Genomic DNA, 109,137 nt, shown 5'->3' with positions numbered 1-109,137 from the left:
CGAAGGCTGCTACACCTAACTGCGTTCCTCTTGGGTAGGGAACTATATTGATAAATATTAACATTTTGAGTAATTTTATAGTATAATGGAGATTAGAAGAGTCATTAACGTGTTGTTAGGCTCATCTCTTCCTTTTATGGGAGGAGGTGATACTATGACTGCATATGAAAAATTATCTTTATTGATTCAATTTTCTATGTTAATTGTAGAAGTTATTCGTTGCTTTTATAGCTAATGAAAACGCCTAACTAAATGAGGTTTTACGGCCCTCACACGTTAGGCGAAATCAAATTTTGACTTTTTGAGATGAGCCTAACGCCAGCTACACGTTGATGGCTCTTCTTTTTTACATGTCAAGTATACCATACTTTGCAAAAAAATACTACTTGTTCCTATGTCTAACTGCGTCGCTCTAAGAGTTAAATTATGGGAGAGGTTTGTGTTTTGTGGTATAATGAAATAATAGCCGATGAACTAGGTTCATTCGATGAGTGAGGTACAAATGAAAGTTATTATTTCAACGTTGAATTCAAAATATATACATTCTTCTTTGGCGTTGCGTTATTTGCAGGCTTATGGAAGAACGAAGGACGAGGCATATGAGATAGTGGAATACACTATTAATATGCCTATTTTAGATATCTTAAATCATGTGACTACATTAGATGCAGATGTATTAGGCTTTGCTTGTTATATTTGGAATATTGATATGACATTGCATCTTTGTTCTATGATTAAAGCGGTCCGTCCTAATATAAAAATTATCTTAGGTGGTCCTGAGGTGAGTTATACGGCGCGGGAACTATTAGAGGATAATCCATATATTGATTATATTGTACAAGGGGAAGCTGAGGAGGCTTTCACTTCTTTTGTGAAAGCGATTCGTACGGGGCAATCTCCGGTGAATCCTGTCATACCTGGTATTTTAGGCCGGGAACAGGATCACATTCAAGGGTCTGAAGAGGCTGTAGAGGTGAAGGATCTAAGCACCATACCTTTCCCGTACACGGAAGAAGATATGCTTACCTTGGGAAATAAAATTGTCTATTATGAATCTTCTCGAGGTTGTCCGTTTAGTTGCCAGTATTGTTTATCTGGTAATCGTAACACCGTACGATTCTTTCCACAAGAGCGGGTATTACAGGAGTTAGCATGGTTTGTGGATCACAATGTAAAACAGGTGAAGTTTGTGGATCGTACGTTCAACTGTGCGCCTCATCATCATATTCCATTGATGGAGTGGATGCGTGACCATGGTGGCAATACAAACTTTCACTTGGAAATGGAATCCATTTTAATGACCGAAAAAGAAGTAGAGATTTTAAGTTCTACTCGCCATGGTCAAATACAGATTGAGGTAGGCGTTCAAAGTACGCATGATAAAACATTAGAGGCTATCCATCGCCGTAATGATTGGGGCCGTATTGAGTCTGTGATTCCTCCTATTATCAAGGCAGGGCGTACACATGTGCATATGGATTTAATTGTGGGTTTGCCCTATGAAAGTAAAGCTATTTTTGAAACATCTTTCAATGATTTGTTCAGTTTACAACCCCATGCGTTGCAGATTGGATTTTTAAAGCTATTAAAAGGTTCTGGCGTGCGTTCTATGGCAGAATACGAGTACATTGCGAATCCGAAAGCACCTTACGAAGTATTACAAACCCATGTCTTACCATATGATGATGTACGCATGTTAAAACATTTTGAAGATGTGTTTGAACGTTTCTATAATAGTGAACGGTATCGCACAGTTTTTGGGTACATTAGTGAAAGTTTAATCCAAGAAGGATCGGCCTTTGCTTATTTTGAAGACATGACCAAGTTATGGTTAGAAAAAGGGAATCAAGACCGTAAATTAAATGATGCTGATCAAATAGCATTCCTTTATGAGTTCTTCACATTGAAAGGGAACCAAGTAGCCTGTGATTTACTGCGCTACGATGTATTGACATCTTTCAATGGGAAAATTCGTGATGAACGATTTGGTTTGTCCAAAGACAGAAAACAAGAAATGCAAGATGCCGAAATATTCTGGCGTGAGAAAAGTTTGGTACGACAATATATCCCTAACTATTCCTTTGTGGAGTGGCGGAGAATCCGACAGGATTATCATACAATTGAGGTGTGTGGTGAGGCATTGCTATACTTAGGAATTAATAATTTTGATGATTCTATGACAGATACTGTTATACTAAGTAATACATATGTCATCATCATCGATGTAAAAGGTGAGACGAAACCTTTTATACGTCCTCAACAATGTGTAGATACGAATTTGAATTATCGAGAACATATTGCTAGTTCAACTATCAGGGAGGAGGTGTGATATGAGTGATACCACAAAGCCAAAGCGGTATCGTATGATATCTACTTTTTACAAAGAGCGATATGGGGAAAAGGCTTATAAAATTCCAGTGGCATTACCGTTGACATGCCCTAATCGCGATGGATCAGCAGGTGTAGGTGGATGTACCTTCTGTGGTGAAATTGGAGCAGGCTATGAAAATCGACCAGCCTCTATGACGGTGAAACAGCAAATTGATGAAACAGTGGTGCATATTGCAAAAAAGTATAAGGCCTATAAATATATACCGTATTTTCAGAATTTTAGTAACACCTATTTACCACCAGAGAAGTTTCGCCAGTATGTGGAAGAAGCTTGCTTAGAACATGTGGTAGGCATTGCCATTGCCACACGTCCAGACTGTGTACATGATGCCTATTTAGATATTTTAAAAGATATACAAAACAAATATGGTATTGATATCTATGTAGAATTAGGCTTACAATCGGTGAACTATCATACATTACAAAAGGTAAACCGAGGACATACGATGGCGGAGTTTATCGATGCAGTATTGCGCATCAAGCGTTATGGATTTGAAGTGTGTGCTCATATGATACTGAACCTTCCATGGGACACCATGGACGATGTCATTGAAGGGGCAAAAACTTTATCAGCCTTACAAGTAGACCAAGTGAAGCTTCATGCATTATACTTAGTAAAGAATACGAAAATGGCACGTGATTATGAGGCTGGTGAATTTACCTTAATCAGTGCAGAAGAATACGCTCGACGAGTGGTAGAATTTTTACGTTACCTAGACCCTAAGATTGTATTACAACGACTAGTAGGACGTGCGCCAGAGGAAAATACAATCTTCACGAATTGGTCTATGGGCTGGTGGCGCGTACAAGATTTGATTGATCAAATTATGGAAGACGAAGATATTTCTCAAGGCAGTGGCTATGATTATTTACATGGCGCTGCGGTTCAAAAATTTCTGTGAAAGGGAGCATATGGCTAATCAGAGATTTACCATACCTACTTATGACATGGTAGGACCTATCGTGGGACCTCAAGGATCTCACATGAAAGTATTAGAAGAACTAGTAACAGTAGATATATTACATCGAGATACCATTGTGGATATAACAGGTTCAGAGGAATCTGTACAAGTAGCAATGGAAGTGTTAGATGTACTGTTATACTTGTTTAAAAATCATATTAAAATCACTGATCATCATGTGCGAACAGCTACCACGATGATCTTGAAAGGCGAAAAAGAATCACTTTTCCAGTTATATGAAGATACTATCAATGTGACTGTGAAGGGGAATCCTATTATTCCTAAAACAGTGGGCCAAAAACAATATGTAGATAGTATCCGTCGCAATACGATCACCTTTGGCATTGGTCCTGCGGGAACAGGAAAAACCTATTTAGCTGTTGCACTGGCAGCATTTTACTTGAAAAATCGTGAAGTGGATCGTATTATTTTGACAAGACCTGCTGTAGAGGCAGGGGAAAAGCTAGGATATTTGCCAGGTGATTTACAAGAAAAAGTAGACCCTTATTTACGTCCTCTCTATGATGCTTTACATGATATGTTCGGTGTAGAACGAGTGCAGAAGATGCTCTTACAAGGGACTATCGAGGTAGCACCATTGGCTTACATGCGTGGTCGAACCTTGGAACGTTCCTTTGTGATCCTTGATGAAGGGCAGAATACGACGCCAGAACAGATGAAAATGTTTTTAACTCGCTTAGGGTATCAGTCGAAAATGGTGGTTAATGGAGACCCAACGCAAATTGACTTGCCACCGAAGATAACATCTGGTTTGATTGAAGCAGAGCAAGTGTTACAACGCATCAAAGGGATTCGGTGTATTTATTTTTCTGACCAAGATGTGGTGCGTCATGATTTGGTAGGTCGTATTGTGAAAGCCTATGAAGAATATCAACTTTCAGAGAAAGGGAAACGAGAATGATTGTAAGTATTTCCTATGATGAGGGAATCGAACAGAATAGCACTTACGAGGAAGTCATTCAACGGTGCTGTAATGAAGTGGCTCGTGTGTATGGATTACACGAGGAAGATGAATATAGTGTGCTCCTCTGTAACAACGGAAAAATTCAGGAATTAAATCGTGAATACCGTGGTAAAGATATGCCTACAGATGTATTATCGTTTGCCCTCAATGAAGGAGATGAAGCTTCTATCGAGGAAGAAGGACAGTTATTAGGGGATATTGTCATTTCCCTTGAGCGAGCAGCAGATCAAGCGAAAGAGTATAATCATGATTTTATTCGTGAACTTGCCTATTTAACTGTTCATAGCTGTTTACACATTTTAGGCTATGACCATATGATAGATGAAGATAAAAAAGAAATGCGCACAGAGGAAGAATTTGTGCTTGGTAATTTAGGTTATGTACGAGAGGATATGCCATATAATGAATAGTGGAAAAGGATTTAAATCAGGCTTTGTAGCCGTTGTAGGACGACCAAATGTAGGAAAGTCTACATTAATTAATGCATTGATTGATGATAAAATTGTTATCGTATCTGATAAAGCGCAAACGACACGAAACCGTATTGTTTGTGTCTATACAGATGAAAAGAAACAAATCGTGTTCATGGATACACCAGGGATTCATAAGCCAAAACATAAATTAGGTGAATTCATGGTAGACCAAGCGGTAGATTCTTTGCGTGAAGTAGAGGCTGTCTTATTTGTAGTGGCAGCTAATGAGAAGCGTGGTCCTGGTGACAACTTTGTCATTGAACAACTTCGTAAGGTGAATGTACCAGTGTTCCTCATTGTGAATAAAATTGATACGATGGAAAAGCAAGACTTGTTAGAGGCTATCGTATCCTATGAAAATAGCTATCCTTTTGAAGCGGTGGTACCGATTTCTGCGAAAGAAAAAGACAATATTGAGGAAGTGGTGAATTTATTAGAAAAACATTTACCGGAAGGTCCAAAATACTTCCCAGATGATATGATTACAGATCAACCGGAACGTTTGATTATCTCTGATATTGTGCGTGAAAAAATCCTGTTACAGACTCATGATGAAATTCCTCATGCCATTGCTGTTGATGTAGATGAAATGAAGACAAGAGAGGATGGCACTACCTATGTACGAGCTACTATCTATGTAGAGCGAGATTCTCAAAAAGGTATCATCATTGGTAAACAAGGAGCCATGTTAAAAACTATTGGCCGCCAAGCTCGTGGTGATGTAGAGCGTTTATTGGCTACAAAAGTATTCCTAGATTTATGGGTAAAAGTGAAAAAAGACTGGCGCAATAAATCTGGTATGTTATCTGAATTGGGATATCGGAATTAATACTTAAGGCCGGTTATTTTATGGCACGCTGTTAATTTTTTAGGTCATAGTGTAGACAATATTACGTATGAAAAATCACATACCTTGAGATAGAGTATGGTATTGTTAAAATAGTGTATATAGAAAGGACTGATTTATATCGATACCCCCGTCACGGGTGGCATGATTCTATTTGCCATCTTTTGTATTTTAATCATTAGTTTGTTTGTTATAAGTAAATTCTCCTTTGCTCGTTTACGAGAAGAACATCTAGAAGATATGGACTCCTTGAGTGATGGAAAAAAAGAAGAATTACGTGAATTATACCAACGGCCAGAACGGTTTATGAATACGTCCACTTTCTTTATTCTCTTCTTTATAGTCGTTTTAGCAGTCTATGTAGGACGCTATTTAGAAGATGGGACTGATGTGGTATTACATTATTTAGGAGTGTATGATGCCACATATGCCATTATAGTAGAATGGATTGTATTAGCATTATTTGCTGTAGTAGTGCTCATATTTGGTGAAATTATTCCCAAAGGGCTGGCATTATCCTTCCCTGAACGCTATGTGGGGACTACAGTGACGATTGTTCGGTTAGCTGGAAAAATTGTAATTCCTTTTGTATATCTTGCGGAACAAATTGGTAATACAGTACTGAAAGCTTTCAAAGCTCCCTATCGTACAGAAATCGATCTAGTGCATACAGAAGAAGAAATCCGTGCCTTGGTAAGCCGTAGTCATCAACAAGGTGAAATTGACCATGTGGAAGGTGAGCTTATCGATAACGTATTCGATTTTGTGGATCGCATTGCGAAAGAAGTTATGATTCCTCGACAAGATGTGGTGTGTGTATATACCCAAGATAGTTTTGAAGAGACCATGCATATCGTATCCTCTACAAGCCACACAAGATATCCATTGTGTTTAGAAGATAAAGATCATATTATCGGCCTTGTGCATATTAAGGATTTAATGGAACGCCGTGAAGAGGCGAGTAAAGATTTACGTTCCATACGTCGTAATATTCTTATCATTCCAGAAGTGATGAAGTTATCTGTTCTATTACAACACATGCGGACACGTCGTATTTATCAAGCTATTGTGGTGGATGAATACGGGGGTATGGTTGGCTTAGTAGGTTTAGAAGATATCCTAGAAGAACTGGTGGGGGATATTCAAGATGAGCACGAACGTGACTTGCCTGCCATTGTTCAAAATCCTAATGGAACTTATAACTTTGCCGGTAAAGTGCTGGTGGATGAGGTAGAAGATCTATTGGATATTTCCTTTGGTGATGTGGACGAAGATACTATTGGTGGTGTTATTTTCGGTATGTTAGAGCGAACACCTGCCATTGGTGACGTCATTACCGTAGATGGATATACTTTCACAGTCACAGAAATGCAAGGATATCGAATAGAACGTGTATATGCCGTGCCAGTGCCTGTTGAAGAAGAAATAGATGACGAATCAAATTAATAGATACTGTATGTAATACTTATAGGAATTTTAAGTTTGTAGAGTATGTATATGTAGAAGAATATCAAGAGTATATACAAGGATAATACATGTATTGCTGAATTAGTAGTAATATACTGTTAAGTATGAGGTATTGTAGATGAAAGCAAATACGTTTACTAGTGAAGCCATCGTACTGTGGCGTAAAAAACGAAAATACTATAGTATCTATGCATTCCTCACAAAGTTAGAAGGCATTATACTTTGTTCTGTGCCTCATAAACGTAAAGCTAACTATAAAGAAGGAGCGTATTTGCAACCTTTAAGCCGTTTATATTTGACCGTAGCTCCTAACGGAGACATGTACGATATTATCCAGATAGATGGGATTTCTACACGTGATTATGAAAGTTTAGAAGATATTTCCTATGCTACCTTTAGCGGTGAACTGGTAAGTGCTTTATTTGAAAAAGGTAAATTAGACCGCAGTGTATATACGAACATGAGCCGATTTTTACAATCTATACAGGATAAACCCATTCGCTTAGGTTCTATTGTGCTGGGGTGGCATATGTTAAGTCTGGCGGGATTTGTGCCACAAGGGCAACATTGTGAAGACCCTGAGGTAATGGCAAGTCTTTGCGATGAAATCTATGAAGCCTGTCAGTATGTAGTGAAACAAGAACTACAACAAGGGATAACAATGCTTTTGAACTATGATTGGATTCCTACAAAGCCTTTACGTCTTACTGCGAATCAATGGGATCAATTAGAAATTCTATTGCGAAAACTTTTGACATATCAACTAGGATATACATTGCATAGCATTGAGTTTTTAGAGACGATGATATAATTAATATATTAAAATGAAAACAGGAGCTACCTTTCATAGAAGGAATGCTCCTGTTTTGATTTGTGAAGTTATTGTAAAGTGTATAATGAAATAATGAGTGCTTATATACGCACTAAATAGTATAGTAAGCGGTTATATTTCTTTTTTCTTTTTAGAAATTAGGCTAATGATATAGGCCGTTGCAATGGTTGCTAATGCTGTTCCTACGATAGTAGATAGGCTAGCCCCTAAGAATGGGTTGCTGTCAAGGAATTGATGGTACATATAAGTACCAGATGCCCAACAAATGATATACAAGCTAGGTCCATGGTCAAGGTGTGGACAATGACGTAATAAGAAATAGTGAGTTAATAAAATAGCAATCATTGGGGCAAATACGGATCCAATCATATATAAGAAAGGAATGATATTATCCATTGGATAGATGGATGCACCGATGGTGCCGATGACGGTAACGATAATACCGATGGTACGACCAGAATATTTAGTCTGCAAGCTTTCAGAGGAAATACCAGCAGATAAGGCATCCATAAAAGTAGTTGTGACAGTAGAGAATACGATGATAATTAACCCACCAAATCCTAAGCCAGCATGAAGTAGAACCTTTGCAATGTTGCTTTCATTTGTATAGAGGGCCGCAGCGAGGCCTAATACATACATGACAGAACTAGTTACGCCGTATACGATGGCACTAGATGCAGTACCTGCCACAGGGTTCTTGGATAATCGAGTATAATCACTAATCAATGGTAGCCAAGACAATGGCATAGCAATGGATAATTCTAAGGCCGCTGTGAAAGTCAGTTCATCAGTGATGATTCCTTGACTGTGAATGGAACTTTCTTGTAACAAGCTAATCAACAAATAGATACAGAGGATACCTAAGCCGTAGCCCATGATACTGTTGATGTAGCCCATGTTACGGATACCGATAAAGAGCCATACAATGATTAAAGCGCCGATGATGACAGTCCACGCAGTGAAGGGCAGACTCCACAATTCTACAGCACCAAGAGCACCGTCATAAATCATAATACCGGTCCAACCAATCAGTTGCAGAACGTTTAAAATGGAAAATAATTTCATGCCTCCATTGCCAAAGACAGTGGATACAGTTTGCATAGAACTCATATGTTCACGCGCTCCGATAAGACCAGCGCCAAATAATAATAAACAGCCGATGACGTGACCAATGATGATGGCTAATAGACCATCGGAAAATCCTAGAGGCGCAAAATAGGTGCCCGTCATAATTTCCGCAATGGAAAGAGCGGCGCCGAACCAAATGAGGGACAACCGCGATGATGAAAGTTTTGAATCAGTCATGAATACTCCTATCCATGCCAGTGGGAACAAAAAAGACTAATCCAAAATGATTAGCCTCTAGATGATAGATATTCTTAAGATACCTAGTATTGCAAATAGGAACCATATGGTAATGTGCCCTTATGTGTTTGTATAGGTACTACAAAAATATACTAATATATCCCTACGTTGGCATTATCCAAATCAGGTTATGGGTTAGTAACACGTAGCTACTTCTCAGCCCACTTCAGTGAGCACCCCTTATAGATGTATTATACGAATTGAATGATACTACGTCAATAGGAATGTATAGGTGAATCTAATGTATTATATGAAATACATAGACTATATGAATATCTATATTGAGAAAAAATATCTTAATAGTGAAAATAGCTCAACTGTTATTTATTGTATTGCATTGGGTACTATTTCATGTTATAACTAAATTAATATAAGAACCACTAGGGGTGTTTATGCTGAGATTGATGAGTATCAAAACCCTAGACCTGAATCAGATAATGCTGGCGTAGGAAAGTGGATGGTATCGAATACTAGGAATTGTACAAGAACCGTCCCAAGGATTGGTTCTTTTTTGTTACTAGTAAAGGAGATACCTATGAAATTACATAGAGCGTTAACGATTGCAGGAACAGATCCAACAGGTGGTGCAGGGGTGATGGCGGACTTGAAAAGCTTTCAAAGTCGTCACGTCTATGGTATGGCTGTCATTACATCTGTAGTAGCGCAAAATACGAAAGGTGTGACACAGATTGCTCATATGGATGTATCTATGATTGAAGCACAGTTACAATCGGTGTATACTGATATCGTGCCAGAAGCAGTAAAAACAGGCATGTTAGCCACAGCAGAAATGATGGAACTCATCGGTACTTATATTGATCCTAAGGTACCCTATGTATTAGACCCAGTGATGATTGCCACCAGCGGGGACCGTCTTATCTCCGATGAGGCTGTGAAAGCCTTGCAAAGTACATTAATTCCTAAGGCTACATTGATTACGCCCAACCGCAGTGAAGCGGAAGTGTTGGCAGATATGAAAATCGATACGGTAGAAGCTTTGCATACAGCAGGGATTCGTATATTACAAGAATTGGGCCCTCAAGCGGTCATCATCAAAGGCGGTCATATCGGAGATGAAGCGACAGATTACTTGTTTACAAAAGATACTATGTCCATGCGCCGGTCTTGGACTAGTCCTAAATACGACACAGTACATACTCACGGTACAGGCTGCACATTCTCAGCTGTCATAACAGCAGAACTAGCTAAAGGTAAATCCGTGGAAGATGCTATTACGATTGGTAAAGAATATATTCGGTTAGCTATCTTACATAATCCAGGACTGGGCACAGGCAATGGACCGGTGAATCATATGGCCTATGGGGATGAATATTCTGAGTAATACAGGTATGATCCATATCATATCAACCATACTTAGTGTCGTGGTATACTATAAGTAATCTGTTTTGGTTGTTATATAAGAAACGAGGATTATTTTGAAACATCATGATATAGATACAGTGCGCTCCATGATGGGGTTGTACTTCATTTGTGGAACACTGAATACGAAGGATATTCACAAGAACCTTACAGAAGCTTGTAAAGGCGGTATTACTTGCTTTCAACTTCGTGAAAAAGGAGAAGGAGCTCTTGTAGGGGAGGAAAAAGAACAGTTGGCACGAGAGTTACAACACATTTGTAAGGAATATGGTGTGCCTTTCATCATTAATGATGATGTAGAATTAGCTGAAAAGATAGGCGCTGATGGCGTCCATCTGGGACAAGACGATATGGACCTTGACGAAGTACGCAAACGATTGCCTCACGCCCTTGTGGGGACGTCTATTAACTCTGTAGAAGAGTTAGAGAACACAAAGTTGGACTATGTGGATTATATCGGCGTAGGTCCTATGTATGCGACAAGTACAAAGAAAGATGCCAAAACTGTGCGAGGGCCCGAATTAATTTTAGCTTTACGTGCTCATAATCCAACTATTCCTATGGTGGCTATTGGTGGTATCAATCGAGATAATTTTGATGATGTGTTAGCGGAACCAGTGGACGGTATTGCGGTAATCTCAGCTATTACGGAAATGGAAGATATCGAATATGAAACGGCCATGTGGATAGAGAACATGGAATGGTGTAAGATGTTTTTGGAAAAATAATCTACTGAACATATTTCGTGATTATTGAGAAATAAGGGTACAATAAAAGCAATTAAGAATTTACATTGTCGATTAGATGGATACACCTTGACACTAACCGCTTTTATCCATACAATAGTATATATACATAGGCGATGAAGCAGAGGAGTATACTCCCCATAGCGAGTGAGGATGGTGCAAGCTCACAATGGAGTAGAAGGCGCTGTGGAGCATGAGCAGGAACGTTGTACCATACTAAGTGTGGACAATTAGTAAAGGCTATTTTTTAAAAGAGGGCATTAGCCAATTAGGGTGGAACCGCGGGTATATCTCGTCCCTGTAGCGATTTTCGTTGCAGGGACTTTTTTTATTCCCTGTAAAACATAAGGAGGAATGGAAATGACATTTCAAGAGATGATTTTTACACTCCAAAACTTCTGGGGTGAACAAGGTTGCATTTTGCAACAACCGTATGATATTGAAAAAGGGGCGGGTACTATGAACCCAGCTACCTTCTTACATGCTTTAGGGCCTGAACCTTGGTCTGTATGTTATGTAGAGCCATCCCGTCGTCCAGCAGACGGTCGCTATGGTGACAATCCGAATCGTTTGTTCCAACATCACCAATTTCAAGTTATCATTAAACCGTCTCCGGACAATATTCAAGAATTATACTTACAAAGTTTGGCGGCTCTTGGTATTCATGCGGAAGATCACGATATCCGTTTTGTAGAAGATAACTGGGAATCTCCAACATTAGGCGCTTGGGGGCTTGGTTGGGAAGTTTGGTTAGATGGCATGGAAGTAACGCAATTTACTTATTTCCAACAAGTAGGCTCTATCGATGTAAAACCAGTGTCTGTAGAAATTACATACGGCTTAGAACGTTTGGCTATGTACATTCAAGGCGTAGAAAATGTATACGATTTACAATGGAATGAACAATACACATATGGCGATGTATGGCATGCGAACGAAGTAGAACAATCTACATACAGCTTTGAATTAGCCGATACAGATATGTTGTTCAAATTGTTCGACATGTACGAAGCAGAGGCGACACGTGTATGTCAATTAGGATTTGTATTGCCGGCCTACGATTATGTATTAAAATGTTCTCATACATTTAACTTGTTAGATGCACGTGGTGCCATTTCTATTTCTGAAAGAACAGCTTTCATCGGCCGTGTTCGTAACATGGCTCGTATTTGTGCGCAAAACTATTTGGCGAAACGAGAAGAACTTGGTTTCCCATTGTTGAAAGGAGATAAATAAGATGGCTAAGGATTTACTCTTTGAAATTGGGGCAGAAGAAATTCCTGCGGGATTTTTGCCAAATATTATCAAACAATTAGGTGAATTGGCGACAGCGGCTTTGGCAGAGCGTCATATTCCACATGGCGCTGTAAAAGTATACGCCACACCTCGTCGTGTAGCTTTGTTGATCAATGATGTAGCAGAACGTGGTGAAGATGTTCATGAAACTCACAAAGGTCCATCTGTATCTATCGCCTATGATGGAGACGGTAACCCTACAAAAGCAGCCATCGGTTTTGCTCGAGGTAAAGGATTAGATGTATCTGAATTGAAAGTAGTAGATGGCTACATCTTTGCTGACACAACGACAGCTGGTTTAGATACAAAAGAAGTCTTATCTGACGTATTGCCATCTTTGATTACAGGATTAAGTTTCCCTAAATCTATGCATTGGGGCGATTTAGAAGAGCGTTTTGTACGCCCAGTACGTTGGTTGGTGGCATTGTACGGTCAAGACGTGGTGCCAGTGACATTTGCCAATGTAACAAGCACGAACGTGAGCCGTGGACATCGTTTCCTTGGTGAATCTGAATTGACTATAGCTGAACCAAAAGACTATGTAGATACGTTAACTAAGAACTTCATTATGATCGACCAAGACGTACGTCGTGAAACAATTCGTAAACAATTAACAGAACTAGCAGCTACGAAAGGTGCTACAGTGGTGTGGGACGAAGACTTATTAGAAGAAGTTACTTACCTAGTAGAATATCCAACGGCTCTTTGTGGTACCTTTGATGAAAGCTATTTAGCGTTGCCATCTGATTGCATCATTACACCAATGAAAGACCATCAACGTTACTTCCCAATGGTGGATGGCAAAGGAAAATTGCTTCCTATGTTCTTGACAGTTCGCAATGGGGATAGCAAATCCTTAGAAGTTGTGGCAGCTGGTAATGAACGTGTGCTTCGTGCTCGTTTAGATGATGCGAAATTCTTCTTTAATGAAGACCGTAAAACCCCATTAGCAGGTCGTTATGAAGCATTGACAAAAATTGTCTTCCAAGAAGGGTTGGGCAATTTGAAAGATAAAACAGAACGTCTATTAACATTAGGTGCTGCCTTAGCAAAAGAAGTAGGCTTTGCAGATACAGCTACCTTAGAACGTGCTACACATCTTGCTAAAACAGACTTAACTACAGGCATGGTCAGCGAATTTACTGAATTACAAGGTATTATGGGTAAAGAATATGCTTTACTAGATGGCGAAACACCAGCCGTAGGGGACGCCATTTTTGAACAATACTTACCTCGTTTTGCAGTGGATATTTTACCTGCTACAGATGCAGGACGTATTTTGAGTATCGTAGATAAAGTGGATACGATTGTAGCTACTTTCAGCCGTGGTTTAATTCCAACAGGTTCTCAAGATCCATATGCATTGCGCCGTCAAACCATTGGTATTATCAACATCTTGATGAATAGCAAATGGTCCTTGTCCATGCGTCCAATCTGGGTAAAAGCGATGGAATTATTGGGCGTGGCTAGTGAAAAACAAGAAGAATTACTAGGTCAATTAGAAAACTTCTTTATCCTTCGCTTGAAAAATATCTTGTTAGAACAAGGTATGCCATATCAAGTAGTAGATATCGTATTGAGCCAAGAGACTGTGACTGTAGCACTGGCAGAAGGGTTAGGACAAGCCTTAACAGCCAACCGTTTGGATGAAAATGAACCATTAATGCAAGCTTACACACGTATTTTCAACATGGTGAAAGACGTGACTTTCACAGGCGTTGACGAATCCTTATTGAAAGAAGATTCCGAACAAGCCTTGTACAAAGCGGCACTACCTGTGTATACAACGAATCGTAATGCCCTAGAAGCTGGAGACTATGTGAAAGCGGTAAGCTTTGCAGAATCTTTGGTCCCTTATATTGAAACATTCTTTGAGCATGTTATGGTTATGGATAAAGATGAAGCTGTAAAACAAAATCGTCTTCAATTATTGCGTATGACTTATGAAGTAAGTAACTTGGGTAAATTGAAGTAGGGTCATATGATTGTTACAGTACTAACATTTTTTGCCAATCTATTCATCATTGGCAGTATTGTGTATATGTACCAGGTTATCTTTGGGCCTATTGATCATCCGTTTTTGATGAAAGCGATGGACCTCTTTCATGTGCGTATTAACCTGGAAAATATTAGCTATGCCGTAGCAGGTACCTCTGTGTTACTTGTGGCGGCACTAGCGCAAATTCCTTGGTTTCATCGCATTACCATGTGGCTCTATGGGGGGCGTCGACCAATAGGGCAAGAGGTAGAGATTCTACAGATGATTCAGAAGGATATACAAAACCATACGGGCATCGATATGTCGCAATTCGATTGGTTTATCAAAAATGATGATTCCATCAACGCCTTTGCAATGGGACATAATCGAATTTGTCTCAATACGGGGGCTATCATACAGCTGCCATATGACGAATTACTAGGTATAGTGGCTCACGAAATGGGGCATATTCATCATAAAGATGGAGCCTATGGATTCTCTTGCTTCTATATGAACTATTTGGGACAAATGTGCATTCGTGTGTATGAACTCTTCGCTCGTGTCATATTATGGATTCAATATTTACGACTGCCAGTAATTACATTCATTGTGCAGATTTTTTATCTTCTCGTAGTTTTACAAATTCTATTTATGCAGTGGGTCATTAAGGCGCCTTTGGTCATGATTGACTTATTCACAGGTAGACGAGCGGAGTACCGAGCTGATAAATATGCTTATGAAATCGGCTTAGGTGCTGAACTCCATAATGCATTGATTACCTTACGCAATTATACAGTTGAAACCGGTGAAAGTGGGCTCATGAGCAAACTCTATAGCACACATCCAGCTACAGAAAAACGTATTGAACGATTACGTCAATTTGTGGAGGGAAAATAGGATAAATTTTAATTTTTATGCTTGCATAAAAACTTTCTTTTGTGATAGAATAATACTGTTAATTTGAGATGGTCCTCTGCTTATAAGGTGTAAGTAACGAACGTCTGCAAAATAGGAGGAAAAAATCGTGAATATTATTGATGTATTAGAAAAAGAACAGCTTCGCTCTGACATTCCTGAGTTCCGCGCTGGTGATACTGTAAAAGTACACGTTAAAGTCGTGGAAGGTAGCCGTGAACGTATTCAGGTTTTCGAAGGTTTGGTAATCAACCGTCAAGGTGGTTCCGTTCGTGAAACTTTCACAGTTCGTCGTATCGCTTCTGGCGTTGGTGTTGAACGTGTATTCCCACTTCACAGCCCACGTCTAGCAAAAATCGAAGTAACTCGTCGCGGTATCGTTCGTCGTGCTAAATTGTACTACTTACGTAGCCTTACTGGTAAAGCTGCTCGTATTCGCGAAAAACGCTAATTTAAAAGGGTTAGCCATGAGACGTAAGTCTATGGCTAGCCTTTTTTTATTTCCTTTAGAAACTGCTAAATAGTAGGGCATATTAGTTATGAAGTTATAGATAGGAGTTTGCTACTTGATAGTCGATTTTATATACTTTCATAAAATGTATATAGTTTGATAGTAGTATGTCATAAAAGATATTAGATTAGCAGAAAAAAATAACAGTAAAATGAGCATATGATATAGATAATAGACGAATAGGTGAAATATGAGTCAAGAAATTTTTCCGATCGTGCAGTGGTTCCCTGGCCATATGGCAAAAGCCACACGCATGATTACGGAACATAAAAAGAAAGTTGATGTGGTTATCGAATTACTAGATGCACGTATTCCTCGCAGTAGTGCGAATCCAGTTATTCGCGAGTTGATAGGTGATAAGCCACATGTAGTGATTTTAAATAAATGCGATTTAGCAAATCCAAAAGCTACAAAAGAATGGATTGAATTTTTCAAAAACGAAGGTATTCATGCTATTGCTATTGATTCTAAAAATGGCAAAGGAAATAAGCAACTCGTGAAAACCGTAGAATCCTTAGCACAGCCCATCATCGATAGATGGCTAAAAAAAGGAATTAAAGGTCGTACAGTACGTACTATGATTCTAGGGATACCCAATGTAGGTAAATCTACACTAATTAATAAACTAGCTGGATCAGCAGCAACAAGAACTGCTAATAAACCGGGTCATACTCGGGGGCAACAATGGGTAAAAGTAGGTAAAAATCTTGAACTATTAGATACACCAGGTGTATTATGGCCTAAGTTTGAAGACCAACGAGCAGCAGCTCGGTTAGCGATGACAGGAGCTATTTCCGACGATGTGTATGATTTAGATTCTGTTATCAAGCAGTTGTTGGCATATTTAGAAGAGCATGAACCGACATTATTGCATGAGCGTTATAAATTGACGGAAGAAGAGCGTACATCCGTAGATACCATGTTAGAGGCTATTGGTCGTCGTCGTGGTTGTTTGGTAAGCGGTGGCGTCGTAGATTATGACAAGGTGCGCCGTGTGATTTTGACGGATTACAGAAATAATAAATTGGGATACATTACCTTTGATGGCGTCGATGAGGAGCCGTACTATGTTGACGAAGAGTGAGTTTGAGGAACTTAAAGTTAAAGATATTAAAAATCTACTGCAAGGTGAATGCCCTTTTGATTATGTACAATGGGCATTAGAAGATTCTCGTGAATCCGTGAAACACGCAGCTGGTGTGTATTTGCGAAAGCAGAAAAAAGTCTTAGAGGAGCAACAGCGTTTAGAAGCTATGTACGCTTATGAAGAAAGCTTTTACGAGGAAGGAAAATACCTAATCGCTGGTGTAGATGAAGTAGGTAGAGGTCCTATTGCAGGTCCTGTGACAGTAGCAGCTGTTATCTTACCACCTCATTGCAAGCTAGTAGGGTTGAACGATTCCAAAAAACTAACGCCAGAAAAACGAGATACCTTATTTGATCAAATCATGGAGGTAGCAGTAGCGGTACACTGTGTGTCCTATAAGGCAGAAGTCATTGATACACTCAATATTTATGAGGCTACACGACAAGCTATGTATGAGGCGATTCGTAATTTGCCAGTACAGGCAGAGGCTGTATTATCGGATGCGATGAAATTACCAGATTTAGAGGTACCTGTAGAATCTTTGATTAAAGGAGACTCTAAAAGTGCATCTATTGCGGCTGCTTCCATTGTAGCAAAAGTAACACGGGACCGCTTCATGGAAGCTATGGATGAAGAGTATCCAGGATTTGGGTTTGCGATCCATAAAGGATATTATACAGATGTACATAAGCAGGCGATAAAAGACCTTGGCATTACGCCATTACATCGTCATAGTTTTGAACCTATCAAATCGATTGTGGCAGGTAAGCCTGTAGAAGAAATCTAAGTATTAGTATATCGTTTAGGTTATACATGCTTAGGATACCTATAAAGATATCTCTGCCCATAGCGATTCCATTGTTTGAAAATAGTTATAATTTTATATTACTTATAAAAGCATTCTTATAGATTGTTCTATGGGGATGCTTTTTTGCATATCGATAATTGTATATGGATTATAACACTCTTGGTATAGCACACTCCTAACAGTGTGGGTTGTACGGTTTACATTCTTTCGTAATGAAAGTAATGTAGAACTAAGGAGGTGCCTATGAACCATATTGAATTAGGAAGATACGGTGAAGACCTAGCTACCAACTATTTGAAAAGCCAAGGCTATGATGTATTGGAACGAAATATACGCTATCGATTTGGTGAAGTAGATATTATCGCTAAAAAAGAAAATATGCTCATTGTAGTAGAGGTGAAAACAAGACGGACTCAAACCTATGGAATGCCCTGCGAGGCGGTGCATTGGAAAAAGAAACAACACATACGTCATGTTATATCTATGTTTTTGGCTACCCGTGATATAGAGTATGAATCTATACGATTTGATGTCATAGAAGTATATGTGCCTCAAGTGGGAGATTCTGAATTACGGCATATGAAAGCGTGTCATTTATAAGATGGGAGGAGTATCATGTATGCAAAAACCTATGGAGTATGTGTGAGTGGTATTGATGGATATGTGGTGACCGTAGAAGTAGATATTAGCCCAGGTCTACCAAGCTTTGATATTGTTGGCTTACCAGCGACCTCTGTGAAAGAGGCAAAGGAGAGAGTGCGATCGGCTATCAAAAATGGTGGCTTTGAGTTTCCTATGAAGAGAATTGTGGTCAATCTAGCACCTGCCCATATTCGTAAAGATGGGTCTTCTTTAGATTTAGCCATTGCCATGGGAATTTTAGCCGCTCAAGAATCGGGAAAACACAAGAAAAAGGAGTCTATACATTGGAATCACCATATATTTATAGGAGAGTTATCGCTAGATGGTTCTTTACAACCAGTGATGGGGATGTTATCTATGGTGATGGGAGTGACAAATCAGGAGTTAGGGAATGACAATAGTTGTCTTTCTATAGCGGAAGATATTATTGTGCCTATAGGAAATCATGAAGAGGCTATTAGTGGGGCCTCTATACCTGTATATGGACTATCTACATTAGCTGCAGTTGTGGAAGTATTAGAGCATCCTGAAAAGAAAGAAAATCTATGTGCGCAGATAGCTATAGTGCCATCAAAATATAGTGCGGAAATACTAGATTTACAAGATGTAAAAGGGCAAGTAATGGCAAAACGAGCCTTAGAAATATCTGCTGCTGGTGGTCATCATTTACTGATGACAGGACCTCCGGGTTCGGGAAAAACCATGTTAGCTAAACGGTTGCCGTTTTTATTGCCTCCTCTTTCACGGGAGGAGCAACTAGAGGTAAGCCGTATTTATAGTGTAATGGGTTTATTAAAAAGTGGCCGATTAATGGAACAACGACCATTTCGCAGTCCTCATCATACGAGTACATTAGTGGCTATGGCGGGAGGAGGACAACCGCCAAAACCAGGAGAAATTACCTTGGCACATAAAGGCGTTTTATTTTTGGATGAAGCACCAGAATTTCGTAGGCCTGTCATAGAGGTTCTGAGACAGCCCTTAGAAGAACGACAAGTACATATTGCACGGATTGGAATGGCAACTACCTATCCCAGTGATTGTATTGTTGTCATGGCTATGAATCCATGTCCATGTGGATGGTTTGGAACGGAAGAAGATCATCGATGTACTTGTACAGCTACGCAAGTTCAAAGATACCAACGAGTGTTATCAGGACCTATTTTAGATAGAATGGATCTAGTAGTACCCGTAGAAAGACCTACTTTAACAGAGATATATGCCCCTAAGGATAAAGTTAGTACAGCGCAAGTACGTAGCCGTGTTATCCGTGCTAGATCTATGCAAACTGAAAGATATAAAGGAACGAATATTGGTGTGAACTCACATTTAAGTCATAGTGATATAGAAATATATGTGAAACTTTCTGAGCAAGCTAAAGAATTGCTAGATTCAGCTTTTACTACATTACATTTGAGTTTACGTAGCTATGACCGCATTGTTAAAGTGGCAAGAACAATCGCTGATTTAGCAGAATCTGAGGAGATTTTAACAGACCATGTGGCAGAAGCTTTGAGTTATCGGCAGGTACAGGAGGGATTGTAAATGAAAGACGAAATTTATGCGAGTGCTCTCCAACATGTAGTGGGATTAGGGAATGCAAGCTTAGGTAATTTGTTTACTTATTACGAAAGTGCCAAAGAAGCTTGGCATCATGTGTTACATCACAATGTGGAACCATCATTGGGTTGTAAGTATGAATTATTTGATGAAATTCGCCGTCCTATCAATGAAAGCTTTCTATTACAATTAGAAGAAGATTTAAAGCGTTATCATATGGAAGTGATTACTTGGGAATCTCCATGCTATCCAAAATCTTTATTAGAAATTTATAATAGTCCCCGAGTGTTGTATGGACGTGGAAATATAGAAGTGTTGCAACATATGGATCGTTCTTTGGCGATGGTAGGCGCTAGAAAGTGCTCTACCTATGGTGTACAAGTAGCTAGACACTTTGGACGGGCTTTATCTAATTTAGGCATTATTGTTGTTAGTGGAGGCGCCATGGGGATCGATCGTGCTAGCCATGAAGGGGCCTTGCAAGGACAAGCTCCAACGATTGCTGTTATGGGCTGCGGTTTAAATGTAACCTATCCAAGAACAAACCGAAATTTATTTTTAGAAATTTTAGAAAAAGATGGATTGCTATTATCAGAATATGGACCGCATATGCAAGCAAAGAGTCATCACTTTCCTTCACGAAATCGAATTATCAGTGGTATGACGAGAGGCACTATTGTGGTGGAGGCAAAAGCTAGTAGTGGTTCTTTGATTACTGCTGATATGGCGATAAATGAAGGAAGAGATGTGTTTACCATACCAGGGAATGTATTGACACATACTTGTGATGGAAATCATTGGCTCATTCAGCAAGGGGCTACAGTATTAACAGATCCAGAACAAGTATTGTGTGAATATGGTTGGCAAAAAGTCGCAAAGTATAGTAACATGAATAGTGAAAAAGTAAACACAGTGAATGAAGAGGAACGATGTGTATTGGAGGCTATGAATCCTGGTGGAAATACGACGATTGGGGAACTAGTGCATAGCACACAATTGCCTTTATCCAATCTTCATACATTGCTGTTACAACTAGAGCTAAAACAAATGATTACACATACCCCTCAGGGGTACGTGCTACATACTTAGAGGAGGAAGATTTTTGGCCATTACTAGATCCTTCGTTACAGGGGAGAAGAAAAAAGACAAAGATACAAAAGAAGCTGTCAAATCAAGCGCCAAAGCACCAGAGTCTAGACCTTTGGTCATGCGTCCGGAACCGATTGAAATAGAGCATAAACGGACTTTCAAAAAAGATGGAAAAACTTTAATCATCGTGGAATCACCAGCAAAGTCAAAGACCATTGAAAAATTTTTAGGTGATGATTATGTGGTAAAAGCTAGCATGGGCCATTTAAGGGATTTACCTAAAATGCAAATGGGTGTATCTATAACTAATGGTTTTTTACCTAGATATTTGAATGTACCAGGTAGAAAGGCTATTATTGAAGATTTGCGCAAAGAAGCAGATAAGGCGAAGGCTGTGTATCTGGCAACTGACCCTGACCGTGAAGGAGAAGCTATCTCTTGGCATTTAGCACATATTTTAAATATAGATGGTACTACACCATGTCGAGTGACTTTTAATGAGATTACCAAGCATGCTATTCAAGAGGCGATGGCAACACCTAGACCGATTGATATGCATATGGTGGATGCTCAACAGGCTCGCCGCGTATTGGACCGTATTGTAGGCTATAAATTGAGTCCTTTGTTGTGGAAAAAGATTTGCAAAGGACTTAGTGCCGGACGTGTTCAATCTGTAGCGGTACGTATTATCTGCGATCGGGAACGAGAAATTCAAGCATTTATTCCAGAAGAATACTGGACTATCGAAGGTGTGTATCAAACAGCTAAGAATGAACAATTTGATGTGGTAGTGACACACAAAGGTGATGAAAAGCTAACGATTTCTAATGAGATAGAAAGTAATGAAGTGTTACGTGTTATTCGTGACCGTGAAAGTGTAGTTAGTTCTGTACAATCAAAACAACGTAGTCGCAAAGCACCAGCTCCATTTACGACGTCGACGATGCAACAAGAAGGTGTACGCAAACTGAATATGAATGCAAAACGCATTATGTCTGCAGCACAACATTTATATGAAGGTAAAGAAATTGGGGGCTATGGTCATGTAGGTTTGATTACCTATATGCGTACGGATTCCACTCGGGTATCAAAGGAAATGCAAGAAGCGGCTAAAGCCTATATTCTCAAGACCTTTGGGAAGGAGTTTTATCCGAGTAAACCAAATGTATTTGGAGCGAAGGCGAATGCTCAAGATGCGCATGAAGCGATTCGTCCTACCATGTTGGAATTACCACCTAAAGCGGTAGCGTCCTATCTATCTAGTGATGAGTTAAAATTATATACCTTGATTTGGAATCGATTTTTAGCGAGTCAAATGGCTCCACAGAAAAGTGAAACTATAACTATGCAATTTCATGTAGATGAGTATACATTGAAGGCTTCTGGGAATCGTGTATTATTTAAAGGCTTTACAGAAGTCTATGAAGACGCTAAAAAAGAAGATGACCATATATTGCCAGCCCTAGAGGAAGGGCAAGCTATTATGCCTATCTCTATGGATGGTATACAGCATTTTACGCAACCTCCAAGCCGTTATTCTGAGGCAGGTCTTATCAAAGTATTAGAAGAACAGGGAATTGGTCGACCAAGTACGTATGCAGCTACTATTGATACGATCTTAAAACGGAATTATGTGGAGCGTAAGGATAAACAATTTATTCCTACTGATTTAGGATTTGCCGTGGTGGAATTTTTAACAACTCATTTTGAAAAGTTCATTAATACGAAATTTACTGCCTCTATGGAGGAAGATTTAGACCATATTGCACAAGGGACTAACTTCTACGAAGCTGTTATCCATTCATTTTATGATAGTTTTGAGAAGGAATTATACACAGCTGAATCGGCTGAGAAGATAGAACTGGAGGCAGAAAAGAGTGGTATCCTTTGTGAAAAATGTGGACATGATATGGTCTATAAACTAGGACCTTATGGTAAATATTTAGCATGTTCTAACTTTCCAGATTGTCGAAATATTAAGTCCATTACAGTTAGCACGGGAGTGACATGTCCTAAATGTAAATCTCATGAGATTTTAGAACGTAAATCCAAGAGAGGTCGTGTTTTTTATGGTTGTGAAGGGTATCCATCTTGTGATTTTACAATGTGGGATAAACCTGTTGATAAAACTTGTCCCGTTTGTGGTAGCTTAATGGCTGAAAAAGTATATAAAAATGGAAATAAAAAAGAGTTTTGTTCCAATCCTGACTGTGAAACAAGGCCAAAACGTAAACCTAGAACAAAGAAAGAAGATAAAGAATGAAAGATTTTGTAACTATTATTGGAGCTGGTCTTGCTGGCTCTGAGGCAGCCTATCAACTGGCTAAGCGTGGTATCCCTGTGCACTTATATGAAATGCGTCCCAAAGTGTCTTCACCGGCTCATCATACAGATCAATTTGCAGAGTTAGTATGCTCTAACTCTTTGCGTGCGAATACGATAGAAAATGCAGTGGGGCTTTTGAAAGAAGAAATGCGTCGTTTAGACTCTTTAATCATGGAATCTGCCGATGCTACTCAAGTTCCAGCAGGTGGTGCCTTGGCTGTAGATCGTCATGCTTTTAGCAAAAGGGTCACAGAACGTATTAAAGAACACCCTTTAATCACAGTGATTCATGAAGAAGTGACAGAGATTCCAGATGAAGGTATTGTTATTTTTGCAAGTGGTCCACTCACATCAGAAGCGTTAGGGACTAAGATTAAAGAGTTAACTGGTTCTAAAGATTTTTATTTCTATGATGCGGCAGCGCCGATTGTAACAGCAGAGTCTTTGAATTACGATAAAGTATTTGCAGCCTCACGGTATGATAAAGGGGATGCAGATTATTTAAACTGCCCTATGACGAAAGAAGAATATGATGCTTTCTATGAAGCGTTAACTACAGCCGATGTAGTACAACCAAAAGATTTTGAAAAAGAAATCTATTTTGAAGGATGTATGCCTGTAGAAATTATGGCATCTCGAGGGGTAGATACATTGCGCTATGGGCCTTTGAAACCGGTTGGTCTTGTAGATCCACGGAACAATATTGAGTGGCATGCAGTAGTGCAGTTGCGCAAGGAAAATAAAGAAGCTACTATGTACAATTTAGTAGGCTTTCAAACGCATTTAAAATGGGGCGAACAAAAGCGAGTATTCCAAATGATTCCAGGGTTAGAGAATGCTGAATTTATTCGCTATGGCGTCATGCATCGTAACACATATATTAACTCTCCAGAACTATTGAACCAAGCATTCCAACTACAATCTAATGCACGATTGTTCTTTGCTGGTCAAATGACAGGTGTGGAAGGGTATCTAGAATCAGCAGCTGCAGGTATGATGGTAGCTATTCAAGTGGCGCGTATGTTGCATGGTAAAGAATTTGTTACATTCCCTAAAACAACGGCTCTTGGTGGGTTAAGCCATTATATCAGTGCCTATGAAGGTTCCAATTTTCAGCCAATGAATGTCAATTTCGGTATTATGGAACCTTGGGGAGCTAAAGTACGTAAGAAAAAAGAAAAAAATGCATTAATTGCGCAACGTGCTTTAGAAGAATTAGAGGCATTAATTGTAGCAGAAGAGTTACTGTCTTAATTAATAGTTTTGTACTTGACAGATATAGTGCTTTACATATACAAAGGCAAGAGAATTTTATAATATTTGAAATTTTATAGATAAGAAAAAGAGGAAAGGATTTGCGATGTGCAATCCTTTCCTCTTTATATTTTGTTATTATTTTGATTTTATAGGCATCACTTTGTGTTGAAACTAATGAATCATTATTTTTCTTTTTTGCCTTTCCCTATAGGGAATACATGTGTATCCGTTGTTCCTTTATAATGAAGGTATAGCCAGATGCCAAAGGACACTGCCATGACAATTAAGCTTGTAACTTGCGCAGATTTAAAGCCTAATGTTAGGTTTACATAATCTCCACGTAGGAATTCTAAGAAGAATCGTAAGCCGGAATACAAGAATGCATATAAGCAGAAAATTTGCCCTTTTTTATGAGGGAACACGTTAGCCAATAGTAAGATAACAAACAAAATAATATCTACTTGACCTTCCCATATTTCAGCAGGCCATAATGGTTGATTACCATAAGTGCGGTATGCCAAGGTAGTTTCTGGATAGAGAATACCGAAGTTTCCCCCAGTAGGGTGACCAAAGGCATCACCATTCATGACATTCGCCATACGTCCCACAGATTGACCTACCATAAGGGCTGGTGCAAATAAATCAGCAAATGCCCAAGGGTCAACATGTTGTTTTTTTAAATAATAAATTCCAGCAATAGCACCTAACAATACGCCGCCTTGGATAGCCATACCGCCTTGCCATACGTATGGAATTTCCAATAAATGATTGTGATAGTATCCCCAGTCAAAGAAAAACACATCCCATAGTCGAGCACCGATGATACCAGCTATAGCAACAGTAATGGTAAAATCTACCATATATTTTTCCCATCCACGGCCATCTTTTTTCATGATGAAGTAGCCTACAATGGCAGCACTAATAATACCTAAAGCGAGAAGTAAACCGTAGGCTCTTATAGGAAAGCCTCCGATAAAAAACAAATACTGATACATAGTACCTCCTAAATATGTTTGTGTAATATACTTGTAATATTCCTACCTTTGTAGTGTACCATAAATTTTAGAGAAATAGTATAGTGTTCCCAATATATAGGCTGAATGTGATATAATATAAAGGTTAAAAGGAGCGCTTATGAAACACTTACAATTTATGAAACATATGGTGCTAGGAATATCGGCATTTAGTTTGCTTGCTTCTTATCCAGTAGCAGAGGCAGCAATCCATATTCCCTTTCCAGCACTTTCCAATACAACAACAGCAGTAGAACCTACACAATATGTGGGTCCGATGTTGTATGTCCCAGAAAAGCAAGAAGTTACATTACCTATCACCATGGTATTTGATCCTATAGTATCAGAAACGGCGTATGATAAAAAGTATGTACAGAATGGTACATCAATCATGTCTCCCAGCTGGTTTGAATTGACTACGACTGGCCTAAAAGCTAGTTCTAAGCTATCCCATGACTATGTGAATAGTTATAAGGAAAAAGGCTATCGCATATGGCCTTTGATTACAAACCAATTCGATCCAGATATGACTAGTAAAATCCTTGCTAATGAATCTATGTGGGAACGATATAAACAAGGCCTCATTAATTATGCTACAGAGTATGGTTATGACGGATATAATTTTGATTTTGAAAACATTCATTATAAAGATAAAGCACAGCTAACTAAGTTTGTTGATTTTTTGGCAAAAGGGTTACGAACGTATAATCTATATACATCAATAGATGTAACGGGTTATTCTAATAGTGAAAACTGGTCTTTAGTGTATGACCGTAAAGCTTATGCTGATGCAGTAGATTATGTGGTACTTATGGCGTACGATGAAACTTGGGCATCTAGTGATATAGCTGGACCAGTCGCTTCCTATCCATGGGTTAGAAAGCATACAGAGCAAATGCTTTCTGAAGTACCAGCATCAAAACTCGTACTGGGTATTCCATTCTATATGCGTGAGTGGTCTGTACCAGTGAAAGGTTCTTGGGAAGGAAAAGCAAAAAGTAAAACACTAGCCATGACCAAAGCGTTGGACTTAGAACGTGAATACAGAGATGTGATGCGTTGGGATGAGCGATTAAAAGGTAATTATTTGACATTAACAAAGAAAAATGATGTCTATGGTATATATGATGAAAAGAAACCATATGAGGGGACACTAACTAAAATTTGGTTTGAAGATCCACAGTCCTTAAGCTATAAAGTGGATCTTGTAAAAGAATTACAACTTGCAGGAGTTGCGGCTTGGCGTAAAGGTTTTGAAGCTAGTGATGTATGGCCGGTGCTGAGTTTTGCTCTAGATAGTGCTAATACAAATAGTACTGAAAAGGAGAAAGCAATTTCAGACAAAAAAGATCATAAAAAAGAAGTAAAAAAACAAGAGAAAAAGAAAGATAAGAAGAAAAAATCTAAACATACAGATACTTCAGAAGTGACAAAGATTTCTAAAGACGGTAAAGAAATTGTGTTAAAGTTTAAGAAACCTCATAAACACTCTGATGAAACAGGTGTTGTAAAGGTTACAAAAGAAAAAAAGTCTTTGCCTAAAGACTAAGATTTGGAGTATACTTAGGAGTATTAATACATACAATTGAGGAGGCATAGCATGTACGAAAAATACGTGGCACAAGACATTGAAAAAAAATGGCAAACATATTGGGAAGAGTCTGGGGTATTTAAAACAGAGTATGACCCAAGTAAAGAAAAATATTATGTGTTAGAAATGTTCCCATATCCATCTGGTAACTTACATATGGGACATGTGCGTAACTATTCGATTGGTGATGTAGTGGCACGTTTCAAAAAAATGCGTGGATTTAATGTATTACATCCAATGGGATGGGATGCATTTGGTATGCCTGCAGAAAATGCAGCTATTAAAAATGGTGTATCTCCTAAAGATTGGACATTAGATAATATTGCCAACATGACACGTCAGCAAAAAGAGTTGGGTTTATCCTATGATTGGGACCGTGAAGTTGCGACTTGTAAAGAAGATTACTATCGTTGGACACAATGGATATTCCAACAATTTTATAAAAAAGGCTTGGCCTATAAAAAAGAAGCGAAAGTAAACTGGTGTGAACATGACCATACAGTATTAGCTAACGAACAAGTTATTGATGGCAAATGCTGGCGCTGTGATAATGATGTAGTGAAAAAAGACTTAAAACAATGGTTCTTTAAAATTACAGACTATGCAGATCGTTTGCTAGACGATTTAGATACATTGGGCCAATGGCCTGACCGTGTAAAAGCGATGCAACGTAACTGGATCGGTCGCAGTGAAGGTACACAATTTGCTTTTTATGTGCCTAAAATTGATAAATCCTTTGAAGTCTATACTACTCGTGTAGATACTTTATTTGGCGTATCTTATGTAGTATTAGCTCCAGAACATCCATATGTAAAAGAATTGATTCAAGATGCTCCTAATAAAGCTGAATTAGAAGCTTTCATCGAAACATTGCGCAATCAAAGCGATATTGAACGTACTTCTACAGAAGCAGAAAAAGTAGGTATGTTCACAGGTTCTTATGCGACACATCCAATCACTGGCAAAGAAGTACCAATTTGGATTGCTAACTATGTACTAGCAGACTATGGTACGGGTGCTGTTATGGGCGTACCGGCTCATGATGAAAGGGACTATGCATTTGCGAAAAAATATGATTTGCCTGTTAATTGGGTGATTCAAAATAGTGCGCAAGATCTGGACTTCCAAACCTTAGATGCTGCCTTTACAGAAGATGGTGTATTGGTGAACTCCGGTGACTTCAGCGGTAAAACATCAGAGGAAGCGCGCCAAGCATTGGGCGATTATTTCACGGAACAAGGAACAGGTCGTAAAACGGTAAACTTCCGTCTTCGCGATTGGTTGATTTCTCGCCAACGCTATTGGGGTTGTCCAATTCCAGTTGTATACTGCGACAAATGTGGAGAACAATTAGTGCCAGAGGATCAATTGCCTGTAAAACTTCCAGAAGATGTATCCTTTGACGGCGGTGCTATCTCTCCATTAGCTACATCTGAAAACTTCCTAAACACAACATGCCCTTGCTGCGGTGGTCCTGCTCGACGTGAAATCGACACAATGGATACATTTATCGATTCCTCTTGGTATTTCTTACGCTATACAGATGCTCGTAATGACAAAGAAGTGTTTAATAAAGAAATCGCGAAATACTGGATGAATGTAGACCAATACATTGGCGGTATTGAACATGCTATCTTGCACTTATTATATGCACGTTTCTTTGTGAAAGTATTACATGATATCGGTTTAGTAGAAGTGGATGAGCCTTTCAAAGCCTTATTAACACAAGGCATGGTATTAAAAGAAGGTTCTAAAATGTCTAAATCTAAAGGCAATGTGGTATCTCCAGAAGAAATCATTTCTAAATACGGTGCCGATACAGCTCGTTTATTCATCTTATTCGCAGCACCAGTAGATCGTGATTTGGACTGGAGCGACCAAGGGGTAGAAGGTTCCTATCGTTTCTTAGGTCGTGTATGGCGTATTATCGATACATACCAACAATTAGGTGCGTCTGGACATCATGATAGCTTATCCAAAGATGAAACAGCATTACGCCGTGAATTACATCGTGCTATCAAAAAAGTAACAGAAGACTTAGATGGTAAATTCAACTTTAATACTGCCATCAGTACTGTTATGGAGTTGGTAAATGCTATGTACCAATTTAAAGATAGCCATGACTCTGTACAAAGCGATTTAGCAAAAGAACTAGTTGAAAAATTAACATTATTGCTAGCACCATTTGTACCGCATATTACTGAAGAAATCTGGCATGAATGTGGATTTGAAGGTTCTGTACATGCTGCATCTTGGCCGACTTATGAAGAATCTGCTCTAGTGGTAGATGAGGTAGAAGTGGCAGTTCAAGTGAATGGTAAAGTACGCGATAAATTGACAGTATCTGTTTCATTATCTAAAGAAGAATTAGAAGCAGCTGCGAAAGCATTACCACGTGTACAAGAGTTTACAGAGGGTAAAACTGTTGTGAAAGTGATTGTAGTGCCTAAAAAATTAATTAATATTGTAGTCAAATAAAACGAGGTTCCTATGGAAAAACGTAAGGACTATATTAGCTGGGATGAATATTTTATGGGTGTTGCCATGTTAGCAGGGCAACGCTCCAAAGATCCCAATACACAAGTAGGGGCTTGTATTGTGAGTGATGATAATAAAATTTTATCTATCGGTTATAATGGTATGCCCTTAGGTTGTGATGATGATGATTTCTCTTGGAATCGTAATCGAGAAGAAGATAATAAATATTTTTATATCGTTCATAGTGAACTGAATGCCATTTTAAATTATCGTGGTGGTTCACTAGAGGGAAGTAAAATATATGTCACTTTATTTCCTTGTAATGAATGTGCAAAAGCCATCATTCAAAGTGGTATTAAAGAAGTTATCTATTGGCGCGATGATTACAAAGATACACGAGAAGTACAAGCATCAAAACGATTGTTTCAAACTGCCGGAGTAACTATTACGGCTTATGAACCAAGTGGTAGACAATTATCTTTACAACTATAATTGTAAAGGCTACATCTGTATATAATAAGGCTGAACTTGAGGATATATTCCTAAGTTCAGCCTTTTATGTTGGAATAGTATAATATCGAACAAAAGAACGGCTAGTTTCCATTAAGGGCTAGCCGTTTGTATGTTCGATATTTATTTGTTGTTACCCATTACTTTTTTGATGGCTTTTACACTTTTAGAAGTAATATTTTTGCCAGTTTTTGTCAACCGTGTACGAGTTCGTGTAACTCTACCCATAGCAGTTAGAGAAGACTGTTTACGAGGCTTCATGTCTCTTTCATTACCAAAGTCACCACGACGGATGCTAGTAGCCTTTACTTTTTCAGAACCCACAGATCGTTGTAATTCTTTCATAATTACTTTTGGTTCTACAGATTTTTCAAATGTATATACATCTGCTGCTACATAGCCTAATTGTGGATATGCATGAAGAATTACATGGCAGTGATGGGATACGGCTACCAAGAAGATTTCATCTTCTAAAATTTGGCAATCGATTTCCTCAACACATTGATTTGTAATTGCTAAGGCATTTACAATAGCATCTTGTAAGACAGCAGGAGATTCTATTTTTTCATCAATACATGAATATAAATCAATTAAAACGTGTTCACCTAAAACGTGCATGTTTTCACCTACTTTCATTCATAGTCTATTATATAAAAAATTTTTAATTTTGTAAATTTGTTATACTTTTTTGTAATAGTTATGATTATAAAAATTAATTATAGAATTTACGAAACTCTACTCCTATGGTAAGCTATAGGTAAGACATAGAGAGCTATGCCCCTTTGAACGAGTCGTTCAAATTTATAAATCATACTACATATAGTAATGCTAGGAGGTCCTATTATGAAAGCACCGTTACGTTACGATTTTGCTTCTTTTTCTACGGAAGCACAGACCGTATGCCCTGATCGAGTATTTACAGATTTTTTACACCGCTATGCTTATGGTGTAGATGCTTCTTGTTATTCGTATGTACCACAAGTAGTGGTGAAAGTTAATAATGAATCAGAAGTGATTCGTATTTTAGCTTTAGCAAATCAATATGGTACACCAGTGACTTTTAGAGCAGCAGGTACATCTTTATCTGGACAATGCTCTAGTGAACATGTATTAGTGGTGGCTAATGATGGCTTTAAACGAATGGAAGTATTAGACGGAGGTAAAGCATTACGTTGCGATTGTGGCGTTATTGGGGCCGATGCGAATGAAAAGTTAGCTCCTTATGGACGCAAAATTGGCCCAGATCCAGCTACTATTGCAAGTGCTTTAGTAGGGGGGATTTTTAATAATAACTCTTCTGGTATGTGCTGTGGTACTGTAGAAAACTCTTACCAAACGGTAAAATCTGTTCGTGTTGTGTTGGTGGATGGTACGATTTTAGATACTAGTGATCCAGCTAGTGTACAAGCTTTCATGACCTCTCGTGCTGACCTTGTGAAAGGATTATTAGATCTTCGTCAATGGATTTTTGATGATCCAGAATTAGTAGAGTTAATTCAACGTAAATTTAAAATTAAAAATACAACAGGCTACTCCATTAACACCTTAGTAGACTTTGAAGATATTGTGGACATTTTAAATCATATCTTTATTGGTTCTGAAGGTACATTAGGCTTTGTATCTGAAGTGGTATATAACACAGTAGAAGATAAAAAATTTAAAGCTTGTGGTCTTGTATTCTATAAAGAGCTATCCGATGCGTCCCGCGCAGTTGTAACCTTAGCAAATATGGGGCGTCAATATGTAGTATCTGCGGAAATGATGGACTACCTCAGTCTTAAGAGTGTACAAAAGTTAGAGCAAGTACCAGATTTTGTACGTGGAGTGCCAGAGGGTACTAGCTGTATTCTATTCCAGTCTGAAAGTAATAATGAGCAAGAATTAGAAGAACAAGTGGAATATATTAAAGAACAATTAAAAGATATTCCAACTATTATTCCTAGCTTATACTCTACGAATCCGGAAGAATACAATTCTTGGTGGTATATTCGTAAAGGGTTGTTGCCAATTGCAGCAGGACAACGCAAATCTGGTTCTACGGTAATCACAGAAGATGTATGTTTTAAAATTGAGGACTTTGTCAAAGGTATCGGTATCATTACAGAGTTATTCCGCAAATATGATTTTATGGATAATGGTATTATCTTTGGCCATGCCTTAAGTGGCAATGTTCATTTTATTATTACTCCAGACTTGAATGATCCAAGAGAACGTGATAATTTTAGTGGACTTGTGAAAGAAATGGCAGAACAAGTAGCAGCTGTAGAAGGTAGTATTAAAGCAGAGCATGGTACAGGTCGTATGGTAGCGCCATTCGTTGAGTTAGAGTGGGGTGTGAAAGCTTACCAAGTTAACCGCCGTATCAAAGAATTATTTGATCCTAATTACTTAATCAATCCAGATGTTATCATTACAGATGATCCAGATGTATATAAAAAGAACTTGAAAGCGATGGCGGCTATTGATCCATTGTTCAATATGTGTATTGAATGTGGTTTCTGTGAAAAGAACTGTCCATCTAAAAACTTAACATTAACACCACGTCAACGTATTTCCTTAGTACGTGAAGAAACACGTCTTCGTCAAGAAGGTAAACATGCAGAAGCAGATGCATTATCTGAAGGTTATCAATACTATGGTGTAGATACATGCGCAGCATGTTCCATGTGTTCCATGCTATGTCCATTAGGCATTGATACAGCACAAATCGCCTTATCTGTTCGTAAAGTAACAGCAAAAGGTCATGGTATTGCAGAAGCGATTTATGATAATTTCCCAGCTACCTTAGCAGCAGCCCGCATGGGTGTTACATTAGGTGGTGCAGCAGGTAAAGTGATTACTAATAAGTTAATCTCTAAAATTACAAAAGGGGCTCACGAACTAACAGGAGTGACACCATATGCTCCAACTACATTGCCAAAAGCTAACCGTCATACCTTGAAAAATCAACGTAATACAGTAGGCAATGATAATGTTGTGTATTTCAGTACTTGTGCAAATCGTGCTTTCAAACCAAATCAAGGTCAAAAAGATACTCGTAGCTTGCAACAAGTGATGGAAAACTTATGTAAAAAAGCAGGTTATAATGTCATTTATCCACGTCATATTGAAAACTTATGTTGTGGTTTGAGCTTTGAAAACTATGAAGACATTGATAAACGTGCATTACGCGATTTAGAAAATGCTTTATTAGAAGCAAGCTGTGGTGGTGTATATCCAGTTGTGATTGACCATTCTGCATGTTTCTCCCATGCTTTCAAACATATTAAATCTGTAACAATCCTTGATGTATCTGAGTTCTTATACACACATATTGTTCCTAAATTAGATATTGTGAAGTGTAAAGAGCGTGTTATTGTTCACAAACAATGTAAAATCAAAAAAGCTGGCAAAGAAAAATACATTGAACTGCTTGCACGTGCATGTACTGATGAAGTATTCAATATTAAATCCTTTGCATGTTGTGGTTTCGCAGGGCAAAAAGGTTTCTTTACACCAGAATTGAACCATTCCGCTACACGGGATTTAGGAGATGAAGTGAAAGAGTACGGGGCTACATTAGGAGTAAGTTCTAGCTCTACATGTGAAATTGGTTTAGGCGAACGTGCAGGTATTCCATTCATCGGTATTGCTTACCTATTAGATGCATGTTCTAAATAATTGTGTAATACATTCATACAACATGAAAAGAAAAGCAGCCCTTTTAGGGTTGCTTTTCTTATTACATTGCTATAGTAAGCAATTTATGATACAATAAAGTCATCTTATAAAGATAAGAACTAAAATCAAATAAAGAAGTCTTTGAGGCAAGGTGCGAGGGGAACCTCAATTCCTGACCGGCGGTATAATAGTCCGCAAGCTCTTGAGAGCAGATCCGGTGATATTCCGGAACCGACAGTAAAGTCTGGATGGGAAAAGACAGTATATTGATAGCTATTGTGTATGTTATCAAATATTTGGAATGCTAAAGGGACTATGTATATAGTCCCTTTTTTGTGTAGAGGTGAGCCATGACACATATGACAACTGATGAAAAATATATGGCAAAAGCGATTGAATTAGCAGAAAAAGCAAGAGGATGTACATCTCCAAATCCAATGGTAGGAGCTATCATTGTAAAAGATGGGCGCATCATTGGTGAAGGATATCATCAAAAAGCCGGCGAGCCTCATGCAGAGGTGTATGCATTACATCAAGCTGGTATGGATGCTAGAGGAGCTACCTTATATGTGACACTAGAACCGTGCTCACATTATGGAAAAACACCGCCATGTGCTAAGCGCGTAATAGCTGCAGGTATCTCTAGGGTTGTCATTGGTATGATTGACCCTAATCCATTAGTAGCGGGTAAAGGCCTAGCTATGCTACAAGAAGCGGGCATAGAAGTGGAGATTGGCGTTTTGGAACGACAATGTGTGGAAATGAATGAAGCATTTATTACATACATTAAAACGGGTAAGCCTTTCGTGATTTTAAAATCTGCCATGTCCATAGATGGAAAGATTGCTACTGCTAGTGGTGAATCAAAATGGATTACCAATGAAGAAGCAAGGCTCGATGGACATCGTATTCGTAAAGAAGTAGATGCTATGTTAGTAGGGGTAGGTACGATTATAGCGGATGACCCATTACTAAGTTGTCGTCTTCCACAAGAAACCGTAGAAAATCAACCGCATTTATACATTCTAGACTCTCAAGGTAGAACTCCACTAGATGCAACCATTTGGACAGTACCTAATCGCAATATAACAATATTTGTTGGCGAAGAGTGTGGGCTAGAACAAATGGGAGCTTTCAGTGATAAGGGAGCAGAAGTTATTGTGACGCCATCCAATGAAAGAGGTTTAGACATTTCCTTTATTTTGGAAGAACTAGGTGCTCGTCAATGTATGAGCCTGCTCATTGAAGGTGGAAGCCAAGTGGTGGCTAGTTTTGTAGAAACTAAATCTTTTGATAAATTGGTAACCTACATTGGGAATCGTATTATTGGAGGTATTGGAGCTACACCAGCTGTGGGTGGTTTAGGCTTTTCTAGTTTAGATGAAGCAGTACAGCTAGATATTGATGAAGTGATGGCTGTTGGTGATAATATGAAAATAATTAGTTATCGAAGAGGAAGAGAAGGCGTTTATGTTTACGGGGATCATTGAAGAAATAGGGACCATACAGAGTGTAAAACGTTCCCAAAGCTCGCTTACCCTTGAAATTGCAGGAACTATCATTTTCGATGATTTAAGAATTGGTGATTCCGTAGCGGTCAATGGTGTATGCTTAACAGCCACGAACATAGGAGCCCAAAGATTTACAGCAGATGTGATGCCAGAGTCAGTTAAAATGACATCATTAATAAATCTTTCAGCAGGAAGTAAGGTAAATTTAGAACGAGCTATGGCTGCCAACGGTCGTTTCGGTGGCCACGTAGTGGCAGGGCATGTGGACGGTCAAGGCAAGATTATCGGTAAAGATCATGTAGGTAATTCTATTGTGTTCCGTATCGCTGCCGATGATGCTATTCTACACTATGTTATATACAAAGGGTCTATCACTGTGGATGGAGCTAGTTTGACTGTTTCCAAGGTGGGAACTGGTTGGTTTGAAATTTCTATTATACCTCATACGATTGGAAACACTATTTTGCAATATGCTACTATTGGTACTACAGTGAACTTAGAAACAGATATTTTTGGCCGTTATATTGAGCATTTTATGAAAGAAACTCATCTGGAGTCTACTAATACTAGTACAGTGACGATGGATACTTTAGTGCGTAACGGCTTTTTATAGAAAGGATGATATTTATGTCCTATACATTAAACTCTATTGAAGAAGTAATTGAAGACTTAAAAGCAGGAAAGCCTGTGATTATTGTAGATGATGAAAGTCGTGAAAACGAAGGTGATTTAGTTTTGGCTGCTGAATTTGCTACTCGTGAAAGCATTAACTTTATCATCAAAGAGGCTCGAGGTTTATTGTGTACACCGATGTTGGAAGGTGATTTGCTACGACTTGGTATTCCTCAAATGGTAGAAAAGAATACGGATAATCATGAAACAGCGTTTACTGTATCAGTAGACCATGTGGATACGACCACAGGTATTTCTCCAGAAGAACGTGCTGTAACGATGCAAAAACTCATTGATCCAAATGCAAAACCAGAAGATTTTAGACGTCCTGGACACGTATTTCCGTTGCGTTACAAAGAAGGTGGAGTATTAGTACGCCAGGGCCATACAGAAGCATCTATTGACCTTTGTAAACTAGCTGGATTATATCCTGCGGCAGCAATTTGTGAAATTACCAATGATGAAGGCTATATGTCACGTATGGATGATTTATTGGCTTTCAGTAAAAAACATAATTTAAAGATTGCTTCTGTAGAAGCTTTAGTGGAATACAGAAAGCGACACGATAGATTAGTAAGCATTGCAGCAGAAACAAAACTACCTACAAAGTTCGGTGATTTCCGCATCATTGTGTTTAAAAATGAAGTAGATCATAAAGAACATCTTATGATTGTAAAAGGTGATGTACGTGGAAAATCTGATGTGTTGATGCGTATTCATTCTGAGTGCTTAACAGGAGATGTATTTGGTTCTCATCGCTGTGACTGTGGGGAACAATTGGAAAATGCATTGCGCTCTATTGAAGAGCAAGGCGAAGGCATCGTTATCTACATGCGCCAAGAAGGGCGTGGCATTGGATTAACGAATAAAATTAAAGCCTATACACTACAAGATCAAGGGTACGATACAGTGGAAGCCAATGTGAAACTAGGATTCCCACCAGATATGCGTGAATATTCCTTAGCGGCACAAATGTTGCGCGAATTAGATGTAAAAAGTGTTAAGCTGTTGACGAATAATCCAGAAAAGAAAGAGGATTTAGAGCGTTGGGGAATCACTGTATCTAAGCGAGTTCCTATTGTGATTAAAGCCAATAGTATTAATGCAAAATATTTAAATACAAAAAAAGAAAAAATGCGTCATATGCTGTAATAATATATGAAAATAACACCTAATAAACAGTGTGCTTAGGTCCATATATGTCTTATATGAATAAAGGAGAATTACAATGATTCAAGAAGGTAAATTAATAGGTACAGGTAAGAAATTTGCTATTATCGGATCTCGTTTTAATGAGTTCATCACATCTAAATTAATTAGCGGTGCGAAAGATGCATTATTGCGTCATGATGTGCAAGATAGTGACATTACTACTATTTGGGTACCAGGTGCTTTTGAAATTCCTTTAATTGCTCAAAAAGCGGCGAAAAGTGGCAAATATGACGCTGTCATTTGTTTAGGTGCAGTCATTCGTGGTGCTACTACCCATTACGATTATGTATGTAACGAAGTGGCAAAAGGGATTGCTCATGTATCCTTAGAATCCGGTGTCCCTGTTATGTTCGGTGTAGTCACAACAGAAAACATTGAACAAGCTATCGAACGTGCTGGTACAAAAGCCGGTAATAAAGGATTTGATTGTGCTATGGGTGCTATCGAAATGATCAATCTATTGGAATCTATGTAGAAAGAAGGATATCCGTGGATTTTATTAAACGTTATACAACAGCAGAAGGGTTGCGGCTATCCATTGCCGTAACTACTGATACCGTAGAAGAGGCGAGAGTTCGCCATGATTTGTGGCCGGTAGCAACAGCTGCGTTAGGTCGTACTATGACTGGGGCTATGTTAATGGCTAGTGATTTTAAAAATGATGAAAATGTAAGTATCCGATTGCGTGGTGATGGACCTTTGGGCATTGTTCATGTGGATGCATTCAGTAATAACACTGTACGAGGATATGTGGACCATCCCCATGTAGATGTACCACTATTGCGAGAAGGAAAGCTTGATGTAGGGGCTGCTGTAGGGCGTAATGGAGAGGTTCAAGTGACTCGGTTTACTAAACTTCGTCAAAACTATACTTCCCAAAGTCCGATTCAAACAGGTGAAGTGGCGGAAGATTTAGCCTATTATCTAGCTATGTCTGAGCAAGTAGGTTCTGTTCTTAGCCTAGGTGTACTAGTGGATCCAGATTACCATACGATTGTAGCAGGTGGTTTTTTAGTACAAGCTTTACCGGATGTAACAAATGATGCATTTGATACAATTGAAGCAAATTTGAAAACTATTGGACCTGTTACTAATTATTTGAAAGCAAATCCTAATGCAGAACACTTGATGGAACGCATTTTGGATGGATTTACTGTACAAGAAGTCTATAGTGAGCGTATTCATTTCGCATGTCCTTGTAGTCGGGAACGATTTTTTGACCGATTAGCAAGTTTACCTAAGCATGACAAACAAGAATTAGCACAAGATGAAGTGACAGAATTAACTTGTCACTACTGTAATGAAAAATATCACTTTTCTAAGGAAGACATGCAAACCTTATTAATCGAAGAAACACATTAATGCTACTTGTTTCTATGGAGGGAACAGTATGAAAAGTATTGAATGGAATGGATCAGAAGTTATTATCTTAGATCAAACGAAATTACCTGCATCTGTGGAATATGTACGTTGTACTGACTGGCGTCAAGTGGCTGAAGCCATTAAAATGCTTCGTGTGCGCGGGGCCCCTGCTATTGGTGTATCAGCCGCCTATGGATTAATTCTTGCCTTCCGTGAGAGCTATCATCGTGGTGGGGCTAGTGCAGAGATTTTGTCTGAATTTAGAGCTTTTGCGGAAACCTTACGCCAAACTAGACCGACAGCTGTTAATTTAATGTGGGCTATTGATCGAGTATTGCGTATTGTAGATACTTTCACAGGCGATATTGGCGAGTTAGATGCGGTTCTTGTAAAAGAAGCTATCGCTATTGATACTGAAGATGTTGCCTTAAATGAAAGCATGGCAAAACATGGAGCTACATTATTCCAAGATAAAGAAACATATCGTATTTTGACACATTGTAATGCAGGAGCTTTGGCTACAGCAGGGATAGGCACCGCATTAGGAGTGATTCGAGAAGTCCATGCACAAGGTAAATTGGATCGTGTGTATGCAGATGAAACAAGACCGTTATTGCAGGGGTCTCGACTAACTGCTTTTGAACTTCATGAAGATGGTATTCCTGTGACATTACAAACAGATAATATGGCTGGTTATGCTATGCAACAAGGTCTTATTGATGCAGTGATTGTGGGGGCTGACCGCATTACTTTAGAAGGTGATGTGGCCAATAAGATTGGCACATATAGTGTTGCCGTATTAGCCAAACATCATAATATTCCATTTTATGTAGCTGCTCCGTATAGTACATTTGATTTCTCTATGGCAAGTGGTAATGATATTCCTATTGAAATGCGTAATCCTCAAGAGGTACTGCAATTCCAAGGCGTTCCTTCGGCACCGCAAGGCATTGAAGTATTGAATCCGGCTTTTGATGTAACACCTCATGATTTAGTGACCGCTATTATCACAGAAGAAGGCGTATTACGACCTCCGTTTAACGAAAGTATTCGCAATTTACAAGAAAAGAAAAGGAAATAGGAGTTGAACATGGTTGATGTTGTTATCACACATGTAGATGTGTTACAAGAAAATTCAATTGTAAGAGATATAGCCATTGTCATTGAAAATGGATATATTAAAGAATTTGTTTCTAATGATGCTGTACCTCAAGCTAAAGAAGTGATTGATGGTAAAGGTATGCTAGCAGCCCCAGGAATGGTAAATACGCATACTCATATTGCTATGGGCTTATTGCGTAATTACGCAGATGATTTGGAGTTAATGGATTGGTTACAAACTGCCATCTGGCCAGCGGAAGCTAAATTGAATAATCACTTAGTCTATTGGGGTACACAGTTAGGTATTGCAGAAATGTTCCGTTCTGGTACTACTTGTTTTAGTGATATGTATTTCTTTATGGATCAGACGGCTGAGGCTGTGAAAGAAACAGGTATTCGTGCCGTTTTATCTCGTGGTATGGCTGGTGTGGCACCTACGGCAGAACAAGCTTTAGTAGAAAGTAGAGAATTATTCCTTAACTATCATGGATATAATCAGCAGCAAATTAAAGTTATGCTAGGTCCTCATGCACCATATACTTGTCCCGATTCGTATTTAGAACGAGTGGTTCAATTAGGTCATGATTTAGGGGCACAAGTTCATATGCATTTAAGTGAAACAAAAGGAGAAGTGGAAAATGTTATAAAAGCTACTGGTAAAACTCCTATTGCACATATGAATGACTTAGGCTTGTTTGATTTAGGTTGTTTAGCAGCCCATTGTGTGCATGTAACAGATGAAGATATGGATATTATGAAAGAAAAATCTGTTCGTGTAGCTCATAATCCACAATCGAATTTAAAATTAGCCAGTGGTATTGCACCAGTGCCAGAAATGCTTGCTAAAGGAATTGTGGTAGGCTTAGGTACAGATGGTTCTGCTAGTAACAATAATGCAGATATGCTAGAAGAAGTGCGTTTAGCAGCTATGCTACATAAAGCTCGTTTATACGATCCATTGGCAATACCTGCTCAAACGGCTTGGGAGCTTGGTACAGTCATGGGAGCTAAAGCATTAGATTATAATGATTTGGGCATATTAGATGTAGGATATCGGGCAGATATTGTATTGTATGATACGTCAGGATTGCATTGGCAACCACGGTATAATGATGTAGCATCCTTAGTGTATGCGGCCAATTCATCAGATGCTACTACCGTTCTTGTGGGTGGTAAAGTAGTGATGAAAGATAAAGAATTATTGACTATTGATGAAGAAAAGTTGCGTTATGAAATAGAACAAGCGCAGGCTGTATTTCAAGCGTAATAGGAGCTCTTATGAAAGTATGTAAAAAGTTAGCACTGGGACTTGTTTTAGCAAGTGCATCTACTATGGTTACACCGTTTATAGTACAAGCAGAGACACATGTATCTGGTGGCGTTGGTTATCACGGTGTAGGCTACTATCGTGGCATGGAATATATGCGTGGATACTATGAGGGAAGGGCCTTTGTATTGGGGGCTTTTAGTAAACATATTGACCATCCTACAAAGAGTTATAAAGTTGCAAATGAGGCTAAGGCACTGGGTGATGTGCAATCACAAATGGAAAAACTTAGCCATGAACCGTACTATTACATTGGTAAATCTAAAGATGGTAATAGTATCCTATCATCAGAAGGACAACCTGTAATGGGACCTAAAAAAGAGTTACATATAGGTCGCTTAGATAGTACAGGAAAGCTAGACGTTGTACTATATGAAGAGGCAGGTAAAACAGTATTAGAAACTGTGAATACGGGTTCTTCTATTGTCATGCCGACAAAGCATGTAGAAGTATCACCTACAGGATTAATCTATGCTATGAAAGGCGAGGCAACTAGCTATTATAATCTGCAAGGTCAAATGTTGCATAGTAAGCCCTTTAAATTTGATAAAGAATTATATGGTGACTTGCATAGCGTAGGTACAAGCAATAAATTAGTAGCAATATTTAATGCTCGAACAGGAGAATATAAATCGGATGAGATATTTACCTCTCTAAGTTGGAATCAAAATACAGGTCTTATTTCCGGTTATCAAAGAGATGGATCTATTTTATATTTTGATGATGAAGGTAATCATGTAGAGTCAGCTACAGCTTTGAAAATTATCTCACAAACGGAAGGTACTCAACCCCGTAAAATACAAATGCCACAACAAGTTGAGGGTGAGCGGATTCAACGCGTATTAGCTCCTTTCAGTGAAGGAATTGCCTTTGTATTATTAGGCAATAAACAAAAGGTAGCTATTGATGAAAGCGGAAAAATACTATTTTCTGTGAAAGAGTATGATGAAATTGAACCCTACCTAAATGGGATAGCTCGTGTAACAAGAAAGGCTCATGGGTTAAATTTTGGTGGAATTTTTAATACATTGGCGGCTGCTTTGGTGAAAGGTGCATTCTATCATCAGGCAAGCTATGGTGAAACTGACTATGCTTGGACAACCTCTAAATTAAAACGAGGGTATATTGACAAAACAGGCAAAGAAGTTATTTCTTCTAAAAATCAGATGGTCAGCCCATTAACTGAAGCCGGGATTATGACCTATAAAGATGGCCGTTTTGGACTGTATACCAAAGAGGGTGTTGAAGTATTCCCAATGGTCTATAAAAATATTACATATATGCCAGAACTAGGAGCCTTTCTCTTACAAGATGAAGAAGGGCGTTGGGGTGTAAAACGTCAAGATAATAGTACTATGCTTCCATTTGCGTATTCAAAATTAGAAGTAGTAGCTCCTACGGTTTTGGTTGGTAAATCTGGATCCGCTTATCGAATGATTTCCTTAGATACATTCCGTGAAATTGGTGAAAGTTATGATTCCATCACGGCGCCTAAACCATTCTATGGTGTTTACAGTGGATTAATTGGTAAACGAGGAAATAATATATACCTTGTCAATCCATTAACAGGCGAAAGTCTATTGCAATTACCATCGGACACATCTAAAGTGGATACAGCTACTTTAGAAAGCGTAGTTTATAAACAACATGGTAAATATGGCGTTCTTGATTTTAATGGAAAATCTATTGTTGAGCCGGTGTATGAATCTATACAGGTATTTGTAGGTAAAAGTAATTAGTATCTACTACTATTTATAAATGATAGAATCATCAATATATGTGTTTTCCTTATAATAGCTATAGGTATGGCGTATATAAGAGGGGTCTTTTGACCCCTCTTTTAATTGACAAAAATTCATTTATATTACTATAGAATAAATTGATTTAACATACTGTAAATTTAAGGTAACCAATGAGCAAGTGCTCACTATATAGTGTTCGGATAAGTTCCATTTTCCACAGGGAAAATGGATTTTTTATTAGGAGAATGGTAATGCAACTCTGGAAATCACTGGTATGTGCATCATTTCTTTGTGGCATGATGGTCATATCAGGGTGTTCCTGGACAGGACATCAACAAAGTGTAATCACTCAGGAAGCTTCTACAAGAACGGAAATCAATAAGACTGGTACGCCCGTTATTATGCCAGCTCGCCCTAAGCGTGTAGTCATATTGAATACTGCTAATATTGATATGTACTTAGCGGTACAAGGAAGTATAGTGGGCGTATGGATGCGGCTTCCTTATCAGGAGAGTTAGTCGTGTAACTAATCTAATTGATAGTCAGAAGGTTGAGTCTAGCGTAGCTGGTGTATCACAACGTCATCAATACTACAATGTAGATAAAGCAAAAATTCAGGGTTTAGAATTAAGTGTAGGTCATAAAGTATCTAATCGTATCACCTTAAAAGGAACCTTCAACTATATTAATGCGAAAGATATGACAACTGGCTAGCGCTTAGGTAATCGTCCAAGATCAGTAAGAACGTTACAGCTGATTTATGATGACCATAAATCCAATGGATACAGCGCAGTATTATGGAATAGCCTTACACATAAATATGGTTTTGATGCTACTCAAAATAGAGGTACTAGTACCCATAATGATTACTCTTTTAACACATTAAACTTCAGTGTCAATAAAAAATGAAATAATGGATTATCTGCCTACATAGGAATTGATAATCTATTAAATCGTGAAGTTCATGATTTGTATATTGATGGTCGTATGTATCGTATGGGCATGGAAATGAAATTGTAACATGAATTCCTAGAAACTATAGGGGAGTAGGCTTGACAAATATATGTCAACTGCTTATAATATCTGTATGTGCGTATATAAATTACCTGCACTTCCATTATACGTTTTGGAGGGGGGGATATAGATGTCAGAAATTAAAGTCGGTAAAAATGAATCGCTTGAAAGTGCACTTCGTCGTTTTAAACGCTCCTGCCAAAAAGCAGGTGTTTTATCTGAAGTACGCAAACGCGAACATTACGAAAAACCAAGCGTAAAAAGAAAGAAAAAATCTGAAGCAGCAAGAAAACGCAAATTCAAAGCGTAAGTCAATCTTGGAGGTACAACATGTCCTTAAAAGATCAGCTTAAAACAGATATGAAAGAAGCTATGAAAGCTCGCGAAGCGGGTAAGGTTGCTCTTTCAGTCATTCGCATGGTAAATAGCGCCATAAAAAATACAGAAATCGATAAGAAAATTGAATTAGAAGATTCAGATATTATCGCTATATTAGCGAAGGAAATGAAAATTCGTCAAGATTCTTTAGCTGAGTTTGAGAAGGGTCATCGTGATGACTTGATTGCTCAAGTAAAAGCTGAGATGGAAGTATTAGCAAAATATTTGCCTGCCCAATTAAGTGAGGAAGAAATTCGTCACATTGTGGTAGAAGCGATTTCCACCCTAACTGCACCGATTAAGATGGGTGACCTTATGCCATTGGTAATGCCAAAGACTAAGGGCTGTGCAGATGGCAAGTTAGTCAATGCCATTGTCAAAGAAGAACTTGCAAAAGTCAACTAATGAGTTGACAGACTTATTTGATTATGTTACTATAATCGCATAATATAATACTAAGTCAATGAGGACTCTAAGAAACATAGTTTCTTAGAGTCTTTTTGTTTATTATGAGGAGGTTTATCATGAGCAAAGAATTATTATACTACATTCCAGCGGGCCAATATGGTAAAGAAGGTGTTCTTGCCTTACTAGAACAACATCCAGAAATTCGTTTTGTATCTTTAGTAGGGGTTGATCTTGCAGGTAATGATACAGATGAAAAAATTCCAATGGAGCAATTCTTTGATGATTATGAATCTTTTTTTGAAGGCCGTGCGGTACAAACAGATGGTTCCTCTGTTGTATTAACTAATATTGCAACATTGAACAATGCTCGTGTAGATATGTGGGGCGATCCAAGTGTGAATTGGTTTGTAGACTATAACTATGAACATATTGATGAAAAAACAGGCAAACCAACTGGTACACTTCGTATTCCAGCATTCTTAAAACACTGTGATCGTTATGTAGACTCTCGTTCTATCTTAAAACGTAGCTGTGAATATGTAAAAGAAGAATTGATGAAATTATTACAAGCGAACCAAGTGAAAGGCATGGAATTTATCGATGCTAATGAAATCGCTGACGTTATCTTTACATCTGCTACAGAATTGGAATTTTGGGTGAAAACACCGTCCAGAAATGTAGATGCAAAAGCGTTATCCGTATCTCAAAAACTACAAGAGCAATACTGGCAACGTACCCATGGTTCCGTACGTACAGCTTTAGAAAAAGCAGTATCTTTGTTAGATAAATATGGTTTACATGCAGAAATGGGCCATAAAGAAGTAGGCGGGGTAAAAGCCAAACTTGACGATGAAGGTAATGTGGACTGGGTATTAGAACAATTAGAAATTGACTGGAAATATACAAATAATCCATTGCAAACAGCAGATAATGAATTGCAAGCCCGTATCATTGTTCGTGAAGTGTTCCGTGAAAATGGTTTAGATGTTACTTTTAACGCGAAACCAATCATCGGTGTAGCAGGTTCTGGTGAGCATACACATTTTGGTGTAATGGTGAAAATGAAAAATGGCAAAGTCCACAATTTGTTCTCCCCAGCGGATTTACGCAAAGAACATGCTAGCCCATTGGCATATGGTGCTATTATGGGTCTATTAAAACACTACGAAGCTATCAACCCATTTATTTCCTCCACAACAGACTCCTTGAACCGCTTAAAACCAGGCTTTGAAGCACCTGTATGTATCGTAACATCCTTGGGTACAGATCCTGCATTGCCAAGTCGTAATCGTACGATCCTTTGTGGCTTGATTCGCGATGTGGATACACCGATGGCAACTCGTTTTGAATTGCGTTCACCAAACCCATATACGAATACATATACTGCATTAGCATTGATTTATTTATCTGCTTTCGATGGCATGAAATATGTCATCACATCTGGTAAGGCACCAGAAGCGATTTTAGCTGAATTATCAAAAAAAGAAGGGGAAGCAGCTGATTATCTAGAAACATCCCGTGAATATCGCTCAGAAGTTGACGTATTTGATGATTTCACCGCAGAAGAGCGTGATCGTAAATTTGGTAAAGCCCCTGCTACGGTATGGGAAAATATCCAAGGCTATACAAACAATCCAGAAAAAGTAGCATCTTTAACATTGGGTGGTGCTTTTGAACAAGATTTAATGGATTCCTTTATGGCGGGTATTTTAAAACGTTGGACATTGGAACTAGCAAACCGCATTGTGCCAGCTAATATTCAATTAGTGCGTTCTTTACAAGCTGTTCATGATACAGCAGATGCATTTGATAGTGCAAACTGGAATAAAGTCAATACATTACGTTTATACTTGGCAAAAGATAGTGTAGATAGCAAATCTTTATTCACGCGCATCACTGATGCATTAGCAAAAGGTGATTATGATACAGCATCTACATTGCAAGTTGAAATGAATGAAAAAGTGCTTGAATTAGAAGCGTTATATGCAGAATATACTCGTAACATTTTATAATTTATAGCATATGTAACGCAGTAAATGTGCGAATAGATTGTGATAATGAAAATATGTAAAACTAGTTATGGTTCCACAATCATATAGTATAAATACATAGTACTGCGCATAATAAAAAGGACTGAACACGAAATCGTGAACAGTCCTTTTTGCATGTTTTGATTCTATATCGTTACTATAATTAAGGAGATCATAGAGCTATTGATGATATACCTACAATAAATAATGAGAAAACTTACAACCTTTCGCCAGTATTAGGCTCTTTACCATATCGAACGACTAATACTAAACTGATGACTAAGGCCAAGATAGCAGAAGACCAAAGAAATAAATCTATAGCAGATTCATGAGATACAATAATCAGTCGAATGATGGCAGTAATGCCGATGTAGATAAAGTAACGAAGAGGGAAGTGGAAGTTGTTTTTAAAATATTTTACCACTAAGGATAAGAATTCAAAAAATAGAAAGAAATTAATAATTTCTTCTAAAAATGTAATATATGCCACTTCGGTTGTGAATAAACCTGGTATGAGCGTTACAATATGAAATGCTGTATTCAAAACAGCTACGGTTAATACAATGCCGATAGAGAATAGAGTGAAGTTTAGAACCCACTGAAAAAATGTAGATATTTGTTGCAAAAAATAATTCATTTGGACCTTTCCAATAAAAAAGGGTGGAGTGACGAATCACTGCACCCTTATATACTTTGTAAGTAACAATTATACTAACGCTTTAGTAGCCGCTTCAGCTGCATCAAAGTTTACAGCAGAAGTTACCTCTGGTACGTATTCTACATAACGAACTACATCGTCTTTGTCGATGACAACGATACCACGAGATAATAAGCGTAAGCCTTCAAGAATGAAACCATAATTTTCGCCGAAAGAAAGATCGCGGTGGTCAGATAAAGTTTCAACTTGGTCGATACCAGCAGCACCACACCAACGTTTTTGAGCGAATGGTAAGTCTACGGATACTGTCAATACAACAACGTTTTCACCTAATTTAGAAACGTTTTGATTAAACCAACGAGTTTGCGCATCACATACGCCAGTATCCAAAGATGGTACTACAGAAATAACTTTAACTTTACCAGCATAATCAGCTAATGTTTTTTCACCTAAGCCATTGTCTAATAGTGTGAATGCAGGAGCTTTATCACCTACTTTTACTTCATTACCTAATAAAGCGATTGGGTTACCTGCAAATGTTACTACACCTGTACGTTTTTCCATTGTATGTTCCTCCTTAAAATACGGAATATTATCTTTTGTATAATGACATTATAACATGGTACAATAAAATTAGTAAATAAACTTTATCGAAAAAAATCGAAATTATCATAGAATGGGGGTACTTATGAAAGGTTTTCATTTATTCCGATACTTTTTCAAAGATCATTCGTATAAATATATTATTGGAATCATATTACTACTTACTATAAATGGGCTATTCTTACTGGTTCCTTCTTGGATGGGGGAAGCTATCAATACATTATATGTTGGCAAAGATGGAATCTGGCAGTATGTATGGTGGTTTATCGTATTAGGTATTGTTATTACTGTGTTAAAATTTATCTCTCGTCATATGCTTCTAGGTTCTATCCGTAATTTTGAGTTTTATTTACGTCGAGAGTTATTTCGACATGCCTTACGCATTCCTACATCTTATTATGATGAACATGGTCCAGGAAAAGTTATGGCTTTGATGACAAATGATGTAACCTCTCTACGTGTGTCTCTGGGATTAGGGGTTATGTTATTTGTAGATGCCTTATTCTTTGGGGTCATTGCGTTTTGTATCCTTGTTCAAAAGATGTCCCTCTGGTTAGCAATGGTGACTATATTGCCGATGCCATTTATTGTGTATGGCATGTTGAAGCTTTCAAAACATTTACGAAGTCGTCAAAAGAAAGCACAAAGTTCCTACAGTGATGTGACAGAATATGCTCAAGAGTTATTTTTAGGTATGGCAGTCATTCGTGCATTCAACAAGGAGTATACAAGCTGGAAACGGTTTATAAAAGTGAATGAAAAGAACTATGAAAATAATCTAGATGTGGTGCGAATTGATTCCTTACTGACTCCATTAACGTATATGGCACCCTTTGTTTGCTATGCACTTAATATGTATGTGTGTGGTCAAGCTATCATCAATGGAGAACTAACAGTAGGCGAATTTGTGGCACTTAATGGGTATGTCATGCTTGTTATAGGACCAATCATGGCGATTGGCTCTTTAACATCTGTATTGCAAAAAGGCTTGGCCTCCTTGGAACGAATGGAAGAGTTCTTTGAACTTCCTCAGGAAGAAATTCAAGAACAAGTAGGGCACTTACCACTAGAAGATATACATATAGAAGGGTTAAACTTCGCCTATGCTACTAGCAAGGAACCAATTTTAAAAGATGTATCTATGCATATTCCAAAAGGAGCTTTTATTGGTATCGTTGGTGGGCCGGGATCGGGAAAGTCTACTTTATTTAAATTATTATTGGATATTCAGCATGCCCCTAAACATAGTATCTATTTTGGTTCTACCGATATTCAAGATATTCCGCTTAGTACATTACGTCATAGTATCGCCTATGCATCATCCACGCCTTCTTTACTAAGTGTATCCATTAGAGAGAATATTCAATTTGGTTATATCAATGGAAAAGATTTGTCAATGACTATTGAAGAAGCTGCTCAACGGGCGGGGTTATTTAGAGATTTAGAGGAACGTATTGAAGGGAATCGTAAGTATGATCACTTAGAAGAAGGTGGTACCGATGTATCTGGAGGACAACGACAACGAATTTCTTTGGCTCGTGCATTCTTTAAAGATGCTCCCTACTTGCTTTTAGATGATGCTTTCTCTGCGTTAGATGCTCATAGTTTATGTCATATCTTAGACACATTGCGATCTAATACAGAACAAACTATTATATGCATTTCACAGCGCTTAGAGGCCTTAGAAGGTGCAGATTGTATTTATGTGTTCCATGAAGGTCATATCGTTGAATCTGGTACGCATTCAGAATTATTACAACAAAAAGGTATGTATCATCAGTTGGTGATGTTGCAAAAGCGAGGAGATAGCCATGAGAACTAAACAAAAAACAGATTATCATGTGCTATTACATTTGTGCACATTTATAAAACCGTATATGTCCTATATGTGTCTTGGTGTTTCTATGTTACTTCTAGTGCTAGGAGTGCAATTAGTACGACCAGTTATTATGAAAGAATTTATCGATGTAGGCGTGGCAACTAAAGATATGGGACTCATAACGAATTATGCAGTCGCCTATATTGGATTAATTTTGTTTGGAATGATTGCATTAGGTGTTGAAAACTATGCTTTGCAAAGTTTTGGACAACGTATCATCTATGATATTAGAAATAAAATTTTTGAAAATATATTGACTATGAGTCCTAGAGAGTTTACGGCGTATCCTGTAGGAAATTTAGTGACAAGAGTTACCAATGATACAGAGTCGATTCGCACTTTATATACAGAGGTGCTCGTAAAAATAAGTAGTAGTATCTTTCAGATTATTGGTATTTTAGCGTTTATGTTCTTTATAGACACTACATTGGCTACCATAGTATTACTATTAGTGCCTGTATTTGCTGGGGTTATTTTTATCTATCGTAAGTATGCTAGAAAAGCTTTCAGAGGCGTTCGTAGTAAAGTAGCTGCATCCAATGCATCCGTACAAGAAATGTTAAATGCTATTTTGATGATTAAGACCTATGTAGGTGAAATTATCATGGAAAAAAGCTACGATAAGGTAAGTCGAGAGTTTCTAGAGGCAGGCCTATTTGAGGTAAAAACATTTGCTATTTTTAGGCCAATTGTAGATGGATTATTTTTTGTAGCTCTTATTGCTATTTTTACTGTGACTGGATATTTTGATTCTATTACGGAGGCAGGCACTGTTTTTGCATTTTTACAATATATTAATCGGATTTTTGAACCTATCAAAGAAATTGCTGAAAAATATGGTAATTTACAGTCTGCCTTAGCAGGAGCAGAACGTATTTTACCTATGTTGGAAAGTGAAACTAAGCAGGTACAAAAGAATATTGTGATACCAAAAGAATTTTCTTCTATTCATTCTATCGAGTTTGATCATGTCTATTTTTCTTATGATGGAACAGAAAATTATGTATTGAAAGATATTAATTGGTCCTTACAGGAGGGGGAATTCTTAGGAATAGCAGGTCCATCCGGTGGGGGTAAGTCCACGATGATGCAATTATTACTTGGGTTTGAACAGCCTACGAAAGGATGTATTCGTATAAATGGACATGATTTGAGTTCATTAGACGCAAGGATCATACGCCAATCAATGGGCTATGTATTCCAAGACTCCCATTTGTTTAAAGGTTCTATTGAAGAGAATATTTCTTTGTTTGATAGTTCTATTACAGAAGAAATGATAAAAGAAGCTGCTAAACGGGCTCATTTAGATAGCTCTGTACAGCGTTTGGAAGAGGGATATCAAACACCTGTGGGATATTTAGGATCTTTACTTTCACAGGGGCAACGCCAATTATTGTCTTTGGCTAGAACCTTGGTACAGAATAAATCATTATTAGTATTTGATGAGGCTACTTCCAATATAGATAGTCACACAGAAGAATTATTGCAACAATCTATTGCAGATATGAAAGGTGATAAAACGATGATTGCCATAGCACATCGTTTGTCAACGTTACGTGATGCTACAAAAATTATTGTCATATCCGATGGTGAAATTGTAGAACAAGGTACCTTAGAGAAAGTGCTAGGTCAAAAAGGTTTGTTTTATCAATTATGGAATGCATAAAGAAAGGGTATTATGGAAGATATTATTTCACGAGATAATAAAAAAATTAAGCACATTGTACAATTATATAAACGAAAATATCGTACTACGCATCAGGAATTTGTAGCTGAAGGATATCGTACAGTCATAGATATGCTGCCTACTGGTACAGTACGGTATGTCATTGTCAACATAGAATCCATAAAACAGGAACAGTTAGATCCATTGCTATCCTTATGTGGTATCTATGACGTACAGATATTTTCCATTTCAGATAACTTATGGAAAGGGATTGAAACAACCGTTCATGGACAAGGTATAATTGCTGTAGTATGTCAAAAAGTACATCGACTAGAAGATTTTCGTGTAAAAGAGAATGGTCTATATGTACTCATTGATGGAGTACAAGATCCAGGCAATTTAGGAACTTTAATACGAACTGCTGTTGGTGCTGGTGTAAGGGCTATGTTTTTAACATCTAATACGGTAGATATATACAATGAAAAAACAGTGCGTAGTACTATGAGTGGATTGTGTAAATTACCGATTTATACAAATGTCACAAAAGATAGTGTAGTAAAGCTTATAGAAGAGCAAGGAATCAAATTGTATGGAACTGTTTTAGAAGATAGTGTTAACTATGGAGAACCAAGTTATGCAGGGGCCACTATGATTGCTCTAGGAAATGAAGCAAATGGTATTTCAGAGGATATATTACAGTTGGTTACACAGAGAATTTCTATCCCCATGTATGGTCCCATGGAATCTCTGAATGTTGCCATAGCTGGAGCTTTGTGCATGTATAAAGTACAAGAAAGAAAACTTTGTCTATCCAAATAGCAATAATTTTGGTAGAATAAGAATACAATTATCCATTTAGTGCGTACAGGAAGGTAACTATGAAACGTCTAATTGTGAATGCAGATGACTTTGGTTTACATCCTCTTATTAATGAAGGAATCCTAGAAAGTCATCAACAAGGAATAGTAACAAGTACGTCTTTATTGGCATCTGGAGACTATTTTGAGGATGCCTTATCATTATCTAAGACAACGCCCACACTAGGCGTGGGATTGCATGTTTGCTTGGTCGGGGGGCTTTCTCCTGTTTGTGATCCTAAGGAAATTCCAAGTCTGTTGATAGATGGTAAATTTCCTATGACACACACAGAATTTATAAAACGGCTGTATACCGGACGTATAAAAGGTTCTGAATTGCGAAAAGAAATTGAAGCACAATTTCAAAAAGTAATGTCTACAGGATTACCTATAACACATGTAGATGGACATCAACATATGCATGTACTACCACAAGTGTTGCCTATAGTGGCAGAACAAATGAAGCGCTATGGTTTAACTAAGATTCGTATGCCCGATGAAACTCCATTTTTAATGAATGGTGTGTCTTCACTAGGTCGTTGGATTGGTAAAGTAGGGCTAACGGTTATCACACAACAAGCCTACACTATATCTCGTGATTTTGGATTTTCATCGCCCCTATATTTTTGGGGTATGATGAATGGTGGTCAATTGAGGGAAGAATCTTTGTTAGCAATTTTAAAAAAAGTTGCTAAGAAACAAGGGGTCCATGAAATTATGACACATCCTGGTAAAGATAATCATACACTCCGATCCTTGTATGATTGGGGCTATCATTGGGATGAGGAACGAGCGGCTATGACATCTGCTAGAGTAAAAGAATATATTGCTACTCATGATATTAGTCTCATCCATTATGGACAATGGACTGAAGGAGAACGTTCATGAGCACCATGGCAAAGCGAGGAATCTTCATTGGATTTTTACTCCTTATTGTGTCAGGTATAACAATTTATTTTACAATTGATTTAGATTCATTAGCTACATTAGGTACATTTAACTTTACATCTTTATTGTTGGCAATGGTAGCACTTGCTTTAGGTATGTACTTTGATGGTTTGCGGTTACAACGGTTGGTACGTATGGGTGGATATAGTTTATCCCTAATTGCTATTCTACGAGTTATATTTGGTAATTATTTTATGGCTATGCTAACACCTGGTGCTAGTGGTGGTGCGGTAGCACAGGCTTTGATTTTACGGTCTTATCATGTACCTATCGGTAAAGCAGCACCTATCGTGTTAGTGCGAACTGTATTTTCTATTTTATTTTTAATCATCATGTTACCGTTTATTCTGGTAACAGAGCCTATCGATGTACCATATATTACTAATTCTCAATTGATAGGTATATCAATCTTTGTTGTGATTTCAACATTTATGGGAATGTATCTATTACAAACGCGACTTATGAAATGCTTAGTAACTTGGATATGTAAGATAACAAAAAAAGGAAACCCAAAAGGTTGGCTCATTAAGCTGGATGAATTTAATGGGGGGCTTAGTTTATTATATGCAAACCCTATGCAATCCTTTATCGTATTTATTGAGTCTGCATTGAGCTTATTATTTTTATATGCTATTGCGCCAGCATTGATGTATGCGTTTACTTCAGATATTAGTATTGTTGAAATCTTAAATCGTATGATTTTATTAAATTTAATTTTATATTTTGCTCCTACACCAGGTGGAACAGGCGTTGCAGAAGGATTATTTGTGTATTTATTTGCTTCTTTTGTGCCAATTGGAACGGTGGGGCTAGTTGCAGTGGCGTGGCGGATTGTAGCAGAATATGTTCCATTTTTTATCGGTATGTATTCCGTATTTACTCTATATGGACAACACATCGCAAGTTCCGTTTCCACTAGTAGTGAAGAGGTGTAGTTATGGCTGTGAAAGGCAAAAAAGACAAATTTTATTTAGTGAATGAAGTAATCTTACCAGAAGCGATTAAAAAAACGATCAAAGTAAAATCTATTTTACAACTAGGAGAGGCTAAAACGATTAATGAAGCTGTTGAAAAAATGGACTTAAGTCGTTCTGCTTATTATAAATACAAAGATTATGTATTTCCATTTTATGAACTTTCACAAGGTAAAATTGTGTCAATTAATGCACTGATTTCTAACGAGTCTGGTATGCTATCTAATATTTTACGGATTATTGCAGATTATAATGGTAGTGTATTAACGATTAATCAGAATTTGCCGCTACAAGGTGTAGCACATGTAAATATTTCTTTTGAAACAAAAGAATTAACATTACCAGTAGAAGATGTATTGCACGAAGTAAGACAATTAGAGGGAGTTATTAAAGTGGAACTAATTGGTCAAGCCTAGTGCTTAAGGAGATAAAGAATGAAGCAAGGCGTTAAGATTGCCCTCTTGGGTTTTGGTACAGTTGGACAAGGTACAGTAGAATTATTGACTAAAAATTTAGATGTCATACAAAATCGTATTAGTGTACCTGTGACTATAGATAAAATTTATGTGAGAAATCCAGATAAATATAGTCATGTTGCACTACCTGCAACCGCTACATTTGTAACAGATTATAAAGAAATTTTACAGGATTCATCTGTAGATATTGTAGTGGAAGTGATGGGAGGGACTACCTTTGCCCGTACTTGCATTGAAGAAGCTATTATTGCTGGAAAACATGTGGTGACTGCCAATAAAGATTTATTAGCGGAAGCTGGTCCCTATTTAATGGAGCTAGCTACGAAGCATCATGTGGACTTACGCTTTGAAGCGAGTGTGGCAGGGGCGATTCCAATTATCCGCGCCTTATATGATTCCTTCGGCGGTAATCAAATTACAGAAATTATGGGTATTTTAAATGGAACCACTAACTTTATTTTGTCTAAGATGAGTGAAGATGGATTAGGCTATGAAGAAGTCCTAAAAGAAGCACAAGACCTTGGCTATGCAGAAGCAGATCCTACATCTGATGTGGAAGGCTATGATGCAGCGCGTAAATTAGCCATCTTAGGTTCTATTGCCTTTAATAAACGTATCTTCTTTGAAGATGTAAGTTGTGAAGGGATTACGCAAATTGATGCTAGTGATATCCAATTTGGCAAAGAGTTTGGCTATACTATTAAGTTGTTAGGTATTGCGAGAGAAACGAAAAAAGGTCTGTCCTTAAATGTACATCCTGCCTTCATTGCAAACACCCATCCATTAGCCTCTGTACGGGGTTCTTTTAATGCTGTATTTTTACGTGGTAATGGTTTTGATGAGGCTATGTTCTACGGTCGTGGAGCTGGTAGCTTACCAACAGGTAGTTCTATCGTGAGTGACGTGATGGAAGTAGCTCGTAATGTAGTACAAGGAAAAACAGGGGAAATGAAGCAGTTCTATTATCCGCAAAAAACAATGTATAGTTCTAGTAAAATTGAATCTGCTTACTACATTCGTATGACTGTGGATAACTCAACAGGTGTATTAGCAAAAGTAGCTACCAAATTAGCAGAACAACGCATCTCTGCTCATTCTGTTATCCAACGTAAAGCAGATAATGATACTGCTACATTAGCGATAATTACTTCTAAATGTCCTCATGCGTATATTCAAAATCTAATTGATTCTTTCAACCATTTACGTGTAGTTAGAGAAGTGGGGAGTGTCATCCGCATCATGGTTGAATAAAGGAGTGTTCATGAAATCTATTACGGTGCAAGTGCCGGCTACGAGTGCTAATTGCGGTCCTGGGTTTGATTGTCTTGGAGTAGCATTAAATTTATATAATGTATTTACCTTTGAACCTGACAAAGAGGCCACTTCTAATACATATACCTTTGAAGGGTTTGGGGCGGACTTATTGGAGAAAGAAGACCATAGCCAAAATCTAGTGGGTATTGCTATGGAAAGGGTATTTAAAGAAGTGAATGCTGCACCTGTTTATGGTCGTATTCATTCTAATACACAAATTCCACCATCAAGAGGTCTTGGCAGTAGTTCTACTGCCATTGTGGGTGGGTTGCTATTAGCCAATGCCTATTTACAAGAACCTTTAAATAAAGATCAATTATTGCTCATTGCCAATGATATGGAAGGGCATCCTGATAATGTAGCACCAGCTATTATGGGGAATTTAGTCTGCGCTGTTGGTGGGAATGATACAGTATTCCATTCCCATATCGATGTACCAAGTAATTTAACCTTTGCTGTAGTGGTACCAGAAGTGATTGTAGAAACATCGTATGCGCGAAGCGTATTGCCAACAGAGTTAAGCTATAAAGAAGCTGTTGCCAATGTAGGATTTGCCACATTATTTGTAGGATCCATGATACAAAATAGGATGGATAATTTGTCTGTAGCATTACAGGATTATCTACATGTACCGTATCGTAAAACCTTAATTCCTTATTGTGATGATGTATTTACTGCAGCTAAGGATCATGGTGCGTATGGCTCTACTATTAGTGGTTCAGGCTCAACCTTAATTGCCTATTGTTCTCCGGAACATGCAGTGACAGTGGCAGATGCTATGAGTTCGGTCTTTATGAACAACGATATTGACTGTCGCCGTTTCGTACTGCATGCAGACCGTGAGGGCGCTAAAGTTGTAAAAATTAAATATGAATAAAAAACTTCATGATTCTTTTACATTTTGTATGCTATACTAAGTATATACATTCTATAAAAAACTAAGTAGGAGGAATACATGAATCATATAAAAACAGCAGCCTTATTGGCATTATTATCAGGAATACTGATGGTTATAGGTCAAATGGTAGGTGGGCATTCAGGGATGATGCTAATGTTTGTTATTTCTTTAGGTATCAACTTCTATACCTATTGGAATAGTGCATCTATGGTATTGCGGGCTTATAATGCAAAAGAAATTACAGAGCAAAACAACCCTACTATTTTTCAAATAGTAAAAAAATTAGTTCATAATGCTGGATTACCGATGCCAAAGGTGTATATTATTGAATCAGAAGTACCTAATGCATTTGCTACAGGCCGCGACCCTGAGCACGCAGCAGTGGCTGTGACAACGGGTATTATGAAACTATTAACAGATGATGAAATTGAAGGTGTACTAGCTCATGAACTCTCTCATGTGAAACATAGAGATACATTAATTAGTACTATTGCAGCTAGTATGGCAGGATTTATTGCTATGGTGGCGAATATGTTACAATGGGCAGCTATTTTTGGGGGCCGTGATGATGAGGAGAATTCTAATCCTTTAGCATTAATTGGCACTATCATTTTAGCACCTTTGGCAGCTAGCTTAATTCAAATGGCTATTTCACGATCTCGTGAGTATTTAGCAGATGAAGAAGGGGCGATGATGAGTCGAAAGCCATTATCTTTAGCATCCGCATTAGCCAAAATTGAGCATTATGCTAAATTTGGTGTGCTTCCTGGTCAAAGCGAAAGCCGCGTATCATCTACAGCACACATGTTTATTATTAATCCTTTAAGTGGAATTTCTTCCACTATGACTCAATTATTTAGTACGCATCCATCTACAGAAAGTCGTATTCAACGTTTGCGTGAGATAGCGAGTCACATATAAAGGGAGCAATGCACATCTTATGTTACAGAGATCGTAAGGTTTCTAGTTGTTAAGGAGGTATACCATGGCAAAAGTGTACACGAAAACAGGTGATGCAGGTTCTACGGGTTTATATACTGGTGAACGTGTAAGTAAAGCATCTCAACGTGTTTGTACGTATGGAACAATTGACGAGGCACAAGCTTTTCTTGGAGTAGCTCGTGCGTACTCTGACAAAAAGGTAGTACAAGACACATTATTGCAACTTGAGAAAGAACTATGGATGATTATGGCTGATATCTCTAGTTTAGGACAAGAAGCTACTATTACAGATGAGCATGTGACTAATTTAGAACAGATCATCGACAAATTTGATGAACAATTAGAGCCATTATCTAAATTTATTTTACCTGGTGATAGTAAAACATCCAGTTTCTTGCACTTAGGTCGTACCATCGTTCGCCGTGCAGAACGAGACCTATGGAAGTTAGGAGAAACAGAAGAGATTCATATGTCGAATCTTCGCTATTTGAATCGTTTATCCGACTTGCTATTTATCTTAGCGCGCGTAGAAGATGAAGTGAAATAGTATACGATATAAAAGGAGGTACTCCATGTTGGGTACCTCCTTTTAGTATCTCTTAGATTATTTATATCAAATCTTCTTGGATGTGCTATAATACTATGTATGTAGTTACTGTGATTAATGTTGTACTTCTTGTACATCTACAGTTTTGTTTAGCACATCTTCAGGGCTTGGATAGAAGAAATAGATCTGATCGATTTCATTTTTAAATTTTTCTCGGATGTGTACGGATAATAAAGTTTCAAACTGAATGATATCTTCCGATTCCATCACAGCGTCTTCTACCAATACAAATAATTGTGGATCTGCTTTTGGTGCATTGGGTGGTAAACGGTCTGGTGAAAGTGGAACATTTACGATAATGCGTACAGAGGCTACATAATTTCCATTTTGATCTTTAATGGCTGCACGATAGGTATTTTCCCATAGAGTGGCCATTAATTGGATGTCTAAATTTAATAATTCCATAGTTGTCTCCTTTATAATGAACGTATAGTACATATGATAACTGATAAAGGGCAACTTTGTATAGGTATACTATGAAAAATCGTATAATATTTTGTACAGGTGGTGCCCGTAGTGGTAAAAGTGAGTTTGCAGAAACACTAGCTTTATCTAAAGAAGGACAAAAAGGATATATTGCTACAGGGCAAGCTTATGACGAAGAGATGAAGCATCGTATTCATTTACATCAAGAACGACGGAAAATGATTTGGAACAATTATGAAATCCCTTGTGCCATTAGTAAAGAGATTCAACAAATTTTAGGTGAATGTTCTGTGGTATTAGTAGATTGCTTAACGATGTGGACTACTAATCTATTATTAGAAGATGGTGAATTTACATCTCAGGAAGATATAAATTGCCGTGAAAGAGCTATACTTTCAGAAGTACAAGCTGTACTTGATGTGATTCGATCCTACAAGGGAAACAACGAAAAGACGGTTATTTTTGTGACCAATGAAATTGGCTTAGGTATTGTTCCAGAGAATAAATTAGCTCGTATTTTTAGAGATATTATGGGACGTGTCAATCGAATGGTAGCAGCAGAGGCTGATGAATCATATATGACAATCAGTGGTATGACAATAGATATAAAAGCATTGGAGGTAAGCAACCATGGCTAAAAAAATTATGTTTCAAGGTACCAGTTCTAATGTAGGTAAAAGTATTTTAGCTACAGCAATGTGTCGCATTTTACATAATAAGGGATATAAAACAGTACCTTTTAAAGCACAAAATATGGCGTTAAATTCCTATGTTACCAAAGCAGGGGATGAAATTGGTCGTGCCCAAGTGGCGCAAGCGGAAGCAGCAGGTTTAGAGCCAATTGTACAAATGAATCCTGTCCTATTAAAACCTACAGGCAATCAGTCCTCACAAGTCGTGTTAATGGGCAAACCGGTAGGTGTGTATAGCGCTAGAGAATACCATACAAAATACTCCTTAACAGCCTTAGATAAAGTAAAAGAAAGTTTACAATATCTTGATGATAATTTTGATATGATTGTCATTGAAGGTGCCGGTAGCCCTGCGGAAGTCAATTTAAAAGCTAATGATATTGTAAACATGCGTGTTGCCAAGTTAGCAAAGGCTCCTGTAATGCTTATTGCAGATATTGATCGTGGTGGTGCTATCGCATCTGTGGTGGGTACTTTAGAATTATTAGAACCAGATGAAAGAGATCTAGTAAAAGGTATTATCATTAATAAATTCAGAGGTGATGTCACATTATTACAACCTGCATTGGATTTTATTGAAGAAAAAACAGGTAAAAAAGTAGTAGGTGTAGTACCGGCGATAGAAAACCTTGATATTGATGAAGAAGATTCTGTAGCATTAGAAAGTAAATATAGAGGAGTATCTAAGGAGATTACGATTGCGGTAATGCAAACTCCTAAAATTTCTAACTTTACAGACTTTGATGCTCTTGCCTATGAACCAGATGTATCTGTTCGTTTTGTGAAACAAGGGGAGCCAATTGGTCATCCAGATATGGTAATTTTACCAGGCTCTAAAAACACATTAGCTGACTTATCGTACTTGCAGGAGCATGGCTATGATAAAGATATCCACGACTTAGCAAATGCTGGGGTACCTGTATTGGGTATTTGTGGTGGTAATCAAATGCTGGGAGAAATGCTTTATGATCCAGAAGGGATTGAAGGGGATATTCCTGAATTAAAAGGATTAGGGTTGCTTCCAACAGCTACTACTATGAAAACTGAAAAATTAACACATCAAGTTTGTTTTGATGTAAAGGATTTATCCTTCTTAGGTACTAACTTTAGTGGTGAAAATCTTGTAGGCTATGAAATCCATATGGGAGATACACAGCCAGTAGGAGCAGGAGAACGTTGTTTCCATATTCAAAAGCGTAGTGATGCTAAGGTAGATGTGATCGATGGTTTTGTCACTAGTAATGGTCAAGTGATGGGCACATATATTCACGGCATTTTAGATAATGATGGATTACGTCGCTCAATCCTGAATGCATTGCGTACAAAAAAAGGATTAGAGCCATTAGATGTTGTATTCCGCTACTTTGAACATAAAGAAGCTGCCTATAATCGATTAGCCAAGATTGTAGAAGAACATTTAGATATGGATTATATTCAATCATTATGGGAGCAAGACTAATGGAATGGTTTATACACCATCTTCTTTATTTTATTCCTTTAGGGGCACTTTTGTTAGATACTTTAGTGGGTGACCCTAGAAGTAAATACCATCCTGTTGTTTTAATTGGTAATTGTATTTCTTTCTATGAACATCTATTGTATAAAAAGAATACTATCGCAAGGAATCAAATACTATTAGGGATATCTACTGTATTACTAGTCTTAATGACTGTGATGCTCATTGTTACAGGGCTCCTATTTATAGGAGGGACCATACATCCAATCGGCTATTTCATAGTATCCTTATTGTGCCTATACATTGCCATTAGCCCTCGTTGTTTGGCAGAGGCAGGCATAGAAATTGCTAATTTGTTGAGAAAACAAGATATATCTGAAGCACGCCGTAAAGTGGGATGGATTGTAGGTCGTAAGACTAGTGAACTTGATGAAAGTGAAATTACTCGTGCCACTATTGAAACAGTAGCGGAAAATACAGTAGATGGCATTATTTCCCCTTTATTTTGGTTTGTCCTATTAGGCCCATGGGGAGCTATTGGATACCGAGCTATTAATACGATGGACTCCATGTTAGGCTATAAAAATGAGCGCTATTTATACTTTGGTCGTTTTGCAGCCCGCTTAGATGATGTAGTTAATTATATTCCTGCACGTATTACTTGTATTTTATTTGTGATAGCTTCTTTTCTCTGTGGTAAAGATTGGAAACATGCCATCCGTATAGCCACTCGTGATGCGCATAAACATCCTAGTCCTAATGGGGGCTATGCAGAGGCTCCCGTAGCAGGGGCTTTACATATTCGGTTAGGTGGTCACAATGTGTATCATGACAAAGTCACCTTTCGGGCCTATATGGGAGATCCTATAACATCTATGGTAGGGAAACACATTTATCAAACTATATATTTGATGTATACTGTTTCTATCTTGGGTGTTGTGTTAACAATGGTCAGTACATATGTAATTAATCAATGGTAGGTGCAACATGAAAGGATTTTTTGTAGGACTTCAATTTTTAACACGCTTAAAAATTGTAAACCAAACAGAGTGGAAAGTAGAAGACTTTGGCGCATCCGTTACATATTTTCCTTTAGTAGGACTTGTCATTGGCGCCTTTATGTGGGCTTTTTATAGCTTAGCATATTCGTATATCCCGGTATCCTTACTGATGCTTATGTTAGTTATCTTTGAATTTCTATTTACTGGTGGACTTCATGCAGATGGATTTATGGATACCTGTGACGGCTTATTTTCAGGGCGCGATCAAGAACGTAAATTAGAGATTATGAAAGATAGCCGAGTAGGGAGTAATGGAGTAGTAGGCTTTGTATTCTTAACCCTCTTAAAATGGCAACTACTAGTTAATTTACCAATCCATGTGGTTCCTTTAGTCTTAGTCAGTATGCCTCTATTAAGTCGATATACTATGGTGATTAGTATTCAAAAGTTTCCTTATGCAAGACCAGAAGGAATCGGTAAAATTTTTGCAGACAATGCTCCTAAGTATGCTTTACCAGTAGCGACCCTATTAGCATTATTACCTATATTGTGTTATGAGTGGTTATATGTATACTTATTTGTTATTGCCCTCTTAGTTAACCTTATCATTAACTCCTATGTAACAAAACATTTAGGAGGGACTACAGGAGACACATATGGATTTGTATGTGAATTATCAGAAATTTTTATCATTTTAGGCGCAATTATTGTAAGTGTTATATAAATGAAAGGAGGAAGTAGAGTTGGCATTTTATGTAAGAACGCCAGGCACTTGTGGAGAATTTATTCAAGGCTCCATAAAAGGACAACGATTTCTAGTAACCTGTCCTATTAATCGCTATTCTTATGCCATTGGTGATGTACAATATCCACTTCCTCTTTCATCGATTTCTTTACAGTCTAAGGCCTATCAAGCTTACATCACGGTATTGGATACATTGGGAATCGATCGATCTACGGCGAAGCCTGTATATTTACATTCCGATATTTTACAAGGAAAAGGATTGGCTTCTAGTAGTGCAGATATTAGTGTAGTAGCTATGGCTACAGCAAAAAGTCATGGCTACGATCTTTCTATGGAGCAATTAGCCTCTATTTGCTTATCAATCGAACCTACAGATGCTCCCTTTTACCCTGGTATAGTTCAGTTCGATTATCTAAATGGTACATGTTGTGAATTATTAGGCACATGTCCACCGATTCGTATCGTCATGTTTGATGAAGGCGGTACGATTGATACGGTACAATTTAATCATCAGCAAAATTTAGATGTTTTAATTGATGAAAAAGAAGAGTTGATGGTAGAAGCTTTAGCAAAATTTAAAGAAGGTATACATAAGCATAATGTGAAACTTATTGGTGAGGCCTCTACCATTAGTTCTTTCGGCAATCAACGTATTTTGCATAAGGCAAACTTATATGCGTTACATCAAATTGGGGTAGAGTGTAATGCGATAGGAACGATTATTGCCCATAGTGGAACTGTACTGGGTTTGCTATTTCCCCCAGACTCACCAAGTATTGTACACTGCTTGCAACAAGTAAAGCAGGAATTGCCAAATCTTACCTTCATGGATATAGTGGAAACAACGAATGAAGGAATTACTTTCATGGAACGATAAAGGAGGTTATGATGGTGAAAACAACGAATGTGCATGGTGGTAATGTGCATAAAGCGAGTCGACTATTAGATACTTCCTTAGATCAGATTTTAGATTTTAGTGCCAATATTAACCCTTTGGGTATGAGCGCCAAGGGGATGGATGCTATGAATGAGGCATTTCAACATGTGATACATTATCCAGATCCAGACATGACGAACCTTTTTGCTATCACATCCGAATTGTGGGATATGCCAAAAGAATGCATTGCTTTCGGTAATGGTGCAGCTGAATTAATCTATGCCATATGCCGATTGCCAGAAATAGAAGCTGTGTATGTGCCAGCTCCTGGATTTTCAGAGTATAGCCATGGTGCTCATTCGTGTGGCCTACCAGTCATAGAATATGAATTACAATTTGATGCGGATTTATTTTGCTTTTCCTATCCTTTAACAACGATATTACATGATTTAAATCAGTCTAAGCATCGCTTAGTATTTATTGGGAATCCCAATAATCCATGTGGCACCTTGTGGAAACATGAAAGTCGTGAATTATTTGAAGTTTGCAAGAAAAATGGTCACTATCTAGTGTTTGATGAGTCATTTGTTGATTTTTTAGGGGATGACTATTCTATGCGAAACTATGTGAAAGAGTATGACAATGTGATCGTTGTACATTCTTTAACTAAGTTTTACGCGGTTCCCGGTCTACGTATTGGGGCGATGATGGCAAATCCTATGATTATTAACTTTATTAAATCTCATATTCCATCTTGGACTGTAAATCATTTAGCGCAAATATATAGTGAAAAAGCCTTACAAGATACAGACTATATACAAGAGACTCGGACAGTACTAAAACAAGAAAAAGAATGGCTATATAAGGAGATTGTACAGATCGATGTATTACAGTGCATTGAACCATCTGTGAATTATATTCTCTGTCATCTAGATGATCAGTATTCTTTAGAAGATATGATTCAGCACTTGTATCATCAATCTATATTAATTAGAAACTGCTCTCACTATACTGGGCTAGGCCCCAATTGGTTTCGTATCGCTGTCAAAATAAGAGAGCAAAATGAACAATTATTACAAGCTTTACGAGCATATTTTACATTATAACAGGAGATACTATGATACAAATTTACTTTGTCCGCCATGGTGAAACGGATTGGAATCATCTAGGGAAGCACCAAGGATTTAGTGATATACCTTTAAATGAAAAAGGTATGGCCCAAGCTGTAGATGTGGGTGATGCCTTACGAGATGTTCATTTTGATAGAGCTATCGTTTCAGACCTAGTACGAGCTAGGGTTACGTCTGAAGAAATTCTAAAAGGCCGTTATATTCCTACCACTTTTACAGAAGGATTACGGGAAATTAACTTTGGCGACTGGGAAAGCTTAACATATTCTGAAATTAATGAACGGTGGCCGGGCCAAATCGAAGCTATTTATGAAGATCCGTCACAAAAACCAATCCCTAATGGGGAGACTGTAGAAATGGTGCAGGAACGTGCCTATGCTAGACTGATAGAAGAATTATCCCTTATGGAAGATGGTGAACGACTACTAGTAGTTTGTCACGGCGGAACCATACGCACATTACTATGTGCATTAACAGGTATTCCATTGAACTGTTTATGGCGTTTAGCACAGGGTAATACAGCCGTTAGTGTAGTAGATTTCTGGGGTGACCAATCCCCTTATAATCGTATTTGTATATTAAATGATACATCTCATACTCATGTGAGAGAAGGTGGTTACGGTGAGGATTGATAAATTTCTAGCCCATAAAGCTTTTGGTACAAGAAGAGAAGTGCATGATTTAATTAAACAAGGTCTAGTAAAAGTAAATGACACTATTATCAAGAAGAAAGATATGCATATCAATCCTGATATAGATATTGTTACAGTTCAAGATCAAGTTGTACAAGCACAATTAGAATATTATATTAAATTTCACAAACCAGCTGGATATGTAACAGCGGTTGAAGATCCTGTAGACCCTACTATTATGGAATTACTTCCTGAAGAGTTTCAAACGTTGAAAGTATTTCCTGTAGGACGACTCGATAAAGATACAGAAGGGTTGTTATTATTAACCAATGATGGCCCCTGGGCTCACAAAATTATTCATGGCAAAAAAAATATTGGTAAAACCTATTATGTAGAATATAGTGGTACTTTATCAGATGAAGGTATGAAACGTATACAAGAAGGTATGGTTTTAGGGGATGGTACAGAGTGTAAACCAGCAGAATTAACTCTTCACAATGATGAGGATGTGATAAATGAGTCGGGTGAACTTATTCACTCCTGTGAGTTGACGATTTACGAAGGAAAGTATCATCAAGTGAAACGTATGATTGGTGCTTGTGGTGGAACGGTAACATACTTACAACGTATTGCTATCGATAGAATTACACTTGACTCTATTGAAGAAGTAGGCACATTCATAGATTTAACAGAAGAAGAAAAAGAAATTGTCTAATCGAATCTATTCAATTTGTCATAACTATGCATTATATGGTATCATTAGTTGATGCTTTTTAAGGAGGCCAGACGATGAATGGATTAGTCGCTTTGCAAGCATTTCTAAGAGAAGAAACATATGGAGGAGCCATCCTCATTAGCCCTATTAACTTACATTACTTTGCAGGATTTACAGGGACCACTGGAGTGGCATTTGTAACCCCTGACAAAGCCTATATGATAACGGATAGTCGTTATACTGAACAGGCTAAAGAAGAATGTGAAGGATATGAGGTCATCCAATATACGGGGGATGTATATGATACTATCAACAGTATACTAGCTTCCTCAAACACTACGTTATCCACATGTTGCTTTGAAGGAAATTATATGAGTGTCGATGTATTTCAAGAAGTTTGTGATACATTAAATGAAACAGAATTTTTATCCTTTGATTTTGCCAGTCTACGAATAACAAAACGGGACGACGAACTACAGTATTTACGACAAGCTTTTCGCATTGCTGATGAATCATTTGCAGCTATGTTGCCACAATTAAAGGTGGGGATGACTGAAAATGAAGCTCGCATTATTTTGGAAACAGAAATGTTAAAACGTGGCTCTAGAGAGCCGTCTTTTACCACTATTGTAGCTTCTGGCTATCGTTCTAGTATGCCTCATGGGGTGGCTAGCGATAAAGTGATGGAGCGAGGCGATTTTGTTACCTTTGACTTTGGTGCTATGTATAAAGGATATCATTCCGATATGACACGTACCATCGTATTAGGTAAAGCTAGTGATGAACAAAAGAAACTCTATTCTATCGTACTAGAAGCACAAACTAGAGGTGTTGCTTTCATTAGAGAAGGCGTTACCGGTGCAGAAGTAGATGCAGTATGTAGAGACTATATTAAGGAACAAGGTTATGGTTCTAATTTTGGTCATGGTACAGGTCATGGTGTAGGCTTAGACATCCATGAATTACCAGTAGCATCACCTAGATCCAAAGATGTATTAACAGAAAATATGGTCGTCACCGTGGAACCAGGTATTTATTTACCAGGCCATATGGGGCTTCGCATTGAAGATACAGTTATAGTTACTAAGGAGGGGTGTGAAATACTCACACAAACTCCTAAAGATTTAATAGAACTAGATGTGTAATGGAGGGATTTACAATGATTTCCAGTAATGATTTTCGTCCAGGCGTAACTGTCGAATTAGACGGTAATGTATGGCAAGTAGTTGACTTTCAACATGTTAAACCAGGTAAAGGTGCCGCTTTCGTACGTGCTAAATTGAAAAACCTACAAACAGGTGCTGTAGTAGAGCGTACTTTCAATGCTGGTGAAAAAGTGCCAAAAGCTCATGTTGACCGTCGTCGCATGCAATACCTATATGAATCTGATGGAGCATATACTTTCATGGATAATGAAACATATGACCAAATTGAGTTAACAATTGACCAATTAGGAGATGCTAAAAACTTCTTATTAGAAAACATGGAAGTATCTATCATGTTCTTCCAAGGCATTGTTATCGGTATTGACTTACCTGTAGCTGTAGAGTTACGTGTAGTTGAAACTGACCCTGGTATCCGTGGCGATACTGCAACTGGTGGTAATAAACCTGCTACATTAGAAACAGGTTATGTTGTAAAAGTACCTTTATTCATCGAAGTAGACGATGTATTGCGTGTAGATACACGTACTGGACAATATATTGAACGTGCTTAAACCACAGATTTGATCTTTTAACAACTAATATAGTATTGTAATTAAAAGCATTTGTTGGCCTGTGGTGGGACGACAAATGCTTTTTTTGGTAAATATATGGAAGATAATCGCTTTTTTGAAGGACTAATACAGTTTGATCATTCTGTTTATGAAATGATTGCTACTATGACAGCACTAGAAACGAAAGGTGTTGCGGGTATGAGCACAACATTTGGAGATACGGTAAGTAGCTTATTTGGTAGAAAAAATGCCATGGAAGGTGTAAAAGTACAAGTTTTAGAAGATGGATCATTACAAGTAGCTCTACACATTGCCGTATATTATGGGTACCGAGTTCCAGATATAGCATTGCGTTTACAAGAACGTGTGAAAAGCGCTCTTGTATCTATGGCAGATGCTACTGTAAACAGTGTTGATATTTATGTGCAAGATATTATTTTTGAAAGTACCATATCATAGGGGATTTGTATGTCAGATCATTTAGAAATAGAAATTACAGATGCCGTTATTTTAGATGTCACTGCAAGAGTTTTGTCATCATTTGATGAAATCCACTCTATGAGTAAACGATTTTTTGATGGTGTTGTAGATGGTATCTCACAAAAATTAGGGCAAAAAAGTTGGCCTGGAATGAATGTAAAACATAAACGAGATACTTTTGGAGATGCTTTCATAGAAATTAATTTATATCTTCGTTTATACTGTGGAGCACATCCATTAGAAGTGGCACGACAAATACAACAACAAGTGCGGCAAGATTTACGAAATATGTTAGACTTATACCGTGTCCGTGTAGATGTGCACATCGACGGTTTAGAAAGAAGGGAACCTAATCATGAATCATCGTAGGTTAGCAAGGGTATTTGCATTCGAAACAATTTATGCAGATACATTTTCAGGCGACGTAATTGAAGAGGCAGTGTTAGATACAACTAACATGCAAGGAAAAGCCAATCAATTTGCAGAGCAATTAATTGTAGGTGTACGTAATGAAAAAGAACAATTAGATGCAGCGTTACAAGAATTCTCTCCTAAACGTAAAATGGAGCGTTTTCCTAAAGTAGAACTTACTATTTTACGTATGGCAGCTTGGGAGTTGTTACACCCTCAAGAGGATACACCAGCTAAGGTTGTCATCAATGAAGCTGTTCTATTAGCGAAAGAGTTTGGTGGAGAGACTTCCTATAAGTACATTAATGCTATTCTTCATAATTTAGCAGCATCGAGACAATAAAATGGCCTATTATTTAGGAATAGATACAAGCTGTTATACCACATCTTGTGCACTTGTTGATGAGGAAGGTAGATTAGTACAGGAAGCTAGAAAACTGTTAGAAGTACCGCAAGGTAAACGAGGATTACAACAGTCACAAATGGTATTCCAACATACTCGTGCCTTAGGTGAATTGATTCAGTCTTTAACGTTGGACCAGCCCATTGCAGGTATCGGGGTCAGCGGTTTTCCAAGACGAGAAGAAAACTCCTATATGCCAGCATTCCTGGTAGGGCTTAATACAGCGAAATCACTAGGCCATTGTTTAGAGGTTCCAGTCCATATTTTTTCACATCAAGAGAACCATATATGGGCAGCCTTGCGTGAAATCGGTGAAATTCCAGAAGGACCTTTTTTAAGTTTACACCTTTCAGGGGGAACTACTGAATTTGTTCTTTGTGAACGCATTCATAAAAGTGGTTTTAAAGTGCAAATAGTCGGTGGCTCTGATGATATAGCTGGAGGCCAGTTAGTGGATAGACTAGGTGTATTAATGGGATTACAATTTCCAGCAGGTCCAAGTATGGAAACACTGGGACGACGTATTAAATACAACGTAGATTCTGTGCTTCCTGTATCAGTTAAAGAATCTACCATTAGTTTTGGAGGTCCTTACAGCGCTGGTCAACGTTGGTGGCAATCATTGCAACATGAGCCTATCGATTGGACTGATAGAGAATCATTTAGCAGAGAAAAAAACGCACAAATTTTGGCAGTCTCTGTGTTCCATTGTATTGGAAGTTCCCTAGAAAAAGCTTTATCTCATATTCTAACAGAACATAACATTACAACATTAATTACTGCTGGTGGTGTTATGGCGAATACCTATTTACAGGATCGTTTAGTTCATTGGGGACATCATCATGATTTAGATGTATTATGTGTATCTTCTAAATATAGTGCAGATAATGCTTCAGGTAATGCGTATGGGGCAAAGGTTGTTGAAGGAGAGTAGAATGGATGCTTACTCCGTTGGAGAATTAAATAGAATTATAAAGCAAACCGTAGAGGGAGAATTTCTATTAAAAAATTGTATTGTTGAAGGCGTTATCTCTAATGTGAAACGTCACAGCACAGGACATTATTATTTTTCCCTCATCGATGATACTGGGTCCATTGATATGGCTATGTGGCGTTCCAAAGTACAACAACGTGGCTTGGAAGGTGCCCTTGAAAATGGCTTGTTAGTGCAAGTACGAGGAAATATTAGTTTTTACGAAAAAACTGGTCGTTTAAGTTTTATATGTGAAGATATTCGTATTGGTACCAAAAGTGACTATCAAATTGCCTATGAAAAGTTAAAACAAGAGTTATATGCATTAGGATATTTTGACGAACGACATAAACAAGCTTTACCACCTGTACCGAGTTGTATTGGTGTTGTCACGTCTGCATCAGGAGCAGTGATTCACGATATTTTACATGTAGCATCCCATCGCAATCCATTGGTAACATTTAAAGTGTTTAATGTGCCTGTACAAGGACCTACAGCAGGCCCTGTTATTGCTCGTGGTGTAGCTATGGCAGATGCGGACCCAGATGTAGATTTGATCATTGTAGGTCGTGGTGGCGGTTCTATGGAAGACCTGTGGTGCTTTAATGATAGAGCCTTAATAGAATCTATATTCCAATGCACGACACCGGTTGTGTCTGCGGTTGGTCATGAAGTAGATTATACGTTATGTGATTTTGTAGCTGATGTAAGAGGGGCTACACCAAGTCATGCTGCTGAGTTATCTATTTATCCATTGGTGGATTTACAAGAAGAAGTACAGCAGAAGTTAGAATTTATTCATAACACAGTACAGTATCGTATTCAAAAAGAAAAACAACAGTTATTTTCTATTACCAATCGTAAGATTACAGTACCTGCCATGAATTTGGTGCATCAACAGAAAAATATATTACAACGCTTTGAACACCAATTACATAGCGCCATACAAAAGAAATCCCAAGATGAATCACGTAAATTAGCTATATTAGCGACTCAATTAGATAACAAAAATCCTTTAGCTAAGGTCATTAAGGGATTTGCAAAAGTTGATCTTAATGGTACTCCATTACAAACGATTCAAAGTGTACAAATTGGCGATACATTAGATATACATATTCAAGATGGCTCTGTGAAAGCAACTGTACAGGAGGTAACACAACGTGGCTAAATCTATAAAAAATTATGAAAAGAAATATACAGCCTTAGAAGAAGTAGTAAAAAAACTAGATGATGAAAGCTTATCTATGCATGAATTATTAAAAACTTACAAGGAAGGTTTAACTCTAGTTAAAGAATGTTCTGATTTATTGCAGCTTGTAGAAGAAGAAGTTGAACAAATTATTGAAACTGTACAAGTAGATACGAATTAGGAGACAAAGTACGTTTTTTTAGGTATAATAGAGTTAGAATATTTATACAAAAATTATTATCTTTCAAAGAATTGAGGATATTATGTTAAAAGAGTACTTGCAACAAAGTAAAGCAGACATTGAAAGTTATTTATCCTCTGTATTAGAATCACCGAATACAGAGTATGCTAAGTTATATGAAAGTATGAAATACAGTTTATTGATGGGCGGTAAAAGAATTCGGCCTATTATTACAAAAGCTGTTATTGAATCTTTGGGCGGATCTTGGGATGCTTATAAAGATGTAGTATGTGCCATAGAATTAATTCATACCTATTCTTTAATTCATGATGATTTGCCAGCTATGGATAATGATGATTATCGTCGTGGAAAGCTAACCAATCATCGTGTATATGGTGATGGTACGGCTATTTTAGCCGGAGATGGATTATTAACCTATGCCTTTGAATTAGTGAGCAAGCATACAGAGTTATCCGCAGAACAAGTGGTGCAGATTATCCATGTCTTAGCAAAAGGTGCAGGACCTAGTGGAATGGTGGGTGGTCAAGCCTTTGACCTACAATCAGAAGGAAAATTCTTACCATTAGAAGAATTAGTGGTTCTTCACAAAGGTAAAACAGGAGCATTATTTAGTGCAGCTGTTGAAATTGGTCTGATTATTATGGAGGCTACAACATCCGTAAGAGAGGCCTACCTACGATATGCTGATCATTTAGGTTTATTATTCCAAATTACCGATGATATTTTAGATGTAGTAGGTACACAAGAAGAATTAGGGAAAACTCCTGGCAGTGATGAACGTCAGCATAAAGCAACCTATGTATCTATTTTAGGTTTAGATACTGCTAAAGAACGAGCTCAAGAAGTGGCTAATCTAGCATTAACAGCGTTACATGATTCCAACTGCACATCACCTGTTCTTGAAGGTCTAGTCCAATATTTAATGGACCGCACACAGTAGGAGACACGTATGAGTCAAAAAGAACGTCTTGATATACTACTTGTGCAACGTGGTGTATTTGAAAGTAGAGAAAAAGCCAAGGCTGCTATTATGGCGGGGCTTATCTTTTCTGGTACACAGCGATTGGATAAAGCTGGTACTAAAGTTTCAGTAGATACACATTTGGAGGTAAAAGGTAATACCTTACCATATGTAAGCCGTGGTGGCTTAAAGTTGGAAAAAGCCATCGAGTTATACCCTATCGATCTAACGAATGCCGTTATGGTAGATATCGGTGCTTCCACAGGAGGGTTTACAGACTGTGCCTTACAGCATGGAGCAGCCAAAGTGTTCGCCATTGATGTAGGGTATAATCAACTAGCCTGGAAGTTACGACAAGATCCTAGAGTCATCAATATGGAAAAACAAAATATTCGCACCGTTACACCAGTACAATTAGGGGAACTTAGCGATTTTATTTCCATAGATGTAGCATTTATCTCTTTAGATAAAGTGTTACCCGTAGCGACTACTTTACTTAAGGATACTGGCTCTTTAGTAGCTTTAATCAAGCCTCAGTTTGAGGCTGGTAAAGAACTAGTCGGTAAAGGTGGAATAGTACGTGAGAAATCCACACATAGATTGGTGTTAGATCGTATCTTGCATATCGCTAAAGATTGTGGGTTATATTTACATGGACTAACCTATTCTCCCATTAAAGGAATGGAAGGAAATATTGAATTTTTAGGATATTTTACAAAACAAGCAGAGGATTCCTTAGACATTACTGAAGGGCTTATTACAGCCACAGTAGAGGAGGCTCATCAATTATAGGAGGATCTATGAGAATCGGTTTCTTTCCTAATATGAAAAAAGAGAATATTCGAGATATATTATCACAAGCAATTACTCATTGCCATACATATGGTATAGAAGTCTATATGCCTAAAGAATTAGAACATCATGATGTATGCGCGTTGGGGATAGAAAAATCTCACTTACTATCACGACCGGAAATATTTGAACATTTGGATATGGCATTTAGTTTTGGTGGTGATGGTACGATTATTCAATTAGCACGTCAAATTTATTCATATAATGTACCAATTTGTGGTATTAATTTAGGGGAATTAGGTTTCTTAAATCAAATAGAACTTGAAAACTTAGAGATGGCTATTGAAAGAATTAGTAAAGGCGATTTTTATGTGGAAGATCGCATTCATTTAGTGGGAACTTTACATACTCCAGAAGGAGAACGTGTGCTACGTCCGGCTATTAATGATATTGTGGTATCCCGCTCAGAATCGGGTAAAATGGCTCGTATTAATTTGTCGATTAATGGTGGACATACTCAAATGTATCCTGCTGACGGTTTAATTGTAGCGTGTTCCACAGGGTCTACAGGGTATAACTTATCTGCTGGAGGTCCTATTATGGCGCCAGATAATCGCTCTCTTATAGTAACACCGATTGCCCCTCATTTATTGCAAGGCGTATCTTTGGTGCTAAAAGAAAGTGCAAAAATTGATATTACTATGCCAGAGCGTCAGAAAAGCTTGCATATTTCTGTGGATGGCACTTTTGATTACGAATTTGGTAATACTGACTCTTTACATATTGAAGCGCACCCACAATATTGTAAATATGTGCGATTTAAAGATCAAAAATTCTTTGCTACCTTGTTTAAAAAGTTGACCGCACGATCTAAGGAGGTTCTATGATTCCTCTGCACCATAGTGTAGACTTTCAGCATCACTTATGGTTGGACGCCCTAGTTACAGCTAGAACTATTGTAGATATTACTTGTGGCAATGGACATGACACGGTATATCTATTGTCACATTGTCATAAAAATTCTCATGTATATGCTATTGATATACAAGAAGTAGCACTAACAAGGACGAAAGAAAAGCTTTTGAAAGAGTTTCCACAGGCTATAAAACAAGTGGATTTCATATTGGGGTCACATGATAGTGCACTGGAAACACTTCCTGTATCTACTATCGATTTAATGGTAGCTAATTTAGGGTATTTACCGAATGCAGACCATCAAATTATGACACAATCTGTATCAACAATTAAAGCTTTATCAAAGGGATTAGAAAAACTTTCAATACATGGATTATGTACCATTGTAGCGTATCCTGGAACAGAAACTGGTCGTAAAGAGGCAGAAGATTTAGAAGACTATATAGCTTCTATTAGTCAAAAAGATTTTCACTGCAGTACATGGCGACCATTAAATCAAGCGAATCAACCGCCTATTTTATATATTATTCGTCGGAGGAAATAATGAAACGTTTTCGTTATAATAAGATAAAAGAAATTATTCAAACTAAGGCTATTGAAACACAAGAAGAGTTAGCGCAAGCCTTGGTAGAAGAAGGGATTACCGTTACACAAGCAACAGTATCACGTGATATTAAGGAATTGATGTTAATTAAAGTTCCTACAGGAGATGGACGATATCGATATGCCTTATCTCCAGAAGAAAATATTATGTTATCTAGAACACGCATCAATCGCTTATTCCAAGATTCCATTTTGCGTATTGACCACGTGTTGAATCAAGTCGTATTACATACATTACCTGGTTCTGCGCAATCAGTAGCCTTTGCTATTGACCATGCAAAATGGCATGAAGTTATAGGTACGATTGCTGGAGATGATACAATTTTATTGATATGTAATTCTGTAGAAAGTGTAGAAATGGTATTGGACCGTATTCAAGACTTAATGAGGGATTAATATGCTAGTACGCATGGGGATTAAAAATTTTGCCCTCATCGAACATATGCAGCTAGAGTTTGCCAAGGGCATCACAATTTTTACTGGAGAAACAGGTTCTGGTAAATCTATATTGATGGATGCGTTTTCTATTCTATTAGGAGAAAGAGCTAGTAGTGAATTTATTCGTCATGAGAAGGATTCTTTTCTGATTGAAGGCGCTTTTGATATTGCAGGAGATACAGCATTACAAGAGTTATTAGTAAATAAAAATATTTTAGTAGAAGAAGATACTTTAATTTTATCTAGAACTTTTAATCGAAACGGTAAATCACAAATTTTAGCTAATGACCAAGTGATTCCATTGAAGGCATTACGTGAAATCGGCACCTATTTAGCAGATATTCATGGTCAATATAGTAACCAACAGCTCTTATTACCGGATACACATCATATCTATTTAGATACGTATAATGATGATGCCACGAAGGCTTATGAAAATTACGTAGTAGCCTATACTGACTATGCCAGTGCAAAGCGACAATTAGAAACATTGCGTGAAGAGTCGGCACAAAGAATTCGTGAATTAGATATGTTGCGCTTTCAGATTGATGAAATTGAAGAAGCCCAATTACAAACTAATGAAGATACAGCTGTATCTGATGAATTAGAGAGATTAGATAACTATGAGCATCTTCAATCTACAATTTCTAGTTGTTATGATGGTATCTATGGGGGCAGAACTCCTCTTATTGATGGCTTGAATAGTATTACTAATGAAGTGACTGATCTTGTAAAATATGATAAGGATATGGAAGAAATAGCTGAGTTATTGCGATCTGCGTATTATCAATTAGAAGAAGCTGGACAAGCTTTAGATAGATACCGTGATTCCATTAGCTATGACGAAGAACGCTATTTTTACTTACAAGAGAGAGACACGCTTATATACAATTTAAAACGTAAATACGGAGATACTATTGAAAAAATTTTGGCCTTTGAAGAAATGGCACAAACGCGATTAGAACTACTAGAATCAGAGGAAAGTGAAGAATCGCAGTTAGTGGAACGCGTGGAAACCTTAGAAACACAAGCATTACAAGCTTTAGAAAGGCTTACAAAAATACGTTATGCTCATCATAAAGAGATTACTGATGCCTTACAGCAAAATTTAACTCAATTAGGTATGCCAAAAGCAAAGTTAGAATTTGTCATAGAAGGTACTGAAACTTTATCTCCCTTGGGAGCGAGTCGGATAGAGCTATTATTTTCTGCCAATGCAGGGGAAGCTTTATTACCACTGCATAAAGTTGCCTCTGGTGGTGAATTAGCGCGTATCGCCTTAGCTTTTAAATCCGTATTTAATAAAGCAACACGTAAGACTTTAGTATTTGACGAAATTGATGTAGGTATTAGCGGTGATATAGCCTTACAAGTGGCTAAACAAATTCTACAGTTAAGTTCTGATAGCCAAGTATTCTGTATTACGCACTTACCACAAACAGCAAGCGTGGCAAAACAACATTATCATCTACATAAGGTAGAAGAAGAAGGTCGAACTATTTCTAAAGTTACCATCCTTTCAGAAGAGGAACGTGTTGCACAAATTGCCCGTATGATGTCAGGCCAATCTTTCTCAGATACAGCCTTAGAAACAGCAAAAGAAATGATTCAATACTTTCAACAGGAATTACTCTAGGAGGAACAATGAAAGTTTTAGTAAATGGAGCAGCTGGCAAAATGGGCCGTGAGGTTCTAAAAGCTGTTCATAATGATACAGAGTTAACCTTAGTGGGGGGGGTAGATCCTAGCCATGGAGGTAAAGATGTTAGTGAATTTATGGGCACTAGTCCTTTAGACTGTAAAATCTACAGTCAATTAGAGGAAGCTATTGAAGCCGTACATCCAGATGTGATTGTGGACTTTACAACACCAGCCATTATTTTTGAAAATGCAAAACTTATGATAACAAAAGGAATTCACGTTGTGATTGGTACAACTGGTCTTACAGAAGCACAGCGCCAAGAATTAGATTCCATTGGTAGAGCACATAATGCGAATTGTTTGGTAGCTCCTAATTTCTCGTTAGGTGCGGTGATGATGATGAAAACGGCAGCGGAACTAGCTCCGTATTTTCCAGATGTGGAGATTATTGAATTACATCATAATCATAAATATGATGCACCTTCTGGTACAGCTGTATTAACGGCTAAATTGATCAATGATGCAAAACAAAAAGCCAATGTGAAAGCTGCTGAAGATTTAACTCGTGAGAGTCTACCAGGTGCTCGAGGTGCTAAGGTGGATGATGTGACAATTCACAGTGTCCGTTTGCCAGGTTATGTGGCACATCAAGAAGTTATTTTTGGTGGATATGATGAAACATTGGTGATTCGTCATGATTCATTAAGTCGCTTATCCTTTATGCCTGGTGTGGTATTAGCTTGTAAAAAAATCAAAGATTTTGCAGGCTTAACTTATGGATTAGAACATTATTTATAATTCTATATTCTATATAATTCTTGCTAAAGAAAAACTTAAATAGTATAATACATATAACTATACATTAAGTTATTAATATTAAGGAGTCACTATGAGAAAACCTCATTTAGCCATATTAGGTGCTACTGGTGCAGTAGGACAAGAGTTTATTACATTAATTGAAGAACGTAAATTTCCTTATGAAAGCATTAAACTATTAGCATCTGCTCGTTCTGCGGGTAAAGTTTTAACAGTAGATGGAAAAGAGTATGTGGTGGAAGAGGCAAAACCAGAATCTTTTGAAGGTGTAGATATTGCTTTATTTGCAGGAGGTTCTATTTCTAAAACATTGGCTCCAGAAGCTGCTAAACGTGGTGCTATTGTTATCGATAACTCCAGCGCTTTCCGTATGGATCCAGACGTTCCATTAGTAGTACCTGAAGTAAACCCAGAGGATATTGATACACATAAAGGTATTATTGCTAATCCTAATTGTTCTACTATTATCATGGCTTTAGGATTAAAGCCATTGCATGACTTATCTCCTATTAAACGTGTTGTTGTCAGCACATACCAAGCTGTATCTGGCGCTGGCAAAGAGGGGATTGAAGAATTAGATTCCCAAGTAGCTCAACATGTTGCAGGGGAAGATATGGTAGCTAATTTATTACCTACAGGCTCTATGGACAAACATTATCCAATCGCTTTTAATTTAATTCCGCAAATTGATGTATTCATGGAAAATGGATACTCTAAAGAAGAAATGAAAATGGTATTGGAAACACAAAAGATTTTCCATGATGACACTATTGCTGTAGTATCGACTACAGTACGTGTACCAGTATATCGTTCTCATTCTGAATCTGTATTAGTAAAGACAGAGTCTCCAGTATCTGTAGAAGATTTCAAAGCTGCTTGTGAAAAATTCCCTGGTTTACGTGTGAACGATAATCCAGCAGCACAAGAATATCCAATGCCTTTATATACATCGAATCAAAATGATTGTGAAATCGGCCGTATTCGTAAAGATTTATTTAACGAGCATGCTATGAATTTTTGGATTGTAGGAGATCAAATTCGTAAGGGTGCTGCATTAAATGCATTACAAATTGCAGAATACTTGGTAGAACATCAATCTTTCTAATTATATATTTCAGGGGGTGCTAAGATGACAACATTTGGAAATATCTTAACAGCAATGATCACTCCTTTTACTGACGATGGTCATGTAAATTTTCAAGAAGCACTACGTCTAGCCGGATACTTGTTGGACAATGGTTCTGATGGCTTAATTGTATGTGGCACTACTGGTGAAGGCCCAAATATTGATGATCGTGATAAACTTGAGCTATTTACATTAATCGCTAAAGAGTATGGTCATCGTGCTAGCATTATTGCGAATACAGGTAGTAATTCTACTAAAAAATCGATCGCTTTAACGAAGGCTGCTAGCCATACTGGTGTTCATGGCGTGATGGCTGTGGTACCATATTATAACAAACCCAATCAAGAAGGTTGTTATTTACATTTTAAAGCAGTTGCAGACAGTACTGATTTACCTGTTATGCTATATAATGTACCGGGTCGAACAGGTGGTCGTATAGAACCACAAACAGTAGCTAGATTAGCTAATGAATGCCCTAATATTACATCTATTAAAGAAGCTACAGGTGATATTAGTATTACTCAACAAATTCGTGCATTACTACCAAGTGATGATTTCATGATTTATTCTGGTGATGATGCATTAACATTAGATGTGATACAAAATGGAGGAGCCGGAGTTATTTCTGTGGCCGCACATATTGTAGGAAATGAAATGCAAGAGATGATAGGATTATTCAGACAAGGAAAGGTAAAAGAAGCAAGAGCTATTGAGCTATCCTTGGTACCTATCTTAAAAGCTATGTTTATTACCACAAATCCTATTCCTGTAAAATATGCGATGAAGCAATTAGGATTTACAACAGGGCCATTACTATTACCGTTATGTGATCCATCTGTAGAAGAAGCGCAGATCATCGATGCAGCTATAGAATCATATAAACAATAAAAATTTAAAAAGAAAAAGATAGTAGTCTTATTAAAGACTACTATCTTTTTTTTATTATATTAGATTAAATATGGTCACGAATGAGCCCAATCACTCGACCTTCAATCACACAATTACGTGTGATGATAGGCTGAAACTCTTCGTTTTCTGGCATTAAACGAATATGGTCAGATTCTTTATAAAAGCGTTTCACAGTGGCTTCATCATCAATTCGAGCAACTACGATATCCCCATTGTTGGCAGTGGATTGATTGCGAACGATAAGCAAATCACCTTCATACATACCGATATCGCGCATGGATTCGCCACGAACACGTAATAAGAAGCATTCAGAGCTACCTAATAGAGCAGTAGGTAATACGAACTCATCTTCACGGTTCTCAATAGCCGTTACAGGAAGACCTGCTTGTACAGTTCCAATCAAAGGGACACGACGAAGGCCAGCCTCTAAAAAATTAAATTCAGGACTTGACGTAACTTCGTGAGTTTCTTCATCCATTTCTAAAGCAGGTACATCAGGCATATTTACAACGGTAATAGAGCGATTCTTATTAGCATCACGAGTAATATAGCCAAATTTTTCTAATGTATTTAAATGACTTTGAACAGTAGAAGTGGAGCTTAACCCCATATGATCGCCAATTTCACGAACACTTGGGCAGCGATAGCGCTGTTGTAAACTTTCAATAATAAAATCTAATATTCTTTGTTGTTTGCTATTTATATCAGTGGCAGGACGTCTCAAGGGAATAACCTCTCATTCTACAGTATTATGGAACTTAATTCATATATACCTATTATAAATTTAATATCGAAAATTGTCAAATATGCGTTCTAAAAAATTATGCTTGACCGAACATTTGTATGTGTGTTAAAATATGAACATAAACAAACAGATGTACTATTTATTTTGTTCGATATTATTAGAGAGAGGTATATATTATGAATAAATTATTTTCTATTTTAGTAATGGTAGCTATGGTATTTGTAGTAAATGGTATGATTAATACTACAACATTAGAGATGGATACTCAAAATATTAAAGCTGTACAAGTAGATGCTGGGGATACCTTATGGAGTATCTCTCAAAAGGCATTGGCACAAACTGAAGATATTGATATTCGTGAGTATATAGTCGCTATAGAAGAAATTAATCATTTACAACATGGTAAGGCATTACGTGCTGGAGAAACTTTAATGATTCCTACACTGAAAGAAAAAACTATGTTCGGTTTTATTACAGCTTGGGCAAATAATTAAATTATAGCATGTGTATGTTCGGTAAAATATTAAAATATATATATTGAATGATAGAATAAAAAGACTGTATATCCTATGTATTATTCATAGGGGTATGCAGTCTTTTTTGTCTGTTCTTTCTCATGTTTTGGAGACAGAATTGTATCTGATTATTTTCTGTATTATATAGTCTATGTACGCCTATATAGAGATTCAATATACATCATCTAACTCAAGTAATATGTAGTTAATATGGTGTTATTTAGGCTTGAATATAGAAGATATAGGATTATCTACAAATTTATTGGCTTCATTAATATATCGCCGTACCATATTGACACTATGGTGTCGAGTTTGTTTCATAATATTACGTTCTTCCACGCCATGATGAGCTGCGGTAGTAGCAAAGCCATGACGTAGACTGTGAGCTCCATATAAGGATGGATCTTCACCAATAGCTGCCATATAGTATTTTACAATATCAGCAATGCTTTTATCGCTGATAGCAGTTTTTCGTATCCCCATACTTTTCGTAAAACCTCTAAAAACTGGACCTGTAGTAATAGGAACATATCTTAGCCATGCTTTGACAGCCTTTACAGCGCATAATGACTCATTTTCGATATATGGTATTGCTACGATAGCACCTTGCCCTTCTTGGTCAGCTTTTGAACTGGATACGAAGATTTCTAATCCTTGTGGCAAAAACTTTAAACATTCTACGGTTAATGCCGATAATTCGCTACGTCGAAAAGCTCCCATAAAACCTAATAATAATATAGCTTTATCACGTAGTTTTTGTATAGGTGCTATATCGGCAGTTTCCATATAGTCTATGATATCCATAAGATCATCCAATAGTACAGGCGTTTTACCTTGTTGGTAAGTGCCTAAGGACCGACGTATACCTCGCATAGCTTGTTTAACGATAGGAGCGCTACAAGGGTTACTTTCAATACCAGAAGCATTAAAGTTTTCCGATAAGGCGCTAATGCGACGTGATATAGTATTAGCTTTAGCATAATCAGCTAAATCATTGATATAATTGACGATGATTTCTGGTGAGCTTGGAAAAAAAGATTCTTGTTTATGTTGACACCAATCCACAAAATCCATCCAATCAGATTCGTAGGCATCTACAGTATTTTCTGCTTTAGATAATAGAATACTAGACTTAGCCTTATCGCTAAGCTTGGAGTTGTTCACAATCTCTTTATAATTGCGTAAATAGAAGTGTGTATTAGATTGACTCATAAGCACCTCAAATATACTATATAGAGCTGTTGCTACCTATATAGCTATTTTAAACTAAAAAATTACTTCCGATAATATATCGTTATCGGAAGTAATTATATCATAAGCCAAAATAAATGGCAAATATGTTGTTTTATAAGCTTTTTAAGAACTCTTTCAATACATTCCAAGTAGTAACAAAACTTTCTAACTCCATACGTTCTGTAGGTGCATGTAAGTCATGAATGTTTGGCCCAATGTTAATAGCATCTACTGGGCCTTGTAAATTATCTAACATGTAGCCAACTTCAAGACCTGCATGGATTACATTGAACTGCAAGTCTGTAGCGCCTGTCACAGATTCATATGCCTTTTGATAGGTTTGTTGTAATGGACTATCAAATGTTAGTAGCCAGCCTGGATATGGGCTTTCAAGGGATGTCGTAGCACCATGAGTTTCTGCCAATTGCACTAGGCCTTTATAATGAGTCTCTAGGTTCTTCGTATCTGTACTGCGTACTTGCATTTTAAGGTAAACAGCATCATCTGCCATACCCAAAACACCAATATTATTAGAGTACCATACTTCATCCGGATTGCCAGGAGCATGTTGTAATACGCCTTGTTCAATTCCTTGAATAAGAGCACATAGTTTTTGTACAGTGTCACCGCTGAAAGCACGTTCCATAGTGATGGCTTCTAGGTCTAATTCCACTAAATCTTCACGATTTACTTTAGGTACAACAGATAAAGATATTGTCATACTTTCACCAGCTGATGCATAGTGGGCATTCCACTTATCTTGTTCTTCTTGTAACAGAACTTGCACATATGGCACATCTTGTAAATGTAGATACACATCTGCATAGGCACGTAATGGAATCGCATTCGGTGCACTACCACCGCTCACTTCTGTGACACGAATGTTATGTTCCCCTGTGATACGTTCTAATACCTTAGATAGGATGTAAATAGCATTACCTCGCCCTAAATGGATATCACAACCAGAGTGACCACCTTTCAAACCTTCAATGGTAATTCTGCGCTTTGTCATTTCATTATTCACAGATACGGGAACAATCGGTAATGTCACCGTAGATCCATGGCCGCCAGCACTGCCAATGGTCACCTCATTGATACTTTCCCCATCCATATTGATGAGGCGGTTACCTTGTAAATGGCTGTAATCTAATGTTTTCACACCTTTGAAAGTAGTTTCTTCTTCTACAGTGAATACTACCTCTAACGGAGGATGTGGAATCATTGTAGATGCTAAGATAGCCATGCCATAGGCTACTGCAAAGCCATCATCTGCCCCTAAGGTAGTTCCATTGGCATGTAAGATACCATCCTCTACATGCAAAGCGATAGGGCTGTTAATAAAGTCATGCTCCACAGACTCTAGTTTAGTGCAAACCATGTCCATATGACCTTGTAGAATCACTGGTTCATGTGATTCATATCCCTCTGTGCCGACTTTTTTAATGATTAGATTGTACTGTTCATCTTGGAACACATCTAAGTCCAGGTTTAGAGCCCAGTCTTTAATATAATTGGAAATAGCTTGTTCATACCCAGATTTTCTAGGAATATTAGCAATTTCTTGAAAGTAATGCAGAATATTATCCACATTATATTGATTTATAATAGTTTGTTCTATTGACACTTGTTCCTCCTAGATTAGTCAATATTTGGCCAACCTAATTCTTTACCGCCCAACAAATGTGCATGTAAATGGAATACAGTTTGACCTGCTTTCGCGCCTGTATTTAATGTTAAGCGATATCCATCAGCGGCCAGACCTAATTCTTTTGCAACCAATTTAGCAAAGGGTAAGATACCTTCCACATAGGCTTCATTATTTTCATTTAAATGAGCAATATTAGATACATGATTCTTAGGAATGATCAACACATGAACTGGCGCCACTGGAGCTATATCATGGAATGCTAAGAATTTGTCATTTTCTAATACAACCTTAGCTGGAATTTCTTTATTAATAATTTTACAAAATAAGCAATCTTCTTTCATGGGAATTTCCTCTCTTATCTACTGTATGATACTTACATACTATGATATTAACTATATCAAAAATATTCTATATAGTCTATTGTTTATTTCTTAAAATACGATCAATTCATCATTAAATGTCTTCAAAAAATTCTATCCATTAGATGATGAACCTCGTAACAAATTAGTTCTAAATCTCCACCAGCACCACATCGCTATGTACTTCTGTTACTTTACCACCTACAATATCCCCTACATTGAAAGTATGGTCTTGTTTAGGTATTTTACTATGTACATATTCATTGGTTAGTCCATAATAGTAAAAGTCATCGCATTGTTCGATGAGAACCTTCACAGGTTGGTTAAGAAAACGATTGGCATAGGCTTTAAAGCCTTCCTTTCCAAGTTGATTTAATAAGGCTACACGTGTCTTTTTCACGGCTTCTGGAACTTGCTCTTCCATCTTAGCAGCTGGCGTACCTTCTCGAATAGAATATGGGAAGGCATGGATATGCGTAAAACCAACTTCTTTCACTGTACGCATGGTTTCCTCGAATAATTCGTCTGTTTCTCCAGGAAAACCAGCGATAATATCTGTCGTAATGGATAAATTCGGAATCCGACTACGTAAATACTTCACTAAATCCTTGTATTGTTGCAAATTATAGTGACGGTTCATCGCTTTTAACACTGGATCTGAGCCAGCTTGTAAAGGAAGATGTAAATTAGGGCATACACGAGGGTTCGTTGCCATTAACTCTATTAATTCTTCCGATACTTCTACAGATTCAATAGAACCAAAGCGAATGCGTTCTAAGCCATCAATGGTCAATAATTCACGCACAACACGGCCTAAGGTTGGTCGCTCAGGTAGTTCAATACCATAGTTACCGAGATGTATCCCTGTGAGGACAACCTCTTTATACCCATAAGCAACCAGGCGTTTTGCTTCTTCCACGATGTCTTCAATTTTTCTAGACTTTAATTTTCCTCGTGTATAAGGAATGATACAGAAGGAACAGAAATTATTACACCCTTCTTGTATCTTCATGAAAGCCCGACATTTTTCAATTTCATTGCCAAATAAAGGCATTTCTTCAAAGGTAGACTCTTCCATCACATTACGAACGATGGAAATCTGTTCTTCTGTAGATGGAATATTTTCTACTAATTCTACAATTTTATTTCGATTCGCTGTACCGATGACAAGGTTAACCCCATCGATAGCAGAAATTACTTCTGGCGCTAATTGGGCATAACAGCCTGTGACTACAATAAAGGCTTCTGGATTACGGCGCTTTGCTTGTCGGATTAATTGGCGTGATTTTTTCTCTCCCATATTTGTTACAGAACAAGTATTAATCACGTAAATAGAGGCTTCTTCATCGAAACCAACAGGAGTATATCCTGCTTTTATAAATAAACCTTTCATGGCATCCGTATCATATTGATTGACACGACACCCTAAGGTAGTAAATGCAACTGTCTTCATGAGACTCCTAATCTAGTAATTCATATTGAATCATACTCACAGCACTTAATGCCGCTGTTTCAGCACGCAATATAGTGGCTCCTAGGCTAACCTTATGGCCTCCACAGGATTCCAATAGTTCCATTTCAGTAGGGCTATAACCACCTTCAGGACCAATGCAAATGGCTATGATATGGTATGAATTAGTATGTAACTGTGTTTGTAAAATATCTTTGATCGTCTTGTCATCTTCTCGTTCATAGGCACCTAACAAGAGAAATCCCTCATCAGATTGTAAGGTTTGCAGTACCTCTGAAAGTGACTGTTCTACTGTTAATGTAGGTACATCAGGGCGACCACATTGTTGGCTTGCTTCTATGATAATTTTTTCCCATCTACTTTTCTTGGCGTTTAATTTTTTAGCATCATATTTAGCTACACAATGGACCGAAGATACACCGTAGATGTGATGAACGTTTAATTCCGTAGCCTTTTGCAATAAAAACTCGAACTTATCGCCTTTCAAAAAGGATTGAATTAACACTACTTTCGTAGCTGATGTAGACACGTCAATGGTACGTAATCGTTTCGCCATATATATATCTGATTCCTCAGATATTAGCACAAATTCACCTGTATGCCCTTGATGATTGCTCACAATAAAAGGTTCCTCTTTAGAATGGCGCAATACATGAAAGAGATGATGTGCTGTATCTGCAGGTAACTGGATACTTTCATCTATAATGCCATCAATAAATATTTTTTTCATATACTTCCTATCTTATGCCAAGGCAAAGGTGTGCCAAGGACCCTCTACCATTTCTTCCATAATAGTCCAGTGGTTAGTAATATACGGCATAATTTCATCATACCGATCGTCCACAATACCACTTATTATTAGTATACCATTATCGTGTAGTTTTTCCCTAATCATAGGCAATAAAATTTTTAGAGGGTCTACTGTTAAATTTGCTAGTATAAGATGAGCTTTACCGTAAAAGTCATCGCTTAAATTGCCATGAATAATGGTAGCCTCAATACCATTGCTTGCACAGTTTTCCTTTGCTTGTATAGCTGCTTCTTCTTCTAAATCTATCCCCACCAAATTAGGAATCCCTAAATGATGGGCTGCTAGTAATAAAATACCTGTACCAGTACCAATATCTAGGCAAACCTGTTGGCTCAAATCTACGGGAATACGGTGTATATATTTGCCTAATAAAGTGGCGCAGTTTCTAGTAGTTTCATGGTCTCCTGTGCCAAAAGAAAGCTTTGTATCCATGGTCATTACCACATCTTGTTCTGTAGCGAGTGGATCTGTAGAGGCATCATAGCTTTGCCAAGAGGGACAGATCACCAAGTCTGGTAACAATCTCGTAGGCATAATATATTGTTGCCAACTATGATACCATTGCTCATCGTTTACAGTTTTACTTACCATATCTCTATAGGAAATATTAGCATCTTGTAATGCTGTTTCTATGACCTGTTTCCACTGCTCCTCATCTTTGTCTACGCCTAAATAGATGGTCACACAGCTTAAGTTGGGGTTATTTTCTATTGTTTCTTCTATGTATCCATTACTCTCTATATCATTAAAAATGGCAGCCATTTCATCAATGACTGCCACTTCTACAGTAATGGATATTTCTATCCATTTCATAGATGACTCCTTACTTACCAAGTTTTAATCTTGGCAAAATAACTGTTTCACCTTATCACTTAAATTTTCTAATATGCTTTTGTTCACTTTCAAAGTATTTACATCTTCTTTGTTTTCTGCAGCAAACTCAACTAATAATTGACGTTGTTTATCTGTCAATTTTTTAGGTGTTTCCACAGTTACCACCACGTGTTGATCACCACGTTGGCTTGGTTGACGTAAATACGGAACACCTTGTCCTTTAATTCTGAAAGCAGTACCAGTTTGTGTACCTTCAGGGATTTTTAACTCCACTTTACCTTCTAAAGTAGGAACTTGTATAGTAGCACCTAGTGCAGCTTGTGAGAAAGAGATAGTTTGACGTAATACAACATCGTTGCCACTGCGTTCAAATTCTTTGTCACGAGACACAGAGATATACACATATAAATCGCCCTTAGGACCACCTAAAGTACCTGGTTCACCTTCACCAGATACACGAAGACGTGCACCATCATCGACACCAGCAGGTATTTTGATTTCAATATCACGGCGTTTAATAGCTTGTCCTTGTCCACGACATACTTTACAAGGTTTTTCAACAATTTTACCTTGTCCACCACATCGAGAACATGTGCGAACCGTTTGCATACGACCAAATGGTGTATTTTGAATAACAGCCTCTTGTCCGGAACCATGACAGTTTGGACATGTTTCTACTTTAGAACCAGGCTCACCACCTGTACCATGACAATGATCACACTCTTCATGACGTTGTACATTGACTTTCATTGTTGTGCCAAATACAGCATCACGGAAGGAAATACGTACGTCTTGACGTAAGTCGGCACCACGCTCTGGACCACGTTGGCCACGGCCACCACCGCCGCCGAACATGTCAAAGATATTACCAAAAATATCTTCAAATCCGCCGCCACCGCTGAAACCGCCAAATCCACCGCCGCCGAAGCCCCCGCCAAAGCCACCAGCGGAGTTACCTCCGCCAGCAGTAAAGGCATCATGACCATATTGATCATATTGTGCTTTTTTCGTATCATCAGACAATACTTCATAGGCTTCATTCACTTCTTTAAAGTTCTTTTCTGCCTCTTCTGGATTGTCTCGATTCACATCTGGATGGTATTGACGTGCTTTCTTACGAAATGCTTTCTTAATTTCATCTTGGGATGCATTTTTGTTGACGCCAAGGACGTCATAATAATCACGAGCCATTATCTATGTCCCTTCTTATTATTTTTTGTCTTCGTCAACTACTGTGTAGTCAGCGTCTACTACATTATCATCTTGTTTAGGAGCTTCTTGTCCACCTTGTTCGCCTTGAGCTTGCGCTTGTTCGTACATTTTAGAGGACAATTCGTATAAAGGAGCTGTCAATGCTTCGCTATCAGCTTTAATTTTTTCAATATCGCCAGACTCAATAGATGCTTTTAACGTTTCTGTCGCTTTTTTAACAGCTTCTAATTGTGCTGCATCAGCTTTACCTTCAAAGTCTTTCACTGCTTTTTCAGCTTGGTATACCAAGTTATCAGCATTGTTTTTCACTTCTACTTCTTCTTTTTTAGCTTTATCTTCAGCTGCATGTGTTTCAGCTTCTTTTACCATGCGGTCGATTTCTTCATCGCTTAAACCGGAAGAAGATGTAATTGTGATTGCTTGCTCTTTACCAGTACCAAGATCTTTTGCTTTTACATTAACGATACCGTTAGCATCGATGTTGAATGTAACTTCGATTTTAGGTACTCCACGAGGAGCTGCTGGGATGCCGGACAATTCGAAACGGCCCAATGTTTTGTTAGCTGAAGCCATGTCGCGTTCCCCTTGCAATACATGGATATCAACGGAAGGTTGGTTATCTGCTGCAGTGGAGAATACTTGAGATTTAGATGTAGGGATTGTTGTATTGCGGTCGATAATGCGAGTGAAGATACCACCCATAGTTTCAATACCTAAAGACAATGGAGTTACGTCGAGTAACAATACGTCTTTTACTTCACCTACTAATACACCACCTTGAATCGCAGCACCGATAGCTACACATTCGTCAGGGTTGATGTTTTTAGTTGGTTCTTTACCTAATTCACGTTTGATTGCTTCTTGTACTGCTGGAATACGAGTGGAACCACCAACCAATAATACTTTATCGATTTCGGATGCAGATAAATCAGCATCTTTCATCGCTTTACGAGTAGGCTCGATAGTTGCTTCTACTAAGTCACGAGTTAATTCATCAAATTTAGCACGAGTTAATGTTACGTCTAAATGTTTAGGGCCTGTTGCATCAGCTGTGATGAATGGCAAGTTGATTTGTGTGCTAGCTACGCCAGATAACTCAATTTTAGCTTTTTCAGCAGCTTCTTTTAAGCGTTGGTCAGCTAATTTGTCATTGGATAAATCGATACCAGTTTCTTTTTTGAATTCGCTGATTAAATAATCCATAATGCGTTGGTCAAAGTCGTCACCACCTAAATGGTTGTTACCAGATGTTGCCAATACTTCAAATACGCCTTCACCCAATTCAAGGATGGATACGTCGAATGTACCACCACCAAGGTCGAATACAAGAATTTTACCGTCTTCACCTTTGTCTACGCCATATGCCAAAGCAGCTGCTGTAGGTTCGTTAATGATACGTAATACTTCTAAGCCTGCTACTGTACCAGCGTCTTTTGTTGCTTGACGTTGAGAGTCAGTGAAGTATGCAGGAACAGTAATAACTGCTTGTTTTACTGGTTCCCCTAAATGAGCTTCTGCATCAGCTTTAATTTTTTGTAGAATCATAGCGGAGATTTCTTGTGGTGTATAGGATTTACCTTCTACATTCACTTTGTAATCTGTACCCATATGACGTTTAATAGAAATGATTGTGTTTTCAGGGTTAGAAACTGCTTGACGTTTAGCTAATTGACCTACTAAACGTTCGCCATTTTTTGCAAAACCTACTACGGAAGGAGTCGTTCTAGCTCCCTCTTGGTTTGTAATAACAGTTGGTTCGCCGCCTTCCATTACTGCGAAACAAGAATTTGTTGTACCTAAGTCAATACCAATTACTTTTGCCATTTAACATGACCTCCTAATACTTCTTCTAATATGTTAATTATAATAATTAATTATCCGTTATGGACTACTTTCACCATGGCTGGACGTACCACACGGCCTTCTACAGTATAGCCTGTTTGTAATACTTCACACACAGTGTCATCTTCCATATCTTCAGCTGGAACACGCATGATAGCTTGATGGAAATTTGGATCAAATGGTTGTCCCACAGCTTCAATGACTGCTAAACCTTGTTTTGATAGGCTTGCCATCAAGCTTTGTTGAATCATTACAAATCCTTCCATGAAAGCCTTCGTTTCTGGCGTTTCAGGTGCTGAAAGTGCTCTTTCAAAATTATCTAATACTGGGAGTAAATCTTCAATAACATGAGATTTAACAAATACCCCTAATTGTTCTTTTTCTTGGTTCGTACGACGTCTGAAGTTTTCAAAATCTGCTTGCAAACGCATGTATCGTTGCTCCCATTCTTTCGTAGGGTCTACTGCTTCAGGAGCTTCTTCTTCCAAAACTTCCACTTCAGGAGTGACTGTTTCTTCTTGTTTATTTTCTTCCATACTTCACCTCTTTACAGCTTCTTTTTCTGTTCTTGTAATTCTTCCATGCACTTATTAATATAGGCTAGGATACCCATAATACGGCCATATTCCATTCGTGTAGGACCTACAATAGCGAGGGTACCTACTTGATGAGGAACATTGAAACTTGCTTGGATAACGCTAATATCTTTCACCAGTTCGTTGGAGTGACCTATTTTTACATCGATAGGACTACTAGAGTTTGGCGTTAATAATTGGGTTAACTCATCTTGTTGTTCTAATAAGGCTAACAGTGGTTGGGCCCGTTTAATATCGTTAAACTCTGGTTGTTCTAACAAGGATGTAGTTCCTATTGTATAGAAGAGTTTTCGCTTAGCAATGGCTCGATATAATGTGTCACAAAAAACTACATACGTTGTACCTTGTAAATCTAAAGTTACCCGCATTTTGTCTAAGTTTTCTTGCGTGATATCCTGGATGGATACATCATGAAGTACACTATTAAAGCGATGCGCATGCATAGCTAATTCTTCTTTATTAATAGGTTCTGTAAAATAAATTGGCTCATTATCCAAAGCACCTGTATTCGTTACCACCACCATGACCGCTCTATGTTCATCGATAGGAAGAACATGGATATAGGTTATAGTAGATGAATCATGGGCGGGAGCTAAAAACATACTCACATTATGACTAATACGAGAAATAAGTTTTGCTATTTCTACAAAAAAATCATCAAGTTCTTGTTGATGAGCCTGCCATAACTCTTGAATTACAGGAATATCTTCAGCTGCATCGTCTTCAAACCCCTGTAAAGTGTCTACATAGTACTGGTAGCCTTTTGCCGAAGGAATCCGACCTGCTGATGTATGAGGTTGTTCAAGAAAGCCAAGATCTTCTAAATCAGCCATTTCATTTCGTACCGTCGCAGGACTGATGCCTAGATCATAATTCTTAGCGATCGTACGAGAACCAACAGGTTCCGCTGTTTTAATGTAATCTTGAATGATAGCACGCAGAATGCGCTCTTTCCTTTCATCCATAGTATCACCTCGTTATTATTAGCACTCACTAAGGTTGAGTGCTAACTACAAGATATATAGTATCACATTTACAACATATGTCAAGTGAAAAATTGGTGAAAGTTCAGTAAATACCGTATTAGTCAAAAAAACAAACTTTTGATTATTTAGTTTGGTGAGGTATGTCAGTACTAATTTGGGCAAAAGGAAGAGCACGGCACATTCCTCCGCAAACTGATACTTCGTTAGGTTTGCTCCGGAACATGCCGTGCTCTTCTGAGGTTCTCATCAATTAGTATGTTAACTTGACATACCTCATCAACGCGTCCAATTGGGTGGAAGTTTGAGGACGAGCGTTGCTGTGACCCTCTACGTTAATTCTTACATAGTGCATTATATAGATATACCTCACTAACGCATTTACTTGGTGTGAGATTTAATCGATGTATACTCCCTTTTAAAATTGTATCGTCATAGAATTGATAGTATAATGATATTATAATTATATATTAGCATCTATTAAGATATTAGGCTTTGTAAGATGCTAGGCCTTAGCTTAGCCTTGTTTTAGATTAATGATTTCTATAAAGGAAAGGTAGTATATGAAATTTATTGTATTACAACGTGATGACATTGAAAATTTTATACATATTGAGCATGCACAGGTTTATGATTTAATAAACGAAGAACATCATAACGAATTAACACAGATATTGGATTATGTAAAACACGGAGAACAATTACAGTTCATAAAAAAAAGCAGTACACTCCTACCCAAAGGAGTACGACTGCTGTATGTCCCACCATTGGAAGCACTTGGTATCACTGCAGGTGAAACTTCCATATCATTAGAATGGACTGGATTAGAAGAAGATACGTTATACATCATCAAGGACGATGCACCATTAAAACTAAGAATCACCAACCCTAAAGCTGGCGTGTATTACAAAACCATTAAGTAGTAATCTATTCCCATTAGGAACGAAGTTAAGCGTAGTAGCCTGTGGCAAATCTTACCAACTAAATTACACAAACACTAGAAGAGCACGGTGTGCTCCGAACAAACATTATGAAATACCGTTTGTGAGGAGTATACCGTGCTCTTCCTTTTAATATATTTAGTTTAGTTAGCCACAGGCTACATAGCATCACAAGTGACGTTTTACTGGAACGGATTCCCCAATCGTTGTAATACATGCTCGAACTTCTCTTTTGGATTCGCATTTTTGCTATACCATTCTAAGAGCTCTGAGATTTTCTGTTCTGCTTCTTCCGGGGATAATCCTTCTAGCAAGGTAATTGCTTTTCGAGGCAAGGCACCGCTTGTGCCACCTGCTACTAAGGTAAAGCCATTTGGTTTTCCCACTAGGCCGATGTCTTTGATCATAGACTCTGCGCAGCATCGTGGGCAACCGCTGATGCCGATGCGAATTTTATTCGGCATATCTTTGCCGTAGTGTTTTTGGTCTACCATAGTCGCCATCGGAATGGTTTCCATAAAGGCATGGCTACATCCATCTGTACCGCGGCATGCCACGATGGAGTTCACCGATTTATGTTGTACTTGCACCACTCCATCTGGTAAGTGTTCTAAGATGGATTCTTTTTGTTCTTTTGTAATGTCATAAATTTGAATGCCTGTAGGAACGATACGGAACTTTCCATTATGTTCTTTCGCTAGGCTAAAAATTGCCTCCATTTGTTCGTATGTGAACTCACTGAATAAGGCATGTAAAATAACTGCTGTTTTCATAAAACTCTCCTAAATTAACTGTATGGGCGTACATTCCTACTTAGGACGTAAGGAACTGACTAAACACATAATTTCCGTGCTTGGCCCCTTCCTTAGTGAGACGATATGCATCATCTTCATAAACAAGCAATTGTTTACGTATTAGATCTGTTACAACAGATCCATATATATTGTGAAAGTCTAAATTAAATCGACTTTCAAACAAACTAGGTACTAATCCCCACTTCGTGCGCAACGCAAGAAAGCTAAAATCTTCATAGTCACGAGGGCTAGTGATGATTTCTTCCTCAATGCATGGACTTTCACCCATTTCAATTTTATGGATGTAAGGCACCACGTAAGGGGTATTCTGAAAGCGCCGATTCCCAACAAAGGAATGAGCACCAGCACCAAAGCCGATGTAATCAGCGCCATGCCAGTATTTGATATTATGACGACTGAAAGCTCCATCTTTACCAAAACTAGCAATTTCATATCTATCGAACATCTGTTTTTCTAACCCTTCTACAAGGTAGTCGTACATCTGTTCGCATATATCTTCAGACGGTAATATGACCGAATGGTCCATGACTTGGCGATGCAATAAGGTACTAGGTTCCACTTGTAGGCCATAGATAGAGATATGATTAATCGGCAAAGACTGAATAATATCTAGATTATAAGAAATGTCTTCCAATGTTTGTTGCGGCAATCCATAAATTTGATCAATACTTATATTGCGGAAGCCTACCTCATAGGCATATAGAACAGCTTGTTGTGCCATCTTTGCCGTATGGGTTCGTTGCAATACACGCAAATGGTCATCACAAAATGTTTGCACACCAAAGCTAATGCGGTTGATGCCAAGCTCATATAAGTGTCGCATGTATTGTGCGTCTACTTCACCAGGGTTAGCCTCAATGGTAATTTCTACATCACTGCTAACCGTATATGTTTTGTACACTGTCTCTAATATACGATTCAATTCCTTAATGGACAACACAGTCGGGGTGCCACCGCCGAAGTAAATCGTATCGAAGGGCTCTGTCCCCAAGAAGGCCTGATTAGATTCAATCTCTTGGCGCAACGCATAGGTGTACACATCAAAATAGTCTTCTAATCCTTGGTACGAAGGGAAATCACAGTAGGTACACTTTTGACGGCAAAAGGGAATGTGGATATACATTCCCCTATGACCTACTGGAATACGAGTTGTATTCATTAGTTTTCTACTTTCAAAATCGCCATGAATGCCTCTTGTGGAATCTCTACAGACCCTACAGCTTTCATCCGTTTTTTACCTTCTTTTTGTTTTTCTAGCAATTTACGTTTACGGGAAATATCGCCACCGTAACATTTTGCCAATACGTCTTTGCGCCAGGCTTTTACCGTTTCACGAGCTACAATTTTTGTGCCTACTGCCGCTTGGATTGGAATTTCAAAGTTTTGACGTGGAATCAATTCTTTCAATTTCTCAGCGAGGGCACGGCCACGTAATTGAGCGCGATCTTTGTGAACAATAATACTCAAGGCATCGACAGGATCTCCGTTTAGCAAGATATCCATTTTTACCATCGGAGATTGTTGGTAGCCAATCAATTCGTAGTCCAAGGATGCATAGCCTTTCGTAGCAGACTTCAATTTATCAAAGTAATCGTAAATGATTTCCCCTAGCGGCAAGTGGTATACGATAGATACACGGCTTTCATCAATGTATTCCATGCTGATGTATTCCCCACGTTTGTCCTGTGAAAGTTCCATAATGGCCCCCACATAATCTTTAGGAACGATAGTGGTAGCCTTTACATATGGCTCTTCTACATAGTCAATTTCAGTTGGTGGCGGTAATTTAGCAGGGTTATCCACTTCGATGACTTCCCCATTTGTTTTGTATACCTTATAGTTTACGCTTGGAGCAGTCGTAATCAAGGATAGATTATACTCCCGTTCCAATCGTTCTTGGATGACATCCATGTGTAATAGTCCAAGGAAACCGCAACGGAATCCAAAACCTAGTGCCAAGGATGTTTCTGCTTCGTATTCTAAAGCAGCATCGTTTAGATTTAGTTTTTCTAAGGCATCCCGTAAGTTTTCATAATCTTTGGAATCTGTTGGGTATAGACCACAATATACCATGGACACGGCTTTGCGGTATCCTGGTAATGGTTCTTCAGCTGGATTATCTGCTTTTGTGATAGTATCCCCTACACGACAGTCACGAACATTTTTAATACTTGCCGCTACACAGCCTACAGAGCCACATGGTAATTCTTGGACTGGTAATAAATGCGGTGTAAATACACCTAATTCAGTGACCTCAAAATCCTTAGAACTGTGCATCATACGAATGGTATCTTTTACTTTCAAAGAACCTTCTTGCACGCGCACGTAAGCAATGGCACCTTTGTAGGAGTCAAAGCGAGAGTCAAAAATTAAGGCCCGTGCTGGTTTATCAGAATGATCTGGTGGTGCAGGAATTTTCTCTACAATGGCTTCTAAGATATCCTGAATACCAATGCCAGACTTAGCGCTGGCCAAAATAGCATCAGATGCATCTAATCCAATAACATCTTCGATTTCACGTTTTACACGTTCAGGATCTGCACTTGGCAAATCAATTTTATTAATGACAGGAATGATTTCCAAATCATGTTCCAATGCTAAATAGACATTGGCCAAAGTTTGCGCCTCTACACCTTGTGCAGCATCAACCACCAACAAGGCTCCTTCGCAAGCTGCCAAGGAACGTGATACTTCATAGCTGAAGTCCACGTGACCTGGTGTGTCGATTAAATTTAATGTATATTCTTGTCCATCTTTTGCAGTGTGTAATAAACGAACGGATTGAGCTTTAATGGTAATGCCCCGTTCCCGTTCTAGGTCCATGGAGTCTAAGACTTGGGCTTGCATTTCCCGTTTTGTCAAAGATCCAGTTTCTTCGATTAAACGATCCGCTAGCGTGGACTTACCATGGTCAATATGAGCAATGATACAAAAATTACGAATATGTGATGTACTCATGACTTCCCTTTCTAACAAACAATATCTATTACACCACCACCAAGAACTCGACTTCCTTCGTAGAATACGACAGATTGCCCCGGTGTAATGGCGCGTTGTGGTTCCGTAAATTCAACTTTCATAGTACCGTCCTCTGTGAAAGTAACAGTACAGGGTGATGGTTTCGCGGCATACCGAATCTTACCTTCTGCTTGCAATGATGTGGGTACAACTCCGTCTAGGAAGTTATAGTTTTTACACAACATGGTGCGAGAGAATAAACTTTCATTAGGACCTACGATAACCTCATTCGTTTCGCCATCTAATTTCACAACATAGAGAGGGTATGCATATGCAATGCCCAAGCCCTTACGTTGTCCAATTGTATAATTGTATAATCCATTATGCGTACCTAACACTTCACCATTTTCATGGACAATGCGTCCTGATTTAGGTTTCGATTTCGATGTTTTTTCGATGAACCCTTGGTAATTATGATTCGGCAAGAAACAGATATCTAAGCTATCTGGTTTATCCCATACAGGCAATTCTTTTTCATGAGCCATTTCGCGAGTTTTCGTTTTTGGTTGATTCCCCAAAGGAAAGACTAAATGTTTTAAAATATCTTGGGTTAACGTGTACAATACATAACTTTGATCCTTCGTTGGATCGTCACCTTTATGTAATTCATACCGCTGTGCTGCCTCATTGTACATAACCTGTGCATAATGACCTGTCACCATGTGTGTAGCCCCTAAGGATAAAGCACGTTGTAATAACAAATCGAATTTAATATTGCGATTACAGAACACGCATGGGTTCGGTGTACGACCATTGGAATATTCCGTGATGAAATAATCTACCACATTGTCTTTGAAAATATCTTTCGCATCCACCACATGATGTTCAATACCAAGAAAATCGCACATTTTCTTCGCATCCACCACGGCTTGGGGAATTTCGTCTTCCTCCGTGTCGCTTACCCACAAACGCAAGGTAATACCAAATACCTTATACCCTTGTTCTAATAACATTGAAGCGGTTAAAGAACTATCTACGCCACCGCTCATAGCTACTGCATATACTTTGTCCATATTATCTCCTACCATCAAATTGATACATCAAAACAGATTGAAAGTCTGAAGATGTATAATTGAACAAAAAATTATACTTATACATATCACTATATTATACCGTATTCTATGGGAGTGTGACAATATTTTAAACCCATAATTGGCTTAATCATGCTTTTCTTGAAATAAAAAGGTTCTATAATATACCGCTTTTGCTGTCCCCCCAGGATATATTATTGAACCACTTTTTATATGAGTATCTCCCATATTTGACAAAGAGCCTAAAAAAGCCAGCAAATCCAAAGTTCTGCTGGCTTTTACTATGTTTATTTTATTCCCACTTGATATGTCTATTGATATCATTTGGTATAAATGGCATAAAATTAAGGTTTTAATTATCGGATTTAGCCTTATTATCTATTTTATTTCTGTTTATCGTTTTTATTGCAAGCATATTACAAGTATGAACTTTATGCTGAAAAACACCTACATAACTCTATGAGGTTTATTAGCAAAAGTTCTTTCTCCATCACTATTTTGTTGAAATACATTAACATGTTTAACATTACCTCTTTCCGCAAGAGATATAGCTTTTTTTACAATTTCAAATGTATTTTTAGGATTCGTTGTTGAAAAAACATTAAGGGTTACACCATCGCTTAATTTTCTTATCTCTTCAACAATAGTATCAACAAGTTCTTTAGAATACACTCTCTCACCAAATCTCGAAAAATCTCTTTTTACCCAAATAGTAGTATTTGTTTTGAAATTGGAAGGTATTTGTTTGCAAGAGATAGGGTAAGTGTCTTGCATTATTAAATTTACATCTTTAGAGTTAGGGTTTATTTCATTCATTTTTCTTTCAACATTAATCTGGTATTCTTTCTGTGGAAAAACACTTTCCTCAAAAGGATATTTTTCGAAAGTATCTCTAAGGATCAACTTATATTGAGTATATATTGGTACTAAGATTAAGTTGCATTTTTCGTATCCTAATATATTTGAACACATCCAATACCACCAATATGGTTTATTGTGATAAATGTTCCCTTTATTATAAATTTTCTCTTTATTTGATTTTCTAATGACATGAAATAAAGCATATACTGCAATTAGACATCCCATAGTCCAATTCCCAGAAGTCATTAAATAATAATATTTTGCATTTTCTATCGTAGGACTCCCATCACCCAAAAGTGTTTTAATTATTCCAGCCAGATTAACAATCGTTGGAGCTATTAAACAAATAATCAGAGAGAATATTTGTATTAATTCTCTTACTGAATCTAATATAAAGTTCTTAATATATTTTTCACTATCAATTTCCATCCATATACTCCCAGAAAATAGTATCTATTAATCTAACTTGTAATGTATTATTTATTTCCCACATTCTAATGGCTTCATATCCTACTATTATATGATAAAATTTAACATCACCCTTTGAATCTTTGCTAATTTTCTTCCAGTTTTTTAAATCTATGCTTGAAAAATTAGGTATTGCTTCAGGGTGAGTATGCCACTCACCTATATATCTGAGAGTCTCATCACTTTTTTTATAAAGATTTTCAAACAATTCTATATGTTTTTTATCTTTTCTTATAAATCTGTTATGTTTTCTTTCATCTTTAGACATCGGAACAGTTATATGATTAATTATTATGTTCTCATTAGATTTATTTTCTTTTCCTATCAAAATCCCGCCAGCTTCCCTTGAGAAAAAGCCCTTTTGTATATATTCAAATAAAGTATGTATTACGTTATGGCATACTTTAATTTTTCTCTTATTTACAATAATCACAAGTCCATTACTCACCCCTATACATCATCCCTTCCCAAATCACATAATGCCACTTCTAGATACTTCTCTTTTTGATTTATATACCTATCCGAAACAGAAAAACCTGACCTAGTAAGATAATAATCATCTCCTTTTTTAGAAGCAATAACATTATTATTTATCCTACCAGCTATCTCACGCTTGAATAAATCCATGAACAAAGTCGAACTTTCAACTGATAACGTTGAGCCATAAGGTATGAATGTACCGTTACATCCGGAATACGTTTTAGTAAAAGTTTGTCCATTCTTAACATATGAGGATAGATCTAATATTCCGTCATTATTTATAATAAAAATATCTCGATAATCATTTCTGTCTTTAATATTAATTCTCGCAACATGGCAACCTATATCTAAAGGTTCATTCCATATATAAAATACCGTTTTCAGAATTTTATTTTCCAATAGATAGTTATTCAACCATATATTTAGCGTGTGATTACCAGTGGCAGAAACAATATAATCAAAATCATCAAAATTTAAATCACAATCATTTATTGCATCTTCTATTTTCCCCGAAATTGCTTTTGCATTTATCTCTGGTAATGTCTTCTTTGCATAGTTAACTAAAGAAAATACCTTATAATCATAAGTTGATTCTATCCCAAGAAAATGTCTAAATACGTTTTCTGGTTTTAATATATCCTTATCAACGAGAGTTATGTTTTTACATCCTGATTTAATTAAATCATGAAATACATAGCCGCCAATAGAGCCACATCCAATCAATAAAATAGATTTATTAACAATCTCATTTTGCAAAAAAGAAGTTCTACTAGTTAAATAATCTACATCTAGTCTATGGATTGAAAGGGGGATTATTCTGGTAAAAGATGCGAGTTGAACTTTATTTTTTGCTAAAAATTTTGGATTCTCAACCATAAATCCGCAAGTATTTACAGCATTATCACCTTGTTTTATTTCAAAAACCAACATTAATTTATTACTGCATTTACCTTCTAATTTATTGAAACACTCAAAGTCTACAAAACTCAATAGTCTATTTAAGAACTCATCAAGCTTATAATCAAAAATATTAGGAGGATATATATACTCAAGTGGATTAATATAAAGATAGATGCCGTTTTTTTGTGTACCTTTTTTTTGCCAAGTATAAAAATCTTTTTGATTGGTAGAAGCAAAATATTTTACATCATTTTTTCTTTTTATATATGCTGCAAACTTTTCATTCTTTCTTTGTTTACTTTTCGATGCTATTTCACAAAATTTTATATTTGTATCTTTCTTCTCAGTTGGCAATGATACGTGAGCAATAGATATATCACCGAGCAGTGCAAAATACGAATCAAATTCCTTTATAAAATCCTCTTTATTTTTACCTGAAATTCCATCTTCAATTAACTCTTTCGCCTTTAAAACACATTGATTAAAAAGCCCTGTAAATTCTGGATAAATTATTTTACCTTCTAAATCAAATAAGCATATTTTCCCTTTTTTATCTATATGAGGTATAAACGGTAATTCATCAATCAAATAGAAATCAAACAAATTTAATTCCCAGTCATCAGGGATACCTATTACAATAGGTATCCACTTCTTCAATATATCAAGTTTACAGCTAATAATCCAAGCATAACTATGTCCATTAAATATTTCATTTTGCCTAATATCTGATTCAGAAATATACTTATTATCCAATACAACATTGCTAATATCAGTGTAGTTAACCATTAATTACTCCATTCCAGAAGCACTAGAAGATGGAATATAATTAAATTGTTTTTTAGCTGAATTCTTTTCTTCAGGTATTTCAAAATCATCTCCAAAAATTTTATTTAATTTCTTATATTGTTCTAGTTCATCTGCTTCATCTCTGACTTCTACAAGATCTTTTTTAAGCTTTTCAATTTTATCCTTAAAATCTGTCATCTGAGCAACACTCATTTTTTCAAAAATATCATCACCAAATTTAAACTTTAAATTATATGGCAACGGCAAAGATATTTTATACATAGACCTTCCAGATTCATTTGTCCTAACATAACTAAACTTATTAATTATAGTATTTACAAGATCAATTAGCGAGCTTAAGTCGTCTTCTTCATAATAATTAAAATTATCAGCAGCAATCAATGTGATTCCTATACTAGGTGGATTAGCATGACCAGTATTTGAAAATTTTCTATTTTTCCATTTCTTTAAATATCTAATTACCCTTCTAAATTGATTTCTTTTTTCTCCGCCCTCCACACTATCATTTATATAGTCAACTAATCCTTTAGGATCTGCCGCTTCCCATTCTTGTGAATCTTTATCTTTCCCTTTAGCTATATACAATTGACTTTTTTCATCATCTTTATCAGCATAAAGATATGTAACTAAATCAACGTGAAATTTGGCTTCTCCATCTTTTTTGTAAGTAACTGTAACACACGGTTTCTTAATTTCAGCACCGTAGTCTGTATGATTTTTTAGAATTTCACAAATTTTTTTCTTTAACTCAATTGAAGTATAATCATCCTTATTTGCAGAAAATCTTAAAGCTACATCAATGTCATATTCGCTGTCATCTTCAGGTTCGATACCTGTACACATTGCATAACTACCTTGATTTAATTCCTTAAATGAAGGTAATTCATCGCTATTCCTCAGTTTACCAAGTAATATATCTCTCTTCTCACTTAATTCTTTTTTCACTTCAAAATCCACTCTGATTTTATCATTGAATTTTATTAATTCAGATTGTACGCTCATTTTTATATTCCTCCTATATATCCTTAATTGAAGATTTTATATGTTCTCTTTCTTCATTTGTTAGCCCATACTTATCAAATAATTGCTCATCAATTTCAGATATTGATTTTGACCAATCTATATCCGACTGATTAGTGAAGTCTTGCATTGGTACAAATTTATATACAATTTGGGAAATATTTTGAGATGATTTTAGAATGCCAACCATAAATCTTAAAAATTTAGTTAATAAATACATTGATAAATTAATAGCCTCTTGTTCTGTTCGAAAATCTCCAATAGGAATTAAAGAATCTGTGCAAACAGAACGATTAGAAGCAATATATGGCCGCCCTAATATTGCAACTTCATCTTTCTCACCAAAAATACCAGCAGCACCGTTAGCCTTAGACATAAATACTTTATATCTATTAGCTAGGTCTTTATTCTTTGTGATTTCTTCTTCTTTTGTGTATCTTATCCTATCATAAGAACACCTTACTGAATATGAACCATCAAAATAGGTTTCAGAAGTCTTGCTATTAACCTCCTTACCTGTAATACCAAAAGCATTTCTTCCTTTTGTAATCGTCATCAATGTATTAAAACCTTTATGATTTCTAACTTTATTTAATATGGATACCATAGAATTCATAGATATTATTTGTTCCATGTCTTCTTCAAATAATGGTCTAAATGCACTATTTTCTTCTTTATCATGTATAAATTCAGTATTGCCAGTATATTGTTTTTCAAATAAAAAATAATTTACTGATCCTAACTCTGTTCCTTCAAAAACCGATGCACCATTAACCATCGTTTTTATTTTTTTTAAGTGATTGTTTCTCTTTACATATTCTCTTAGCTTAGGGAAGGAATTATCTTGTGCATCTGCAGTGAACCATTTTGATGGAGTTATTAATGTTGCATATACATCTGTAACATCCATTGCTAGTTTTATATAGTTTGGGAAAAGTTGTTTTCCTAGTGATTTATTTCCTTGAGATTTACTAATAATTTCTTGATATGGTGGATTCCCAACTATTGCACCAAATTTCACTTTCTTATCACCTACCTCTATCTCATCATTTAAAGTAATTTCACTAAAATTTTTATCTTGTTTAAGCAAGTTATAAATTTTTGTGTTATCTACTTCTCCATTTCCATCTCTCACATCAATCAAATCATACGCATTAAACTCGCTTGATATATTGCTCACATTCAAATTCAATATTTCATAGAACCTTCTTGTAAATTCATATGCTATAGATGATGTTGGAATTGAATAAATTATATCTTTTATATCTTTATGATCATATCCAAGTTCAGCTGTTAATCTTTTATAAAGTGCTACAGCATATTCTCCTGATTTACTGGCAATATCAAGTAACTTATACTGCTTATCAACTATTTCTCTTAAGCCTTGTTCTGGTAATAAAGCAACCATCTCATCACACACTTTTGATGGGGTAATAACCTCGGATTCTGACATTCGATTAAACTTTTTTATTGAAGTCATCGCCCTATCAAGAGGTGGAACACTTTCATCTGATGCAAGCATAGATATATTTTGAATTTTATAATCCAAACTGCTTCTCTTAAATGGGTCCATCCTATAACTAATCTTTTGCAATACACCTTTATCCAAATAGAGATTTTTTGCAACCCTTTGGTTATCATATCTTTCCAATGTATTTAAAATATCATCTAAAGAAGATACCTTATCTTTTGTTAAGAAAGAATAGAAAAGTAATCTTTGATAATACGTCTTAATCTGACTTTCTAACTTTTTAACTTCATCATCTGTTTTTGTTTCAGAATAATCTTCAGCTGGTGTATCTTTTTTATCTTTATTTGCATTCTTTTCATCTTTTGGCTCTTCTATATCCAAATCATCACCATCTCCTTGATTTGGATCTATCGTTAATCCTTGCTTTGAATTAAATTCAGCCTGACTTTCTATAACCCTTCTGATATCAGCATCATTTAAAAGAGATAAATCAACAGGTATATCAACTACTTCATCAGAAACGCTTCTTTGATTATTATATTCACTTACTGCTTCCAAAATATTCGTAGCATCTACCTGTTTAATTTTATTATGATTCATCATAATAATCGGTGAAATACGAAGTTCCTCTACAATTCTTTCTCTCAGTTTGCTATTCCCATTTTCTTCTGTGTTCACATTGTAGATAAGAGATTTTTGCTCTTGCATTCTAAATAGACGATTCGGATCAAAATCAACTAGCAAAGTTTGTGGTTTTAAATTTTCCTTTATAAATCCATTTTCATTCGACAGTGTTCTAACATACTGATTTTGCAATCTGAAAATAGATTGATCATACTCTTGCGGGGAAGCCGTATCTTTAAAATAAAGCATTGTATCCCATTGTTCTACTGTAGAACCTGTTAGCATTCGATTTACAGTTAATGTTAATGTTTTTTGATTGTTTTCTTCACACTCTTTAATCTTTCTTTTTATATCATCAGGCTTGCTATATCCTCTTCTTGCATCAACACCTGAAATGTTTATGATTTCATATTCACCTAAGTTCTTAAATGTATCCTTGTTTGTGCTAATAAGCTCTTCCATTGCATCGCAAGAAGCACAGTATGGCAAAACCATAACCATGTGTCTACACATTTTACCTTCTTTGATTTTGTCATAGTCTAAGAACCCTAATAACTCGTCATCTGCTTTACTACCATCAATCACCTTAAGCAAATCAAGAATTTCATACTCATTTATAAACTTCTTATGTCCCTGATTACTCGCATCTTTTTTAATAGAAAGTGGTTCAAATAATTTTGAAAAAGCAAAGCTAACTCCATTTTTTCTCAAAGCATCCATTTTTTTACGAGAAGATTCATTCGGATTAAAGGCAAAACGAACTAACTGAGGAAATCCATAATATGGATTATCCCATTCATTTACATCATCATTATTCAGATGTTTCCTATCCCACTCTTCTTGCTCTTTCACAATATCTGAAAATTGAACAAAAGAAATAATATCCTCTTTTTCAAATTCACTTCCCATCAAAATGCGATAAGGTGTTCCTGATAAATGCAATCTAATTTTTGCATTTATTTTTTTAATTTCAAGATCAGCATTTACTAAATCTATATTTTCATCATCAAGTTTACTGATGTTCTTTTCGTCAGTCTTATCATAACCAGCATTTTTTAAAATCTTCCCAAAAGATTCTGCTCTTGCACCAAAATGTGTTTCGTCAACAATGAGAAGGTCAATTTGCTCTCCAAAAACCTCCTTATGCTTATCCTTAATGGTGTCTCCTTGAAGATCTTGCAAGGTAAGGAAAATAACTGTTTTCTTTCCTTCTAAATGCTTTTCAGATATTATATTCTCATCCATCAACAAATCAGATGATTCTATAAAAACATACTCTGAAAAGTTACCTGCACTTTCAACCGTTTTTTTCCATTCATCCTTAACATCTGCTTTAGCTGACACAACTAAGACGGTTTTAGCTTTCAATTCTAAAGCACAGCAAAGTGAAGTAAAAGATTTTCCAAAGCGCATAACTGCATACATTAGTAAATTTCTACGTCCATTTTTCACAGCGTGAATAAAACTATTTACAGCAACTTCTTGATTTGGTCTTAAGTCCCACTTTCCACCTCTTTGATAATGATATGTCTGAGGTAATCTATTATTAGAACTATAATATTCATACTTACTCGAGTTAGCTTTATAATTTTTCTTTATATCTTCAATACCATTATCAATATCCAGTATTTGTGTATCTTTAAAAAATTCTCTACTATAATAAATACCATTTTCCAAATCACCTGGCTTCAATCTTTGTTTATTTAAATCATTTTCAAGATATTGATGAATGGAATAATCTCTAAAATAAGTTTCTTCATCAATAGTGGCTTTATTCTCATATTGTTTTTCAAGTTCCGGGAAAATTTCTCTCCATTCGTTTAATCTTTTTGATACTGGTCTGTATGTATCCCCAACCTTTAAATAATTTGGTACTGTATTTGTTGTAAATGCATAGATATGAGGCTCTACACGACCAATGATAATCCTATCTAATATATCTATAGCTTCAATCTTATTTTCTTTCATTTGCATAATCCTCTTGTTTTAGCAGGTCTTGAAAAATGATATTTTTTCTTGCTCTCCAGTCTTTTATAATACAGAAAACGCTTTCTTCTTTCTTCATAAAATCAAATAGTGTCATCTGTTCATTTTGTTCAGTCGGTTCTCTATATGGGATAGTATATGTTAGACCGTCCATCTGCCATAAATTCCACGAGACTATCTGGGCTATTCTAAAAAGTTCCTCCTCTTTCGGCTCCCGCTTAAGTTTTTCTTGCATATATTCACAATACGAAACGAGTAAATTTTCTCTCGCTATAAGCAGACTGTCTCCTTGAAACTCAAACCCATAAACACTTTGAAATGCTCTTTCTGACCATTTTATCCATTCATCTTCACTAGTGGTATTTTCATTTACTACTCTCATTTTCCTATCTAAGATACCGATTCGTTCATATAAATCTATAGGCTTACCCGTTACTGTATCATATCTACTCACTAAATAAGGTGCTTCTCCACAAGTGATTTCAAGTCTTCTTTCATCAACATATTTTTGCCAAGTTTTGCTCTTTTTATGTGGAAATTCTATTTTATCTGTTGTTGCAATCCACGTCTTTCCATTTTCTATATTAAAAACAGAATTTTTTCCAAACCATGCATTATCAACCAGATTATTTTGAGCATTGCAAACCCAGCTAGGTGTAAACACCTCCGCTTTTTCCTTCGTTCTATTTCCTTGACTTTCCTTAGTCTTTAGTATTCTAGGTTGAATAACATTTGAATTATCACCAGTAATAAGAGTAAAAAGAATAGGGTAATGAGAATAGTATTCTTTACCTAACATCTCATAGTCATCTGTTCCCCAGATAATATTTCTGTTCGTAGTTCTATCGATAAGAAGAGTTTCCAGAACTTTTTTGCTCCATTTCCCCTCATCTACATCAATTGTAAATGCCATTTATTTATCTTCCTCTATGTCTTTTTCAATACAAATCAAATCTCCTACATCTGCACCTAATTCTTCACAAATTTTACCGATTACAGTAAGAGATACTGCATCGCCTTTAACCATCTTTGATATCGTTGTTGGTGATATTCCTGTCTCATCAATTAAATCTTTCTTCTTCATATTCTTATCTATCAACAACTTCCATAATCCATTGTAGTTAAATTTCATTTTTATTTCTCCTGATTCCATAAAAATGGATTTATTATACATCATATTATATTATAATACATACTATATATAGTTGTAAAAATTAATCGGATACTAAAAAATTGGTATAGACCTAAGACCATACCAATCATAATTCATCGTTCAACTTTTTCTTTATGCTTATCCATATATTTGCTTTATAATAAATTATTGAGGCTACTCTTATATGAGCAGCCACCACATTTGACAAAAAGCCTTTTAATACTTCTCGGTGGGTGTCGCTTACCCCACATCTCAATCCTATTTCTAGTTGTGTAGATGCCACAAATTTTCTACCTCGAGAAATTATAATACCTATTCTACCAAAAAAATTAGTAATTGGTAAAGCACTATGAAAAAGTTTAAAGATTAATATTATGTTTTTTCGCGTACTCTAAAGTTTTATAATATTTACTGTATGATTTAATTGCTTCTTTAGGAGCCCTGTCAGTCAGCTTATAATGTATATGTCCTTTGTTGTCATAGTATTCTGTATACCATTCTTTATCTTGCAAAAAATAAGGCATTTCCATCATAGTATCATCTCTCCATTTTTAAATTCGTCATTTCCTTCATTCTTCCCTATCTTTGACATATCTATCTAACCTAGTTTCTTTTAAAATGTTCACCGATTAAAGCGTCATTTAAAATGCGGAGTCCTTGAGCCATCATTTTTCCATCTTTATATAAATCGCCAGAATCTTCTAAAAAACTATAATGTGAACTTTCTCTTGACCTAGTTTCATTAAGTAATTCCACAAATGTAGCAATATCAGTATCGTCCAATGCACCAAAATTGTGTTCTAACATCAGATTACTACCATATTCTTGTCGCAATTCATCAATACTAGAATAATAGGGGCCTCTGGCATCCAGACTTGGTATATAATTACTTTCATACTCTGGATTTAAAATCTTAATGATATGAACGCCCATTCCTAATTTCACCTTTGTATATCCAGATAGACCATACACATATAAAGTATCGTTTTTCACAACATATGTAAACATCTCATTCTCTAGTGTTCTTTGATTAAAATAATCTCTTAACTCAAAGACAAAGGTTATTTCATATCGAAAAAATATTTTTGTATCCAGATACCTATGAATATTAACATAGAGATATAAAGATCCCACCATAGCCATTATAAGCAAGAAAAATAAATAAAATTTTCCTTTTTTATACACTGTCAATCCTAGACTCCTTTGTATTAAAACTTGGCATATTCATTTTCTGGAACAATAGATGCTATTTTATTTTCAGGCAAGTTAGGACTCTTAATGCCTAGTTTTTCATAAGACCAAAGGTCAAAGAGTTC

At 37.1% G+C, this 109,137-nt stretch carries 102 protein-coding genes and 3 riboswitches; of the genes, 73 read left to right on the top strand and 29 right to left on the bottom strand.

The window, feature by feature from the left end; genetic code table 11:
• Positions 1–85: 85 nt before the first annotated feature.
• The 8 genes from HMPREF3032_RS07765 (at position 86) to HMPREF3032_RS05740 (ending at position 7,936) form a co-directional block, all read left to right on the top strand.
• Entirely contained in the window at positions 86–235 is a 150-nt protein-coding gene (locus HMPREF3032_RS07765; RefSeq protein WP_369813343.1) for a putative holin-like toxin, read from the top strand.
• 267 nt (positions 236–502) lie between these two features.
• Positions 503–2,329 (top strand): B12-binding domain-containing radical SAM protein, encoded by a 1,827-nt coding sequence (locus HMPREF3032_RS05770; protein WP_062402923.1) that lies wholly within the window; start codon positions 503–505, stop codon positions 2,327–2,329.
• Position 2,330: 1 nt separating this feature from the next.
• Positions 2,331–3,293, top strand: coding sequence for a tRNA modification radical SAM protein MnmL/YtqA (locus HMPREF3032_RS05765; protein ID WP_062402921.1), 963 nt, complete (start codon positions 2,331–2,333; stop codon positions 3,291–3,293).
• 10 nt (positions 3,294–3,303) lie between these two features.
• Entirely contained in the window at positions 3,304–4,275 is a 972-nt protein-coding gene (locus tag HMPREF3032_RS05760; RefSeq protein ID WP_062402918.1) for a PhoH family protein, read from the top strand.
• Positions 4,272–4,748 (top strand): rRNA maturation RNase YbeY, encoded by a 477-nt coding sequence (ybeY, locus tag HMPREF3032_RS05755; RefSeq protein ID WP_062402915.1) that lies wholly within the window; start codon positions 4,272–4,274, stop codon positions 4,746–4,748. Before HMPREF3032_RS05760 ends, ybeY begins: the two co-directional genes overlap by 4 nt.
• Positions 4,741–5,640: a GTPase Era gene (era, locus tag HMPREF3032_RS05750; RefSeq protein ID WP_062402913.1), complete on the top strand. Its 900-nt coding sequence runs from the start codon at positions 4,741–4,743 to the stop codon at positions 5,638–5,640. The genes ybeY and era overlap by 8 nt, the downstream gene beginning before the upstream one ends.
• A gap of 162 nt (positions 5,641–5,802) precedes the next feature.
• Positions 5,803–7,104, top strand: a complete 1,302-nt coding sequence (locus HMPREF3032_RS05745; RefSeq protein ID WP_062402911.1) for a hemolysin family protein — start codon at positions 5,803–5,805, stop codon at positions 7,102–7,104.
• Between the two features lie 139 nt (positions 7,105–7,243).
• Positions 7,244–7,936: a DNA repair protein RecO gene (locus tag HMPREF3032_RS05740; RefSeq protein ID WP_062402908.1), complete on the top strand. Its 693-nt coding sequence runs from the start codon at positions 7,244–7,246 to the stop codon at positions 7,934–7,936.
• 132 nt (positions 7,937–8,068) lie between these two features.
• Here HMPREF3032_RS05740 and cytX read toward each other — a convergent pair whose 3' ends face one another.
• Positions 8,069–9,262 carry a putative hydroxymethylpyrimidine transporter CytX gene (gene cytX, locus HMPREF3032_RS05735; RefSeq protein WP_062402905.1) on the bottom strand — a complete coding sequence of 398 codons (1,194 nt, stop codon included), beginning with the start codon at positions 9,260–9,262 and terminating at the stop codon, positions 8,069–8,071.
• A gap of 143 nt (positions 9,263–9,405) precedes the next feature.
• A riboswitch (TPP riboswitch) is annotated at positions 9,406–9,513 on the bottom strand.
• A gap of 181 nt (positions 9,514–9,694) precedes the next feature.
• A riboswitch (TPP riboswitch) is annotated at positions 9,695–9,791 on the top strand.
• 66 nt (positions 9,792–9,857) lie between these two features.
• Between cytX and thiD the strand changes: the two genes are divergently transcribed.
• From thiD to trmFO, 13 genes are all read left to right on the top strand, one after another.
• Positions 9,858–10,664 carry a bifunctional hydroxymethylpyrimidine kinase/phosphomethylpyrimidine kinase gene (thiD, locus tag HMPREF3032_RS05730; RefSeq protein WP_062402902.1) on the top strand — a complete coding sequence of 269 codons (807 nt, stop codon included), beginning with the start codon at positions 9,858–9,860 and terminating at the stop codon, positions 10,662–10,664.
• 94 nt (positions 10,665–10,758) lie between these two features.
• The gene (gene thiE / locus HMPREF3032_RS05725; RefSeq protein ID WP_197413493.1) at positions 10,759–11,430 is read left to right on the top strand and encodes a thiamine phosphate synthase; all 672 of its coding nucleotides are present in this window, start codon (positions 10,759–10,761) and stop codon (positions 11,428–11,430) included.
• Positions 11,431–11,808: 378 nt separating this feature from the next.
• Positions 11,809–12,684, top strand: a complete 876-nt coding sequence (gene glyQ, locus HMPREF3032_RS05720; protein ID WP_009354040.1) for a glycine--tRNA ligase subunit alpha — start codon at positions 11,809–11,811, stop codon at positions 12,682–12,684.
• A gap of 1 nt (position 12,685) precedes the next feature.
• Positions 12,686–14,719, top strand: a complete 2,034-nt coding sequence (gene glyS, locus HMPREF3032_RS05715) for a glycine--tRNA ligase subunit beta (protein ID WP_062402899.1) — start codon at positions 12,686–12,688, stop codon at positions 14,717–14,719.
• 6 nt (positions 14,720–14,725) lie between these two features.
• A complete protein-coding gene (locus HMPREF3032_RS05710) occupies positions 14,726–15,619 on the top strand; it encodes a zinc metalloprotease HtpX (RefSeq protein WP_062402896.1) in 894 nt (297 codons plus the stop codon).
• A 127-nt stretch (positions 15,620–15,746) separates the two neighbouring features.
• Complete coding sequence (gene rplS / locus HMPREF3032_RS05705; RefSeq protein ID WP_062402893.1) at positions 15,747–16,088, top strand: 50S ribosomal protein L19; 342 nt, start codon at positions 15,747–15,749, stop codon at positions 16,086–16,088.
• 250 nt (positions 16,089–16,338) lie between these two features.
• On the top strand, positions 16,339–17,232 hold the full coding sequence (gene ylqF / locus HMPREF3032_RS05700) for a ribosome biogenesis GTPase YlqF (RefSeq protein WP_009354018.1): 894 nt from the start codon (positions 16,339–16,341) through the stop codon (positions 17,230–17,232).
• Complete coding sequence (locus HMPREF3032_RS05695; protein ID WP_082717818.1) at positions 17,219–18,022, top strand: ribonuclease HII; 804 nt, start codon at positions 17,219–17,221, stop codon at positions 18,020–18,022. Before ylqF ends, HMPREF3032_RS05695 begins: the two co-directional genes overlap by 14 nt.
• 264 nt (positions 18,023–18,286) lie before the next feature.
• On the top strand, positions 18,287–18,643 hold the full coding sequence (locus HMPREF3032_RS05690) for a YraN family protein (protein WP_062402890.1): 357 nt from the start codon (positions 18,287–18,289) through the stop codon (positions 18,641–18,643).
• Between the two features lie 15 nt (positions 18,644–18,658).
• Complete coding sequence (locus HMPREF3032_RS05685) at positions 18,659–20,230, top strand: YifB family Mg chelatase-like AAA ATPase (protein WP_062402887.1); 1,572 nt, start codon at positions 18,659–18,661, stop codon at positions 20,228–20,230.
• Positions 20,231–21,334 carry a DNA-processing protein DprA gene (gene dprA / locus HMPREF3032_RS05680; RefSeq protein WP_062402884.1) on the top strand — a complete coding sequence of 368 codons (1,104 nt, stop codon included), beginning with the start codon at positions 20,231–20,233 and terminating at the stop codon, positions 21,332–21,334.
• A gap of 13 nt (positions 21,335–21,347) precedes the next feature.
• A complete protein-coding gene (gene topA / locus HMPREF3032_RS05675) occupies positions 21,348–23,597 on the top strand; it encodes a type I DNA topoisomerase (RefSeq protein WP_369813342.1) in 2,250 nt (749 codons plus the stop codon).
• Entirely contained in the window at positions 23,594–24,913 is a 1,320-nt protein-coding gene (gene trmFO / locus HMPREF3032_RS05670) for a methylenetetrahydrofolate--tRNA-(uracil(54)-C(5))-methyltransferase (FADH(2)-oxidizing) TrmFO (protein WP_062402881.1), read from the top strand. Before topA ends, trmFO begins: the two co-directional genes overlap by 4 nt.
• A 185-nt stretch (positions 24,914–25,098) precedes the next feature.
• On the opposite strand, the gene lgt is transcribed toward trmFO, so the two are convergent.
• Positions 25,099–25,911 carry a prolipoprotein diacylglyceryl transferase gene (gene lgt, locus HMPREF3032_RS05665; RefSeq protein ID WP_062402877.1) on the bottom strand — a complete coding sequence of 271 codons (813 nt, stop codon included), beginning with the start codon at positions 25,909–25,911 and terminating at the stop codon, positions 25,099–25,101.
• A gap of 139 nt (positions 25,912–26,050) precedes the next feature.
• Between lgt and HMPREF3032_RS05660 the strand changes: the two genes are divergently transcribed.
• From HMPREF3032_RS05660 to HMPREF3032_RS05650, 3 genes are read left to right on the top strand one after another with little or no spacing between them, the layout of a single operon-like run.
• Positions 26,051–27,478 (top strand): glycosyl hydrolase family 18 protein, encoded by a 1,428-nt coding sequence (locus HMPREF3032_RS05660; protein WP_062402875.1) that lies wholly within the window; start codon positions 26,051–26,053, stop codon positions 27,476–27,478.
• 51 nt (positions 27,479–27,529) lie between these two features.
• Complete coding sequence (gene leuS / locus HMPREF3032_RS05655) at positions 27,530–29,998, top strand: leucine--tRNA ligase (RefSeq protein WP_062402872.1); 2,469 nt, start codon at positions 27,530–27,532, stop codon at positions 29,996–29,998.
• 12 nt (positions 29,999–30,010) lie between these two features.
• The gene (locus HMPREF3032_RS05650) at positions 30,011–30,490 is read left to right on the top strand and encodes a deoxycytidylate deaminase (RefSeq protein WP_009354146.1); all 480 of its coding nucleotides are present in this window, start codon (positions 30,011–30,013) and stop codon (positions 30,488–30,490) included.
• A 141-nt stretch (positions 30,491–30,631) separates the two neighbouring features.
• Here the strand turns inward: HMPREF3032_RS05650 and HMPREF3032_RS05645 are convergent, their stop codons facing one another.
• Positions 30,632–31,126: an S-adenosylmethionine decarboxylase family protein gene (locus tag HMPREF3032_RS05645; protein ID WP_062402869.1), complete on the bottom strand. Its 495-nt coding sequence runs from the start codon at positions 31,124–31,126 to the stop codon at positions 30,632–30,634.
• A gap of 225 nt (positions 31,127–31,351) precedes the next feature.
• Between HMPREF3032_RS05645 and HMPREF3032_RS05640 the strand changes: the two genes are divergently transcribed.
• The 12 genes from HMPREF3032_RS05640 (at position 31,352) to HMPREF3032_RS05580 (ending at position 46,907) form a co-directional block, all read left to right on the top strand.
• Complete coding sequence (locus HMPREF3032_RS05640; RefSeq protein WP_062402866.1) at positions 31,352–34,168, top strand: FAD-binding and (Fe-S)-binding domain-containing protein; 2,817 nt, start codon at positions 31,352–31,354, stop codon at positions 34,166–34,168.
• A 133-nt stretch (positions 34,169–34,301) separates the two neighbouring features.
• Positions 34,302–34,432: riboswitch (FMN riboswitch) on the top strand.
• Positions 34,433–34,527: 95 nt separating this feature from the next.
• Positions 34,528–35,658, top strand: a complete 1,131-nt coding sequence (gene ribD, locus HMPREF3032_RS05635; protein ID WP_062403453.1) for a bifunctional diaminohydroxyphosphoribosylaminopyrimidine deaminase/5-amino-6-(5-phosphoribosylamino)uracil reductase RibD — start codon at positions 34,528–34,530, stop codon at positions 35,656–35,658.
• Positions 35,639–36,292, top strand: coding sequence for a riboflavin synthase (locus tag HMPREF3032_RS05630; protein ID WP_009353516.1), 654 nt, complete (start codon positions 35,639–35,641; stop codon positions 36,290–36,292). The genes ribD and HMPREF3032_RS05630 overlap by 20 nt, the downstream gene beginning before the upstream one ends.
• Before the next feature lie 14 nt (positions 36,293–36,306).
• Positions 36,307–37,503: a bifunctional 3,4-dihydroxy-2-butanone-4-phosphate synthase/GTP cyclohydrolase II gene (locus HMPREF3032_RS05625; RefSeq protein WP_009353506.1), complete on the top strand. Its 1,197-nt coding sequence runs from the start codon at positions 36,307–36,309 to the stop codon at positions 37,501–37,503.
• A gap of 76 nt (positions 37,504–37,579) precedes the next feature.
• The gene (gene ribE, locus HMPREF3032_RS05620; RefSeq protein WP_009353515.1) at positions 37,580–38,038 is read left to right on the top strand and encodes a 6,7-dimethyl-8-ribityllumazine synthase; all 459 of its coding nucleotides are present in this window, start codon (positions 37,580–37,582) and stop codon (positions 38,036–38,038) included.
• 14 nt (positions 38,039–38,052) lie between these two features.
• Entirely contained in the window at positions 38,053–38,925 is an 873-nt protein-coding gene (gene hslO / locus HMPREF3032_RS05615; RefSeq protein ID WP_062402863.1) for an Hsp33 family molecular chaperone HslO, read from the top strand.
• Positions 38,926–38,953: 28 nt separating this feature from the next.
• The gene (gene mtnA / locus HMPREF3032_RS05610; protein WP_062402860.1) at positions 38,954–40,006 is read left to right on the top strand and encodes an S-methyl-5-thioribose-1-phosphate isomerase; all 1,053 of its coding nucleotides are present in this window, start codon (positions 38,954–38,956) and stop codon (positions 40,004–40,006) included.
• Between the two features lie 9 nt (positions 40,007–40,015).
• Positions 40,016–41,293: an amidohydrolase gene (locus HMPREF3032_RS05605; protein ID WP_062402857.1), complete on the top strand. Its 1,278-nt coding sequence runs from the start codon at positions 40,016–40,018 to the stop codon at positions 41,291–41,293.
• Positions 41,294–41,304: 11 nt separating this feature from the next.
• Entirely contained in the window at positions 41,305–43,092 is a 1,788-nt protein-coding gene (locus HMPREF3032_RS05600; RefSeq protein WP_062402854.1) for a WG repeat-containing protein, read from the top strand.
• A 1,147-nt stretch (positions 43,093–44,239) separates the two neighbouring features.
• Positions 44,240–44,419 carry a 30S ribosomal protein S21 gene (gene rpsU / locus HMPREF3032_RS05590; protein ID WP_009353131.1) on the top strand — a complete coding sequence of 60 codons (180 nt, stop codon included), beginning with the start codon at positions 44,240–44,242 and terminating at the stop codon, positions 44,417–44,419.
• Between the two features lie 20 nt (positions 44,420–44,439).
• Positions 44,440–44,892 (top strand): GatB/YqeY domain-containing protein, encoded by a 453-nt coding sequence (locus tag HMPREF3032_RS05585; RefSeq protein ID WP_062402848.1) that lies wholly within the window; start codon positions 44,440–44,442, stop codon positions 44,890–44,892.
• A gap of 119 nt (positions 44,893–45,011) precedes the next feature.
• On the top strand, positions 45,012–46,907 hold the full coding sequence (locus HMPREF3032_RS05580; RefSeq protein WP_009353130.1) for a type I glutamate--ammonia ligase: 1,896 nt from the start codon (positions 45,012–45,014) through the stop codon (positions 46,905–46,907).
• A gap of 235 nt (positions 46,908–47,142) precedes the next feature.
• Here HMPREF3032_RS05580 and HMPREF3032_RS05575 read toward each other — a convergent pair whose 3' ends face one another.
• Positions 47,143–47,562: a phosphate-starvation-inducible protein PsiE gene (locus HMPREF3032_RS05575; RefSeq protein ID WP_038144480.1), complete on the bottom strand. Its 420-nt coding sequence runs from the start codon at positions 47,560–47,562 to the stop codon at positions 47,143–47,145.
• Between the two features lie 69 nt (positions 47,563–47,631).
• Positions 47,632–48,147, bottom strand: coding sequence for a thiol peroxidase (gene tpx, locus HMPREF3032_RS05570; protein ID WP_062402845.1), 516 nt, complete (start codon positions 48,145–48,147; stop codon positions 47,632–47,634).
• Between the two features lie 124 nt (positions 48,148–48,271).
• Between tpx and HMPREF3032_RS05565 the strand changes: the two genes are divergently transcribed.
• The 10 genes from HMPREF3032_RS05565 (at position 48,272) to HMPREF3032_RS05520 (ending at position 58,687) form a co-directional block, all read left to right on the top strand.
• Entirely contained in the window at positions 48,272–50,008 is a 1,737-nt protein-coding gene (locus tag HMPREF3032_RS05565) for an ABC transporter ATP-binding protein (protein WP_062402842.1), read from the top strand.
• Positions 49,998–51,731 carry an ABC transporter ATP-binding protein gene (locus HMPREF3032_RS05560; protein WP_062402840.1) on the top strand — a complete coding sequence of 578 codons (1,734 nt, stop codon included), beginning with the start codon at positions 49,998–50,000 and terminating at the stop codon, positions 51,729–51,731. Before HMPREF3032_RS05565 ends, HMPREF3032_RS05560 begins: the two co-directional genes overlap by 11 nt.
• Positions 51,732–51,743: 12 nt before the next feature.
• Positions 51,744–52,550: a TrmH family RNA methyltransferase gene (locus tag HMPREF3032_RS05555; RefSeq protein ID WP_062402838.1), complete on the top strand. Its 807-nt coding sequence runs from the start codon at positions 51,744–51,746 to the stop codon at positions 52,548–52,550.
• A gap of 59 nt (positions 52,551–52,609) precedes the next feature.
• Positions 52,610–53,476 (top strand): ChbG/HpnK family deacetylase, encoded by an 867-nt coding sequence (locus HMPREF3032_RS05550; protein ID WP_062402835.1) that lies wholly within the window; start codon positions 52,610–52,612, stop codon positions 53,474–53,476.
• Complete coding sequence (locus tag HMPREF3032_RS05545) at positions 53,473–54,471, top strand: lysylphosphatidylglycerol synthase transmembrane domain-containing protein (RefSeq protein WP_009353790.1); 999 nt, start codon at positions 53,473–53,475, stop codon at positions 54,469–54,471. Before HMPREF3032_RS05550 ends, HMPREF3032_RS05545 begins: the two co-directional genes overlap by 4 nt.
• Positions 54,472–54,473: 2 nt before the next feature.
• The gene (locus tag HMPREF3032_RS05540; RefSeq protein ID WP_062402832.1) at positions 54,474–54,926 is read left to right on the top strand and encodes an ACT domain-containing protein; all 453 of its coding nucleotides are present in this window, start codon (positions 54,474–54,476) and stop codon (positions 54,924–54,926) included.
• Positions 54,927–54,944: 18 nt separating this feature from the next.
• Complete coding sequence (locus HMPREF3032_RS05535) at positions 54,945–56,237, top strand: homoserine dehydrogenase (protein WP_009353786.1); 1,293 nt, start codon at positions 54,945–54,947, stop codon at positions 56,235–56,237.
• Positions 56,238–56,247: 10 nt separating this feature from the next.
• Complete coding sequence (gene thrB / locus HMPREF3032_RS05530; protein ID WP_062402829.1) at positions 56,248–57,177, top strand: homoserine kinase; 930 nt, start codon at positions 56,248–56,250, stop codon at positions 57,175–57,177.
• 78 nt (positions 57,178–57,255) lie between these two features.
• Entirely contained in the window at positions 57,256–58,119 is an 864-nt protein-coding gene (gene htpX / locus HMPREF3032_RS05525; protein ID WP_062402826.1) for a zinc metalloprotease HtpX, read from the top strand.
• Positions 58,120–58,183: 64 nt separating this feature from the next.
• On the top strand, positions 58,184–58,687 hold the full coding sequence (locus HMPREF3032_RS05520; protein ID WP_009353784.1) for a cob(I)yrinic acid a,c-diamide adenosyltransferase: 504 nt from the start codon (positions 58,184–58,186) through the stop codon (positions 58,685–58,687).
• A 114-nt stretch (positions 58,688–58,801) separates the two neighbouring features.
• Here HMPREF3032_RS05520 and HMPREF3032_RS05515 read toward each other — a convergent pair whose 3' ends face one another.
• Positions 58,802–59,152 carry a hypothetical protein gene (locus HMPREF3032_RS05515; protein WP_009353780.1) on the bottom strand — a complete coding sequence of 117 codons (351 nt, stop codon included), beginning with the start codon at positions 59,150–59,152 and terminating at the stop codon, positions 58,802–58,804.
• A gap of 71 nt (positions 59,153–59,223) precedes the next feature.
• On the opposite strand from HMPREF3032_RS05515, the gene cobU reads away from it, so the two are divergent.
• The 25 genes from cobU (at position 59,224) to dapA (ending at position 79,976) form a co-directional block, all read left to right on the top strand.
• Positions 59,224–59,811, top strand: coding sequence for a bifunctional adenosylcobinamide kinase/adenosylcobinamide-phosphate guanylyltransferase (gene cobU / locus HMPREF3032_RS05510; RefSeq protein ID WP_062402824.1), 588 nt, complete (start codon positions 59,224–59,226; stop codon positions 59,809–59,811).
• Complete coding sequence (locus tag HMPREF3032_RS05505) at positions 59,804–61,324, top strand: cobyric acid synthase (protein WP_062402821.1); 1,521 nt, start codon at positions 59,804–59,806, stop codon at positions 61,322–61,324. Before cobU ends, HMPREF3032_RS05505 begins: the two co-directional genes overlap by 8 nt.
• On the top strand, positions 61,324–62,301 hold the full coding sequence (cbiB, locus tag HMPREF3032_RS05500; RefSeq protein WP_156439349.1) for an adenosylcobinamide-phosphate synthase CbiB: 978 nt from the start codon (positions 61,324–61,326) through the stop codon (positions 62,299–62,301). The genes HMPREF3032_RS05505 and cbiB overlap by 1 nt, the downstream gene beginning before the upstream one ends.
• Positions 62,302–62,308: 7 nt before the next feature.
• A complete protein-coding gene (gene cobS / locus HMPREF3032_RS05495) occupies positions 62,309–63,046 on the top strand; it encodes an adenosylcobinamide-GDP ribazoletransferase (protein WP_062402815.1) in 738 nt (245 codons plus the stop codon).
• Positions 63,047–63,065: 19 nt separating this feature from the next.
• Positions 63,066–63,944, top strand: coding sequence for a GHMP family kinase ATP-binding protein (locus tag HMPREF3032_RS05490; RefSeq protein WP_009353012.1), 879 nt, complete (start codon positions 63,066–63,068; stop codon positions 63,942–63,944).
• Positions 63,945–63,952: 8 nt separating this feature from the next.
• Entirely contained in the window at positions 63,953–65,050 is a 1,098-nt protein-coding gene (gene cobD / locus HMPREF3032_RS05485) for a threonine-phosphate decarboxylase CobD (protein ID WP_082717802.1), read from the top strand.
• A gap of 11 nt (positions 65,051–65,061) precedes the next feature.
• On the top strand, positions 65,062–65,706 hold the full coding sequence (locus HMPREF3032_RS05480) for a histidine phosphatase family protein (RefSeq protein ID WP_062402810.1): 645 nt from the start codon (positions 65,062–65,064) through the stop codon (positions 65,704–65,706).
• A complete protein-coding gene (locus HMPREF3032_RS05475) occupies positions 65,696–66,421 on the top strand; it encodes a pseudouridine synthase (protein ID WP_062402809.1) in 726 nt (241 codons plus the stop codon). The genes HMPREF3032_RS05480 and HMPREF3032_RS05475 overlap by 11 nt, the downstream gene beginning before the upstream one ends.
• Positions 66,422–66,495: 74 nt before the next feature.
• Positions 66,496–67,566 carry a M24 family metallopeptidase gene (locus HMPREF3032_RS05470; RefSeq protein ID WP_062402807.1) on the top strand — a complete coding sequence of 357 codons (1,071 nt, stop codon included), beginning with the start codon at positions 66,496–66,498 and terminating at the stop codon, positions 67,564–67,566.
• Between the two features lie 14 nt (positions 67,567–67,580).
• A complete protein-coding gene (gene efp / locus HMPREF3032_RS05465) occupies positions 67,581–68,138 on the top strand; it encodes an elongation factor P (RefSeq protein WP_062402805.1) in 558 nt (185 codons plus the stop codon).
• A gap of 96 nt (positions 68,139–68,234) precedes the next feature.
• Positions 68,235–68,597: an Asp23/Gls24 family envelope stress response protein gene (locus tag HMPREF3032_RS05460; RefSeq protein ID WP_062402802.1), complete on the top strand. Its 363-nt coding sequence runs from the start codon at positions 68,235–68,237 to the stop codon at positions 68,595–68,597.
• 9 nt (positions 68,598–68,606) lie between these two features.
• Positions 68,607–68,987 carry an Asp23/Gls24 family envelope stress response protein gene (locus HMPREF3032_RS05455; protein WP_062402799.1) on the top strand — a complete coding sequence of 127 codons (381 nt, stop codon included), beginning with the start codon at positions 68,607–68,609 and terminating at the stop codon, positions 68,985–68,987.
• A complete protein-coding gene (gene nusB / locus HMPREF3032_RS05450; protein ID WP_062402796.1) occupies positions 68,974–69,372 on the top strand; it encodes a transcription antitermination factor NusB in 399 nt (132 codons plus the stop codon). The genes HMPREF3032_RS05455 and nusB overlap by 14 nt, the downstream gene beginning before the upstream one ends.
• Before the next feature lies 1 nt (position 69,373).
• Positions 69,374–70,366, top strand: a complete 993-nt coding sequence (locus HMPREF3032_RS05445; RefSeq protein WP_062402794.1) for a tRNA (adenosine(37)-N6)-threonylcarbamoyltransferase complex transferase subunit TsaD — start codon at positions 69,374–69,376, stop codon at positions 70,364–70,366.
• Between the two features lies 1 nt (position 70,367).
• Complete coding sequence (xseA, locus tag HMPREF3032_RS05440) at positions 70,368–71,573, top strand: exodeoxyribonuclease VII large subunit (protein WP_062402791.1); 1,206 nt, start codon at positions 70,368–70,370, stop codon at positions 71,571–71,573.
• Positions 71,566–71,775 (top strand): exodeoxyribonuclease VII small subunit, encoded by a 210-nt coding sequence (gene xseB, locus HMPREF3032_RS05435; RefSeq protein ID WP_062402788.1) that lies wholly within the window; start codon positions 71,566–71,568, stop codon positions 71,773–71,775. The genes xseA and xseB overlap by 8 nt, the downstream gene beginning before the upstream one ends.
• Positions 71,776–71,857: 82 nt before the next feature.
• A complete protein-coding gene (locus tag HMPREF3032_RS05430) occupies positions 71,858–72,736 on the top strand; it encodes a polyprenyl synthetase family protein (protein ID WP_062402785.1) in 879 nt (292 codons plus the stop codon).
• A 9-nt stretch (positions 72,737–72,745) separates the two neighbouring features.
• The gene (locus HMPREF3032_RS05425) at positions 72,746–73,549 is read left to right on the top strand and encodes a TlyA family RNA methyltransferase (RefSeq protein ID WP_062402782.1); all 804 of its coding nucleotides are present in this window, start codon (positions 72,746–72,748) and stop codon (positions 73,547–73,549) included.
• An 8-nt stretch (positions 73,550–73,557) separates the two neighbouring features.
• Positions 73,558–74,436 (top strand): NAD(+)/NADH kinase, encoded by an 879-nt coding sequence (locus HMPREF3032_RS05420; RefSeq protein WP_062402779.1) that lies wholly within the window; start codon positions 73,558–73,560, stop codon positions 74,434–74,436.
• On the top strand, positions 74,433–75,008 hold the full coding sequence (locus HMPREF3032_RS05415) for a tRNA 5-(aminomethyl)-2-thiouridylate-methyltransferase MnmM (protein ID WP_062402777.1): 576 nt from the start codon (positions 74,433–74,435) through the stop codon (positions 75,006–75,008). The genes HMPREF3032_RS05420 and HMPREF3032_RS05415 overlap by 4 nt, the downstream gene beginning before the upstream one ends.
• Entirely contained in the window at positions 75,008–75,463 is a 456-nt protein-coding gene (argR, locus tag HMPREF3032_RS05410; protein WP_009353250.1) for an arginine repressor, read from the top strand. Before HMPREF3032_RS05415 ends, argR begins: the two co-directional genes overlap by 1 nt.
• Position 75,464: 1 nt before the next feature.
• Positions 75,465–77,141 (top strand): DNA repair protein RecN, encoded by a 1,677-nt coding sequence (gene recN / locus HMPREF3032_RS05405; RefSeq protein ID WP_062402773.1) that lies wholly within the window; start codon positions 75,465–75,467, stop codon positions 77,139–77,141.
• Positions 77,142–77,149: 8 nt separating this feature from the next.
• Positions 77,150–77,944, top strand: coding sequence for a 4-hydroxy-tetrahydrodipicolinate reductase (gene dapB, locus HMPREF3032_RS05400; RefSeq protein WP_062402770.1), 795 nt, complete (start codon positions 77,150–77,152; stop codon positions 77,942–77,944).
• 91 nt (positions 77,945–78,035) lie between these two features.
• Positions 78,036–79,067 (top strand): aspartate-semialdehyde dehydrogenase, encoded by a 1,032-nt coding sequence (locus HMPREF3032_RS05395; RefSeq protein ID WP_062402767.1) that lies wholly within the window; start codon positions 78,036–78,038, stop codon positions 79,065–79,067.
• Between the two features lie 24 nt (positions 79,068–79,091).
• Positions 79,092–79,976, top strand: coding sequence for a 4-hydroxy-tetrahydrodipicolinate synthase (gene dapA, locus HMPREF3032_RS05390; protein WP_062402764.1), 885 nt, complete (start codon positions 79,092–79,094; stop codon positions 79,974–79,976).
• Positions 79,977–80,040: 64 nt separating this feature from the next.
• Here dapA and lexA read toward each other — a convergent pair whose 3' ends face one another.
• Complete coding sequence (lexA, locus tag HMPREF3032_RS05385; RefSeq protein WP_062402761.1) at positions 80,041–80,721, bottom strand: transcriptional repressor LexA; 681 nt, start codon at positions 80,719–80,721, stop codon at positions 80,041–80,043.
• Between the two features lie 197 nt (positions 80,722–80,918).
• Here lexA and HMPREF3032_RS05380 point away from each other — a divergent pair, with 197 nt between their 5' ends.
• Complete coding sequence (locus HMPREF3032_RS05380) at positions 80,919–81,236, top strand: LysM peptidoglycan-binding domain-containing protein (RefSeq protein WP_062402758.1); 318 nt, start codon at positions 80,919–80,921, stop codon at positions 81,234–81,236.
• A gap of 237 nt (positions 81,237–81,473) precedes the next feature.
• Here the strand turns inward: HMPREF3032_RS05380 and HMPREF3032_RS05375 are convergent, their stop codons facing one another.
• The 10 genes from HMPREF3032_RS05375 to hrcA all read right to left on the bottom strand — a co-directional run bounded on the left by HMPREF3032_RS05375 (position 81,474) and on the right by hrcA (position 92,228).
• Positions 81,474–82,469: a site-specific integrase gene (locus HMPREF3032_RS05375; protein WP_062402755.1), complete on the bottom strand. Its 996-nt coding sequence runs from the start codon at positions 82,467–82,469 to the stop codon at positions 81,474–81,476.
• Positions 82,470–82,602: 133 nt separating this feature from the next.
• A complete protein-coding gene (gene pepD, locus HMPREF3032_RS05370; RefSeq protein ID WP_062402752.1) occupies positions 82,603–84,114 on the bottom strand; it encodes a beta-Ala-His dipeptidase in 1,512 nt (503 codons plus the stop codon).
• Positions 84,115–84,128: 14 nt separating this feature from the next.
• On the bottom strand, positions 84,129–84,479 hold the full coding sequence (locus HMPREF3032_RS05365; RefSeq protein ID WP_009352788.1) for a histidine triad nucleotide-binding protein: 351 nt from the start codon (positions 84,477–84,479) through the stop codon (positions 84,129–84,131).
• 169 nt (positions 84,480–84,648) lie between these two features.
• Complete coding sequence (gene mtaB, locus HMPREF3032_RS05360) at positions 84,649–85,950, bottom strand: tRNA (N(6)-L-threonylcarbamoyladenosine(37)-C(2))-methylthiotransferase MtaB (protein ID WP_062402750.1); 1,302 nt, start codon at positions 85,948–85,950, stop codon at positions 84,649–84,651.
• 7 nt (positions 85,951–85,957) lie between these two features.
• The gene (locus HMPREF3032_RS05355) at positions 85,958–86,698 is read right to left on the bottom strand and encodes an RsmE family RNA methyltransferase (protein WP_062402747.1); all 741 of its coding nucleotides are present in this window, start codon (positions 86,696–86,698) and stop codon (positions 85,958–85,960) included.
• A 12-nt stretch (positions 86,699–86,710) separates the two neighbouring features.
• Entirely contained in the window at positions 86,711–87,592 is an 882-nt protein-coding gene (locus HMPREF3032_RS05350; protein WP_062402744.1) for a 50S ribosomal protein L11 methyltransferase, read from the bottom strand.
• Between the two features lie 24 nt (positions 87,593–87,616).
• The gene (dnaJ, locus tag HMPREF3032_RS05345; RefSeq protein ID WP_062402743.1) at positions 87,617–88,804 is read right to left on the bottom strand and encodes a molecular chaperone DnaJ; all 1,188 of its coding nucleotides are present in this window, start codon (positions 88,802–88,804) and stop codon (positions 87,617–87,619) included.
• Between the two features lie 18 nt (positions 88,805–88,822).
• Complete coding sequence (gene dnaK / locus HMPREF3032_RS05340) at positions 88,823–90,649, bottom strand: molecular chaperone DnaK (protein WP_062402740.1); 1,827 nt, start codon at positions 90,647–90,649, stop codon at positions 88,823–88,825.
• Positions 90,650–90,699: 50 nt separating this feature from the next.
• Positions 90,700–91,203, bottom strand: a complete 504-nt coding sequence (gene grpE / locus HMPREF3032_RS05335; RefSeq protein ID WP_062402738.1) for a nucleotide exchange factor GrpE — start codon at positions 91,201–91,203, stop codon at positions 90,700–90,702.
• A gap of 11 nt (positions 91,204–91,214) precedes the next feature.
• Positions 91,215–92,228, bottom strand: coding sequence for a heat-inducible transcriptional repressor HrcA (gene hrcA, locus HMPREF3032_RS05330; protein WP_062402735.1), 1,014 nt, complete (start codon positions 92,226–92,228; stop codon positions 91,215–91,217).
• A gap of 581 nt (positions 92,229–92,809) precedes the next feature.
• Here hrcA and HMPREF3032_RS05325 point away from each other — a divergent pair.
• The gene (locus HMPREF3032_RS05325; protein ID WP_062402732.1) at positions 92,810–93,169 is read left to right on the top strand and encodes a hypothetical protein; all 360 of its coding nucleotides are present in this window, start codon (positions 92,810–92,812) and stop codon (positions 93,167–93,169) included.
• Positions 93,170–93,369: 200 nt separating this feature from the next.
• Here HMPREF3032_RS05325 and HMPREF3032_RS05320 read toward each other — a convergent pair whose 3' ends face one another.
• From HMPREF3032_RS05320 to HMPREF3032_RS05265, 12 genes are all read right to left on the bottom strand, one after another.
• On the bottom strand, positions 93,370–93,960 hold the full coding sequence (locus HMPREF3032_RS05320; RefSeq protein ID WP_062402729.1) for a nitrite reductase: 591 nt from the start codon (positions 93,958–93,960) through the stop codon (positions 93,370–93,372).
• Between the two features lie 40 nt (positions 93,961–94,000).
• Positions 94,001–95,161 (bottom strand): radical SAM family heme chaperone HemW, encoded by a 1,161-nt coding sequence (hemW, locus tag HMPREF3032_RS05315; protein ID WP_062402726.1) that lies wholly within the window; start codon positions 95,159–95,161, stop codon positions 94,001–94,003.
• Positions 95,161–96,960: a translation elongation factor 4 gene (gene lepA / locus HMPREF3032_RS05310; protein ID WP_062403449.1), complete on the bottom strand. Its 1,800-nt coding sequence runs from the start codon at positions 96,958–96,960 to the stop codon at positions 95,161–95,163. Before lepA ends, hemW begins: the two co-directional genes overlap by 1 nt.
• Before the next feature lie 11 nt (positions 96,961–96,971).
• Positions 96,972–98,033, bottom strand: coding sequence for a tRNA 2-thiouridine(34) synthase MnmA (gene mnmA, locus HMPREF3032_RS05305; protein WP_062402723.1), 1,062 nt, complete (start codon positions 98,031–98,033; stop codon positions 96,972–96,974).
• Positions 98,034–98,498: 465 nt separating this feature from the next.
• Positions 98,499–99,341, bottom strand: coding sequence for a hypothetical protein (locus HMPREF3032_RS05300; RefSeq protein ID WP_062402720.1), 843 nt, complete (start codon positions 99,339–99,341; stop codon positions 98,499–98,501).
• A complete protein-coding gene (locus tag HMPREF3032_RS05295; RefSeq protein WP_197413492.1) occupies positions 99,331–99,813 on the bottom strand; it encodes a Mov34/MPN/PAD-1 family protein in 483 nt (160 codons plus the stop codon). The genes HMPREF3032_RS05300 and HMPREF3032_RS05295 overlap by 11 nt, the downstream gene beginning before the upstream one ends.
• 17 nt (positions 99,814–99,830) lie before the next feature.
• The gene (locus tag HMPREF3032_RS05290; RefSeq protein WP_062402714.1) at positions 99,831–101,546 is read right to left on the bottom strand and encodes a ThiF family adenylyltransferase; all 1,716 of its coding nucleotides are present in this window, start codon (positions 101,544–101,546) and stop codon (positions 99,831–99,833) included.
• A gap of 3 nt (positions 101,547–101,549) precedes the next feature.
• The gene (locus HMPREF3032_RS05285) at positions 101,550–102,569 is read right to left on the bottom strand and encodes a nucleotidyltransferase domain-containing protein (RefSeq protein WP_062402711.1); all 1,020 of its coding nucleotides are present in this window, start codon (positions 102,567–102,569) and stop codon (positions 101,550–101,552) included.
• A 13-nt stretch (positions 102,570–102,582) separates the two neighbouring features.
• Entirely contained in the window at positions 102,583–106,650 is a 4,068-nt protein-coding gene (locus HMPREF3032_RS05280; RefSeq protein WP_062403446.1) for a DEAD/DEAH box helicase family protein, read from the bottom strand.
• The gene (locus tag HMPREF3032_RS05275) at positions 106,637–107,581 is read right to left on the bottom strand and encodes a hypothetical protein (protein ID WP_062402708.1); all 945 of its coding nucleotides are present in this window, start codon (positions 107,579–107,581) and stop codon (positions 106,637–106,639) included. Before HMPREF3032_RS05275 ends, HMPREF3032_RS05280 begins: the two co-directional genes overlap by 14 nt.
• Positions 107,582–107,800: a helix-turn-helix domain-containing protein gene (locus HMPREF3032_RS05270; RefSeq protein WP_062402705.1), complete on the bottom strand. Its 219-nt coding sequence runs from the start codon at positions 107,798–107,800 to the stop codon at positions 107,582–107,584.
• Between the two features lie 624 nt (positions 107,801–108,424).
• Positions 108,425–109,012 (bottom strand): hypothetical protein, encoded by a 588-nt coding sequence (locus HMPREF3032_RS05265; RefSeq protein WP_062402702.1) that lies wholly within the window; start codon positions 109,010–109,012, stop codon positions 108,425–108,427.
• Between the last annotated feature and the right edge of the window lie 125 nt (positions 109,013–109,137).

This window comes from Veillonella sp. DNF00869, assembly GCF_001553345.1.
Classification (GTDB): Bacteria; Bacillota; Negativicutes; order Veillonellales; family Veillonellaceae; genus F0422.
Note: the sequence above shows the minus strand (reverse complement) of the source record. Positions and strands in the feature narration are given on the sequence as shown.

Bases quoted from the DNA above. Each gene is read 5' to 3' on its own strand.
- HMPREF3032_RS07765 (WP_369813343.1), top strand. From the start codon at position 86: ATGGAGATTAGAAGAGTCATTAACGTGTTGTTAGGCTCATCTCTTCCT.
- HMPREF3032_RS05770 (WP_062402923.1), top strand. From the start codon at position 503: ATGAAAGTTATTATTTCAACGTTGAATTCAAAATATATACATTCTTCT.
- HMPREF3032_RS05765 (WP_062402921.1), top strand. From the start codon at position 2,331: ATGAGTGATACCACAAAGCCAAAGCGGTATCGTATGATATCTACTTTT.
- HMPREF3032_RS05760 (WP_062402918.1), top strand. From the start codon at position 3,304: ATGGCTAATCAGAGATTTACCATACCTACTTATGACATGGTAGGACCT.
- ybeY (WP_062402915.1), top strand. From the start codon at position 4,272: ATGATTGTAAGTATTTCCTATGATGAGGGAATCGAACAGAATAGCACT.
- era (WP_062402913.1), top strand. From the start codon at position 4,741: ATGAATAGTGGAAAAGGATTTAAATCAGGCTTTGTAGCCGTTGTAGGA.
- HMPREF3032_RS05745 (WP_062402911.1), top strand. From the start codon at position 5,803: ATGATTCTATTTGCCATCTTTTGTATTTTAATCATTAGTTTGTTTGTT.
- HMPREF3032_RS05740 (WP_062402908.1), top strand. From the start codon at position 7,244: ATGAAAGCAAATACGTTTACTAGTGAAGCCATCGTACTGTGGCGTAAA.
- cytX (WP_062402905.1), bottom strand. From the start codon at position 9,262: ATGACTGATTCAAAACTTTCATCATCGCGGTTGTCCCTCATTTGGTTC.
- thiD (WP_062402902.1), top strand. From the start codon at position 9,858: ATGAAATTACATAGAGCGTTAACGATTGCAGGAACAGATCCAACAGGT.
- glyQ (WP_009354040.1), top strand. From the start codon at position 11,809: ATGACATTTCAAGAGATGATTTTTACACTCCAAAACTTCTGGGGTGAA.
- glyS (WP_062402899.1), top strand. From the start codon at position 12,686: ATGGCTAAGGATTTACTCTTTGAAATTGGGGCAGAAGAAATTCCTGCG.
- HMPREF3032_RS05710 (WP_062402896.1), top strand. From the start codon at position 14,726: ATGATTGTTACAGTACTAACATTTTTTGCCAATCTATTCATCATTGGC.
- ylqF (WP_009354018.1), top strand. From the start codon at position 16,339: ATGAGTCAAGAAATTTTTCCGATCGTGCAGTGGTTCCCTGGCCATATG.
- HMPREF3032_RS05690 (WP_062402890.1), top strand. From the start codon at position 18,287: ATGAACCATATTGAATTAGGAAGATACGGTGAAGACCTAGCTACCAAC.
- HMPREF3032_RS05685 (WP_062402887.1), top strand. From the start codon at position 18,659: ATGTATGCAAAAACCTATGGAGTATGTGTGAGTGGTATTGATGGATAT.
- dprA (WP_062402884.1), top strand. From the start codon at position 20,231: ATGAAAGACGAAATTTATGCGAGTGCTCTCCAACATGTAGTGGGATTA.
- trmFO (WP_062402881.1), top strand. From the start codon at position 23,594: ATGAAAGATTTTGTAACTATTATTGGAGCTGGTCTTGCTGGCTCTGAG.
- lgt (WP_062402877.1), bottom strand. From the start codon at position 25,911: ATGTATCAGTATTTGTTTTTTATCGGAGGCTTTCCTATAAGAGCCTAC.
- HMPREF3032_RS05660 (WP_062402875.1), top strand. From the start codon at position 26,051: ATGAAACACTTACAATTTATGAAACATATGGTGCTAGGAATATCGGCA.
- leuS (WP_062402872.1), top strand. From the start codon at position 27,530: ATGTACGAAAAATACGTGGCACAAGACATTGAAAAAAAATGGCAAACA.
- HMPREF3032_RS05650 (WP_009354146.1), top strand. From the start codon at position 30,011: ATGGAAAAACGTAAGGACTATATTAGCTGGGATGAATATTTTATGGGT.
- HMPREF3032_RS05645 (WP_062402869.1), bottom strand. From the start codon at position 31,126: ATGCACGTTTTAGGTGAACACGTTTTAATTGATTTATATTCATGTATT.
- HMPREF3032_RS05640 (WP_062402866.1), top strand. From the start codon at position 31,352: ATGAAAGCACCGTTACGTTACGATTTTGCTTCTTTTTCTACGGAAGCA.
- ribD (WP_062403453.1), top strand. From the start codon at position 34,528: ATGACAACTGATGAAAAATATATGGCAAAAGCGATTGAATTAGCAGAA.
- HMPREF3032_RS05630 (WP_009353516.1), top strand. From the start codon at position 35,639: ATGTTTACGGGGATCATTGAAGAAATAGGGACCATACAGAGTGTAAAA.
- HMPREF3032_RS05625 (WP_009353506.1), top strand. From the start codon at position 36,307: ATGTCCTATACATTAAACTCTATTGAAGAAGTAATTGAAGACTTAAAA.
- ribE (WP_009353515.1), top strand. From the start codon at position 37,580: ATGATTCAAGAAGGTAAATTAATAGGTACAGGTAAGAAATTTGCTATT.
- mtnA (WP_062402860.1), top strand. From the start codon at position 38,954: ATGAAAAGTATTGAATGGAATGGATCAGAAGTTATTATCTTAGATCAA.
- HMPREF3032_RS05605 (WP_062402857.1), top strand. From the start codon at position 40,016: ATGGTTGATGTTGTTATCACACATGTAGATGTGTTACAAGAAAATTCA.
- HMPREF3032_RS05600 (WP_062402854.1), top strand. From the start codon at position 41,305: ATGAAAGTATGTAAAAAGTTAGCACTGGGACTTGTTTTAGCAAGTGCA.
- rpsU (WP_009353131.1), top strand. From the start codon at position 44,240: ATGTCAGAAATTAAAGTCGGTAAAAATGAATCGCTTGAAAGTGCACTT.
- HMPREF3032_RS05585 (WP_062402848.1), top strand. From the start codon at position 44,440: ATGTCCTTAAAAGATCAGCTTAAAACAGATATGAAAGAAGCTATGAAA.
- HMPREF3032_RS05580 (WP_009353130.1), top strand. From the start codon at position 45,012: ATGAGCAAAGAATTATTATACTACATTCCAGCGGGCCAATATGGTAAA.
- HMPREF3032_RS05575 (WP_038144480.1), bottom strand. From the start codon at position 47,562: ATGAATTATTTTTTGCAACAAATATCTACATTTTTTCAGTGGGTTCTA.
- tpx (WP_062402845.1), bottom strand. From the start codon at position 48,147: ATGGAAAAACGTACAGGTGTAGTAACATTTGCAGGTAACCCAATCGCT.
- HMPREF3032_RS05565 (WP_062402842.1), top strand. From the start codon at position 48,272: ATGAAAGGTTTTCATTTATTCCGATACTTTTTCAAAGATCATTCGTAT.
- HMPREF3032_RS05560 (WP_062402840.1), top strand. From the start codon at position 49,998: ATGAGAACTAAACAAAAAACAGATTATCATGTGCTATTACATTTGTGC.
- HMPREF3032_RS05555 (WP_062402838.1), top strand. From the start codon at position 51,744: ATGGAAGATATTATTTCACGAGATAATAAAAAAATTAAGCACATTGTA.
- HMPREF3032_RS05550 (WP_062402835.1), top strand. From the start codon at position 52,610: ATGAAACGTCTAATTGTGAATGCAGATGACTTTGGTTTACATCCTCTT.
- HMPREF3032_RS05545 (WP_009353790.1), top strand. From the start codon at position 53,473: ATGAGCACCATGGCAAAGCGAGGAATCTTCATTGGATTTTTACTCCTT.
- HMPREF3032_RS05540 (WP_062402832.1), top strand. From the start codon at position 54,474: ATGGCTGTGAAAGGCAAAAAAGACAAATTTTATTTAGTGAATGAAGTA.
- HMPREF3032_RS05535 (WP_009353786.1), top strand. From the start codon at position 54,945: ATGAAGCAAGGCGTTAAGATTGCCCTCTTGGGTTTTGGTACAGTTGGA.
- thrB (WP_062402829.1), top strand. From the start codon at position 56,248: ATGAAATCTATTACGGTGCAAGTGCCGGCTACGAGTGCTAATTGCGGT.
- htpX (WP_062402826.1), top strand. From the start codon at position 57,256: ATGAATCATATAAAAACAGCAGCCTTATTGGCATTATTATCAGGAATA.
- HMPREF3032_RS05520 (WP_009353784.1), top strand. From the start codon at position 58,184: ATGGCAAAAGTGTACACGAAAACAGGTGATGCAGGTTCTACGGGTTTA.
- HMPREF3032_RS05515 (WP_009353780.1), bottom strand. From the start codon at position 59,152: ATGGAATTATTAAATTTAGACATCCAATTAATGGCCACTCTATGGGAA.
- cobU (WP_062402824.1), top strand. From the start codon at position 59,224: ATGAAAAATCGTATAATATTTTGTACAGGTGGTGCCCGTAGTGGTAAA.
- HMPREF3032_RS05505 (WP_062402821.1), top strand. From the start codon at position 59,804: ATGGCTAAAAAAATTATGTTTCAAGGTACCAGTTCTAATGTAGGTAAA.
- cbiB (WP_156439349.1), top strand. From the start codon at position 61,324: ATGGAATGGTTTATACACCATCTTCTTTATTTTATTCCTTTAGGGGCA.
- cobS (WP_062402815.1), top strand. From the start codon at position 62,309: ATGAAAGGATTTTTTGTAGGACTTCAATTTTTAACACGCTTAAAAATT.
- cobD (WP_082717802.1), top strand. From the start codon at position 63,953: ATGATGGTGAAAACAACGAATGTGCATGGTGGTAATGTGCATAAAGCG.
- HMPREF3032_RS05480 (WP_062402810.1), top strand. From the start codon at position 65,062: ATGATACAAATTTACTTTGTCCGCCATGGTGAAACGGATTGGAATCAT.
- HMPREF3032_RS05470 (WP_062402807.1), top strand. From the start codon at position 66,496: ATGAATGGATTAGTCGCTTTGCAAGCATTTCTAAGAGAAGAAACATAT.
- efp (WP_062402805.1), top strand. From the start codon at position 67,581: ATGATTTCCAGTAATGATTTTCGTCCAGGCGTAACTGTCGAATTAGAC.
- HMPREF3032_RS05460 (WP_062402802.1), top strand. From the start codon at position 68,235: ATGGAAGATAATCGCTTTTTTGAAGGACTAATACAGTTTGATCATTCT.
- HMPREF3032_RS05455 (WP_062402799.1), top strand. From the start codon at position 68,607: ATGTCAGATCATTTAGAAATAGAAATTACAGATGCCGTTATTTTAGAT.
- nusB (WP_062402796.1), top strand. From the start codon at position 68,974: ATGAATCATCGTAGGTTAGCAAGGGTATTTGCATTCGAAACAATTTAT.
- HMPREF3032_RS05445 (WP_062402794.1), top strand. From the start codon at position 69,374: ATGGCCTATTATTTAGGAATAGATACAAGCTGTTATACCACATCTTGT.
- xseA (WP_062402791.1), top strand. From the start codon at position 70,368: ATGGATGCTTACTCCGTTGGAGAATTAAATAGAATTATAAAGCAAACC.
- HMPREF3032_RS05430 (WP_062402785.1), top strand. From the start codon at position 71,858: ATGTTAAAAGAGTACTTGCAACAAAGTAAAGCAGACATTGAAAGTTAT.
- HMPREF3032_RS05425 (WP_062402782.1), top strand. From the start codon at position 72,746: ATGAGTCAAAAAGAACGTCTTGATATACTACTTGTGCAACGTGGTGTA.
- HMPREF3032_RS05420 (WP_062402779.1), top strand. From the start codon at position 73,558: ATGAGAATCGGTTTCTTTCCTAATATGAAAAAAGAGAATATTCGAGAT.
- HMPREF3032_RS05415 (WP_062402777.1), top strand. From the start codon at position 74,433: ATGATTCCTCTGCACCATAGTGTAGACTTTCAGCATCACTTATGGTTG.
- argR (WP_009353250.1), top strand. From the start codon at position 75,008: ATGAAACGTTTTCGTTATAATAAGATAAAAGAAATTATTCAAACTAAG.
- recN (WP_062402773.1), top strand. From the start codon at position 75,465: ATGCTAGTACGCATGGGGATTAAAAATTTTGCCCTCATCGAACATATG.
- dapB (WP_062402770.1), top strand. From the start codon at position 77,150: ATGAAAGTTTTAGTAAATGGAGCAGCTGGCAAAATGGGCCGTGAGGTT.
- HMPREF3032_RS05395 (WP_062402767.1), top strand. From the start codon at position 78,036: ATGAGAAAACCTCATTTAGCCATATTAGGTGCTACTGGTGCAGTAGGA.
- dapA (WP_062402764.1), top strand. From the start codon at position 79,092: ATGACAACATTTGGAAATATCTTAACAGCAATGATCACTCCTTTTACT.
- HMPREF3032_RS05380 (WP_062402758.1), top strand. From the start codon at position 80,919: ATGAATAAATTATTTTCTATTTTAGTAATGGTAGCTATGGTATTTGTA.
- HMPREF3032_RS05375 (WP_062402755.1), bottom strand. From the start codon at position 82,469: ATGAGTCAATCTAATACACACTTCTATTTACGCAATTATAAAGAGATT.
- HMPREF3032_RS05365 (WP_009352788.1), bottom strand. From the start codon at position 84,479: ATGAAAGAAGATTGCTTATTTTGTAAAATTATTAATAAAGAAATTCCA.
- mtaB (WP_062402750.1), bottom strand. From the start codon at position 85,950: ATGAAGACAGTTGCATTTACTACCTTAGGGTGTCGTGTCAATCAATAT.
- HMPREF3032_RS05355 (WP_062402747.1), bottom strand. From the start codon at position 86,698: ATGAAAAAAATATTTATTGATGGCATTATAGATGAAAGTATCCAGTTA.
- HMPREF3032_RS05350 (WP_062402744.1), bottom strand. From the start codon at position 87,592: ATGAAATGGATAGAAATATCCATTACTGTAGAAGTGGCAGTCATTGAT.
- dnaJ (WP_062402743.1), bottom strand. From the start codon at position 88,804: ATGGCTCGTGATTATTATGACGTCCTTGGCGTCAACAAAAATGCATCC.
- dnaK (WP_062402740.1), bottom strand. From the start codon at position 90,649: ATGGCAAAAGTAATTGGTATTGACTTAGGTACAACAAATTCTTGTTTC.
- grpE (WP_062402738.1), bottom strand. From the start codon at position 91,203: ATGGAAGAAAATAAACAAGAAGAAACAGTCACTCCTGAAGTGGAAGTT.
- hrcA (WP_062402735.1), bottom strand. From the start codon at position 92,228: ATGGATGAAAGGAAAGAGCGCATTCTGCGTGCTATCATTCAAGATTAC.
- HMPREF3032_RS05325 (WP_062402732.1), top strand. From the start codon at position 92,810: ATGAAATTTATTGTATTACAACGTGATGACATTGAAAATTTTATACAT.
- HMPREF3032_RS05320 (WP_062402729.1), bottom strand. From the start codon at position 93,960: ATGAAAACAGCAGTTATTTTACATGCCTTATTCAGTGAGTTCACATAC.
- hemW (WP_062402726.1), bottom strand. From the start codon at position 95,161: ATGAATACAACTCGTATTCCAGTAGGTCATAGGGGAATGTATATCCAC.
- lepA (WP_062403449.1), bottom strand. From the start codon at position 96,960: ATGAGTACATCACATATTCGTAATTTTTGTATCATTGCTCATATTGAC.
- mnmA (WP_062402723.1), bottom strand. From the start codon at position 98,033: ATGGACAAAGTATATGCAGTAGCTATGAGCGGTGGCGTAGATAGTTCT.
- HMPREF3032_RS05300 (WP_062402720.1), bottom strand. From the start codon at position 99,341: ATGGAAATTGATAGTGAAAAATATATTAAGAACTTTATATTAGATTCA.
- HMPREF3032_RS05290 (WP_062402714.1), bottom strand. From the start codon at position 101,546: ATGGTTAACTACACTGATATTAGCAATGTTGTATTGGATAATAAGTAT.
- HMPREF3032_RS05285 (WP_062402711.1), bottom strand. From the start codon at position 102,569: ATGAGCGTACAATCTGAATTAATAAAATTCAATGATAAAATCAGAGTG.
- HMPREF3032_RS05280 (WP_062403446.1), bottom strand. From the start codon at position 106,650: ATGAAAGAAAATAAGATTGAAGCTATAGATATATTAGATAGGATTATC.
- HMPREF3032_RS05275 (WP_062402708.1), bottom strand. From the start codon at position 107,581: ATGGCATTTACAATTGATGTAGATGAGGGGAAATGGAGCAAAAAAGTT.
- HMPREF3032_RS05270 (WP_062402705.1), bottom strand. From the start codon at position 107,800: ATGAAATTTAACTACAATGGATTATGGAAGTTGTTGATAGATAAGAAT.